Raw genomic sequence first — 114797 nt, 5'->3', positions numbered from 1 at the left:
CCGCTACCTGAGTCAGCCCAGCACCGCTGCCACGCTGAATCTGGCCGCCACCGCCGCCCAGTGTGCCCGGGTCTGGCAGCAAAGCGACGCCCCCTATGCCCAGCGCTGCCTGCAGGCCGCCGAAAAGGCATGGCAAGCCGCGAAGAAGCATCCGGATGTCTACGCCTATGACAACTTTGTCGGCTCAGGCCCCTATGACGACACCCAGCTGGACGACGAATTCTACTGGGCGGCGGCCGAGTTGTTCGCCACCACCGGCAAGGCCGAGTACCTCAAGGCCCTCAAGGCTTCCCGCTACTACCTGACCTCCCCCAAGGGTGACAAGGACGCCACCGGCGATCTTTACTGGCAAGGGGTTGCCAGCGCCGGCACCATCACACTGGCCCTGGTGCCGAACAAGCTGCCGGCAGCCGATGTCCAGCAGGCCCGTGCGGCCATCGTCGCTACCGCCGATGCCTATCAGCAGCGTGTCGATCAGGAAGGCTACCGGATCCCCTACACGGCGGAACAATACCCGTGGGGCTCCAACTCCAACCTGATGAACCGCAGCATCTTCCTGGGCCTGGCCCACGATTTCACCGGCGAGCGCAAGTATGTGCAGGCCATGTCCGATGCCATGGATTATCTGCTCGGTCGTAACCCGATGGATCAATCCTATGTCTCCGGCTATGGCAGCCGTCCGTTGAAGAACCCGCACCACAGATTCTGGGCGCACCAGGTCGATCCGGCGTCCCCCATGGTGCCACCAGGCGTACTCTCCGGCGGCCCGAACTCCATCAACTTCAGCGATCCGGTGGCCGCCACCCTCAAGGGTAACTGCGTGGGTCAGACCTGCTGGAAGGATGAAATTGGCGCCTGGACCCTCAACGAGGTGACGGTCAACTGGAATGCCCCCTTCTTCTGGACCGCCAGCTATCTGGACGAAGGCGATCTGAACAAATAACCCTGAGAACCAATAAATGCGGCACACCTCGGTGTGCCGCATCGTTTTATCGGAGCAATCATGACCAAACACTCCCTGTTGAGCTTGCTGATGCTGTGTTTTGCGACAGCAGGATGCAATCAGAAGAGCCCGTCGGCCGTACCAGACAATTCCCAAGTCAGCGAAGGACTGGCTGCCGTCAGCCCGGTGACGGTCGGCGTGGCCGTCGGCATCGGACGGTTTGAATCCCAAGCCAGTCTGCGCTACAGCCCGGAAGCCAAGGCGCTACAGCAGACGGTGGCCCGGGAATTCAACCAAGTGGTCGCAGAAAACGTGATGAAGCCGCAATATATCCACCCGAGCGAGAACAGCTATTTCTGGGATGACGCCGATTATCTGGTGGACTTTGCCAAGCAGCATGATATGGCCGTGCATGGCCATACTCTTGTGTGGCATCAAGCCTTGCCAGACTGGATGAATACGTATTCTGGCAATTGGGATGACATGCTCAAGGAGCATATTACAACCATAGTGAGCCACTATGCTGCCGATATCGATAGTTGGGATGTGGTCAATGAAGCCTTTCTCGATGATGGCTCACCGCGACAAAGCATCTGGCAAACCAATCTTCCCGATTACATTGCCAAGGCATTTAATTATGCCAATCAGGCCGACCCAGACGCTGAGCTCTATTACAACGATTACAATATTGCAGGCATGTCCAAAAAACTGGATGCCGTATTGGCTATGGCCAAGTCGTTACGCCAGCGCAACATAGAAATCACAGGCATCGGGTTTCAAATGCACATAGACAGATACTGGCCAAGCCTGGATAACATTCGCGAGGCCTTTCAGAAAACAGTGGCAGCTGGACTCAAGGTCAGAATCTCGGAATTGGATATTCGCATGAATGTCAATGGCACCGAAACCGAGTTAAGTCCTGAGCTGGCCCACCTTCAACAGCAACGCTATCAGGACATCATACTGCTCTATCTGAACACAGTGCCGGAAGAATATCGTGGCGGCATTACCTTTTGGGGGGTAAGCGATAAGAACAGCTGGGTAAATTATTACTATCAGCATGCCGACTGGCCCCTGTTGTTTGACGACAAGCTGCAACGCAAGGCAGCGTGGCAGGGGGTATTTAATGCGTTCACCTCGCATTAAATAATGGGGGGCGGCCACATTCGCCTTTCAACTCCACCCTCTGCAGCGAGAAAGATGAACAAAAAAGCCGGATAACAATCCGGCTTTTTTCAATCAATGCAATGAGTTATCCGCCGGTTAACCCGTGTATTCCTGGGTGGATTGACGAACAATGATCGATAGTTCAGGCAATTCGTCATGCATGTCTTGCTCCTCACTCTCAGCCCCTTCAATCATGGAAAGCAAGGTCTTGGCCAATTTCACACCCGTTTCAAATATCGGCTGTTTGACCGTCGTGAGTGGCGGATTTGAGAAGGTTGAAAAGGGTAAATCATCGAAGCCGACAAGAGAGACATCGTCAGGAACACTCAGGCCATGCTCGCGCAAACCGAGCAAGGCGCCATATGCCGTCTGATCGTTAGCACAGAAGATGGCACTGAATTTGCGGCCACCATCAACCAGCGTCTTTATGGCGGCACGCCCCCCTACCTCACAGAAGTCACCCTGTACCACCAACTCAGGATTAAACTCAATGCCAGCACTGATCAGCGCTTGACGATAGCCATGGAGCCGCTCAACCGCATCCTTCTGATCGGCCAGACCCACTATATGGGCAATATTTTTGTGCCCCAAGTCCAACAGATAACGGGTTGCCATATAACCACCCAGGCGGCTATTGGTATTATAAGAGCGGACACGTTCTGTATTGATATTATGGCCAGCGGCGACGATCGGCACCTGTTGAGATAATTCAACAAGATTTTGCTGACTGACATGTCCAGTCAAAATTAGGATGCCATCAACACGCCGCGAAATAAGCAGGCGCAACCGTTCCATTTCCTGTTGAGGATTCCAATGACCGCTAACAACAATGGGGACATAACCCGTGCCTTCCAGCGTGGTTTCTACACCGCGCAACATCTCATTGGAAAAGGGGCTGTCCAGATACTGAGTCAATACCCCTAAGGTCATCGATTGACCTGTCTTTAGCGACTGCGCCATCAGATTAGGCCGGTAATCAAGCTCCTTAACTGCATTCTCAACCGCAATTCGCTTTTCTTCAGCGACCTTTGCAGAACCTCGCAAAATTCGCGATACAGTACTGGCAGAGACACCGGCGAGACGAGCAATATCGTAGACCGTAGCTTTCTTCATCTGGACTGGCGCAAGCCTCTCCTTATCATCCCAGGAACACGGCAAAGTTTTCATCTTGAGCAACCGTGGACAATACTACAGCCGCCCAGGCCAGCACAAGCGCCAACCACTCACTCATGGGGTGTGGGTCGCCTTTATTTCAGAGAAAAAAACATCCCTTGCGCCTTTATAACCAGCACACTCGGCCAGCTGAATAAATTTGACCGCTTCCTCCAGTTTGTTTTCGCGGACGGCGCGACGAATTTTCTGATTATACGCCTGCTCATTCATAAGAGATGAGGCGGTCTGTGATGGGCAAGACGAATTTTCAATTGATGCTGTCTTGGCGATAGGGGCCACCACAGGGTCGGTTTTTTCGAAAATGACCTGTATGCGCCCAAGAGGAGAGTGTGGTACCTGCAAATTGGAAAACTTGCTAACATCACTAATGCGGTCATAACGCATGCTGTTTAGCAACAACTCCTCATTCAACCGGGTGCTGCCAACATAGTCTTGCGGCGTAGAGAAAAACACCAGATTGATGCGATTGTAACCCTCAGGCAAAATAAACTCGCCGTTATAACTTTGTTCAGGAGAGACACTCCCATCATAGGTAAAGTGTTCGCTATCAACCAAGCCGAGAACGTTATATTCATCATCCAGCACCATCACGGACGGAATGAAGACGGTGAAATCCAGTGGCGACTTGATGGTGACATGACGGCCAAGTCTTTTTGTATCAACAGAATAGGCCCCCACGTAACTCTTTCCAGAGTTGAACTTAAAAACTTGATGATCAGCCCCAATCTGCAGCCAGCTCTGCTCCTGTTCAATCGGTTGAAACTGGAGGTCTTCAATTTTGTCAACAGCCTGTTTGGCGTTTAATTCCAGACGCTGTGCACTCACCTGCTCCTGGAATGAACGGGCCCCGACAGCCGACTCGCCGGCAACAGGCTGATTTGGCTGAGTACTACATCCCAATGACAATAAACTAATCACCCATAAGGCAGCATTAGATATTTTTCGCATTCAGAGCTCCCATTGTCCCATCGCCGAACCAGCAAATAACTGGTACATCTTTACACCGTTTGCCAATTCAAATAGCCCCAAAACAAAAGCGGACCAGATGGTCCGCTTTTAGTATTACCACCACATGTCAGCCTGGATACCGACCAGGAAATCTTCGCGGCTCTCGAGCCAGCTAGCCTGATAATTCCGATCGATATAGGTAGCTAACAACCGGATTTCCGGTGAGGGACCGACGCCCGTATTCACAGTAAAGGTCGGCACCACGCTGATTTTGCTGGAGTGGCTACCCAAATTAACATTATCCACAATCAGGTTATTTTTGACATAGCCCAGCTCTGTCTGCACCGAGAAGAACTCGTTAATCGGGAACACAGGGCGCAGGGAGGCGGCATACCAGGAATCATGCCCACCCAGCTCGTAGTCGTTGTACTGGTAAGAGAAGGTCGGCAGGAATTGGAACTTGCCGCCATACCAGCCGCCCCAGGCAAACATGCGATATGACTGGTCGCCATCACGCACCTTCGTCTGATAAGGCTTATAACCGTCTTGCGTATCTTGCAGCGTCTTCTGGTACAGGGAGCCCTTGCGGTACATGGCGGTATTGGTCAAGTTGGCCCCCAGCAAATCCCCCGACCCCAGGCCACGCCCGGCCTGGGCAATGAACTTGGAAAAACCGCCCGGCAAGGTGAAGAAGTCTTCCCGTGAATAAATCACGGTTCCCTCAACCCCCTTGGTGGCGTATTCATTGCTGTCACCTTCGAAGCTGTTGTCCGGCATCTGCTTGGCGGCGATCTCAACATCCCATGCCCCGTACCGTGCGCTGGTATGCAGGGTATGCATGGTGGCGGCTGATCCATCGGGGCGATCGGTATGATCGGTATCATTGCTGTTGATATAGGCAAAATCCCACTTGCCCCCAGCCAGTTCCAGATCCTTGACGCCAGCCCCGGTACCGGAATAGTCGGTATAGAAGAAGTCGGTGGTCCAAATATAGTTTTCACGATCATAGTATCTCATCCCGCCCCACATCTTACCGGTCGGGGTAATACCGCCGAGTTCGACATAGCTTTCAGAGATACCCGTCTCCCGTGGTGCGGTACGAGTTTGCAGACCATCGCCGTCTGATTCGATATTCAGCCGAATATCCACTGACTTACCACCGCCCAGATCCCACAGTTTATTCAGCCGACCTTCCCAGCTATTATCTACCTCGGCGCCCAGACGCCCCATAGACTTATCAATTTCATCGGCGTAACCGGCCTTGCTAAAATCATCCTTGGCATCAAACAAAGATCCCGCACGAATATAGCCGTGAAAACCAATTGACTCAGAGGCAACCACAGCGTTCGAGGACAAGACGCCACCGGCCAGCGCAATGGCAAGCGCCAGATAAGATAGTTTCATGATAATCCCTTAATTTATAAAAGACGGTATGATTAGAGTTTCTTGCAGCCGACATCTGCCGCAGCCGTTGCCTCAGTCAGCAAGGCGACATTGGCCAAGGCGAAATTCATCCCACTCATTGAGTCCCAGGCACCAGACACATAAATGACCTTCTGTACCGAGTTCATATTGCTCACGGGAATCATGGCGTTATAGGGATAATGGCAGCGATACCAGGTACCATCGGCAGGCACGGCGTCGGCATTAAGGGTGACAAAGGTTCCATAATCCGGGCCAGCGGTGCCATCTGAACGAATTTGTAATTCAGGCGAATCACCGTAGCTGTTGACCTGAATATCAAAGGTCATGCTGCCATCCTGATAGGAGGACAAATCACCGGCTGAATTATCGGCGCCAAAAAACAACCCGCCATTCCCCGGATAATTTGCGGTCAGCACACCGTTCTCATCAGTGGTCTCCACCCCAAAGCTGTTGAGGGGGTAATCCGCATTGAGGGAGGTCGCGCTGGTGACATCGCCGGAGTAATAAATGGCCGCATCGCCACTGACCAAGGCCGGTGCGGAATTCACCCCTGAGCCGGTATCCGGCGCCGGCTCACTGCCGTCTTCACAGGTGACAGGATCCACAACCGGGCTATCGGTGGTGGTCAACTCGTAGCGAACATTGGTGATTTCGTAATCGAACTTCTCCGTGGTGGCCAGATGGAACGGCGTGTGCACGGACGACAGATTGACCGCGGTAGCCCCAGGGAAGGGCTTCATGCAAGCCACCGGCACCACCAGTTTCTGCCAGTTGCCATCACTCGCCAGGTACTTGGCGATCGGCAGGCTGCTGCGATTCGGGTATTCGTTATCGATGGATACCGACATGCTCTGCGGCACGGCACTCTTGGCACGCAGCTCGAAGGTAACGAAGCCACCGGCATACTGGCTCAGATTGATGGCCGAGTCGCTCTTGAGCATGAAGGTGCCGTCGCCGTCGCCACTCACCTGCACATCGGCGGCATCGTTCTCGCCTTCATGGTTGATCAAGACGGCACTGATACTCTGCAGGGCCACAGGCGTGGCACTGACCGCCTGGACGGACCAGCCATCCCTCTCGGACTGCACCATGGGTGCGGCAGAGCTGGCAGCATCCTTGCCAAAAAACAGGCTGGAGGTGCCATCATCCGTCGGCGGGGTGGACCCACCGCCAGAGTTGCTACCAATATTTTCCGCCCCGCCGCAGCCGGCAAGCAGCGCGGCCGCTATCAAGGACAGGTGAATTCCTTTTTTTACAGTCTTCATGATGGCCCTCCATCCAAGCCATGGAATCATTCTGAGTTTGGTTACCCTCCGCGCCATGCAATCGATATCAAGCCGTGTCGGAGTTAGCTTGATTCTTATGAAATCGATTTCCAATGCAATAAGAATCCGTGTTACTTTTCGTGTTTCGTGCAGCAAGTCACAGATGGTGGCCGGGCCAACCCCTGTCAGTAGGCGGTGTAGCCGGAGGCGCTGGCGGCATGAGCCAATTTTTAGCGGTCAGCCAGGGGCCATTGCCTGTAGCTCACCCTGGCAATCCCGCGAGACGGTCATAGGGGTGAAAATCGCTCACCAGGCATCGATTTCAAACAAGTCTGGCTTGACTGACCGTGCCGGAGGGCGCCTTAGCGGCCCAGCGACGCTTAGCGCCGGCCAGGAACAGACCCGACTCGCCTGCCGGTGCAGACAAGCGGTAAGCGGTAAGCGGGACGGCCTAGGCGCAACGGCACCGGCCATGGCTCGCCAACCCCGTGTCCTTCCGGCGGCCAAACAGACCGTTTGTCCGGGCAGTTGATCCGGTTAATCACTCGCGGCGATAATGGCCGTCGCTTCGGGAATCACGCCTTGGGCTATGGAATCGGCCATGATCCCATTCTATTCCCTTCGGCCAACACGGTTATTCGCTGAGCGGCCGATGAATAACCTTGGCGGCACGTTTTGGCATGGAGAAAATAAGCCTCAATTGGTGCACAAATACCATCCTGTTGGTTAAACAGGCCAGAGCATCGGCATAATGAGACTTATATGAACCCCGGCGTTCTTTTCTAGAACGAGGGAATGTGCATGTATTAGACTGATTGGCACCTTGCTTGTGAGCGGGCGTCGTCAATGCTGTTACAATGTCTGTGGTTATAGGGATCCTTTGCATGCATAACATTATTTCCAGAATCTCGTTACTGTTATTACTGGGGTTATCACTGGGGCAAACCTTCGCGACCACACTGACGATCGCGTCATATCCCAACTTCGACACATCAGTGCGTGAGATAATACAAGAATACGAAAAAGCAAACCCTGATATTAAAATTCGCCTTGTCAGTCTGTCTTATTTTGACCACCACAACAGCCTCTACACGGCATTAAAAACCAACACCCCCATTGCCGACGTGGTTGGAATTGAACAGGATTACATCTCTAAATTTGTTTATTCCGGCAAGCTGGCCCCCATCTCCCATGCGCCCTACGATGCCGAAAAATATATCGACCAGCTCACCCCCTTCATGGTGGTCAATGCACGTGGTGAGGATGGGCAACTGTATGCCATTCCTGCCGATATAGGTCCGGGAACCCTGTTTTATCGCCCCGACCTGCTGGCACGCGCCGATGTGGACATTGAGGCCATGACGACCTCCTGGGATGCGTTCATTGAGGCTGGCAAGCAATTGAAAAAACAGGGTGTTTACCTGTTGGCCAATGCCAGTGATATCAAGGATGTGTTTATTCGCACCGGGATCCAGTCCGGTGAAGGCATCTATTTCGATCAACACGGCAAAGTACTGGTCAACAGCCCGCGTTTTGTGCGGGCGTTCGAGCTGGCCAAACAGGTCCGCACCGCCGGACTCGATGGCCGCTTGCAAATCTGGAGTAATGATTGGGCGGAGAGTATCCGCCGAGGACACATAGCCACGGCGATGATGGGGGCCTGGTTCACCGGCCACCTCGCCTCATGGATAGCGCCCGAGGAAGCCGGAGCGTGGCGCGCCCACCAGCTGCCTGGCCATGTCTATGCCAACTGGGGCGGCTCTTACTATGCCATCCCGCAGAGTGCCGCGCACAAGCCCGAGGCCTGGGATTTCATCCGCTACATGACCCTCAACCCCCAGGTACAACGCCGCCTGTTCACTGAGCTCGACACCTTTCCGGCGTTGCAGAGCGCACAATCGGACGACTTGCTGTCCCGGCCCGTTCCCTACCTGGGCAACCAGCCGGCCGGTCGCTTGTGGCAAACCGCCGCCCGCGCCATGCCAGCCATAGTGGCAAACAAGCATGACGCCTTCGCCGCCGATATCGTCAGGAAGCAGCTGGATCTGGTGCTGGATAGTCACAAGGACATACCCCGGGCACTGGCCGATGCCGAGCGCCAGATAACGCGGAAACTACAGCGGCCGTGAGTCCTATCTGATGCGCTATCGGATCCTGGCAGATAAGCGTCTGATCCCCTATCTCTATCTGACGCCCTTTATCCTGCTGTTTCTCGGCTTCACGCTGTTCCCGCTGCTGTACTCCCTGTGGATGGCGCTGCACTTGCCCGGCGAGTCTGGATCCTGGCTGGATATGACCTTCAGCGGGCTGGCGAATTTTCGCTATGTCATCGAGGACGACTGGTTTGGCGTCGCCCTGCATAACACCCTGTGGATCGCCCTGCTTGCCGGCCTGCCGCAACACCTGATTGCGATTCCCCTGGCCAGCTTCCTCTATCGGCACAGCCGGCGGAAAAATCTGTTCTCGCTGTTCTTCTGCTTCCTGCCCTATCTGACCTCGTCGGTTGTGATAGCCCTGGTATTCAATGCGCTCTTCTCCCGCGACTATGGCCTGATCAACCAGTTGCTCGACACCCTGTGGCAATTGGTACACCCCGGTGCGCCGCTTCAGATCGACTGGTACGATGCCGAGCATATCCGTTGGCTGATTGCACTGGTCGTCTGCTGGAAGCATACCGGCTGGAATACCTTGCTCTATCTATCGGCGATGCGGAACCTGAACAAGGATCTTTTTGAGGCTGCCAGCCTCGAAGGGGCGGGGTTCTGGCGCCAACTGGTCATCGTCGTCATTCCTGGCATCAAACCCGTGCTGCTGCTGGCGCTGGGGCTAACCCTGGTGGGCAACCTGCAGCTGTTCGACGAGGCCTATCTGTTGACGGCCGGGACCGGGGGAAGTGGCCAATCGGGGCTGACACTCATGATGTATATCTTCAATCTGGCCTTCGTCGAGGGCGATTATGCGCTCGCCTCGGCGGCCGCCTGGCTAATCACAGTGCTGCTATTGCTTCTGCTGCCCATCGTTAAAAAGGTGATTCGCCATGAATAAGAATGGCCGCACGCACCTGGTGACCGAATTTTCTCTGCTGGGGATTTTAGCCCTCACACTGTTTTTTGCCTTGCCATTCTGGTTCATGTTTGTATTTGCAACCCACACGGATAGCGCTATCTTTTCCGTGCCCACCCCAATCTGGTTCGGCAATCAGCTGCAGGAGAATTATCAGTCACTACTGCGCCACTTGCCGGCATTCTGGCTGAATGTGAAAACCAGCCTCTATATCAGCTCCGCCACGGCGCTATTGAATATTCTGCTCTGCGCCTTGTCTGGCTGTGCTTTTGCCATCTATGACTTTCCCGGCAAGGGGTTGCTACTGAAAGCCGTGATACTCTCTCTCTTATTTCCGTCGGTCCTGACCATGATGCCGACCGCCATCATGGTCTCCTTCTTAGACTGGTTTAACCAGCCGAGGGCACTGATTATTCCCGCCGCATGTGGTTCATTTGGAGTCTTATTTATCAAGCAATATATCGAGCAGGCCATCACTCAGGACATGGTGGATGCCGCCCGGGTGAATGGCTGCAATGAATTACAGGTGTTCCGCCATGTGGTGTTGCCTGCCATCACGCCGGCACTGGCCTCGGTGGGATTGCTGACCTTCATTGGTGCCTGGAATAACCTGCTCACCCCCCTGATAGTGCTTAAGGACCCCAATCTGTTTACCGCCCCCCTGGCCTTGCGCTCCCTGCAAGGCGTTGGCGCCATGCCCTGGGGTGCCATCTGTCTGGGCGCCAGCCTGACCACGCTGCCGTTTGTGATACTGCTGGCGCTGACCGCCCGCTGGATTTACCGGGTCACCTATCACAACGCCGAGGTGTGAACGCCCGCGCCATGCCGTCCGCGCCCCCTCTCAGCCCGGGCCAGACAAAAAAGCCGGAACCCAGTCATGAGTTCCGGCTGTTTACCGCACAGGGGCGTTATTGCATCTGGCGACGATAGACCTCGACCAGCTCGGTGGCCAGTTCACGGCACAGGATGGAGGTCATCAGGTGATCCTGGGCATGGACCATGACCAGCGTCATCTTGGTCTTGCCCTCCCCCTCATCGGCCTCGATGAGCTTGGTCTGCACCGCATGGGCGGCCTTGCCCGCCTCGGTGGCCTCGGCCAGCAGGGCGGTCGCCCGTTCAAATTGGCCTTCCCGTGCCTGGCGCAACGCCTCAAAACACAGGCTGCGGGACTGACCGGCATTGACGATAATGCCCATGACTGCTTCTTCTAAATCCAACATCTTGACCTCTTAAAAACCATTATTGCGGGAAACGTCGGCAAACCATTCGCCACTCTTCTTTACCGTGCGGATCTGGGTGTTCAGATCCAGGCTGATGAAGCCATAGCGATTCTTATAGGCATTCATCCATGACCAGTTATCGATAAAGGTCCACAGGTGATAGCCACGGCAATGGGCCCCTTCCTGAATAGCCTGATGCATCCATTTGAGGTGCTCACGGATAAACTCGATCCGATAGTCATCCTTGACCTGACCATCATCGGCAATAAAGCGCTGCTCGTTTTCCACACCCATGCCGTTCTCGGAGATATAGCAATCGATGTTGCCGTAGTTATCTCTGAGGTTGATCAGAATGTCGTAAATGCCCTTCTCGTAAATTTCCCAGCCCCGATAGGGATTCATCTTGCGGCCCGGCATCTCGTAATTTTCGAAGAACCAATCCGGCATAAAGGGCGCATCCGGGCAAATGGCCGTCATGCGGGCCTTAACGCGGCGCGGCTGGTAATAGTTGATGCCGAGAATATCCACCTTGCCTTCGGCGATGGTCGCCAGATCATCGGCCTCATAGACGGGCAGCTGATCATGCTGCTTGAGCAGGTCCACCAGCTCTTCGGGATAGCAGCCCTTGACGGCCGGATCCAGGAAGGCCCGGTTGAAGAACAGATCGGCGATAAAGGATGCCTTCAGATCCGCCGGATGCTCTGAACGGGGATAGGAGGGCGTCAGGTTCAGCACGATACCGATACGGCCCGCCAGCTTGAGCCGGCGATAGCAGCGAACCGCCTTGCTGTGGGCCAGCATCATGTTGAAGGCCACTTGCGCCGCCATGCGGAAGCCGAACTTGTTCGGGTAATGGAAGTCGTACAGGTAACCGCCCTCGACCACCACCACAGGCTCGTTGAACGTCATCCAGCAGGCCACCCGATCGCCGAACAGCTTGAAACAGATCTCGGCGTATTTTTCGTAGGCCTCGACGGTCTCCCGACTCTCCCAGCCGCCCCGCGCCTGCCACAACAGCGGCATGTCAAAGTGAAACAGGCCGATGAAGGGGGTAATACCATTCTCGAGCATGGTATCGATGACATTGTTATAGAAGTCGACCGCTTCCTGATTGACACTCACCCCGTCCGGCATCAGCCGAGCCCAGGAAATGGAGGTCCGAAAACTGTTGTGACCAATCTGCTTCATCAGTTCAATATCTTGCCGATAATGCTGATAGAAGGTTGAGGTTTCCGCCGGTCCAACCTGACCATGGAATCGATTCGGTTCTATTTCAAACCAGTGATCCCAAATTGTTTTTGCTTTGCCACCTTGTACGGCAGCCCCTTCTGACTGGGCAGCAGACGAAGCGCTGCCCCACCAGAAACCCTCTGGAAATTGATATTTCATCGTATTCATCCCCACCGCGAAAATCGCAGGACAACTATTAAGACTAATCAGGCCTGAGTCGCTACCGGATCCAGATCGGCTTGCTCTTTCTCTTTGCGCGTTTCCTCATCCTGCGCATCCTGTTGCACCAAGGTGCGCTCATAGGCCTTAACGAACGGGTAATACATCAGTGCGGCCATCGCCATACAGATGAAGCACATGATGACGGGGGCAATGGCCCAGTTGGTGGCCCAGGAGGCGCCAATCGGTGCGGGTGTCGTCCAGGCTGTCAGCATGACCACCTTTTCCACCAGGCCGAAATCCACCACAAACCAGGCGAGCACGGCATTGATCACCGGGATAAAGATGAACGGCAGGAAGAAGATGGGATTCATGATGATGGGCGCACCAAAGAGGATGGGCTCATTGATGTTGAACATGCCCGGCACTATCCCCATACGACCAATGGTCCGCAGGTGCGCCGCCTTGCTCCGGATCAGCAGCATGGCCAGCGGCAAGGTTGAGCCCACCCCGCCAATAAACAGGAAGTGGTCCCAGAAACCCTGGACGAAGGTGTGCGGTATCGGCTGACCGGCGGCCAGTGCGGCCTGGTTGGCGGCCAGGTTGGCCATCCAGAACGGGTTCATGATGCCGGTGACAATCATGGTGCCGTGGATACCGGCAAACCACAGGATCTGACACAACAGCACCGCCAGGATCACCGCCGCCAGACTATCGGACGCCGCCACCAGCGGCTTGAGCATGGCCATGATGGCCTCCGGCATAATCATGCCAGTGGCGGATTGGATCAGCAGATTCAGCGGATGCAGCGTGGCCATGATGGCGATGACGGGGATCAGCACCTCAAAGGATCTGGCCACCCCACTGGGCACCTGCTCCGGGAGCTTGATGGTGACATTGTTCTTTTTCAGCCAGCGGTACACTTCGGTCGCATAGATGGAGCAGAGCAACGCGGTAAAAATGCCCTGACCAGACAGATACTGAGTGGAAATGGCACCATTTTTAAGATCGGCCGCCACCAGCATAAAAGACATCAGCGACAACAGGCCGGTCGTAATCGGATCCAGCGAGTAATGCTTACCCAGACTGGCACCGACCCCCATGGCGATGAATAGGGTCATCAACCCCATACTCATATTAAAGGGCAGCATCAGTTCATCGCGATATTCGCTTGAAAAATCCAGCCAGGCCCGGGCAAAACCCCATGTCGTATCGGCAGAGATGGGCGGGAATATAAATACCAGCATGAAGCTGCCGACAATCATGAAAGGGAGCGCGGCAATAAATCCATCGCGGATCGCCAGCACATAGCGCTGCTGCGCGATGACGCCGGCCATGGGCGCTAACCGTTGCTCGATCACTTTGACGAGCGCGTTGTAGAGTGAACTCATTTTCTCTTCATCCTCACCAGGGCCATCAGTCGATCATGCTCAGTGCGAAATCCAGTACCTTGTCACCGCGCTGCATGCCGTAGTCCATCATGTCAATCGCTTGAACCTTGATGCCGTAGGGCGCGGCCTTGGCGGCCAACTCCTGTTGCATGTACTTGATTTGCGGGCCTAAGAGTACGACCTGATATTTCGGCATCTGCTCGTCGAACTCGACGGCGCCAAAGGCCTTGATATCCACCGCCAAACCACGGTTACCGGCCTCCACCAGCATCTTCTTCACCAACATGCTGGTCGACATCCCAGCAGAGCAGCACAACATGATCTTTTTCATGGGAATCCCTCCGTATAGAAATCTAGCTGCAATATAGATCCAGACTCCCGACACAGGAAATCGATTTCACGATGATTTTCTATAAGTGTGAACAGGATCACCAAGCCGCTCATGGCAGCGCCTAGCGAAAATAGCTCGTATAATATTGATATATATGGCTTTTATTTACGTTGATTTTCATGCTTCACCAGGAACATACAATCCGAAGAATGACAGGGGCATCGATTTCACGTGAAACTGCCAGGCGCCCGCCACCGCTGCCGCCCCTGGGCTGGGGGATGGAAGCCGTGCTGACCGTGGCGACAGGATCAGAACGCCTTGAGGCTCATTACTGTGCCCATGCCCTGCTGTCAGGTTGCAACGCCCCCAGGCCGGCCAGGCAGATAGCGAGGGAATGCCACTCAGCGCCCGGGCGCCTCGCCGGGCGCCATCTGCTGAGGGCACCGGCGTTGCCTGACCAACAGAAAGGGCGCCGTATCGGCGCCCTTTCCTCGGTGTTATGGCGGACTATTCCCAGGGGCTAAAGCCGACGTAGTCGTACTTGCCATAGGCCGGCATGTCGTTGTAGCTGCTGGGGGGGAAGCTTGGGTTCGCGCTGATCCAGTTGTTCATAAACAGCTGCATATAGCTGGTCACCGGTCTGTCGACCCGGCGCACCGTCACCCATTCGTTGGTGTCCCGGCTGAAAACCTGCCAGGTCACGCCGTAGGCATCTATCGAAAAGGCGTAGCGCTCCATCTTCCAGATGGACAGGCCGTACTGGCCGACATCGATGTCCATCGGGTGCTGCACGCCGCCGATCCAGACGTTGGTATGCAGCAGATTGGTTCCCCCCATCAGCTCAATGTCCACCTCATAATGGCTGGACGTCCCGGCCGTGCCGGTATAGGTGAAGAAGGAGGTAATGGTGCCGGGCACACCGGCGGCGGACATCTGCACCTCGTAACGGCCCCGGCGCATATAGCGGGTACTCCGCAGCTCCCCACAGGTTTTATATCCGCCATCATTCTTGGCCAATAACACCAGCCGCCCGTTTTCTGTCCAGATGTTGTTGGCTTTCCAGGTGCAATCAAACTCAGCACCGCCATTTTTCCAACCGTCTGACTTGCTCCATTCCAACCCGCTCCAGCCCCAGGCATTGGCACCTTGTGCCGAGAGCCCACTGAGGAGCAGAATGGAAACCATTACTGGCAATTTACTCATTTTCATTTTTTGTTACCCTCCTTATGTTGTTTTATGAACATAACCAGGCAGCAAACTGAAATAATGGAATGACATCGCATCATTTATTTTTCATCGGTGATGAAACAAATTTAAATTTTTGAGCAATGCAAAATGCGAATCAAACAACACGGAAATAAGAAGCCCGCAACAAGCCGCCACAATATATGAGTCAGGCCATTTTTCATCCTGAAATTAATATTGTGATCCTGAAACCAGCCGCAGGGCCTGAGGGTTAGGGATACCCAAAAGAAACGGCGCCCGCAGGCGCCGTCGCTGCCACGATCTGGCCTCAGATCTGGCTGATCACCTGTTGCTTGGGCAGGCGGGACTTGGGCAGGCCGGCGTTGAAATCCTCGTCGCTGCGATAGCCCAGGCTCACCGCCACCAAAGACCGCAGCCCCTTGTCCGCCAGCCCCAGCTCGGCGTCGATGGCGGCAAAGTCCAGCCCTTCCATGGCGGTGGCATCGATCCCCAAGGTGGCGGCCCCCAGCAACAGACTGCCCAGGGCGATGTACACCTGCTTCTCCATCCAGTAGGGCAGATCCTGCAGTGTCTCCTTGTGCAGGGCCACGTAACCGGCCCGCACCTTGCCGCCCATCTGCTTGGCGGTCTCGTCGGCGAAGCGACCGTCCGCAGCCTCCTGCGCCAGCACCGCCGCCAGGTGCTCCTCGCTCAAGTCCGTGCGCACGCACAGGATCACCAGATGGGAGGCGCGGATGATCTTGGGACCGTTGTAGGCGAACTGATCATGGGCCCCCACCTGGGCGATGCGGGCCTTGGCCTCGCTGCTGCCGGCGAAGATGAAGTGCCAGGGTTGGGAGTTCACCGACGAGGGCGCCAGTTGCAGCAGGGTCTGCAGCTGCCCCAGATCCGCGTCGCCGATGCGGCGGCTGTCGTCATAGGCCTTGGTGGTATAACGCTGTTTGGCCAATTGGCTCAGAGTCATGATGTGCTCCTGATGATGATGCGCGTCCTATCAAACGCCAGCGGCCAGCGGTTGTCAAACCAGGCGGGCCAACCCGACCGGGATCCCAGCCCAGGGCCTTTTCCCTGCCAAGAGTGAGGATTTTGCGGCATACTCGGCGCCCTCGCCGTCAATCCCGCAAGGAGAGCCTTTGTTTTCTCGATCCCCCCGCCCCCTCCTCGTCTGCCTGCTGCTGACCGCCCTGCCGCTCCAGGCCGAGGTCTGCCGCCAGGATAATTTTGACAAGGCCACCGCCGTCTCCGAGCGGCTGATGCAAAAGGAAGAAGCACTCAGCGACCGCCTGCTGGACTATCTCAAGGATGCCCGGGCCGAGTTTTTTGCCCATGAGCAAAGCAGCCAGCATCTCACCCGCCAGGGGCTGATCGGCTGGGAGAAACAAGCTGGACGCAGCCTGGCCGCGCAAACCGAACACATGGTCAGCCGGCTGGAGAGGGTCGAAGCCCTGGAAGGTCGGCTGATGTTTGTGGAAGACAACCTGCCCGGCGCCCAGAACCTCTGGCGTCTGCTGATCAAGCACTGCCGCCAGGAAGACTATCCGGAGCGGGCGGAGATGGCCCGCCACAACGGCCGAATCCTGGCCGGGCTGACCGACGATCTGAAGACGGATCGCCGTACCCAGGCCGTCTTGCTCGACACCTACGGCAAGGAGGTGGATCTGCTCAAGGCGGCGAATCAGGCCCGCGACCGCATGGCCAAGCAAGAAGCCCAACGGCAGGCCAACCGGGCCAAGCCCGGCGAGGCGCCCTGGCCGGGCATCTTCGACAAGAACCGCAAGTTCAACCCGGAGAAGATCGTCTGGAAGGATGGCATCTGGTCCTGCGCCCACTACCGGGCGGACGGCGTGTGCAGCCAGGTGGTCCGGGTGAAGGATATCCCGCCAGACTAGGGGATGGCCGGCGGCGGACCATGGCCTACTGCCAGGCCGCCATGATGGCCTGCCAGCGGCCCGTCTCCTGCAGGCGCAGCATGGCCGCCCGGATCTGCGCGGCCAAAGCCGGCGGGAACTCAGGCCCGGCGGCCAGATAAACGGGCGTCAGGGGCCCCACCGCCATCCCCTCCAGCAGGCTCTCCCTGGGCTGCCCCAACGCCTTCCAGCTGTAGCGGCTGATGAGATCCGAGTCCGCTATGGTGTCATAGCGCCCCCCCAGCAGCTTGCGGGCATTCATGTCGGCATTGGCTGCCCCGCTATCCAGCCCCTCCACCCCCAACTGCTGCAGCACCTTGATCAGCGCATGGCCGCGTACCACCCCCACCACCCGCCGCCGGGCCTCATCCAGATCGAGCACCGGGCGAACGTCACGGCCATAGGAATAGAAACGGGATTGGGTGGTGAACAGCTCCGCCAACCAGCTGTACTGCGCCAGGCGCTGCGGGGTCTGGGAGAAGGGGATGATGGCCACCGGCTCGGTACCCGCCTGCAGCACCCGGGCCTGGGCCCGCAACCAGGGGACATCGAAGCGGAACTCGAATCGGGGCGCCCCCAGCCGGGTCGCCTCGTCCAGCAGCTCCACCGCCAGGCCCACCGGGCGCCCGTCCACCTCACCGCAATAAGGCATGGCCTCCAGGGCGTACACCACCACCGTCGGCGCTGTGGGCGCATCCTGCTCCACCGGCACCCCGACACTGGGCCACCACAGCAGCAGTGCCGTCAGCCAGCCGGCCCACGCCCGTTTCGCCTGTTGCGCCATGGTCGCTCCTTGTTGCGGTCTGCCGGCGGCCCAGGGCCACCTCGTCAGACAAGTGTGGTGGCTGACACGCAACCTGGCCAGGCCGCATGCCAGCCCAGCCCCGACCTGTCATCCCCCATCTGGGTGATTCAGCGCCCCTGTGTCGCGGCTATGCTCGGCGGGCCATGACACAGGAGGAACCTATGCACTATGGACTGACAGGGATGTTGCTCGGCCTATTGGCCGGCACGGCCCACGCCGCCGATCCCACGGCGTTTGAACACCAGGTCTACCAGGCCATGGTGGAGCACAACTTTCACGGCAACTGGCACAGCGACTGCAGCCGGCTGACCCATGGCGGCGCACTGCGCCAATGGTGGCGCCTGGGCCAGGGCCAGCTGGACATCGTCGAGACCCGCTACAGCGATGACGACTGCCTGAGCCCCAGCGGCTTTGCCACCCACCACTATGACTACCAGGCCGCCGCCCCCGGTCTGGATGCGCAGGGGCAACACCACTACCCCCTGCACCTCACCACCGAGGCGGACGCGGCCCAGATCTATTACCTGCAGCCACAAGACGGCTCCCTGCTGGTCACCGGCCTGGCCCAGGACGCCCGCTTGCTGCTGAGCCAGACAGGAGGTCAGCATGACTAAGTCCCTCACCCCCCTGCTGGGCCTCACCCTGCTGCTGTTGAGCGGCTGCTATGGTGTCGATGACGACTGGTCCTCCGACGACGGCAGCAGTGACAGCGGTGGCGGCGCAGACAGCAGCTATAGCTACAGCTATACCTGCCCGGATACCAACACCAGCCACACCATTGAGATCCCCTCCCGCACCTGCGGCAGCGAATACGAGTTTTTTGCCTACAGCTTCGGCTGCAACCTGGTGGACAACATGGACAGCGCCGCCTGCGGACTGCAAGACTGCACAGGCGAAAATTTCGCCTGTGGGGCTTACGCCCAACCCTGACTGGGGCCAAGGGGGCTGTACCGCCCCCTTGGCGCCTGCCGGCATCCAGGCTGACGGTTGACCCGGCACCCATTCGTCGGCGGGCCACCAGGGAGAACGCCGTGGAGGCGTGATGCGGCATGGCGACCATGACGCTTGACTCGTCACGAACAGACTAGACGACCGGTCTAATTCGCTCTATAGTGCCCGCCATGAACACAGAACGCATCGATACCCGCCAACATATTCTCGACTGCGGCCACCGTCTGGTGGCGCGCAAGGGCTTTGTCGGCGTCGGCCTGGCGGAGTTGCTGGCCACCGCTGGCGTGCCCAAGGGCTCGTTTTATCACTATTTTGCCTCCAAAGAAGGCTTTGGCATCGCCCTGCTGGAGGCCTACTTCAGCCACTATCTGCAACGGCTGGACGGCCTGTTCGGCCGCCCGGATCTCAGCGGTGGCGACTGCCTGCAGACCTACTTGCAGCGCTGGATCGACACCCAGCAGGGGGAGGAAGCCGCCGATTACTGCCTGATCGTCAAGCTGGCGGCCGAAGTGGCGGATCTCTCCGAGCCGATGCGGGCCATCATGCTCGATGGTACCGAGCAGATCCTCGGCCGCCTGGCCGATGTGGTGGCGCGCGGGCAAGACGATGGCTCCATTGCCAACCGGGCGCCGGCCGGCGAGTTGGCGCAATGGCTCTATGAGGCCTGGTTGGGCGCCTCCCTGCTGGCCAAGCTGCGTCGTGATGACAGCGCCTACCGCGCCGCGTTGCAGCGCAGCCGCGAGTGGTTGCAACTGGGCTGACAAGACCTGGCGGCCCGCGAAGGTGGCCGCCCTTTTTTTACACCGCAACTAGACGACCGGTCTAATATCCGGTCAGGAGTAGACAGATGAATGGGATCAATCGTCGTTGGGTCTTGGCCTCGCGTCCGGTGGGTGAACCTGTGCTGGAGAACTTCCGCCTCGACCAGCAGCCGATACCGGAGCCGCAGGCCGGGCAACTGCTGCTGCAAACCCTCTACCTCTCCATCGACCCCTACATGCGCGGCCGGATGAGCGAGGCCAAGTCCTATGCGCCACCGGTGGCGCTGGGCGAGGTCATGGTCGGCGGCACCGTCAGCCGGGTCATCGCCTCGCAGCACCCCGACTATGCCGTCGGCGAGCTGGTGATGGCCTACACCGGCTGGCAGGAGTATGCGCTCAGTGATGGCAACGGCCTGTTCCACTTGGGCGAGCTGGCGCAACCCTCCCTGGCCCTGGGGGTCTTGGGCATGCCCGGCTTCACCGCCTACATGGGGCTGCTGGATATCGGCCAGCCGCAGGCCGGTGAGACAGTGGTGGTGGCGGCCGCCAGTGGCGCTGTGGGTGCCGTGGTCGGCCAGCTCGCCAAGCTGCAGGGCTGTCGGGTCGTCGGCATTGCCGGCGGCGCCGAGAAGTGTCGCTACGTGGTCGAGGAGCTGGGCTTTGATGCCTGCCTGGATCACAAGGCGCCGGAACTGCCCGCCCGCCTGGCGGCGGCCTGCCCGCAGGGCATCGATGTCTATTTCGAGAATGTCGGCGGCAAGGTGTTCGATGCCGTGCTGCCGCTGCTCAATGCCAAGGCGCGGGTGCCGGTGTGCGGCCTGATTGCCCACTACAACGCCACGGCCCTGCCGGCGGGGCCGGATCGTCTGCCGCTGCTGGCGGCGACCCTGCTCAAGCAGCGCATCCGTATGCAGGGGTTTATCATTTTTGATGACTATGGCCACCGCTATGGGGAGTTCCTGCAACAGATGGGCCCCTGGGTAGCCGAGGGCAAGATCCGCTTCCGCGAAGACAGGGTCCGCGGGCTGGAAGCGGCCCCCCAGGCGCTGATCGGCGTGCTGCGGGGCGAGAACTTTGGCAAGTGCATGGTGCACCTGGCCGATTAATCCGGGGCGGCACCCGCATCGGGTGCCGCTCATCAACGCAATGCGCTTACTGCAATCACGAGGAATCCCCTATGTCCCGTATCCTGATGGTACTCACCTCCCACGACCAGTTGGGCAACACTGGCCTCAAGACCGGTTTCTGGCTCGAAGAGTTCGCCGCCCCCTACTATGTGTTCCGCGATGCCGGTTGTGACCTCACCCTGGCCTCCCCCGCCGGTGGCCAGCCGCCGCTGGATCCCAAGAGCGATGAGCCGGACTTCCAGACCGCGGCCACCCACCGCTTCCGTGCCGATGCCGAGGCCATGGCCCAGCTGGCAGCGACCCAGCCACTGGCCGACATCCGGCTGGAGGAGTTTGACGCAGTCTTCTATCCCGGTGGTCATGGCCCCCTGTGGGATCTGGCCGAGGACGCTCACTCCATCGCCCTGATTGAACAGGCCATCGCCGCCGGCAAGCCGGTGGCGACCGTCTGCCATGCCCCCGGCGTGTTGCGCCACACCCGCGGGGTCGATGGCGCCCCCCTGGTCCAGGGCCGGCAGGTGACCGGCTTCTCCAACAGTGAAGAGGCGGCGGTACAACTGACCGAGGTGGTGCCCTTCCTGGTGGAAGAGATGCTGCAAGCCAATGGCGGCCATTACCAGAAGGGGCCGGACTGGCAACCCTTTGTGTTGCGCGACGGCCTGCTGATCACCGGGCAAAACCCCGCCTCCTCCGAGCAGACCGCGCAAACTCTGCTGGCCGCCCTCAGCGAGTGATGCGGCCGTTGCCGTGCCCCCAGGCCGCCCATGGGCGGCCTGTTTTTATTGGCGGGGCGGGTTGTCTATGTGACGGTTTGCCCGTTGGCCCCAGATACCAAGTCTTGGTTGACCGTTGCGCCCTTATCAGCATCGAGCATTTCAAACCTCCCGCTTGGCGGGGGCGCGCAAAGGGGGATTGTGCCATCCCCCTTCTCAACGTCATCCCTGACTAACAGCCCGCTCCGGGCTCCTGCCCTTCGCGCCAAACCGGGGCCGGGATAGCCAATCCCGTCCCTTATCCGGTTTGGCCCCTGGCACTCCCCGCTGTCTGGGCCTACGGCTCCCCTCGCCGCCCCCGCCGGGCTTGGGGCTCGTTATCGACATGCTCCCGGCATGACGATAACTGGCTCGGCGTCCTGCCTCGCCGCCCCGCCCACCGTGGCCGCCTCGGCCAGACAGAGGGGAGCCGGATCCAGTTAGCCAGCCAGTTTGGATTTTCGGGTTGGGTGAGTTGTTTGGCATGCGTGCCATTACGCTGGTCTAATCGCACCGACACGAGCTCAAATTTTCTAATGAACAATGTCCCTCGTTAGCAACCTTGCTCCGTTGGCTGTACATCAATCGATGCATTTTCAAAGGTAAATTGATAATACTCAGAGTTAATAGCCATGACTATTAGCTGAAGATTCTGATCTGTATATTCCGTATGAAGCAGTAAGTCAGCAGAAAAGTTATCTGCATCGAAACATGTCCATTTAGCACCTACAGGCTTAACATCGAGACTTTCCCAATCGAATATGCGAACAAGATAAATACAATATTTACTTGCATTTGAAAATGCATCATCCATCACAAAAGTTAAGTTTTTATTCGTCAGGCTAAAATCAGTCTGAATTACCGGTATATCGTCAAAAAAATAATCGCCAAATTTAACCATATTTCCTCAGACTTCTAACGTCTGAATTTACCGGCCTGCGCGGCTTTCCGCGCAAGTCCGGTGGAATGATGGGTTAGGCGCCGGACGGCCCATGATGAGCGCTCTTATAGAGGTTGTTTTGGCCAACACCATGCGGACTCAACCAGCCTTCGGCGGCATAGGACTTGAGGTATTCATCAAACTCCTCTTCGTTCTCGAATGAATATCCGCGTTCTTCAACGTTGTCCAGCAACTCAGTCCAGACTTCGATAGCCCCAGATTCTAGGTAGGTAACCTGCGTCACCTTCCACGCGAAATAGTCACCAACCTCCGCGTTGTCAAACTTCATGAACTCACCAACGCGTGGGACCACCGCCATTGGAATGGTCTTGGTGAGATGAGCCCATCGGGTTTTCGTTGCGAGCCAGATGCTGAACTGTATGTCCATGAGTAGGCGCCTAACGCTTTGCTAAGGGGCGGCCACGCAGTGGGCGTCCCGCGGAGGGCTGAAGGCCCGGAGTAAACTTAAGCAACTTGTTATGCCTCTGCCCCTGATATGATTTTTATCACTATGTAAACAAAGGCCGCGAGAGGTACATACGTTACCAAATGATAGATTGCAACATCTTTAAGGTAGTGTTTTTTTTGAATGTTAAATACGCCAATCCAATTAAGCTTGTGGTCCTCATAGTTTGGATAGTTAGATTTAAACAACTCAAAATCCATTAGCTCATGATTTTCATAGTTCTTTAGAACTTGATCATACTCATCATCAATAGCCTCTACTTGCTTATAAAAGGCATCATCTTTTTCATGACCTTCATAGCGAGATTTAAGCCGTCTCAACATCTTGTACAAGCGACTGATTTCTAGACCGCACTCATGAAATTTAACGGCACGAACACCGTATGAGGCAGAGCTTTCCAATTGGCTGAAAATCAATATTAGAAGTGAGAATGTCACATTAAGGAATAATATGTAGCTCCCATTGTAACCTTTGAGGTGACTCAGAAATAGGTAGTCTGAGAGGGTGAATATGATCATGTAAGCTGAAAGAAAAGCTATCGCTTTTGAAGACCTTGCATCTTTCGAACGTAAGCGACGGGCAGCAATATATCGTGTTCTCGATGTGGACCAAAGATTGTAGTTTAGCTGTTTATCAAAGCTTCCTTGAGCATAAAGAGGTACACCTTTCTTTGAATCTATATTGGGAGGGGTCTCATCCGTTTTGTTTTTGATCATAATTCCTCCAATAGGCATAAGAATTATTATGCGGCAAAATGCCACCTATCCATGGGGCTTGTGCCGCCTAGTTCCGCAACGCAAGGCGGGTGTGCCTTGCAACCACTTGTCTTGTCGATAAAACCAGCGCCATGGTTTTGCGCTTTGCGGATAGATGGCCAATCTGCCGTCTATCCCGCAGTGGGACCTGATCGTGTTCCATCAGCTCCGCTATATCGCCTGCTTAGGTGCAATTCGCGATAGCGTAATTGCACGTATAAATAGGCCGTTTGCCATATTCCATCTGCGTCCTATCCTATCGGCCTTTGTGCCGTCTGACACCTCGGTTGTTCACATTTTCCCTTCAAAATCAGGCAGGATAAACCGAGCCACCGGCAGACGGCAACGGAGCGGCTAACGGGATCTCCCTCCCCTGTGACTGGCCGAGGAGGTGACGGTGGGCCGGCGGCGAGGCAGGACGCCGAGCCAGTTATCGCCGCGCCGGGAGCGCGTCGATAACGTGCCGTCAGGCCACCGGCGCCGACGAGGGAAGCCGCAGGGCCAGTCAGCGGGGAGTGCCGGGGATTGCAAAGGGGGATGCACAATCCCCCTTTGCGCGCCTCCGCCCAGCGGCGGGCTGGAAAGGCTCGGCGCCGATAAAGGCGCAACGGACAAACCAGATCCACTGCCCCAGAGGGCGGAACAGTTCCAGTCAGAAACGGATACTCCAGCCCGCGTAGGTACGATTCGCGCCAGCGTAATCGTACGCATGGGAATGCAACACCAAGGCCCAATCCAACCACCGGGTGCCCTTGGCCGGGCCGAGTGGCGGGCGGTGTGCAGGGGATGGCCCGCAGGGAGGCGGGCTTAGCCAGCGCCGGACAGGGGCCAAACCGATTAAAGGACGGGATTGATTATCCCGGCCCGGTTTGGCGCGAGGGCAGGAAGTCCGAGCGGAATGCGGAGCCAGGGAGGGCATAGCGGGCCGTCGCTGGCGGCCCCGGAACAACGACCAGAACGAGGGGCTTTCCCGGCCATCGGGCAAACAGGCACGGGGTCCAGGGGCCCTTGCCGGAGGGCCCCTGGCCGCCCCGCCCAGCGGCGGTCGGCAAAACGCCAGCGCCCCAGAGGGCGGAACCACCAACGCAGGATCAGAAGAAACAACACCAAGGCCACCCCTCCCTCCCCTTGCCAGGGAAGGAATCCTGGCAGCCCGTGTAATACCCATGGCAATTCAACCCCAACCGCCGAGGGCGCCACCGCTTCGCCTCAGGCGCCGGTGGCGACCGCCGCCGGCGTGGCCCGGTCCAGCTTCTCGATATACAGCAGCACCTCACCCACCCGGATCCCCCACTTGCGGATCTCGGCCCGGTTGATGAGGCGCTGCTCATCCAGCAGGTACATCCAGTCGTCAAAGTCCACCTTGACCCGGTCACCGTCCGGCAGTTTGAGGTTCATGCGGTAGCGCCAGTTGAGGGCAAAGCCCTGGCTCTGGCCCTGGGCCTCGCCCACCACATCGTCGGCCCGGCCGCGCCAGCGGCCATCCGGGGTTTGTTCCAGCCACCAGGTGCGGGTCTCCCGGCGCCCGTCATCAAACAGGAACTCCTCGTGCAGCCGCCCCTTGCCGTCGTGCCACTCCCCCTGCAGGCTGGCGGTGAAACGGCTACCCACCTTGCCGGCACGATCCAGCACCAACCCATGGGCCACCAGGGGCCCGTTGAAGAAGGCGGCCAGATCCCAGGCAGGAGTGGTCCCTTGGTATTCTTCAATGCGGTTGCCGCAGCCCCCCAGCAGAAGCAGCAGGCCACAGACAGACACCATACGCGCTAACGGTTTCATCATGGTATTACCTCGCCACGCAGTTGACGGGTCAGGGCCGGATCACGGCTACGCTCATCCAGCCAGATGGCCAAAAAGGCCGGGGCAAACTCCGGCTGTGCCACCTCCCCCAGGACTCGCGACCCCAGCCAGAACTGGCTGGCGCCGCTGGGGTCGACATAGAGGGTGAGGCGATCACCGGCACGAATGTCCGGCCAGATGGCCGCCAGCTGCGCCAGCCAGGCCGCCTGATGGCGGGCCGGCACCTGCCCCAGCCGCTGCCACTCCTCACGGGTGGCGGCCAGCAGATCATCCCGGTCGATGTCGCGGGCATAGTGCAGGCTCAGGGCCAAGGGCCGGGCCGCCGGGCGATAACGGCCATCGGCACTGTAGAGGGTGGCGTCATACAGCTTGAACCAGAGCCAGTGCAGCTGTGCCTGGCCGACCGGGCGCAGGCCCGCCAGGGGCGGCGCCGCCATGGCCGGCAGGGCGAGCAACACCAGCAGCAACCAGGCCTTCATCGGGTCACCTCCTTGGGGTCAAACAAGCTCAGCCATCGCCGGATGAGCACCATGAGCAGCGGCAGCAACAGCGCCCAGATGAGCGCCAGCAAGGCCCCCGAGGTCCACAACCCCAGGGGCAGCCAGACGCCGCCCAGGCGCGCCCCCACCAGGTAGGCGAAGGGGCCGCCCACGGCGCCCAGCAGCGCCACCCGCGCCGGATGCCAATGGGCCAGCCAGCCCAGGCCGTGGGGCAGGGTCCAGACAAAGCCGACCCAGAGTCCCAGCAGCCAGAGCGGCCAGGCCGTAAACGCCAGCACCCCCCACTGCCACAGCAGCAGATCCAGGCCAAAGCCGGCGGCCGCCAATGGCAACAGGGCCAGATCCCCGCGCCGGCTGGGGGTGAACCACAGGTGCAGCGCCAGCAGCAACAGCAAGGGCCAGGGCTCGCGCACCACCACCGCCAGACTCCAGTAGAGGTCGAAGCCGATAAACTGGCCCCAGCGCCACCCGCTGTCCCGGTTTATGGACAGTGCCATACGCCGGCACCGGGCTTGGCCGCCTCAAAGTGCACCAGGTTGATGGTGCGCTCGCAAAAGCCCCCCTCGCAGTAGGCAAAGTAGAAGTGCCACAGCCGGATGAAGTCCTCGCTGTAGCCCTGCTGGCGCAGCTCGGGAGCCAGGGCCAGGAAGCGCTGACGCCAGTCGCGCAGGGTGCGGGCGTAGTGGCTGCCGTGGTCGTGCAGGCGCACCAGCGTCATGTCGGTGTGACGGGCCAGCAGCTGGGTCATGTGGGATACGCTGGGCAGGCACCCTCCCGGGAAGATGTAGCGCTGGATGAAGTCCACCCCCTTGAGGTATTGCTCGAAGCGCTGATCGGCGATGGTGATGGCCTGCAGCAACAGGCGGCCGCCGGGCTTGAGCAGACCGGACAGGCGACGGAAATAGTCCGGCAGGAAGGCGTGACCAACCGCCTCTATCATCTCGATGGAGACCAGCTTGTCGTACTGGCCCTGCAGATGCCGGTAATCCTCCAAGAGCAGGGTGATGCGATCCCCCAGTCCCTCCCGCGCGATCCAGTCCTTGGCATAGTCGTGCTGCGCCCGGGAAAGGGTGGTGGTGGTGACCCGACAGCCGTAGTGACGGGCCGCGTGGATGGCCAGGCCGCCCCAACCGGTGCCTATCTCCAGCAGATGATCCTCCGGCCCCAGATCCAGCCGCTGACAGATGAGATCCAGCTTGTGGTGCTGGGCCTCGTCCAGGGTCGCCTCGTCCGTGGGATAGACGGCGGAGGAGTACTGCATGTTGCGGTCCAGGAAGCCCTGGTACATGGCGTTGCCCAGATCGTAGTGGGCGGCAATGTTGGCCCGCGAGCCGGTGAGCGTGTTGCGGTTGGCCAGATGGCGCAGCCGGTTCAGGGGGAAGGTGAGCCAGCCCAGACGTCGCTCCAGGGTATCGACCAGGGGAAGGTTGCGCGCCAGCAGCCGTACCAGCGCCACCGGATCCGGACTGTGCCAGAGCCCCTCGACCCAGGTCTCGCCCGCGGCTATGCTGCCGCCCAGCAGCAGGCGGCGCCAGAAGCGGCCATCGCACACCCGCAATGAGGCCTGCAGTTCACCGGGGTGACCCAGTCGATGGCTTCGGCCCTCGCCGTCACTCTCGTCCACCAGATCCAGTTGCCCGTGCTGCAGCCGAGTCAGCAGCTGCAGCACCAGGTTGCGAGCCAGCCGGTCGAGCCGGCTCAAGGGGCGGGTTGTGGCCACAAGTTCCATGTCAGTGGGTCTCCGGATGGGAATAAAAGGGGGTACGTTTCAACCATAGCCGCAGGGCGTGCCAGTAGATGCCCAGCAGCACCGTCAGTGTCATGCTGGGCCAGCGCCACAACAGGCGGCGCAGCCCAGGCCGGGTCAAGGGTTCGGCACGCAGGGCCAGGGTGGCATCAAACAGCTTGCCGCCGCCCGCCTGGGGGTGGCTTGCAAGATGCACCAGCAGATCGCCCTGCCCCCCCTCGGGGGCCCGCACCCGCCAGTGATAGTTCATCGCCAGGGACATGAAGGGGGAGACGTGGAACGCCTTGCCCTGGGGACTGGGTGCCGCCAGATCGATGAGGTAGTGATGGCGCTCGTTCCAGGGGGTGTTGGAGACCTCGGCCAGCAGCCAGCGCGCCCGGGCACCCTCGTAGCAGAAGTAGAAGTTCACCGGGCTGAAGTAGAGCCCGAGGCAGCGGCCATGGCCGACAAACAGCACCCGCCCCTCCCCCTGGCCCCCCAGCTCATGCACCCGCTGCCAGACCGCCGCCTTGAGCGGCACGGCCGGATCCCCCAGGTAGTCCCGGCGATGAAACGCCAGCAGGGCCGGGCGGTTGATGCCCCACATCAGGCCGCCCTCGTCGAGCTCATCCAGCTCGTCCAGATCCAGGGCCAGCATGTAGAGGTCATAGCTGAAATGGTGGGCCCTAGGGGCGAAGCGGCGATGGCGCACCTGGCCCACCAGCAGGGAACTGTTCACAGCTGGCCTCCAAAGCGCTGGGCCACATCCAGCGCACTGCGCACCCCGTCCTCATGGAACCCGTTGTACCAGTAGGCGCCGCAAAAATGGGTGTGGCGCACGCCGCAGATCTCGTTACGCCGTCCCTGGGCAGCCAGGGAGGCCAGGTTGAACACGGGGTGATGATAGACAAAGCGCCGCAGCACCTTGGCCGGATCCACCGCCGCCCCCGGGTTGAGGGTGACGCAGAAGGTGTGGGGAGCGGTGATCCCCTGCAGGATATTCATGTTGTAGGTCACCAGGGGGCGCTGGGTCTCATCACCGTCCAGCCGATAGTTCCAGCTGGCCCAGGCCTTGGGCCGCCGGGGCAGCAACCGGGTGTCGGTGTGCAACCAGACGTCGTTGGCCTGATAGGGCATGGCCCCCAGCACGGCACGTTCGGCGGCGCTGGGGTCTTCCAGCAGGGCCAGGGCCTGATCGCTGTGGCAGGCAAAGACCACCTCGTCAAAGCGCGCCACGCCGTCGGCGGTACGCACACTCACCCCCGGCTCATCCCGCCGCACCCCCAGCACCGGAGTCGCCACGCGAATGCGCTCCGCCCAGCCCGCAATCAGCGGGGGTATGTACTCCCGCGAACCGCCGGGGATCACGTACCACTGGGGCCGGTTATCCACCTCCAGCAGGCCATGGTGGTCGAAGAAGCGCAGGAAGAAGCCCAGGGGGAAGTCGCGCATGTCCGCCAGGGTGGATGACCAGATGGCCGCCCCCATGGGCAGGATATAGTGGCGGGCGAAGTAGTCGGAGAAGCCCTGCTCGCTCAAGAAGGCCCCCAGGGTCTGCTCTAACGCCGGCCCCCGGGCCAGAGCCGCCTTGCTCTCACGGTTAAACCGCAAGATCTCCCGCAACAAGCCCCAAAACCGGGGTCGCAACAGGTTGCTGCGCTGGGCAAACAGGCTGTCCAGATTGTGGCCGTTGTACTCAAACCCAGTGGGGGTGCTCACCGAGAAACTCATCTGGGTGGGCCTGGCGCCCAGGCCGATGCGGGCCAGCAGGCGCTCAAAGCGCGGGTAGGTGCGGTCGTTGAAGACGATAAAGCCGGTATCGACGGCATAGCTGTGCCCCGCCAGGGTGACGTCCACGGTGGCGGTGTGACCGCCGAGCACGGGGGCAGCCTCAAACAGGGTGACCGCATGATGCGGGTGCAGCAGGTGGCCCAGGGTCAGGCCCGATATGCCGGAGCCGATGATCGCTATCTGTTTCATGGTGTCGAGTCCTTGATGGGTACCAAAAAACGGCACAGCCGCAGCCACAGGCCGCTGGGCAGGGCCCCCAGCAGGCGCAGCGGCCAGATCAGGCGGCGCGGAAACTGCACTTCCAGCTGACCGCGAGCCAGGCCGTGACGGATGCGGCGAGCGGCCTGCTCCACCGTCAGCAGCCCCGGCATGGGAAAATCGTTGCGGGCGGTCAGCGGGGTGGCCACAAAGCCGGGCCGCACCAGGGTCACCGCTATGCCCTCCCGGGCCAGATCGAGCCGCAGGCTGGCCGCCAGATAATCCAGCGCCGCCTTGGAGGCGCCATAGGCTTCGGCCCGCGGCAGCGGCAACCAGGTGACCGACGAGCTCACCAGGGCCAAGCGGCCACCGCGCACCAGGCGCGGCAAGAAGGCCGCCAACACCTGGCCGGTGGCGATCAGATTGGTCTCGATGACCCGGGCGAACAGGGCGCCGTCAAAGGCCCGGGCATGATCGAGGTACTCGCAGGTACCGGCATTGAGGATCGCCAGATCCAGCGCCGGTACCCCCTCGGCCGCCTGATGACAGGCCGCGGCATCCCGGCCGTCAAAGCACAGCAGGGTGGCGCCCTGCGCCTGCAAGGGGGCCAGGCGCGCCGCGTCCCGTCCGCAGGCCCAGACCTGATGCCCCTGAGCCAGATAGTCGCGCGCCAGTTGCAGGCCAATGCCGGAGCTGGCCCCCGTGATGAGTATCCGCATCATGCGCCGAACCTCCCCTTGATCACCCGCACCAGGGGGCCCAGCAGCGGCAGCCGCTCATACAATAGGGCCCCCAGATCGAAGTAGTCCCTGTGGTGGCTGACCCGGCCGGCCCCATCGAAGGTGAGCCGGGTCGCGCCGCTCACGGCCACGGGGGCACCGGCCGCCAGGCGCGGATGGCGCAGGGTCATGGTCCAGCTGAGCCAGCCATGCTCGCCGGCCATCTCCGCCGAGGCGATGGCAAACTCGATGTCGGTCACCGCCTGGTAGAGCCGGGCGAAGTAGGCGGTGAGGGCTGGCCGGCCCTCGATACGATGCGCCGGATCTTCGAACAGCACCGTCTCGGCATAGACATCCGCCAGCAGGTGCAGGTGCGCGCTATCCAGTCGTTGGTAAAGGTCGATGACGCGCGCCAGGCGCGGATCCTGATCCATGGTTCACTCCAATTGTTGGAACATGGCGATGGCTTGCTGGCGCGCCAGGGCGTGATCCACCATGGGCGCCGGATAGTCCCTCAGCCCCTTGATCCGCAGCCAGTCGTGGGGGGTATGGAGGTAAGCGTCGGGCACCGCGGCCAGCTCCGGGAGCCAGCGGCGGATGAAATCACCCTTGGGATCGAAACGTTGCCCCTGGGTGGTGGGATTGAAGACCCGAAAGTAGGGCGCGGCATCGGCCCCGGTGCCGGCCGCCCACTGCCAGCCGCCGTTGTTGGCGGCCAGATCCCCGTCGACGAGCCGGCTCATGAAGTAGTCCTCTCCCTGCCGCCAGGAGAGGTGCAGATCCTTGGTCAGAAAGCTGGCCACTATCATGCGCAGCCGGTTGTGCATCCAGCCGGTCTGGTTCAGGCAGCGCATGGCCGCATCGACGATGGGGTAACCGGTGCGCCCCTGGCACCAGGCGGCGAAGGCGGCCTCATCCTGCCGCCAGGCCAGTGCCCGGGTGTGCAACTGGAAGGGCTGATCCATCGACAGCCTGGGCTCCAGCACCAGCAGGTGCCGGTAAAATTCCCGCCAGATGAGCTCATTGAGCCAGGCAAAGCCCGGCTCGCCCCGGGAAAACGGCAGCCGGCCAAGCCGCTGTTGCAGGGCCGCCAGACACTGCCGGGGACTCAGGATGCCGGCTGCCAGATAGGCCGACAGCCGCGCGGTACCCTCCCGGGCCGGCAGATCCCGCTGTGACTCGTAGTCGAGCACGGCGCGCTCCAGAAACTGCGTCAGGCGCGCTTCGGCCGCCCCCTCCACCACCGGCCAGTCCGCCAGCACCCGGGCCTCCAGGGCCGTGGGCCGCGGCAGTGACATCGGCTGCCAGCCCAGGGGCGCAGCCACCGGCCCAGGCGGCGGTAACACTGTGCTGCCCTGGGCGGCCAGCGCCTTGAGCCAGGCCCGGCTGAAGGGGGTGAACACCTTGAAGGCTTCCCCCTTGCCGGTGAGCACGCTGCCCGGCGGTAGCACGCAGCAACCGGGCACAAAGTGGCAGGGCACCGACAGTTGCCGGCTCACCGCCGCATCGCGCCGGCGCTCATCGACCTCAATGGCCGAAATGGCATGCAAGGCCCTGGCTCCCCGGGCCTGCACCAGGGCCGCCAGCGCCGCCGGCACCTCATCAAACCAATCCACCTCCAGCCGATGCAGCCGAATGCCCAGCTCGGCCAGGACCGCCCCCAGCTCATTCAGCCGCGCCAGCAAGAAACGCTCGCGCACCTGGGCCATCTGGTGTCGCCGCCACTGGGCACGGCTGATGATGAACACCGCCTCGACCGTCTGGTTTTGCTGCCGGGCCTGCCGCACGGCGGCACTCAGGGCCGGATGGTCCACGAGGCGCAGATCCTGACGAAACCACACCAGTTGCATCTTAGGCCTCCTCGCCGTCCACCTGGGCCAGCCAGGCGGTGAGGCTCTGGCAGACCGGCGCCCCCAGGCTCGCGCCATCGTAGAGCTGGGCCAGCTCGCCCAGCAGTACTGTGCCGTCGGGCCAGGGTTCCCCCAGCTCACCAGACAGGCCGGCCCCCAGCAGCACCAACAGCGGGCCATTGAGGCGCGGCGCCAGCAGACGCGCCTCCCGCACCGACAGCTGACGCAGCAGGGTCACGGCAAAGCCGGCCTCACGGGCCTCCAGCGCCGTCAGCACCAGGGCCAGCGGCGGCAGTCGTCCCGCCCCGGCCAGGGTGAGGGGACGCCCCTTGTCCTGAGCCACCAGCCGACGGCCGAAGTAGAGCTCGAGAAACTGGAGCGCGAAGGCCTGCAGGGCCGCTCCATCCGGGCGTTCCGGCAACTGGGCCAGCCGCTCAAGCCAGGGAGTCAGCACCTGACGGCGCCACAGCGGCAACGGATAACTGGCGCTGAGCTCGCTCAATAAGGACTCAAGCCGCCGCTGGTTGAGGGCCAGCAAGGCCTCGTCCAGCGCATCGATGCGATCCCGCCAGTGATCCCCAGGCTCGGCCGGGCTCGAAGCCGGCTGCGCCAGCAACGCAGGCACCTGACCTATGCTGACCCCCAGCTCCAGCCAGGCCAGTATGCGGCGGATCAGCTCGATATCCTGCTGGCTGTAGAGACGGTGGCCCTTGTCGGTGCGGGCCGGCTCCACCAGGCCATAACGGCGTTGCCAGGCCCGCAGGGTGACCGGGTTGACCCCGGTCAGGCGAGCCACCTCGCGGATGGGATAAAGGAGGGGTTCGGTCACAGGCTATACCTCAGTTTGAGACTCTCCGGATGCGGATTCAGGTAGACCTGCTGCTCCAGATAGGGATTGGGATGTTCCCGCAAGTAGTGGCGGATCAGGGTCAGGGGCACCAGCAGCGGCAACAGGCCGAGACGGTACTTATCTATGGTGTCGGCCAGCTCCTGGCGTTGCCCCGGAGAGAGGAACCGCTTGAAGTAGCCTTGCAGGTGCTGCAACACATTGGTGTGACCCCGGCGGCTGGCGCAGCGGGTCAGGGCCGGCATCAGCCGCGCTATGTACTCATCAGCCACCTGCTCCAACGGACGGCCCTTGAGACGGCCCAGCAGGCGCCCCAGGGAGCGGTAGGCCTCCGGCGCATGGCAGAGCACCAGATATTTGTAGCGGGAGTGAAATTCCAGCAGGCGTGCCGCCGTCAGGCCGCCATGACACAGCTGCTGCCAGTCGTGATAGGCAAACACCCGCAGCACAAAGTTCTCCCGCAGCAGGGGATCGTTGAGGCGGCCCTCCTCCTCCACCGGCAGCAGCGGATGAGCATCCATCAGGGCGCGGGCATACAACCCCACCCCTTCCTTGACCGCGCCCTGGGTACCGCCGTAGACCTTGACCCGTTCCATGCCGCAGCTGGGGGACTTGGCACACAGTATGTAGCCGGAGAGAAAGCCCAGCTCACGCACCTGCTGCTGGCTGAAGGCGATGAGCCGCTCGGTGACATCGAAGCTGCCGTTGCTCGCCTCGGCACGCACTTCTCCCGCGCGCTTCACCAGCCGGATGGCCGGCCGCGGCGCCCCCAGGCCGATGGCCATTTCGGGACACACGGGATGAAAGTCGAAATGCTCGCCCAACTGCTGCTCGCAAAAGGAGGAGCGCTTGTGACCGCCATCGAACCGCACAGGTGCGCCCAATAGACAGGCGCTGATCCCCACCTTTATCTTGTACATGGTATATCTCCTTGTATAAGTATCTTGGTTATAGCACTTATACAAAGAAAGGCAAGTTGTACAACTAACTCAAGTTGCGAGTCCCCGCCAAACGACCTGGCCGCCCCAGCCTGGCTCCGCGATCCTGCTGACCTTTTCGCCGCAGGACGCCACCTTTGTCTTGGATAAGATGCGCGAAATGGAGAATGAGGGTTGTCACAGGACGGCGCGGCGGAATATGTTAGACTTCGGTATAATTTGGGTTCGAGTCTGTGTTTTTCGAACATAAATCAATCGTTCACCCGGCCCGCCTCGGACTCGCCCAGCAATCAGGATTTAGGGAACCAGCATGCGCGCAGAATTTGTGAATCCGTTTCTCATCTCATTGATGAACGTCTTGAACACCATGGCTCAGCTGGAACTAAAGCCGGGTGCCCCGCGCAAGAAGAGTGATGAGCTGGCCCGGGGTGATGTCTCCGGTCTCATCGGCATGGTAGGCCCCCAGACCCGTGGTTCCTTCTCCATCAGCTTCGACAAGGGCCTGGCCCTGGAGATCATGCGCCGCATGCTGGGGGAGGCCCCCAGCACCATCAATGAAGAAGTCACCGACATGGTGGGGGAAATCACCAACATGGTGACGGGTGGCGCCAAACGAATACTTGGCGAGAAGGGTTACGACTTCGACATGGCCACCCCCGTGGTGGTGGCCGGCCCCAATCACTCCATCGCCCACAAGGCCGACAGCACCAAGATCATGATGCCTTTCGAGTGCGAATACGGTAAGGCCACCATCGAAATCTGCTTTGAATAAAGGCGCTTAGCCCGTATTCTGCGGGAGTCTTTTTTGAGCAACGGAGCTCCGTCTGTCCATGGGTAAGCTAATCAAGTGGTCACTTCTCGCCCTGGTGGTGGCCCTCATCGTCTCCAACATCAACATCAAGACGTCCCTGTACAAGGCCAAGGACAACAGCGTGGAGATCAGCTTCCCCCAGTGGAAGACCCAGACCCCCTGGCTCTATCTGTATTGGACCCCCGGGGTATGGCGCTGGCAGTTCTACAAGGGTGAGCGTCATCAATACCCCGAGCAGCTGCCGGCGGACGACGAGACCCAACGCCACTAAGTCGAGAACAACCGCCGCCTTGTCCAACCCGGAACAGGCGGCGTCTGGCTAGCGCAACTCCCCCTGGACAGTCACCTGCAGGCGCCGAGCGCCCCCCGCAAGCCTGTGCTCCCCCAACCAGATGCCCTGCCAGGTGCCCAACGCCAGTCGGCCCTCACTGATGGGCAACATCACAGAGACCCCCAGCAAGGACGCGAGAATGTGCGCCGGCATGTCATCGGCGCCTTCCAGCACATGGCGATAGTAGGAGGCGCTCTCAGGCACCAATCGGGTCAGAAAGCCTGCCAGGTCGTGGCGAACATCCGGGTCACAGTTTTCATTGAGGGTCAGGGATGCCGAGGTGTGCAACAGGTGCAGCTGCACCAGCCCCACCCGCAGGCTTGTTAACTCAGGCAACTGCTGCACTATCTCGTCGGTGACCAGGTGAAAGCCCCGGGCCCGGGGCCGCAGGCTCAGTTGCCGGGAGAGCCACATGCTAGCAGTACTCCACCTGCACCCGGGGGGTGAGCTTGGTGACCAGCTCGTAGGGAATGGTGCCGATATAGCGCGCCACCTCTTCCACCGGCAGCTGGGCGCCCCACAGGATCACCTCATCACCCACCTTGTCCTGGGCCTCGGGGCCCAGTTCCACCGTCATCATGTCCATGGAAACCCGCCCCACCACCGGTACCCGCCGGCCGTTGAGCCACACCGGTGTGCCGTTGGGCGCATTACGCGGATAACCATCACCGTAGCCCACCGCCACCACCCCCAGACGGGTATCCCGCGGGCTGGTCCAGTGACCGCCATAACCCACCGACTCACCGGCCTTGAGCTCACGCACCGCGATGAGGCCACTCTTTAGGGTCATCACCGGCTGCAAGCCGTGCTCGGCCCCCGTCTTGTCGGCAAAGGGCGACACGCCATAGAGCATGATGCCGGGCCGTACCCAGTCGGCATGGGCAGCGGGCCAGGCCAGAATGCCGGCCGAGCTGGCCAGGGTGCACTGGCCGCCGAGCCCCTGGGTCAAGCGCTTGAACAGGGCAATCTGTTGCGGCGTCACCGGGCTGTCCAGCTCGTCGGCGCAGGCGAAGTGGGTCATCAGGTTGAAGGGCTGGCGCACGTTGGCACAGCGGGCCAGCCGGGCACAGAAGGCCTCGGCCTCTTCGGGGCGCACCCCCAGCCGATGCATGCCGGTATCCAGCTTGACCCAGATGGTCAGGGGATGGGGCAGTTCGGCCTGCTCCAGGGCCTCAAGCTGCTCCCAGGAATGCACCGCCGTCTGCAGGTTGTTGGCCGCCAGCACCGGCAAGTCCTCCGGGCTGAAGAAGCCTTCGAGCAGCAGCACCGGCTTGACGATGCCACCGCTGCGCAGCATCAGCGCCTCTTCGATGCGCGCCACGGCATAACCGTCCGCCGCCTTGAGGGTCTGTGCCACCTTGAGCAGGCCATGGCCATAGCCGTTGGCCTTGACCACCGCCATCAGCTTGGCGTGCGGACAGCATTGCTGAACCACCTGCAGGTTGTGCTGCAGGGCCTGAGTGTGGACCTGGGCGGTGGCCACCTTCATGTTACGTCCTTAGTAGTCGTCGTCGTAAGCCGGGCCGGCGTAGTTGTCGAAACGGGAGAACTGGCCCTGGAAGGTCAGGCGCACCCGACCGATGGGGCCGTTACGCTGCTTACCTATGATGATTTCGGCAATCCCCTTGTCGGGACTGTCATCGTGATAGACCTCATCGCGGTAGATGAACATGATGAGGTCAGCGTCCTGCTCGATGGAGCCGGATTCGCGAAGATCCGAGTTGACCGGGCGCTTGTCCGCCCGTTGCTCCAGACTCCGGTTGAGCTGGGACAGGGCGATGACGGGCACCTGCAGCTCCTTGGCCAACGCCTTGAGGGAGCGGGAAATTTCGGCAATTTCCAGGGTCCGGTTATCGGAGAGGGAGGGCACCCGCATCAGTTGCAGGTAGTCGATCATGATCATGCTTAAGCCCCCATGCTCCCGCGCCACCCGGCGGGCCCGGGAGCGCAGCTCGGTGGGAGTCAGGCCGGAGGAGTCATCGATGTACATCTTGCCCCGCTCCAGCAGCATGCCCATGGTGGAGGAGAGCCGTCCCCAGTCGTCGTCGTCCAGCTGACCGGTCCGCACCCGGTTCTGCTCGATCCGGCCCAAGGAGGCCAGCATACGCATGATGATCTGCTCGGAGGGCATTTCCAGGGAGAAGATCAGCACCGGCTTGTCGGAGGTCAGGGCGGCGTGCTCGCACAGGTTCATGGCGAAGGTGGTCTTCCCCATGGAGGGACGGGCGGCCACTATGATGAGATCCGAGGATTGGAAGCCGGCGGTCATCTTGTCCAGATCCGTATAGCCGGAGGAGACCCCGGTGACGCCGTTGTGGGGCTGACGGAACAGCTCCTCAATCTTGTCGACGGTTTTCTCCAGTACCACCCGCAAGGACTGAGGGCCTTCCGATTCGCTGGCCCGCTGCTCGGCGATCTTGAACACCTTGCTCTCGGCCAGATCCAGCAGGTCGGCGGCATTGCGCCCCTGGGGATCGAAACCGGCCTCGGCGATCTCGTGGGCCACCGAGATCATCTCCCGCACCACGGCCCGCTCCCGTACTATGTCGGCATAGGCGGCGATGTTGGCGGCGCTGGGGGTGTTCTTGGCGATCTCAACAAGATAGGCAAAGCCCCCCACCTCGGCCAGCTGCTCGTGATTTTCCAGCGCCTCCTGCAGGGTGATGAGATCCAGCGGATGGCCCCGCTCCGCCAATCGTGTCATGGCGGCGAAGATCAGCCGATGGGGCCGGCTGTAGAAATCCTGCTCCACCACCCGCTCGGCCACCCGATCCCAGGCCTGGTTGTCCAGCAACAGGCCACCCAGCACGGACTGTTCCGCCTCGAAGGAGTGCGGCGGCAGCTTGAGCTGTTCGACACGGGCGTCGGTCCGGGTTTTGGAGGGTTCAGCCATGACAGGTACCAAAGAAAAATCGGGTGCTCATTATCGGCATTTTTGCGCCGCTGAGCAAAAGATGATGTGCCCATTTCCCCGCCAAGTAATCCGGGTATTCCGACGGTTTATCTACTATTGCTCGGTTTTATCGATTGTTGTATGCCAGACAAACGGAATTGACTTGCTGCCGAGGGCCTCTAGGATGGAGTCTCACCTTACACTTGGGATCATGAAGATGAAAAAATGGTTTTCCCTTGTCGCCGTCCTGCTGGTCACCCTCTCCCTGGGCCTGGCCACCACGGCGGAGGCCGCCAAGTTCGGCGGCAGCAAGTCATTCGGCAAGAGTTACCGCACCGCGCCGAGTCAGCCCAAAGCTCAAACGGTCAACAGCAGCAAGCCCACTGTCGCGCCGCAGCGCAACAAGTCTGGTCTGATGGGCGGTCTGTTGGGCGGCCTGCTGGCCGGCGGCCTGTTCGCCTGGCTGCTGGGCAGCGGCGCCTTCGAAGGTCTGCAAATCATGGACATGCTGTTGATGGCGGGTATCGCCTTCGTGCTGTTCAAGCTGTTCCGCAGCATGACCCAGAAGCGGCAGCAGGCCATGAGCCCGGCCTATGGCGCTCCAGCCGGCTCCTTTGGCCAACCCCAGTCTTTTGAACCGGCACATTCACAGTCTTTCGAGTCCAATCAGACCGCGGCCGGCGGCACCACCACACAGGATGGCGTGCCCTTCGAGCTGCCGCCTGGCTTTGATGCCCAAGCCTTCGTCAACGAGGCGCGGGATCACTATCGCCAGCTGCAACAAGCCTGGAACAAAAATGATCTGGCCAAGATCGCCGAGTACGTCAGCCCCGAGCTGCTGGCCGCCCTGCAGGCCGAGCGAGCCCAGCACCCGGGTGAACAGTTCACCGAGGTGCAGTTTGTCGATGCCGAGCTGGTGCGTGCGCAATACGACAGTCAGCAAGCCGAGCTGAGTGTCCGCTTCAGCGGCCGCTATCGGGATGGTCAAAGCCAGCAGGAGTTCCCCATCCAGGAAATCTGGCACCTGGAGCGCCGTCTGGACGAGCCCGGTCGCCCCTGGATCATCGTCGGGCTGGAGGAGGCATAAGCCCGTAGTAACCACGAGCCCCAACATAGAAACGGCGCCTTTGGGCGCCGTTTTGTTATCGAGGGGAATGGCTCACTTGAGCAGCGCCAGCAACACCCCGGCGGCCACCGCCGAGCCCAGCACCCCCGCCACATTGGGTCCCATGGCATGCATCAACAGGAAGTTCTGGTGATTGACTTCTTGCCCCACCTTGTTGGCTACCCGGGCGGCCATGGGAACTGCCGAGACCCCGGCAGCCCCGATCAGCGGGTTGATGGGCTCCTTGCTGAAGCGATTGAGCAGCTTGGCCATCAAGACACCGCCTGCCGTCCCTATGCCAAAGGCGATGGCCCCCAGCACCAGGATCCCCAGGGTTTCCAGGTGCAGGAACTTGTCGGCAGAGAGTTTGGAACCGACGCCCAACCCCAGGAAGATGGTGACTATGTTGATGAGCTCGTTCTGCGCCGTCTTGGACAGACGCTCCACCACGCCACACTCCCGCATCAGGTTACCCAGGCAGAACATGCCCACCAGGGGGGTGGAGGCCGGCAGGAACAAGACGGTCAACAGCAGCACCATCAGGGGAAACAGCACCTTCTCCTTCTTGCTCACCGGGCGCAGCTGGGCCATGACGATCTTGCGCTCCTCCACCGTGGTCAGCGCCCGCATGATGGGCGGCTGAATGATGGGTACCAGGGCCATATAGGAGTAGGCCGCCACCGCGATGGCCCCCAGCAGATCTGGCGCCAGACGGGATGACAGGAAGATGGCCGTCGGGCCGTCCGCCCCACCAATGATGGCGATGGAAGCCGCCTCCTTGAGGGTAAACTCGAAGCCCGGCACCAGATTCAACAGCACGGCCCCCATCAGGGTGGCGAAGATGCCAAACTGAGCCGCCGCCCCCAGCAGTAATGTCTTGGGATTGGCGATCAAGGCCCCAAAGTCCGTCAGGGCGCCGACCCCCATGAAGATCAGCAAGGGGAAGACCCCGGACTCGATCCCCACGTGGTAGACGTAATAGAGCAGGCCACCGGGCTCGGTAAAGCCGGCATTGGGGATATTGGACAGCACGGCACCAAAGCCAATGGGCACCAGCAGCAAGGGTTCAAACCCCCGCACTATGGCCAGATAGAGCAGCAGCCCCCCCACAGCCATCATGCAGATCTGCCCCAAGGTAAAATTGGCCAGACCCGTGTCCAGCCAGAGGGTCATCAAACCATCCATGTCGCTACTCCCTTACCCCAGCAACAGCAGGCTATCACCTGCACCGACGGCATCGCCGTTCTTCACCACCACGCCAGAGACCACGCCATCCCGGGCAGCCCGGATCTCGGTCTCCATCTTCATGGCCTCCATCACCAACATGACCTGGCCTTCTTTTACCGCCTGACCGGCACTCACCAGCACCTTGAAGATGGTGCCCGACAAGGGGGCTTTCACCGGCTCAGCCTGGCTGCTGGTCACGGGCGTGACTGGCGCCGGTGAGGGTGCCGCCGTCGCCGGTACTATCTGGCTGATCTGGCCGGACTCGGCCACCTCCACCTGATACAGCTGGCCATTGACCCGGACATCATAGGCCTGCGGGCCGGTACGCACGGGGCTGGCCATCGGCGGGACAACCACATCAATGTCCTCCGGTTCGCTACCGGGTGCCGGCTCAAAGGCGTCCGCGTTGCCACGGTTAGCCAGGAATTTGAGCCCCACCTGTGGGAAGAGGGCATAGGTGAGCAGATCGTCCACCGTCAGCGCAGCCACATCCAGGCCCGCATCTCCGGCCTTCTGTCGCAATTCAGCCGCCAGTGCCTCTTGCTCCGGCGGCAGCAGATCCGCCGGTCGACAGCTGATGGGGGCCGCGCCCTCCAGCACCCTGGCCTGCAAGGCCCCATCCACAGGTGCCGGGGTGGCGCCATACTCGCCCTTGAGGATGCCTGCGGTCTCCTTGGCAATGCTCTTGTAGCGCTCGCCCAGCAACACATTCATCACCGCCTGAGTACCCACTATCTGGGAGGTGGGGGTAACCAGGGGGATGTAGCCCAGATCTGCCCGAACCCGCGGTATCTCTTGCAACACCTCATCCATCCGGTCGCCGGCACCTTGTTGCTTGAGCTGGCTCTCCAGGTTGGTAAGCATGCCGCCTGGCACCTGGGCCAGCAGAATGCGCGAATCGATACCCTTCATGCTGCCTTCGAACTTGGCGTACTTCTTGCGCACATCCCGGAAGTAGATGGCGATCTCTTCCAGCAGCTTGAGATCCAGTCCGGTGGCATGCTCACTCTCCTCCACCATGGCCACCACGGTTTCGGTGGGCGAATGGCCATAGGTCATGCTCATGGTGGAGATGGCGGTATCCAGAATATCGATGCCTGCGTCGATGGCCTTCATATGGGTCGCCAGACTCAAGCCCGTAGTGGCATGACAATGCAGCGCCAACGGCAGATCCACTTCCGCCTTGAGCGCCTTGATCAGGTTCTCGGCTTCGTAGGGACGCAACAGACCGGACATATCCTTGATACACAGGGAATGACATCCCATGTCCTGCAACCGTTTGGCCATGTCGACCCACATGGACAATTCGTGCACTGGACTGGTGGTGTAGCAGATGGTGCCTTGGGCGTGGGCGCCGACTGAGACTGCCGACTCCACCGCCGTTTGCAGGTTCCGCACGTCATTCATCGCATCGAAGATGCGAAACACATCCATGCCATTGTCATGGGCCCGCTCCACGAACTTGCGCACCAGGTCGTCGGCGTAGTGGCGATAGCCCAACAGGTTCTGCCCCCGCAGCAGCATCTGATGCGGCGTATTGGGCATGGCCTTCTTCAGCAGGCGCAGACGCTCCCAGGGATCCTCCCCCAAGAAGCGGATACAGGCATCAAAGGTGGCCCCACCCCAGCTCTCGATAGACCAGTAACCCACCTGATCGAGTTTCTCTGCGATGGGCAACATGTCCTCGACCCGCAACCGGGTGGCCAGCAAGGATTGGTGGGCATCGCGCAGAACCACTTCTGTGATGGCCAAAGGCTTAGTCATGATTGTTCTCCTGTAGCTTTATCCAACGCATAGGGATTCAGAGTTACTGGCGGCGGTGTTGATGCACGGCAGTGCTGATGGCGGCCACCAACTGCGGGTCCAGATCGGCGGTATGTGGGACATGACCAACGGCATTGGGTTGAGACTGTGCTGAGGTAGGTTCGGCGGCAAAACGGGCCAATAGATTGACCGCACCCACCATGATCCCCAGCAACAGATACACGAAACCCATGCCAATGATGAGCAGCTTGAATGCCTCGAGCAGCATGGCTGAGATATCCATGTCGTAGACTCCCTGTCTTGGATAATCGATGAAAGACTCATGCAAAACAGGTCTACTGTAACCGGATCCCGTGACCAAAAAGTGGTCATGGCTCACAGGGGGCCAGGTGAAGATAGCAAGGCGGGATCTGACGCACAGAAGCGCCCGATGGTCAGGCACAGGGAATCGCAGGAACAGGAAGAAAGACAGAAGGAAATGGCGCGCCCGAGAGGATTCGAACCTCTGACCACCTGGTTCGTAGCCAGGTACTCTATCCAGCTGAGCTACGGGCGCGGGATATTTTGATAACACTAAAAGACAAGATGGCGCGCCCGAGAGGATTCGAACCTCTGACCACCTGGTTCGTAGCCAGGTACTCTATCCAGCTGAGCTACGGGCGCAGGATATTTTGGTAACACTGAAAGATAAGATGGCGCGCCCGAGAGGATTCGAACCTCTGACCACCTGGTTCGTAGCCAGGTACTCTATCCAGCTGAGCTACGGGCGCAGTATCGATAAGTGTAACAGCTTGTAGATGGCGCGCCCGAGAGGATTCGAACCTCTGACCACCTGGTTCGTAGCCAGGTACTCTATCCAGCTGAGCTACGGGCGCGTAATGGCGGTGAGGGAGGGATTCGAACCCTCGATGCGGCTATAAACCGCATGCGCCCTTAGCAGGGGCGTGCCTTCAGCCTCTCGGCCACCTCACCGTTGCGGGGGCAGATATTACTTTGCAGGAAAAATAAGTCAAACACTTTTTCCCCCACCCCAACCGTTCGCGCAGCAAATAGTCAGATAGCTGTTTGCTTAAACAAATCAGGGTGTTCAAGCCGATTGGGTGCGCTAAAAAACAAAAAGGCGACATAACGTCGCCCTTTCTCAATACTGTTCGCCTTGCGGCAACTCGTCGCCTTTTTCGGCTTGGATGCGCATATAGATCTCTTCCCGGTGTACCGATACTTCCTTGGGAGCATTCACACCGATCCGCACCTGATTGCCCTTCACACCCAGGACAGTCACCGTCACTTCGTCACCGATCATCAGGGTTTCACCCACCCGGCGAGTCAAAATAAGCATTCGCTCACTCCTTTGTTCTGACCATTCAGACAAATTGAACCGTCATTATCGACTAAATGCAGGAAAAATATAAGAACCTGCTTGTTAATTATTGTTCATCCCAGAGACATCGGCGCCTTGCGCCAGCCCAAAGGCATCATGCAGGGCGCGCACCGCCAGCTCCAGGTACTTCTCATCGATGGCCACGGAAATCTTAATCTCCGAGGTGGCAATCAGCTGCATGTTGATCCCCTCCCGGCCCAGACACTCGAACATGGTCCGCGCCACTCCGGGATGATTCCACATCCCCAGGCCCACGATGGACACCTTGGCCATGGTCTCGTTGGTTTGCACACAATCGGCCCCCAGCTCATCGGCCACCTGCTCCAGCAGGGTACGGGCACGGCGAAACTCTTCCCGGTTAACGGTGAAGGTAAAGTCCGCCGTCCCATCGCCCAGGGTGTTCTGCACTATCATGTCGACATCGATATTGGCATCGCTGATGGGGCCCAGGATCTGCGCCGCCACGCTAGGTTTGTCCGGCACACCCAATATGGTGAGGCTGGCCTCCTGGCGGCTGAAGGCGATACCAGAGACGAGGGGTGATTCCATGCTTGGTTCTCCATAGGTGATCAGGGTGCCCTCACCCTCATCGAAGCTCGACAACACCCGCAAGGGCACCCGATATTTACCGGCAAATTCCACCGAGCGGATCTGCAATACCTTGGCTCCCAGGCTGGCCAGCTCCAGCATCTCCTCGAAGGTGATACGAGGCAGGCGGCGCGCCTTGGGCTCGATGCGGGGATCCGTGGTGTAGACGCCATCCACATCGGTGAAGATCTGGCACTCGTCGGCCTTAAGGGCGGCCGCCAGTGCCACCGCCGTGGTATCCGAGCCCCCACGGCCCAGGGTGGTGATGCGGCCATCCGGGCCGCGCCCCTGAAATCCGGCCACCACAGCCACCTGGCCGGTCGCCAGGCACTGTTGCAGCGGCTGCTCATCAATGGTCAGGATCCGTGCCTTGGCGTGACTGGCATCTGTGTGGATCCCGGCCTGCTCACCGGTGAAGGAGCGCGCAGCGCAGCCCAGCTTACGCAGGGCGATGGCCAGCAGACCAATGGTAACCTGCTCACCGGTGGCCAGCAGGACATCCATCTCTTCGGGCGAGGCATCCAGATCCAGCCCTCGCGCCAGCCCCAGCAAGCGGTTGGTCTCGCCCGACATGGCCGAGACCACTACCACCAACCGATGCCCCATCTGCTGCAAGGTACACACCCGTCGCGCCACCGCCTCGATTCGCTCGAGACTGCCTACCGAGGTGCCACCAAATTTCAGTACCAGCAGGGCCATGGACTCTCCTTCCGCCGTGTTTACAGACGTTCTTCCAGCCAGGGTTGTACGCTGGCCAGGGCCGCCGGCAGCGCCTCGGGTTGGGTACCCCCCGCCTGGGCCATGTCAGGGCGGCCACCGCCCTTGCCACCCACTTGGGAAGCCACCAGGTTCACCAGCTCACCCGCCTTGACCTTGCCGGTCAAATCGGCCGTCACACCAGCAATCAGGCTGACCTTGCCGTCACTGACGGTCGCCAGCAGCAGGACGCCGGATTGCAGGCGGTTTTTAAGATCGTCCAGGGTCGTGCGCAAAGACTTAGCGTCGATGCCGTCCAGCTCCGCCACCAGCACCTTCTGGCCGTTGATGGACATGACCTGTCCCAGCAGACCGGCACCCGCCTGGGCAGCCAGCTTGCTCTTGGCCGCCTCCAGCTCACGCTCCAGCAGACGGGTCCGCTCCATAAACTGACGCACCCGGGTGGCGATAGAGAACTGATCGCCCTTCACCAACTCGGCAGCGGCATCGATCTGCTCGCCCAGCTGATGCATATATTCAATGGCCGCCTGACCGGCCACGGCCTCAATCCGACGGATGCCCGCCGCCACCCCGCTTTCAGAGATGATCTTGAAGAAGCCGATGTCACCGGTACGCTGGGCATGGGTCCCACCACACAGCTCGGTGGAGAACTCGCCCATGTTAACCACCCGAACTTCGTCCTCGTACTTCTCACCAAACAGCGCCATGGCCCCCACCTGCTTGGCATCGTCCAGCGCCATGAGTTGGGTTTGTACCGGCGCGTTGGCACGGATCTGGGCGTTCACCAGCTCTTCCACGCGTCGGATGGTGCCATTGGTCATGGGTTCGAAGTGGGAGAAGTCAAAGCGCAGCCGATCAGGCCCCACTTGTGACCCCTTCTGAGTCACGTGTTCGCCCAGCGTCTGCCGCAAGGCGGCATGCAGTAGGTGAGTGACGGAGTGATGGGCCGCCGTCGCCAGGCGGCGCTCACCGTCCACGCTGGCCAGCACTGACTGACCCACGGCAAACTGACCCACTTCCACATAGCCCTTGTGCACCACGGCACCGCCGAGCTTTTGGGTATCGCAAACGGCAAACAGACTATCGCCATGCTGCAACAGACCCGCATCGCCCACCTGGCCGCCGGACTCGGCATAGAAGGGGGTGGTCGCCAGCACTATCATGGCTTCATCACCGGCCTTGAGTTCGGAAACGGCCTGATCCCCCACATAGATGGCGGTGATCTGGCTCTCGCCCTGCAGCTGGTCGTAACCGACAAACTCACTGCTGTGGTCGATCTTCAGCTGCTTGTTGTAATCCACGGTGAAGGCGGATGCGCCCTTGGCGCGTTCCCGCTGCTTCTCCATCTCTCGCTCGAAACCCGCCTCGTCGATGTCATAACCGCGATCCCGTACCACATCCGCGGTCAGATCCGCGGGGAAGCCATAGGTATCGTACAGTTTGAACACCAACTCGCCAGGGATCTGCTTGCTATCACCAAGACTTTGCAGGGCCTCTTCCAGCAACGCCAGGCCACGGTCCAGGGTGCGGCTGAACTGTTCCTCTTCCTGCTTGAGCACCCGCTCCACCACCGGCTGCTGGCTCTTGAGTTCCGGATAGGCATCCCCCATCAGCTCGGCCAGGGTACCCACCAATCGGAAGAAGAAGGACTCCTTTGCCCCCAGCAGCCGACCATGACGGGCGGCGCGGCGGATGATGCGGCGCAGCACGTAGCCACGGCCTTCGTTGGACGGCATGACACCGTCGGCGATCAGGAAGGAGCAGGAACGGATGTGGTCGGCGATGACCCGCAGGGACTTGTTCTCCAGATCCTGGGTACCCGTGATCTCGGCCACCACCTTGATCAGGCGCTGGAAGATATCGATCTCGTAGTTGGAGTGCACGCCTTGCATGATGGCGGCAATCCGCTCAATCCCCATGCCGGTATCTACCGACGGCTTGGGCAAGGGCTCCAGGGTGCCATCCGCCTGACGGTTGAACTGCATGAACACCACGTTCCAGATCTCGATGAAGCGATCGCCATCTTCTTCAGCAGAGCCAGGAGGGCCACCCCAGATCTGATCACCGTGGTCGTAGAAAATTTCGGTGCAGGGACCACAAGGACCCGTATCCCCCATCTGCCAGAAGTTGTCGGAGGCATAGGGAGCCCCCTTGTTATCGCCGATGCGGATGATGCGCTCGGCCGGGATGCCCATCTCCTTGGCCCAGATGTCGTAGGCCTCATCATCGGTTTGATAGACAGTGACCAGCAGCTTGTCTTTCGGCAGCTGCAGCACCTCGGTCAGAAAGCCCCAAGCAAAGCGGATGGCATCCTGCTTGAAGTAATCGCCAAAGCTGAAGTTCCCCAGCATTTCGAAGAAGGTATGGTGGCGGGCCGTGTAGCCCACATTATCCAGGTCATTGTGCTTACCGCCGGCCCGCACGCAGCGCTGGGCCGTGGTGGCGCGGCTGTAGTTACGGGTATCACTGCCCAGGAACACATCCTTGAACTGGTTCATACCGGCATTGGTGAACAGCAGCGTGGGATCGTTATGGGGAACCAGGGAGCTGGAGGACACCACCTGGTGGCCTTGAGAGCGGAAATACTCGAGAAACGCCGTGCGTATCTCTGATGTGGACATGTACATGAATAACCTGCTTGGTTCGAAATGGGGTTGGATGCTTAACCGGCATAATTTAAAAGTTATCCCGGTCAAAGTAAAACCGACCGCTCATGCGGAGACAGAAAAAGCCAAGGCTCCCACTAAGGGGAGCCTGGTTTAGATAAGGTGGAGAGGGCGTAGTGGATCTGATCCTGATTGAAGCCGCGACGCTGCAAGAAGCCCATCAGGCGCCGGCGAGCCGCCAGATCCAGCGGCGCGGCCCCCTGGCGCCGCTGCGCCAGCTGAGCGGCCAGCTCAAACCAGTCATAGCCCTCAGCGCTAAGCTGTTCACGCACCTGGTCACCGACCAAGCCGCGCTGAGCCAGTTCAAAGGCAATCTTACGTGGCCCTTGCCCCCGAGCCGCCCGGCTGTGCACCGCCTGCTCAAGCAACCGGCGCTCATCCAGCCAGCCATGTTCGCGACAGTGCTGCAGGACCCCCTCCACCACAGACGCGGGCAGGTCGCTCAGCAGCTGGCGCAGCTCCTGCTCTGAATGATCCCGCCGGGCCAACCGCCCCATCACCCGGCGCAACGCCAGTTTGAAAGGGCTCTCTTGCACGTCCACCATCCGGCTCCGTCAGGTGTTAGAACTCGTTGTCGGCGAAGCTGGCTTCATCATCCAGCTCGGCGTCAGCCTGTTCGCCTGCCGTCACCGCATTACCGGATTCCTGATTGGTCAACAGCAGCTCCCGCAGCTGGCGCTCGATGGCCTCGGCCACCGGTAGATTTTCCTGCAGGTATTTCATGACGTTGGCCTTGCCCTGACCAATCTTATCGCCCTGATAGCTGTACCAGGCCCCCGCCTTGTCGATGAGCTTGCACTTGACCCCCAGATCCACCAGTTCGCTTTCCTTGGAGATGCCGGCACCGTAGAGGATCTGAAATTCGGCCTGCTTGAAGGGCGGCGCCACCTTGTTCTTGACTACCTTGACCCGGGTTTCGTTACCGACGATCTCATCCCCTTCCTTGATGGCACCGGTACGGCGGATATCCAGACGCACAGAGGCGTAGAACTTGAGGGCGTTACCGCCTGTGGTGGTTTCCGGGTTGCCGAACATGACACCGATCTTCATGCGGATCTGGTTGATGAACACCACCAGACAGTTGGCCCCCTTGATGTTACCGGTGAGCTTACGCAGCGCCTGGGACATCAGCCGCGCCTGCAGGCCCACGTGGGAGTCGCCCATCTCGCCCTCGATTTCCGCCTTGGGGGTCAGCGCCGCCACCGAGTCGACTATGATGACGTCCACGGCATTGGAGCGTACCAGCATGTCGCAGATCTCCAGGGCCTGTTCCCCGGTATCCGGCTGGGAGACCAGCAGATCATCCACCTTGACCCCCAGCTTGGCGGCATAGATGGGATCCAGGGCATGTTCGGCATCGATGAAGGCACAGGTCTTGCCTGCTTTTTGCGCCTGGGCGATGACCTCCAGGGTCAAGGTGGTTTTACCGGAGGATTCGGGTCCGAAGATTTCCACGATCCGACCAAACGGCAGGCCGCCGATGCCTAGCGCGATATCCAGCGACAAGGATCCGGTGGAGACGGTCTCAACATCCAGCGCCTGGGTATCGCCTAACCGCATGATGGAGCCCTTGCCGAATTGCTTTTCGATCTGACCCAAGGCGGCGGCCAAGGCTTTCTGTTTGTTTTGATCCATAGGGGACTCCAGTACGCAGGAATTCAGTCATTAGGTGTGCTGTTGAGTATACTGTTCATTCGTACAGTATCAAGTAGAAATAGTGTCTAGCGCCTCACACAGGTGCAACAGCGCCGCTGCTATGGCCTGTTGCCGCACCGCTTGGCGATCACCGGCAAAGTGGTGGCAGTGAGTTTGCACCTGGCCCGCGGTAAGGCCCCAGCCAATCCAGACGGTCCCCACCGGCTTATCCGGCGTGCCGCCGTCAGGACCGGCGATGCCGCTGATGGCCACCGCCACCTGAGCGAGGGAATGGGCCAAGGCACCCGCCACCATCTCGGCCACCACAGCGCCACTCACGGCACCGTGCTGGGCCAGGGTGGTGGCGCTCACCCCCAGCATCTGCTGTTTGGCCTCATTGCTGTAGGTGATGAAGCTGCGATCAAACCAGGCGGAACTTCCTGATACTTCTGTGATGGCGTATGCTACACCTCCGCCCGTGCAGGACTCCGCCGTGCTCGCCATCCAGCCGCGCCCCTTGAGGGCCTGCCCCAGACGCACTGCCAACTCCTCGATAGGCTGTTTCATTTCTTTGTCCGCCCGTTCAACCAAAAAGCCAAGCCATTATGCAATCTGCCAACTTTGACCCGCAAGCCAAGGCTCAGCATACCCCCATGATGCATTGGTGACTAACAATTGATTTATCTATTTATTTTTTAACTTAAAACCAGAAAACCACGTTTTAACCTACGTTTTTGTCACTACTACCGCTGACAGACCCTCCCAATCTGAACAGATCTCTTCCCTCTAAGTTTCCTACAAACACACCCAAAAAATACGAATACAAATCAGCCGTCTTCCAATAAATCTCAGACCTATATCCCTCATGTGAACTCACGGAGATCGCTCTCCATCATGTTGTTTGCTCAGGAGGCTATATGGCTCATTTGGTCGAATCCATGGCGTATGTGGGCGAGACGCCCTGGCATGGTTTGGGTAATCCCCTCTCCCCTCATCAACCTATCGAAACCTGGTTGGTGGAAGCGGGCATGGACTGGCATATCGCGCAAAGCGATGTGCTGTTTAACGTGGCGCCGGACGGTCTGCATATCCGCCCGCACAGCGATGCCAAGGTGCTTTACCGCTCGGATACTCTGGCGCCTCTGTCGGTGGTGTCCAACCGTTACAAGGTGGTGCAGCCCGCCGAGGTGCTGCACTTCTATCAGGACTTGGTGAGTGCCGGTGGCTTTGAGCTGGAGACGGCCGGGGTGCTCAAGGGCGGCCGCAAGCTGTGGGCCCTGGCCCGTACAGGCCAAGAATCGGCCTTGCGCGGTGGCGACAAGGTGAAGGCTTATCTGTTGCTGGCCACCAGCTGTGACGGTTCCCTGTGTACCACGGCCCAGTTCACTTCCGTCAGGGTGGTCTGTAACAACACCCTACAGATGGCCACCGACCACAGCCAGGGCGCCATCAAGGTGCCCCACTCCACCCAGTTTGACCCGGCAGCGGTCAAGCAGGCGCTGGGCCTAGGTCTGTCCGGCTGGGAGCAATTTATGCGCTCCTTGAAGGACTTGAGCCAGCGGCCTGTCTCGCGCCAAGAGGCGCAGGACTATTTCAGCCTGGTGCTGGACGAGGCACTGCCGGAGAACCCGGATATCAGCCCGTCGAAGACCATGCAGCAGGTGATGGCCCTTTATCAGGGCGATGGCATGGGCGCCACCCTCTCCTCCAGCAAGGGCACCGCCTGGGGTCTGCTCAACGCCATGACCGAGTACGTGGACCATCACCGTCGCGCTCGCAACCAGGACTACCGTCTGGATGCCGCCTGGTTTGGTCAAGGCGCCCAGCTCAAGCACAAGGCCCTCAACCAGGCCCTGACCCTGCTGCACTAATCCCCGCAGTTTCCAACGCAGACATACGCCCTCCCCGGACTGGCTCACACCAATCCGGGCGGGCGGCTATGCCGTGTTACAAGGAGTCCACGATGAAAACCCGTTACGCCAATGCCATCCGTCTGGCATCGACCCGCGACATGCATCGCGAGCAGTGGTTAGCGCTACGGCAGTTGGGCATTGGTTCGTCCGATGCCGCCGTGGCCGTTGGCCTGTCCCCCTACAAATGTCCCCTGTCGTTGTGGCTGGAGAAAACCGGGCGCAAGCCCCCGGAAGATCTGTCCGACAAGCCCGCCGTGTTGTGGGGCATCGAGCTGGAGCCCGTGCTGGCCCAGGTGTATGCCAAGCGCACCGGCTACAAGGTCCGCCGGGTGAATGCCATTTTGCAGCACCCCGCGTATCCCTTCATGTTGGCCAATCTCGACCGGGAGATCGTCGGTCACCCGGACGGCCCCGGCATCCTGGAGATCAAGACCGCCAGCTATCACAGTGCGCCACAGTGGGAGGACGGTATCCCCATCGCCTATCAGTGCCAAGTGTTGCATCAGCTGGCTGTCACCGGCCACGCCTGGGCGGAGGTCGCGGTGCTGATTGGTGGCCAGGACTTCCGGCTGTACCGGATTGAGCGGGACAACGACAAGATTGCCGATCTGATTGCACGTGAAGCGGCCTTTTGGCAGGCGGTCACCGAGGATAGACAACCCGCACCGGATGGCTCTGCCGACGCCGCCCAGGCCCTGGGCTGGCTGTTCCCCAAAGACGATGGCCTGACCCTGGATCTATCTGACTCGGTCGAAGGCAACGCCCTGTTTAGCCAACTGCTGCAGCTGCGCGCCGAGAAAGAGTCCGTTGAACAGCAGGAGTCCCTGCTCAAGCAACGGCTGCAACTCACCCTGGGCGAGGCCTCAGCCGCCCAGTTTGCCGCCGGCAAGATCACCTGGAAGCGCAGCAAAGACCGGCAGATGGCCGATGTGGACAAGCTGGAGCAGGAGCACCCGGAACTGCTGGCGCAATACCGCAAGACCATTCCCGGCGTGCGCCGGTTCAACATTCAATCCACCAGAAGGAGTGCACCATGATCAAGGGACTCGCCATCACGCCGCCCATCATAGGGCGCATCGCCATCGGCCGGCTGGTGCAAAAACAGGACAAGTGGGTACCTGAGAAGGACGACAGCTTTACGCTCACCACCCAGATCCAGCAAAAATCCGGCTGGCTGCTGCATCCGCTGCATCAGCATTACTGCCAGGGACAGGAGCACGCCAAGCTGCGGGCCATCCCGGTACGGGTACTGTTCAATGACACTGAGCTGAACCTGCGGGCCGACTACAGTGCCTTCGACCGCCAGACCGGGCGTCCCCTGTGTGTCGGCAATGGTGAGTCCGCCCGGCGGATGACGGCACAAGGCGTGGAGGACGTCGCCTGTCCGGGGCCGGAGCGCTGCCCCTTTGGCTCCCAGCAGGGTTGCAAGCTGTATGGTCGTCTGAACCTGTATGTCGAAGGACAAGAGGATGAGCTGGGTAGCTTCATGTTTCGCACCACTGGCTACAACTCGGTGCGTACCCTGGCGGCACGGCTTAAGTACTTCGAGGCGGCCAGTGGCGGCCTGACCCGCTATCTGCCGCTGACTCTGCGCCTGCGGGCCAAGAGCACCACCCAGTCCTACCGGACCCCGGTGTTCTACGTGGATCTGACGCTGCGGGATAACCAGTCCCTGGCTGAAGCCATCAGCACGGCACGTCAACTGGCCCTGCAGGATGAGCAGGCAGGTGTGGATGTCATGGCCATGGAGCAGGCCGCCAGGCAATGCCTGCTTAACGGTCAGTTTGAGGATATGGATGAAGAAGTGCCGATGCTGCTGGAGGAGTTCTCACCGCCGGCAGAGGAGGAAACTAGCCAGACACCGGTCATCCCGCCGAACCGTCGGCTCCAGCCACGGGCGACGCCCCTGACCGGCAAGCTGGGCAAGGGCGCGACAGCCTCCCCCGCTTAAGTGATCTATTTACTGGCCAGGCGCTCTACCAGGTGGGACAGGGTGTCCAGCAGCAGGGTACGGTCTTGGCTGGTGAGCCGCTCCAGTTGTTGAGCCAGCACGATGCCCTGTTCCGAGGGCCGAGTACTGGACTCCCGCAACAAATCGGCGAGTTCACACTCAAAGATCTGGGCAAGCTCCGCCAGCCGCACCACGGTCGGCACCACCAGGCCGCGCTCCATTCGGGAGACCGCCTCCATCCCGATGCCCAACCGCTCGGCTACCTCCTCCTGTGTCAGTCCTTTTCGCTGGCGCTGTTTGGCTATCGCCAAGCCCACCGCCTTGCCCAACTCGTTCACGTTGATCCCGCTCATAGTTCCTCCCATTCGACCTGAATGGTTGGCTATGGGCGTATTGACAGGAAGGACTCAGCGAGTTGACTATCATCGCAATTGGTTGACTATCGACGCTCAAGGAGGAGTGTTTACCCCATCTGTGTGTTTAAGCCCGCTGCAGCGCGCCTGCAGCCACCAGGTTTGTCGCTCTGTCAGACGAACCTATTCATTGATATGACTCATTAAGGAAATCAGATATGCGCCGTTATCCCCTCATTGCGACTGTCGTCATGTTCATTATCGTTATGCTATCCGCCATGAGCGGTGATTACCCTAACCTGGGCTTCTGGGGGTACTTCTGGTACTTCATATTCGGCTCGCTGTTTATGGCGCTGGGCGCCATGGGCGGGGAACTCGTCCGCCGTTTTATACACCCGGATGTCCTGGTGGCAGAGGGCGCCGGCGACATGCTAAAGAAGCGTCTGTTCTGGAAATTTGGCCCGCAGTGCATCGGTGCCGTCATCGGCAGTGTTATCTGCGGCAGCTTTATGAATAACGTGCTGGGTTACTACGTTGGATAAGGACATCAAGATGAACAAATATCTCTTTGCAACCCTGCTGCTGGGGCTTGGCAGCCAGGCCTGGGCCTATGGAGAGGCCGGACACTGGAGCAGCGGCTGGGGCCAGGGCACCAGCGAGTACACCGCCGTGGTGGATGCCAAGAACAATCTCTATATCGCCTGCAACGACATCAAGAAAGTCGCCATGACCGCCACCGTAAATGGTAAGGAATATGGCTCCTACAGCGAGCAAGGCTTTGCCATCGAGGTGGACGGTACCCACTACGACACGCCCTACGAAACCGAGTCCCGGGTCGGCGAGAACAACTTCTTTGATATGTGGGACAAGATGCGCAAGGCCCAGACCATCACCGTCATCACTGCCGATGGCCAGAAGCTCAACGTGCCCACCAAGGACGCCGCCAGCGTATTGCCGGCGACAAAATCCCAGGAGTTCGATTGCTTAATGTGGAATGAGTAAACACTGCAATCCGCTGCTTGAACCCGATACGAGGAGGCCATGTGCCTCCTCTTTTTATTTGTCCGCGAGACAGGAGATCCCCATGCCTTCCTATCTACCCCCGCCCCTGCAAGACTTCGACGACGCCGGCTTCTGGCGAACCCTCTGGCGGCTGGCCCGCCGGGTCGGTCGCCACTTCGTCGAGATCTGCCTGCTGCTCTACTACACGGCGCAAAAGCCCAACCTGCCCCTGTGGGAAAAGCTGCTGATCTACAGCGCCCTGCTCTACTTCATCACCCCGCTGGATGTCGTCCCCGACTTCCTGCCCCTGGGACTGACTGATGATCTAGCCGTGCTCAGTGCCGCCCTGGCCAGTATCAGCGCCTTTATCGACGACGCCATTCGTGCGCAGGTCCGGCAACGCCTGCAGGAACTCTTCGGCCGCCGCTAGCCCAACCAATCAAGGAGACCATGATGCTCATTCCCTTTGACCGGGACGGGATCACCCTGCCCGTCTGTGACGAACTATTGTGCCTGGTGGATGACGTGGCGCAGCAAGCACCCCAGGCCCTGGCGAATAGTACCGCCATCACCTTCAACTTCCGCGATCCAGATTACGACCCGCAGCGTGGCGGCTTTCATCCGGTGGAAATTCGCCTGGTGCAAGGCCTCAACGGCTGGCTGTTCGACTACGTGACGGACTTCAGTTACCAGGGCCTGGGGCAGGATGCCGAGCTGTGTAAGGAGCTGGATTTCAACTTCCTGGATAGGGAGTACTTCATGCTGGGCTGGGGCGCATTACGCCATCAGCACGCCTGTGAGATCTTCTCGCTGTGGCAGCGTAACTTCCTGCACTACCAGAAGATGGGCTGCTTTGCTGTTACCGCCCAGAGCGAGTAGGAGGGAACATGGAACACACGCTGCCCATCTCCCTGACGGCATCGGTCATGGTGCAACAGTGGGCCCGCCTGGCGGGCCTGCAACCACAGCACACCGGCGAACGTTGGTTGCTGCACCTCACCCCCATGCTGCCCGTGGCCCTCAGCGGGCTAACGCAAACCACTACCCTGCAGCTCATCTGGTCGGGGCTGATCTGGCAGTTGGTCAGCATCAGCAATACCTCGGACTACTACGACCAGCATCAGGTCATCCAGGAGATCTGCTTTGATGCCCAGCGCCAGCACTACTGGCAGTTGCAATCCTGTCCATTGGCACAGGTGTCGGTGCCGCTGCTGGAACACTGTCTGGAGCAGTTGCAGCTGCAAATCCGTTTGGGCCAAGCGGTGATCCGCACTGACCCGCTGCCCAGGCCTTCCGCCACCGCACACCAACAACCGGCACGCCGGCCATCACCCCACCCCTGAATGGGACAAACGCGCACATAGCCCCCGCACGCCACCAGGCATGCGGGGGTTCTTTTTTTGGAGGTCTCACGATGCATCACAAATTCAAAGCCGGTGAAACCCGCGGCACCTATGTACTGGCCGAGCCCGTCACCGCCGAAGAAATCCTGACCATGGCCAATAAGCTGGCCCGCAGCAAACTGAGCAAGGGCAAGGCGCTGACCTCGCCCAGCCTCACCTACAGCTGTCTGCAAACCCTGCTGCAGGAATACGAGCACGAGGTATTTGGCATCCTGTTTCTGGACAGCCAGCACCGGGTAATCAAGTTTGAGGAACTGTTCAGGGGCACCCTGGATGGCGCCTCTGTCTACCCGCGCGAAGTGGTCAAGGCAGCGCTGGTCTGCAATGCGGCGGCAGTGATCTTGGTTCACAACCATCCATCCGGCTTGCCGGAACCTAGTCGCGCCGACCGCACCCTTACTGAAACACTCCGAGCTGCACTGGCCACCGTCGAGATCCGCGTGCTGGATCATCTGGTGATAGGCACCGAAGGCAGGGTGTCAATGGCAGAGCGAGGGTGGCTATAACGATCAAGGAGGGTAAAAGAGGAGTCAGAGTCACGGGCTGAACTAAACCGCGGAATAGCCCCAGGATCAGGTTATCAATCAACCAACGGGATTGGCTAACCGGTCCGATAGTTTCTCAATCAACTCCAACAACATGCTCCGATCTGCTGAGTTCAACCGAGCCAAGTGTTGCGCGAGGACAACACCTTGGTCCGTCGGGCGATTACTGCTCTCTCGCAGTAATTCAGCAATATCGCAATCAAACAGCTGAGCCAATTCCGCTAACCGAACAATGGTCGGCACAACCAATCCTCGCTCCATGCGAGAAACCGCCTCCAGCCCAATACTGAGGTGCTCAGCAACCTTTATACCTGCATAGCACGACATCGGACCATCGACACATATCTCGATAATTGATATCCGTGCAATGTTTCTTCAACTTCGAAGCTGATATTTTTTATGGCTATATTTATGCGCAGATCACTTGGAACAATCCAGCATGACAACCTACCCAATCCCGCCGAATGAAAATGAGCGGTTAAATGTGCTTCATGCTCTCGATCTTCTCGATACACCGCCTGAGGAGGTTTTTGATCGCATAACCCGATTAGTCGCACGCGTTCTCGATGTCCCGATTGCGCTAGTTTCATTAGTTGATACTGATCGGCAATGGTTCAAGTCTCGTGTTGGTCTGGATGCGATAGAAACTCCACGTGAACTGGCCTTCTGTGCCCACGCCATCGTGCAGTCATCACCGCTGATTGTCCCAGACGCAACGCTAGACGAACGCTTCATGGACAACGCTCTTGTTACCAGTAATCCGAATATACGCTTCTACGCTGGTGTGCCATTGCGCAGTGTCAGTGGACTATCGATAGGCACCCTTTGCGCAATCGATTCCAAACCACGAAAGTTAAACGCGGACGAAATTAACATCCTGATCGACCTAGCTGCAGTGATCAGCAAAGAAGTACAAATGCGTGAAGCAATGTTCCTGAGTCAGGCAAACTCAGAGCTAGCGAGAAGAGCTGTTGAGACCATTGAAGCACGGTTTAGAACCGTATTTGAACGTGCTGGCGTGGGAATTGCGCTGCTTGCTCCTGACGGTGGTTGGTTACGTGTCAACGATGCCTTGTGTCAAATTGTCGGTTACAGCCAAGATGAACTCATCAAGCTTACTTTTCAGGACATTACTCATCCAGACGATTTGGACTCGGATTTGTACATGCTACAACAGTTAATCGATGACGAGATAGACCGTTACCAATTGGAAAAACGGTATATCACTAAATCAGGTAATACCATTTGGATACAGCTAATCGTCACCAAGCAAATGAGTCCTCAAGGTGAGTTGGAATATTTCGTATCAATTATTAAAGATATACAAGAGCGCAAAGAGGCAGAGGCATCACTGACTGAACTTCGCAAGGATCTGGAAAATCGTGTAGAAACAAGAACCAGAGATCTACGGTTAGCCAATGAAATGCTCTCATCCTCCATGGCTCAACAACTTCAATCTGAGCAGGAGCTACGCAAACGCGAAGCTGAGTTGCAGATGGTGCTCCAAAACGCAAACGATGCTTATGTTTGTATTGACCATAACGGTGTGATCCGGGACTGGAATCAACAGGCAGAACAAACCTTTGGTTGGAGTAGCCAAGAGGCTATTGGCCGCCGATTGGATGAAATGATCATCCCAGTCACCATGCGCGAAGGTCATCGTGCAGGATTACGGCACTATCTAGCGACCGGTGAGCACAACGTGTTAAACAGGCGCATTGAACTGACAGCTGTACGCCGTGATGGCACACCATTACCTGTTGAAGTGCGGGTTAGTCCATTATCCATTGATGGGAAAACTATCTTTAGTGCGTTCTTACATGACATCACTGAACGTAAACAGTTAGAGGCAATCCGCGAACACGAGGCAACACATGACCCATTGACGGGGCTGCTTAACCGCCGAGGCATGTTCGATTTATTGTCTCAAGCTATTGCTCGCGTCAAACGAACTCGGGTGTCTCTGGCACTACTTTTCATCGATCTGGATGGATTCAAACAAATTAACGATACACATGGCCATGAAGCCGGTGATGCCGTCTTGCGTGAGGCAGCAGCTCGTTTACAAGCTAGTATTCGGCAGACAGATACTGCCGCTCGCCTTGGCGGGGATGAATTCACTGTAATATTGGAAAACATTAAGCACGGTATTCCCGATGCCAATATGTTGGCACAAAAAATACTGGAGACCCTTCAGCACCCGATACAACTCGATTCAGTAACCGTCACCATCAGCGCGAGTATCGGCATTTCGATGCATCACCCTGATGATGAAAGATCTGCCGACCAACTGGTAAATGCCGCTGATTCGGCGATGTATACGGCCAAGCATGCGGGTAAAGATCAGGTTTGTGTCCATAAGTAACACTTTTTATGCGATACATACACGATTTCTACCCTCGTTTTTTGCATGATATAAAGCACTATCCGCTTCTAGTAGTAATGTTTCTTCAGTCTTTATATGTGAGGTATTATCTGAATAGGCAATACCAAAGCTCATGGTGACAGAAAAGTTGCCTTCATTCCTTTCAAACTTTAGCTCAGAAATTGCTTGACGGATACGCTCTGTAATTAACATAGCATCTGTGGCATTGGTTTCACCCAGTATAATTAAAAACTCCTCACCACCATAACGCCCAACACAATCATGACTCCTTAAGTGGTTAGTTAAACTTTTACTGACCTCTTTCAACGCTGTATCACCAGCAACATGACCATATGTGTCGTTGACATGTTTGAAATGATCTATATCAGCAAGTATTACAGTAGTAGGCTGTTTTTTTCTTGTGTCTTTTTCGATGGTGTTTTTTAGGAACTCCATTATAGCGCCCCGATGAAAAACACCAGTAAGTGCATCCCGAGAAGACTGCTCTTTGAGTTGCGCCAATGCATTTACCAACTGATTGTTTATGTCATAGATGCGTTGATAAAGACGGCTTTTTTCGACTAAAAATGATATTTGCCTTGCAAGGTTAATAAATGTTTTTTGGTGGGCATCAATGTATGTGTTCTTTTCTTTGCTAGAGAAGAAAATGAAACCGATAGGCTTACCATCTGCAATGAGCGGGCAGGTTAAACTTGATTGAATGCCTTCAGCAACTATTAATTTAGTTGACAATGAATTAGGGTGTTCAACTAAATATAGTTGCAGATCATTAAGAATGCGGGGTTGTTGTGTGGTTAGTATCCCCTCTAAACTACTACCACTTAAAAAAGCAGTATATCCATTTTTGATCATTATTTTTTCTGGGTAATTGCTTTTTGTCCAATGAGCGAAAACCCGTTCATAATCATCAGATATTAATGCGCAGCCGATCCTATCGTAAGGTATTATTTCATGAAATGTATCATATATGCGATTTAAAACCTCATCAAGAACACTGCCTTTACTGATTTCAGTGGATATTTCTTGAATTTTATTAAACCCATCAAATCGGGCATCAAGCCAAGCAGCCAACTGAACAAGCTCAGATTCAAAATCGAGAATGGATTCTATGTTGGTATCCTTCGGGAAAGATAAGGAATATTTTCCTTTTTTAATTTTTTTTATGGCTTCTCTGTATGAAGCTAACCGTTGAACTGATAGTGTTACATCGTTCATATCTTGTCCTTATCGGTACTGCGTTGACTTTTTATAGCATAACGTCTGTTTAATGGATGATGCGAATAAGTCCTTGAGATCGTGATTTCCATCTAGATCTCTATCACAGCGTGACATAATGGGTCATCAAATCACCTTCGCCGACAGTAAATTCAGCAGCAAGCGCCATCAGACCCGTAAAGCGATTTTTGCCCCTTCATGATCCCAGAAAAAGATCATGAATATAATCAATTAGCTATTCACCTCATGCTCACTCACCAGGCCGTCAATACTGCGGCTTAGGTCAATATCGTCGTGAGGGATAAGCACGTAGCGCCACGGTTTACCCGAATGCTCGATAGCGTGTTCGTTGGCGTATTTACACCAGCGTACAGCGGCTCTTGCCTTGGCTTGAACTTCGACTGAAGCGACGTCCATTGCTTTTTTGGGTTCAATCAGCAGGAAGGCGTCTTGGGTCTCCACCACGAAGTCCGGTTCATAGTTCTGGCCATTGGCATACTCGATCCGGAACTGGCTCGGTGCAGGCTTCATCCACTTGAGCACGCTGGCATCCCCTTCGAGGATCTGCGCCAGACGCCACTCACCATCCACTGAATCGAACTTCTGGTACGGATAGCAGCATTTACTAAAACCCGTAAACAGCATCTGCCGCACCCGGCTCTTCTCTCCTGCCGGAACAGGCGCCCGGAAATCTCGTGGTTGTTCATCGTGGGCGTAGTTGAAGGTGGCCGGACGCAAGACATCAAACCCTTTGGTGATATGGCCGATGTAATCGGTTGGTGTCGTCCACATATGCTGTTTCATCTGCGCCCAGATGAAATCAGCCAGCTGGCGGCCTTGGGTTTTGAGCAAAACTTCGGCTTCTTCATCGGTTAGATAGGTTTTCAGATGAGCAACCATCTGCCCAGCAAGACGGTATAGGGTTGCCGCATGCTCGTCATAATCAATTTCGTCATGATCGAAGAGATGATGAACCAGGTAGTCCTCCAACCGCGCCTCGGTCATGCCACCACGCGCCCAACTGATGGTGCTGGTGCTGTTGTCTTTCAAGTTGCGCAGCAACATTTCCTGGCTACCTGGCCGCATGGCAATACTGCTCAGCCCACCGAGGTCAAACTCGCTAAATCCGTAGTTCACCTCGCGCGTCGGCAGAATCACAATCTGCGGAATATCGATGGTGTATTCCGCCAGTTTTTCCGTGATCTGTCCGACCAGCACACCGATACTCTTTTCGTCTATCTCCACCGGAGCAACCGGCTCAGGGGAGTTCATACCGGTAAGCTCAGGCTGTACCTCAGAGGTGGAGACGGGGGGGAATATCTCCTTCATCACTTGCTGCACCTTGCGCGTGACGCTTTGCAGCACTTCGGGTGTGTTCAGCTGTTTGCTGCTTCCCAGTCGCTTAGCCTCTTCACTAACAATCTTGACAGTGATCTCCGCCACGCGCCGTTGGGCTTCAGTAGCCAGAACCGGTTTTACCGATGTGTTACCCGCCGGATTTGTCGCTACATACGGTGCGGCGAACGGCTCCTTAATTTGGTTCCCTTCACCATCGGTCGGCAAGCGCCCTAACAAGGTTTCAGCCAGTGAAGGCACTATCACTTGATTAGGCTTGTGCTCCGGGATCCCGTTTTCATCATCATCCGCACCGATAAACAGGGTCTGCTTGATGATGGAGTCTTCCTCATTGGCGCGATCGATGATCTCCTGAAAGCGGTCGTGGGCAATGATCGTCAAACGATCAACCGCTTCCACACCGGTGCGTTTGCCATAGGGCAGACGCAAGCCGCGGCCAATGGTCTGTTCGGTCAAAATCTCGGACGCGGATGCCCGCAAAGGCACTATGGTGTAGAGGTTGGTGACATCCCAGCCCTCTTTGAGCTTGTTAACGTGAATGACAATCTCGGTGTTCTTGTCGTGTTCTACCGCTAACAGCCGCTGCGTATTTTCGTCCGACTCCTGCCCGGTCTGGTTGGAGTGAACGGTAATGACCTTGCCCTTATAGGCACCATTGAAGAATTCGTTATCTTCGATCCTGGCCTTGATGGTTTCAGCATGGGTTGTGTCCTGTGCCACCACCAGCATAAAGGGCTTAACCAGTGGCCGACCAGTGTTGTTGGCATAGCTGGCCAGTTCGGTCTTCACGTATTCATGATGGTGGATACCATCTTCCAGCTTGATGGTTTCAAGCTGCTGCTCACTGTAGCTACTGGCTTTGAAGTCTTTACGGGTGGCAACTGCCGGGGTCTTGATATAGCCGTCATTCAGCGCACGGGCCAACGGGTAGTGATAGACGATGTTCTTGAAATCGCGTGGCTTGGCCCCGGTAGTCTTCGGCGTGGCGGTCAGCTCGATGCCCAGTACGGGTTTAAGATCATTGATGGCTGTTGCGCCAGAATCTGCATAGTAGCGGTGTGCCTCATCCATCAGCACCACCAGATCGGGCAAGTCCGCCAGATAGTTGAAGTAGGAGTCACCGATATACTCCTGAATGCGACGGATCTTCGCCTGCTTGGATTTGGCCGCCCCTTGCTTGTTCTCCAGCGCATTGATCTTGGAGACATTGAAAATGTTGATATGCGGCGCCGTCTCCGCCGCGAACATATCGCCCGTCATGCTCATGGTGACGGTTTGATCCAGGCGCACACCACGCCCTTCCTGATAGTCATCACCAGTGATCAACACGGGCGGCGTCTGGGCCAGTTCCGGGATGCCCTGAAACACATATTTGGGCGAGCCCGGCAGGAAATCCTGTTTCAGCTTTTCATAGATGGTCAGGTTTGGCGCCAACACAAAGAAATGGCTGCTACGACCAGTCAGATAGAGCCATGCAATCATGGCCCCCATCAGACGGGTTTTGCCAACACCGGTTGCCAGGGCAAAACAGAGTGAAGGAAAGTCACGCTCAAAGCGCTTGAAGGGCAGCTTCTCGGTTTTGAGGAGCTCAATCCAGCGCTGCAGATCTGGCTCTTTATCCAGCTTTAACTGCTCCAGCAAACGACAAAGGATCGCGAGCGATTCACTCTGTGGCTTGCGCAGGGAAAGACGTGCGCCGATCTGGTTGGCAATAGTGGTCCCGTTGCTCATGACTGTTCCTTATTCTTCGCTGTCGTCATCCGCCCACTCGTCGTCCTGCTCTTCCGGCAGCACGTTCAGAGTGAAGCTGTAATCGTCATGATCCCACTCGCACTTGTTCAGAATGACCTTGGGGATCTTTTTCAGCGTCAAATTCGGAAAATCGGCACCCTCGGCCATAAACGCCTTGCAGCAAATCAACAGACTGCGCTCAGCACCCACCTCTTCGCTGATGCGCTTAAGCTGGTCATAGGCCAGCGAGCCTGTGGTCACGTAGATATGGTCAGTTTCGGTGCTGTAGCCATGGTTCCAGAACTGGGTCTGGCTTGGGGCGTAGGTAAAGCCCATATGCTTGCACATGGCTTCGGCAAGCATCTCGGCGTTATATTCCTTGTTGATGACCCAGTTACCCCAGTCATCTTTTTTCAACAAGGAGGGCGCCAGACGCAGATAACGGAAACCACCACCGCCTTGCCAATTCACGGCCTTGGTAATGCCGCCTTGATCTTCACCATCAATCACTTTCTTCAGGCGCGGAACAATATGGGTATGGCAGTGCTCACCCAACTCCACCATGATCCAGCGGCGACCCATTTTGTGGGCTACGGCACCGGTAGTCCCAGAACCGGCAAACGAATCAACAACAATATCCCCAGGAGATGTTGATATTTGAAGGATTTTTTGAATTAATTTCTCCGGTTTTGGAGTATCAAATGTTCCTGAAGGAAAGAATGCTCTTGCTTCTCGTTTTGCATCTTGATTGTCCCCCGCGCCATCTCTTAGCCACAATGTGTCTGGAACAATACCACTCCCAACTTTATCTAAAAATGATTTTAGTCTCGGTTTATCTTTTTCATTATTTTCCCCCCACCAAACCAATCCATCAGCTACATGTTGCTCATGCCTTTTCTTATCATAAGCCCATACGCGAGATTCACTTGGGTAGATGTCTTCGCCTGTTTTTGGATGTGTGATCGCATAATAAAGATTCGGTCTTTCAGACCTTGTCTTCGCGCAAGTATAAACAACAGATTGCCATAAGCCTCTTGGGTCATTATCAAGGTTTTTATAACCTTTCAGCTCGTCTGATGTTCTGTTGAGTTTGTTTGGTGAAAATAGATCCTTAATTTTGGCATAAACAAAAACATGGTCATGACTAGTGCTAAACCATTTAGAATCATTTTGTTTTGAATATTTTTTTTGCCATACAACATTGGCAACAAAATTATTTCTACCAAACACTTCGTCACAAAGCACTTTAAGATAGTGAGCTTCATTGTCATCAACAGTTATCCAGATTGAACCATCTTCACTCATGAGAGTACGCAATAACTCTAGGCGATCCCGCATCATCGAAAGCCACATCGAGTGCTCAAGACCATCATCATAATGGGTGAATGCACTACCGGTGTTATATGGCGGATCGATAAAAATACACTTCACCTTGCCAGCGTATTGATGTTCAAGAGCCTTAAGCGCCAGCAAGTTATCGCCATGGATTAACAGGTTATCGTTGAAGGCGGTATTTGCTTCACCTTCCTCGTTAGTCATTACCTTTGCAGACTGATAAGAGAGGCTTTTATCTTCAAGGAAAATACGCGGCTCAAGACGCGGGCGTTTATCCTTGCCAATCCAGGTGAGTTCCAATTTTTGCTTCGGTGTTGTCATGTTTATTCCAGCCATCATCAGCGAGGCAGCGCCAGCAGGCGCTCAATCCAGTTATTAAAATGGGGGCACTTGGCGCGAATGGCGTCCAGCCCAATATCTTCAGCAATTAAAGGACCATCCACGGTCTTTTTATAGTGTGGCACTAACGCCAAGATTCGTTTTGACGGCGCAGTTTGCGGGCTGTTATTGATATGCTCCGGCGTTGCAAACGCGCCGCGGATCGCCGCCATCGGTGCAAGCAGTGCCTGATCATCCAGCCATTCGGCAAACTTTTCCGGCGCACTGAACAGTAGCGCCTCGAACTCGTGCAGCATCAGGTTAGGAATAAAATTGGGCGCGCCGATATCCTGCTGCAATGCCAGCTCCAGTCGCATCACCTGCTCATGGGCATCCGCTACTCGGCCATCTAGCCCCGGAAAATCATTGGGCAGGCCATAGTAGTCCATCATGGTGGTGACATACGCCCCTTGGTCCTGCCGACACAAGCGCGTCAATTGGTGCTTCACCTTGCCATAGCTGACTATCCCACCCTTATGCCCCGGACTGGTCTGCGCCAGAATGGGCGTCAGATAAATGCCCAGACGCGAAAAATAGGGAACCAGCAGATCACGCACGAAAGTCTCTTCGGTTTGCCCTTCAACAAAGACCAGCACTCGACTCATGATTGTGGTCTCCCGCCCAGCAGGTTCTTCTTCCACAAATCACCCAAGCTGTAATCCTGTAGCCATTCGCTCAGTTGATCCTCTTCCAGACGTTTGAAGGTGGAAGCACCGTTCTGCTTATCCACGACGATCAGATCCTCGACATCAAACTGATTCACCAGTTCGACCGACTGGGTCGAAATGATCAGTTGGTGTTCGATACTGGCGCTTTTAATCAGCTCGGCCAGCACATTGATGGCATAGGGGTGCAAGCCCAGCTCTGGCTCATCGACGATGATGGCACTGGGCATAAATTCTTCCGGCTGCAGCAGCACGGTCGCCAGCAGGATAAAGCGCAGGGTGCCATCCGATAGCTCACTGGCCTTGAAGGGAATATCGTGATCCTTCTCAGTCCATTCAAGCTGAATGCTGTCTAGGTTGTCTGGTGTGGCGCGTAGGTAAAATTCACCGAAATAGGGTGCCACCATGCGAATGGTGCGCACGATCCGCTTGTAGTTGCTGGGATGATTTTTTTGTAACCGGAACAAGAAAGCCGCCAGATTGGCGCCGTCTTCCCGCAGGTAGTCGTTATCGTTGATACGGTGGATCTGCTTGACCTTTGCACTCTCGCTGGTGTCATGGAAATGGTAGGCCCGCCAGCGACGCATGATCGGGAGCGTAAACGCTTTAATGCGGGAGTTATGCTTTTCGGCCAGTGACTCGAAATGACCGGAGCCGACCGAATTATCGCCGTTCATATTCCACCACAACGCTTCTCGCTGAAACATCATGCGGTTGTCGTTAGTGGCCTCTAACGCAAACTTGTAGCCATTGTTGCCAAAGTAGAGCTCACCCTTTAGGGCCTCACTCTGCTTGCGACCAAAGTGTAACAAGGCATCTGGGCCTCCAGCCTTGCCTACCAAGAATTGCAAACGGTGATCCAGCAGGGTGGCAATTAATCTAAAAAAGCTGATGAAGTTCGACTTACCCGCACCATTGGCACCGATTAACACATTTAAAGAGCCCATCAGCAGATCACACTTGGCAATCGACTTATAGCCATCAATCACGATATGACTCAACTGATCACTATTGGTAACATCCTTCATGCTGCCGCCTCACGTTCATTCGCCACGACCTGCCATGTTACCGCAAACAGCTCGGTCACACGGGTTTCTGTGGCCAGACGAGCTTCAACTTCTTCCAACAGGCGATCCTCTTCCTGTTCAATCTGTTTCTTCTCTTCGTAGTAGTGCAGCATGGCGTTATCGCGTTCTCTCTCTAGCTGTTTGAGCGCTTTCTTGGCTTCCATCTTCTCCTGCAAGGAGGTTAGCTGCCGTGATGCTTTACGTGCTTCCTTGATTTCCAGATCCAGCTGTTTGATGCGCAGATCCAGTGCAATGCGTTTGTCTTCAGACCAACGCTCCAGCTTCTCAACCTCTTCGCCATAGTAAGTTTCGTTATCGCGCTCAACCTCACGCTGAAAATCTCCCAGCAGTGTTTGCTGCCGCTCTGACAGTGGATAGAAGTCAGGCTCAGGAATGATGACCGGCACCTGGGCTAACGGCAGCTGCAATAGTCGCTCGACGGTTTCGCTATGCAGTGGCTCGCCATGCTGGTTGCTCGCCAGCAATAGCAGCTGCTCACGACGCTGCGCCGTTGATTCGATACTCACCTTGATGACCTTTAGCAAACCGCGATTGCCTATCAAGCCTTTCACATCAACCCATTGCCCCTGATCAGACGAGCGCTCGTAAACAAACTGGAGTGCAGCAGGCGGCAAGTGAGCAGCCTTGGCCTGTGCAATCAACTCGGCACCAAGACCATCATGAGGCCGGAAAAACTCACCATCCTCGATCTCTGCCGTCTGCCAGTTCAGGCTGTACTTGCCATCGCGCCAGACAAAAGCCCCCGCAACTTCACTAAACCCGCCCTGCTCCTGTAAGGCCATACGGGCCAGTAGCAACATCTTCTGCTGGTAAGCCGTCAATTCAATATTGGTCTTGTCCCGTCGGGTATTCAGTCGGCTGACGACATCGGCATCAAAATGCTCAAACAACGACCGGCGGGTATCACTGTTTTTGGCCTCCAGCTGCTCTTTGAGCTCTTCTTGCAATGAATTGAACTCAGATTCGATTTGCTCATCGCTACGGCAGCGCTGGTAGATATCGTGGATCCGGCGTTCAATATCGACCCCTGACTCGATGGAGCCAAGGACTTCATCTGAAGCACCAAACACACCTTCAAACAGTTGAAATTTCTGACTCAGCAACTCAAACACGCGCTCATCGGCACGGTTGCCCTTGTTGATAAAATTGACCACGACGACATCGTTCTTCTGACCATAACGATGGACCCGGCCAATCCGCTGCTCGACCCGCTGCGGGTTCCAGGGCAGATCGTAATTGATCAGCAAAGAGCAGAACTGCAAGTTGATACCTTCGGCTCCCGCCTCAGTACAGATCATCAAGGTGGCATCATCGCGGAACCGCTCAACCAGAGCCGCTTTCATATCTGCAGTTTTAGAACCAGAAATACGACTAGAGCCCCGATGACGCTCTAACCACTCCTGATAAATCTGTTTCGATACTGAATCACTGTTACTGCCGTTTAGCATCACGATCTGACCGTCATACCCTTGGGCCGCCAGCATTTCTGCCAGCCAGGTCTGGGTTCGGACTGACTCGGTGAAAATTACTGCTTTGCGGCTGCCACCTAGCTCGGCTGTTTTCTCAAAGGCACGTTCGAGCACGCGAACCAAGGCATCCGCTTTAGCATTGTTGGCGATACTGCAAGCCAGGCGTTGAAAATCCTTTAATAAATCAATCTCAGCCTGCAGAGCTTGAGGATCAATCAACTCCTCGTCGCTCACCCCCTCCTCATCCTGAAGGTCTGACAAATTCTCATAATCTGCCAAGGCATCCAGCAGCGGTTGCTTCTGCTCTAGGCGAGTAATCATGGTCTGCAAGGTGCCTTGAATGGCAAACGACGATGAAGCCAAAATTTTGCGAATAACCAAGGTCACCAGATGTCTGGCACCACTTTTGATGGCTAGCAGATCTTCACGCTGCAGATACTCGGAGACCTGCCGGTACAGTTGCTCTTCTTGCGTTGACGGGCGGAAATCCTCGGTCATGGAATAACGACGAGTGAAACTAATACCACCCTCTTCCTGTACCTGGCGTCTGAGTGTGCGATTACAGACTTTACCCAGGCGATCTCGAAGCAACGCCAGTTCAACCTGATCCAGTTGTTGACGGCCATAACGGGCCTTAAACGATGGCAAATCGCCAAAAAAGTGCGGATCAATGATGGACACCAGCCCGTACAGCTCCAGCATGCTGTTCTGCAATGGCGTGGCCGAAAGTAAAACTTTCTTAACCCCCATTAAGGCGTTATCAAGCACCTTGGCTGTTTTGGCTCCATCACTCTTATAGACATTGCGCAACTTGTGCGCTTCGTCCATGACGACCAGATCCCACGGGATACGCTGAAGTTCTGACTCCTTGCGGGCTGCAAATTCATAGGAGCAGATGCAAATTGCAGGCTTTCCGGAAGCACGTTCCAGATCAAACGGATTGGCCACCCCCGCCTTTTTAGATTCATTGAAGGACTTTGCCTCCATGATCATTGAAGGCAGCGAGAATTTTTCCTCAAGCTCCTGACTCCACTGTTTGCGTAAGGTAGCAGGGGCTATCAACAGTAACTTACGACGGCGTTCGGCCCATTTCTGCGCCAAGACTAGGCTGGCTTCGATGGTTTTCCCCAGACCGACTTCATCAGCCAGAATTACTCCGTTCGACAGTGGGGATGCCAGCGCGAACATGGCCGCCTCGATCTGATGCGGGTTCATATCAACCTTGGCTCCAGCCATCGTCTTGGTCAACGACTCTTCCGCCTTACCCTCCAGTGTCAGGCTATGAGCCAGCCACGCTTGCTGATGTGCTGAATAATGACTCACGCTTTATCTCCCGTGGCAGATGCCGGTTGCAATGAACTCGCTCCATAGCCTGGAGCCAACACCAGATTCTCTACGCCATACAGGGCAGGCCGATTGTTCAACGCCAGCGGATGACGCTCAGCGGACAAGCTGTGCTCAGGTGAACAATCCACATTCCAGTAGTTGAGCAAATAGCCCGCCAACGCAGCGCGGATCTGCACACGGCGCGAACCATCGACCATGCCGTAGTCCATGGCTATAGCCTCTGGATGCGCAATGGCTGGGTGCGGGATCAGCTCCAAATCGACAATTCGGTTCCACTGATGATCGAACTCGCGGGTTTCTTTTTCCGGCGGAACATCGTTTAACAGCGAGACAGTATCAAAGCGCGAACAGGAGAAATCACGGAACGCCTGCCTAAGCCGATCAAAGGCCCGGACATGCCAGCGATGACCATCATTGGCCAGACTGTGAGGTACCAGCTCACGTTGCATCCGCCCGGATGAGAGCGATACATAGCTGCAGCTGATGGCTTTTTGCAGGTGAATGGCCCGCATTAGGGCTGACAATATTTCAGTCTTAGGCTGGATCAGTTGCTGTGGTGCCAAACAGCGAGGATTTGGCAAAAACGGCTGGGAGATACCATTGCCGAAACCATAGGCCAGGCAGGAAAGAGCCGCCTCCGGCTGATGGTCAAACAACGGTTTAAATGAAGGCGTCCGTTCGTACACCTTGTCCTGTGCTCGCAGTGCAAGGTTGCCAGCACAGAACTCTTTGTAAGCAGTAAGGTCACGGGTGGCCGCCGCCAAGCCGGTACCAAATCGCTCCATCAGTGCGGCGCGGGTAATAGAGCCAAAATAGTTGAGGCAAAAATCGATGTACGCCAAACGCTCTCGCTGGGCGTAGGGAAGCTCATCTAAAACGTGCATGCGATGGCAGTCGGATATGTTCAGAAGAAACTCAAAGTATCATAACGAATAAGTCACACAATCAAAATGATGACTTATTGTGAGCTTGGTGATAAAACCGACTCATGCGACTCACTTCTGTTTGTTTAATCACCACCGTTAGCGGCGCCATAGGAGGGCAGAGTGGGATTGTTCAACAAAATTCCTTTTGCCGTCCGGATGGCAGATAACCGGATCGTCAGTATTGAAGAAGTACCTAGAGGCTTAGCTTGTGAATGCCGTTGCCCCAGCTGTGATGCTCGGTTAGTCGCTCGAAAAGGTGACGTCAACGAACATCACTTTGCGCATCACGACAGCAGTGTCGAGCTATGTGAGTTTGCCTTTGAAACCAGTATCCGCCTGATGCTGCTGGAGATCCTGGGGCAGATCCGGTCTATCTCCACACCGGACTATCTTTGGTGCCAAAAGCGGATCATTGAAGGACGAACTAAGGTCGATCTGATTTTCGATCTCGACCTTTCTCAGGCCAACCAGAGCCCCCATTTCGTTTACAAAATCCCGCAAAGCGAGGACTACCGGATCGGACTCTACCTGCCGGCAGCAGGACAGAATGCTCCCCCGGTTTGGCTTGATGAGTTCATAGCCAAAGATCCCCGAATGGGCATCTTGCAGCTCAACTACGGTGCTATTGGCGAACAGTTATTCCGTGATCACAACAACGAATATATCGCCAAACTAATCAGCATCGTCCAAACGTCCTCTCTAGCCTTGAGGTGGCTCTACCATCCTCGCTATCAAGCTCAAGTAGCTCGGTACCAACAACAAGAGGAGGAAAAACGCCAGCAAGAGCTCAAGGAACAGCAAGCTCGCCTGCAGCAATATCGAATCCTTAAAGCCCAGCAGGAAGAGCAAGCCTTGCAAGCTCAGAGCCGCTTACAACAGGCCTACCAAATCCTTGAGCGCCGGCCCTACGGTTCAGATCAGGACTGGACACCATTATCGAGCGCCGATGTTGGTGAGCACACTGCAGACATGAGTCACACTCGCTACTGTCGAATTTGCGGTGAACCATTAGATCACCCATCCCCTACCGGCTACTGCAATAACGCCAGATGCATCGCGGCCAGGCGCAAAAGTGGTATTCGGTTTTGACCAGATGACGCCACCGCTGAGATCACCATGGACGGCAACCTGCGGCGCTGCTCTCTCAACGTGTTGGTGTCTTTCTATACTTGAAGCAAATTCACAAGCCATGAACAAGGCCATAGGGCTTGGTATGTATGCCCATTCGACAGGAGATCAACTAAGCCCGCAGGGGGGGATAGGGGGGTGACCATCCAGCTATGGATTTTATCAACAAGGCCCATTGCTGGCGTATTAGATGGCAATCCAACTCGGTGATATAGATATCCCTTTCCTTTATCAGATGAGTGTTAAAGACCGAACACAAAGACAAATCAGCCACGACTTGAACCAATACAACGGTGCCCTTCCCCCCAAACTTTAGTATCCACCTTAGCCAAGTAAACCACTCTCTTGATGAATGCAGCATAGTCTGGAGATCGAAGCTGGGCATCATCTCTCGTTATCCAGTAGCAACCATTCTTCGAAAAGTGAACCAGACCACTCGATGCCCAACATGGAAGTCTGATAGCGCTAAGCCAAGCTTTGTTAATTTTGTTAGCCAATGAGTTTTCATGATTAACATCACCAAGGCGACAATACGCATCCTTGTTAAAAAACAGAACAAAATGATAGTGCTGGTTCACCGAATCATTTTGCTCCCGCACCCACACATATCTCACCTTATTCGGATAAACCCGTCCCCCTTGATTTCTTCGCCTATTTTCAAGTGCGCACAGTTGGCTATTCAATGACTCGATGAATCGCTTCACAACAAGCCCATCGCTGTCTTGAAAGCAAGGTGGCATATCAACACAATCATTTTTGACAAATCTTAAATCTACACGAATAGCCATGACCCTAGGAAACTGGCTTAATGCATTACCAAGCACATGATCTATCTTGAGCAGATAGTTAGATTCAATTGCACCATAATCACAAGGGGCGTTATGGATAACACCTTGAACTTCCTTCTCGGTCAAACCAGGATAAACATACATATCAACCACCCTCCAACGGTTATGAAGAAACATTTTTCAAGAGACAAAACACTAAGGCACAGTCATTTGTTTTAATGGTGTTTTAATGCGCTCACCTAAACAACACTAACAACCACCCCCCTATTAATCATTTATTTTATTGTTTCATTGTTTTATTGTTTTATTGTTTTATTGTTTTATTGTTAGTCATAACTCCCGATATATTACCTATCCAACATTGACGAGCAACAAGACAGACTCAACAGCCCTTGAATATCCACCAACAATTAACAGCCAAAGCCAATTTTAAATAACAAAATTAAGCCTAAGCCTTAGTCAAGTAACTCCGAAATTAAGTTATAATTGGTTTTAGGCTGGAATAAAAACAACTTGACCGACAAGACCAATAACGCTGGCGTGAAACAAAAAAGCAAGGAAGAAGAACTAAATAATATCAAGCAAAGATACAATGTAGCACCGGGTGTTGATTTATCTCCGCGATGAAAGATCACTTATCCAGTCGAGAATCTCGCCCTTGATCCAAGCAGATGCACGTTTGGACAGATGAACCTGTTTTGGAAAAGAACCCTGCTTGATAAGTCTGTAAATGGATGCCTTAGAAAGACACGTTAGGGCTATGACGTCATTTATCTTAATCAGTTCCATGATGCACCTCGTTAATTTGTCATAGCTAGGGCGAGGATGTAATTTTTGACAACCAGCTGACACATAGCAAACTTGAGAAAGCTAGACACACTTATTAAGACCGCCGCACGCAATTTATGGAAAAGAACGACCTCATGATGAATGATGGAAAACATGCCACTTCATTATTCATAGGAAAGCAGGGTGAATTGCAGTCGATAACATATACCATCGCATACAAATATACCCATTCAATTCTAGAACATAAAATATCCATCTAGACACGGCTAAGTACTATTCACAATGCATGCTGCGTTAAATGGGTATTTGGGGGCATTCAAAATCTGAGACACCGCAAGTAGACCAGCGAAACTAACATCAAGAGGTGACCATCAAATCAAGCATCTTACTGCCCATGGCATTGCATCATCACCTATCCCTCACAATCCTTGCCTGCAGCCACCAGATGGCTACACATCTACGGCATATAGCACCAAATTTTGCTACGCATGCAACTACACATTCACGACATAAACCACTACAATTCCACTACGACATTACTACCATGTAGATGGGCTTATTAGAATGAAAAATGGTGACAATCCGGAGTTTACCCATACCGCATTTAAAGATGAAAGGTTCTTAGACTATTTGTCTTTTCTCTTAAATAATCTGTCTGGGAAAAATATTATTAGCTCTTGCGGCATCAGAGAAATGCTAAACATGTTGATCCCATGGCGTATGAATAATGGCATTAGGAGTTTTTTACTTTCGCAGGAAAGCAGATTAAACATCAGCAACCAAAAAGACGTAATTAATCTGCTCTACAACGGCTTCACCAGGAGAAGAATTGATGATGAACTCTTTGATTGGATAGATGAGAAAAATCCAAGGACTTGTTTATTTGTATGGAGAAGAATTCACTATATCAACTTTATAGAACACAATGTCACTAGACAAGACTGTCAACCTGTATTCTCTGAATGGATATTTTCAAAAATCCCTTACACTGTAAGCAAGACAATGAACGAGCTTAAAATCCATAATGAGATATCAAACTTATCTAGCATTAGAACATCTGTAATAAGGTATTTCGATCGTTTGAACATAGATAAGTCAGCAAAAGAGCATCTATTGCTTTACATAAAGTCAAGCTACTCGAATCCATCCAACAATAAAAGACTACACCAATGGTTCGACACACAAAACAGAGAGCAAGTCGAATGGACGGTTAGTTATATGCGAGAAACACTATATTACTACCCCTTAGTTTCTTGTGCTCCATCATCAAATACAAGACTAATGCTAGATGATATCCAATCATTTTGGGATATTCTTTTTTCTGAGAACATCGACAAATATAAGTATGCATTGTCGTCCATGAAAAAGGCATGGTCACAGAAGAAATTCAGAGATAAGAATGTCAGCAAAAAGCAATTCAGCATTAACATGAGCGTAGACATTATGCCCATCCTTAACGAACTGGTTTCTATGTATGAAATTCGAACAAATAAAAATGAGCTAATTGAATCATTGATACGGAAGGAATATGAATCAATGAAGGCAAAGCATAGAATTTAAACACCCATTCGCATAGATAATGGCGTGCCGTGTAAGTATTACTTAACTTCACGCCATTAATGGTTGCTTGGATTTAATCAAGACAGTTATCAAAGAGACTGTCCAGATAGTCAGCCCACTTCTGCAGCCAAACTTTGCATTCGTCATTGTAGCGATGCAGGTTATACGTTCCCTGTATCCCCTTCTGACTATGACCCAATATCGCCTCCGCAATATCGGTAGGGCAACTTAATCTAGCTAAACCGGTTCTTACAGTCCGACGCAGATCGTGTGGTGTCCAAGTTGGCAGATCTATCATCTGTCCTCTTTGTCTTAGGATCCATCCGCTGGTCGTCAATGCTTTTTGTTGAATTGGCTCGTTCGTGGTTCTAGATGGAAATAAACAATCCTCTGTTTCCAATCTCAATAATTTTAAAAATGAAATTGCTTGACTAGACAGTTGGACATATCGATCGACATCGGTCTTTGTTTCTTTTAAATGAATAGTCCCTTTATCCAGATCAACTTGATTCCAATATAAACCACAAATTTCTCCCGTACGGCAACCGGTCCAAAGCGTCAGTCTGAGAACATGCTGTTGGCCTAATGGATATGCCGAATCGGGTAGCCACTGCAAAAATCGTCGTAACTCTTCATCATCGAAAACTCGGGATGCCTTCTGGCTGGTCAGGCGAAGCCTCGTCATTTTGAGCTTCTTCTTGGCATTGATCGTCGGGTTGACGAAATCATCAGGCAACCGGCCCGAGCCAATCGCGTAGTCATAAGCAGAACCCAGCTCACGTAGTACGTTACCCGCCTGAACATTGGCCCCACGTCCAACGATTTTCAACACTAGATTGCTGACATCTTGTGCCGAAATCTGAATCGCCTCTATATCCCCCAAATCTCGATATACATCGGTGCAAAGAGTACGTCGAGCTTCAGCCTGGCCTTTCGGTTTCCTCGCCCCAGGGATTAACTCCCCAGTCGAGGACCAGTGATCCTCGATGTACTCACCAAGATACAGCTCTATGACATCGCGTACTGTGAATGGTTTTGCTTCGGTGGTCTCAACGGCTTGAGTCTTCTGGAGCTGCAGCTCGTTCGCCAACTCCGTTGCAGGACACAGACCTTGGTGGCGCATCAGCTTGAGCTCTTTAAGCCGGATCCGAGCCTGTTCAAGCGTAAGGATGGGGAAAACACCCAGCGTTATCTGCTTTTGCTTGCGAGGATTTGCTGGATCGTTATAGCGATAGTAGAAGCTTTTTTTGCCAGTTCGACCACAGCTGACACGCAAGCCTCGATACTCACCGATATCGGCTTTATCCTTGTCTCCCGGCTTCATGGCTTCAATTGCTTTGTAAGAAAGCGGTTTGCTATTCTGACGCCCCGACATGCCGTACTCCTCAGTAAACAGACTCACTCTTACATGAAGCGTAGGTTATCGTGTTTACGTCCCAGAAACCATCAACAACCTACGCTTTAACCTACGCTTACTGTTAGGATGCAGCGAGATGGCTTGAGACAACCAGATACATAGTGAGTCGTCATCAAGAACGCAATCAATTGATTTATAAAACATTTAAAAGGTTAAGGGCTTGATGAGTAACAGAAATATCGAGCAACACACCCCAATGATGCAGCAATACCTGAGCATCAAGGCCGAACACCCCGATGTGCTGCTGTTTTATCGCATGGGGGATTTCTATGAGCTGTTCTATGACGATGCCCGCAAGGCCGCCCAGCTGCTGGATATCTCCCTCACCAAACGCGGTCAGTCGGCTGGCAGCCCCATCCCCATGGCCGGCGTACCCTATCATGCGGTGGAGGGGTATCTGGCCAAGCTGGTACAGCTGGGCGAGTCGGTGGCCATCTGTGAACAGGTAGGCGATCCGGCCCTGAGCAAGGGGCCGGTGGAACGCAAGGTGCTGCGCATCGTCACCCCCGGCACCATCTCGGACGAGGCCCTGCTCAACGAACGGCAGGACAACCTGATCGCCGCCCTCTATCACGATGGCCAGCAATTCGGCCTGGCGGTGCTGGACATCACCTCGGGCCGCTTCACTCTCAATCAGTTTCCGGCGGAGGAGACCCTGCAGGCGGAACTGCAGCGGCTGGATCCGGCGGAGCTGCTCTACCCCGATGGCTTCGCCTTTTTGCACAATTTGGGGCAGCGGCGGGGCCTGCGCCGACGCCCGGAGTGGGAATTTGAGCTGGGGACCGCCCGCAAGCTGTTGTGCCAGCAGTTCGGTACCCGGGATCTCATCGGCTTCGGGGTAGAGCAAGCCAACTGTGGCCTGGCCGCCGCCGGCTGCCTGATGCAGTACGTCAAGGATACCCAGCGCACCCAGCTGCCCCATATCCGCAGCATTGGCCAGGAGCAGACCGACCAGATGGTGATCCTGGATGCCGCCACCCGGCGCAACCTGGAGCTAACCGTGAATCTGGCCGGCGGCCAGGACAACACGCTCGCCGCCGTGCTGGATGGCACCGCCACCGCCATGGGCAGCCGGCTGCTCAAACGCTGGATCCATCAGCCCATCCGCCAACCAGAGGCGCTGCGGCTACGACAACAGGCCATCGGCGAGCTGCTGGAAAGCCAGGGCTTTGACAGTCTGCCGCCCCTGCTCAAGCAGGTGGGGGACATGGAGCGGATACTGGCTCGTCTGGCCCTGCGTAGTGCCCGTCCCCGGGATCTGCTGCGTCTGCGGCTGGCCTTCGAAGCCCTCCCCCTGCTGCAAACCGAACTGGCCCAGGCCAACGGCGAGGCCCTGCAGCGCCTGCGCCAAGCCATCGGCGAGTTCCCGGCCTTGTGCGACCTGCTGCAGCGCGCCATCATCGACAATCCGCCAGTGGTGCTGCGGGATGGGGGCGTCATCGCCAATGGCTACGATGCCCAGCTGGATGAACTGCGGGATTTGGCCAACGGCGCCACCGCCTATCTGGAACAGCTGGAGGTCAGAGAGCGGCAACGCACCGGCATCAACACCCTCAAGGTGGACTACAACAAGGTGCATGGCTTCTATATCGACGTCACCCGCGCCAACGCTCACCTGGTGCCGGCCCACTATGTGCGCCGCCAGACCCTGAAAAACAACGAGCGCTACATCATCCCCGAACTCAAGGAGTACGAGGATAAGGTACTCACCGCCCAAAGCCGGGCGCTGGCCCTGGAGAAGCAGCTCTACGAGCAGCTACTGGATCAGCTGCTGCCCCATCTGGCCGAGCTGCAGCGCTGCGCCGGTGCGGTGGCCGAACTGGATGTCTTGAGCAACCTGGCGGAGCGGGCGGCCAGCTTCAACTACTGCCGTCCCGAACTGGTGAGCGATAACCAGATCCAGATCGACAATGGCCGCCACCCCGTGGTGGAGCAGGTGATGAGCGATCCCTTCATCGCCAACCCGGTGCAGCTGTCGAGTGAGCGACGCATGCTGATCGTTACCGGCCCCAACATGGGGGGCAAATCGACCTATATGCGCCAAACAGCCCTCATTGTGCTGATGGCCTACATGGGCAGTTATGTGCCGGCAGACAGCGCCCGCATCGGCCCCATAGATCGCATCTTCACCCGCATCGGCGCCTCGGATGATCTGGCCTCTGGCCGCTCCACCTTCATGGTGGAGATGACGGAAACCGCCAACATACTGCACAACGCCACTCGCCACAGTCTGGTGCTGATGGACGAGATAGGTCGCGGCACCAGTACCTACGACGGCCTCTCCCTGGCCTGGGCCTGCGCCGAAGCCCTGGCGGATAAGATCCGCGCCTTTACCCTGTTTGCCACCCACTATTTTGAGCTGACGCAGCTGCCCAGCCGTCTGCCCGGGCTGGCCAACGTGCACCTGGATGCAGTGGAACATGAAGACGGCATCGCCTTCATGCATGCGGTACAGGAGGGTGCGGCCAGCCGCTCCTACGGCCTGCAGGTCGCCGCCCTGGCGGGTGTACCGCGGGACGTCATTGCCCGTGCCCGACAAAAGCTGCTTGAGCTGGAAAATCAGCCCCAGGCGCGCGGTGCGGTCCAGCCCGCCGCCCCAGCGCCGGCGACTAGCACACCGCCGGAGCATCCGCTGCTGGCCCAGCTTCGCCACCTGCAACCCGACGAGCTGAGTCCGCGTCAGGCCTTGAGCCTGCTGTATGAGCTCAAACAGCAGTTGTCATAACAAAACAGGCCGGGCATTGCCCGGCCTGTTGCATTTGCATAGACACCGCATTAGTGCGGGTTAAACAAGGCGTCGATAGACAAGCCCTGCTGGGTCAACATGTCCCGCAGACGGCGCAATGCTTCCACCTGGATCTGGCGCACCCGCTCCCGAGTCAGGCCGATTTCCCGACCCACGTCCTCCAGCGTGGCCGCCTCGTAACCCAGCAGACCGAAGCGACGGGCCAGCACCTCACGCTGCTTGGCATTCAGTTGCTCCAGCCAATGCACCACCGACATGCGCATGTCGTCGTCCTGCGTTTCCAGCTCAGGGCCCATACCCCGCTCATCGGTCAGGATATCCAGCAGCGCCTTGTCACCGTCCCCGCCAATCGGCGAGTCCACGGAGCAGATCTTTTCATTGAGCTTGAGCATGCGGGCCACGTCTTCCACCGGCCGGTTCACCGCCTGGGCGATCTCCTCGGCGGTAGGCTCATGATCCAGACGGTGCGCCAATTCACGGGCAGTTCTCAGATAGACGTTGAGCTCCTTCACCACATGGATCGGCAGACGGATGGTGCGGGTCTGATTCATGATGGCCCGTTCTATGGTCTGGCGGATCCACCAGGTGGCATAGGTAGAGAAGCGGAAACCGCGCTCCGGATCGAACTTCTCCACCGCCCGGATCAGCCCCAGGTTGCCCTCTTCCACCAGATCCAGCAGAGCCAGCCCACGGTTGTTGTAGCGGCGGGCGATTTTAACCACCAGGCGCAGGTTGGACTCGATCATCCGCTTACGCGCCGCCGCATCACCACGCAGGGCCTTGCGGGCAAAATAGACCTCTTCTTCAGCCGTCAACAGCGGAGAGAAGCCAATCTCTCCCAGATAAAGCTGGGTGGCATCCATCACCTTATTGATGTCAGCACTGAAGGCCTCGTCTGCCTGGCTGCTCTCTTCAGTCTCCAATGGTTCAGCAGCATCGGCCATGACCATCAGTTCAGCCTCATCCTCAACATTGAAATCGTTTTCAGTGATATCCAGATCTTGATTGTTCATGGCATCTATCCCCTGACCGAACCGAGACATCCTGCTCGGAATCTAGCGTTTAGGCAGATAACCCAAAGGGTTCACCGATTGGCCTCGATAACGGATCTCAAAGTGCAACCGTACATCTGAGGTATCGCTACTTCCCATATCGGCTATTTGCTGCCCGGCCTTAACTTCCTGTTGCTCTGTTACTCTCAGCACCTCGTTGTGGGCATAAGCAGACAGATAGTCGTCGTCATGCTTGATGATCACCAGATTGCCGTAGCCGCGTAACGCACTGCCGGCATAGACCACGCGCCCGGCGGCGGCGGCATAGATTGGCTGACCACGCTTGCCCGCAATATCGATACCCTTGTTCCCCTGTTCCTTAAGCGAGAAACCTTGCACGATACGACCGGATGATGGCCAACGCCATGTTAGCGACTTGTTACTGGCTTGTGCTGATTTGGTTTGAGCGTATTCCTTTCCATTTTGGCCAGCAAACGATTTGTTGCCAGATTGTTGAGATCTCTGATCCACCGCACGAACTGAATGACTACTCAAATTCGCATCTTTCCCACCACTTCCGGTAGCCTTATGGGCCGTTCCCAGGACGATCAGCTGACCTGGGTGGATCACATAGGGTTTCTTCAGGTTATTAAAACGAACCAGGTTATTTAAGCTGGTACCGTGCCGACGGGCTATGCTGCTGAGGCTATCCCCGCGCTTGACCACATAGCGCCCTGCGTCAGGATTATCCAGATCCAGGTTGATGATTTGACCAACATAGATGGCGTAAGGCGGGGTAATTTTGTTAAAGCTGGCCAAGGCCCGAAAGTCGATGCCAAACCCCCAAGCGATGGAATAGAGGGTATCGCCAGCCTTGACCCGGTACTGCTTGTTGGTCAGTGTCGGCGATCTCGTCGGTTTGCTCGCCCCCCCCGAACTGGCATAGGCGGCCTTGTGGCCGGCATCCCGTACCGGTGCCGGTGACGAATTACTGCAGGCCGCCAGCAGCCAGAGCAAAGATAACGCAAACGCCAGACGCAAAACGCACCTCAATGCCGGAAGATCAAATAGGCAATGACCGCCAATGCGACCGTCAGCCAGCCGATGAGATCAATGTACTGACGCAGCTTTTGCTCCATACGAGCACCACCCCACTTCATCAGCGCCGCCACCAAAAAGAAACGGGCACTGCGGGAGATGACAGAGGCGAGCATAAAGGGCAGCAAGGCCATATGCAGCATCCCTGCCGTCACGGTAAACAGCTTATAGGGAATGGGTGAAAAGCCGGCTAGGAAAACGATCCAGAAATCCCAGCGGGCAAACCACTGCTGGATTAGCTCGAAGTTATCCTGATAACCGAAAGCCTGGATCATGGGCTGCACAGCCAGATCAAACAACCAATAGCCCAGCAGATAACCAGCCAAGCCACCCACGGTGGAGGCCACAGACGCGATCAGCGCGAAATGCCATGCCTTCTCCGGCCTGGCCAGCGCCATGGGCGCCAACATCACATCGGGCGGAATAGGCCAGAACACCGACTCGGCAAAACTGTTGGCCATCAGGTAATAGGGGGCATGTCGGTGTGCCGACCAGCCCATCACTTTGTCATAGAGTGCGGAAAAAAGTTTCACTGTAACTCTCCCTGTACCAAGGGTACGAAACGGACTGCCTCAAACGTTGCTACCTGAATCCTGCCATCCTGCTTATCCAGCACCTGCAGGTGCTGGCTAGCGCTGCCGACCGGCAGCACCATGCGCCCTCCCTCTTTGAGCTGTTGCAACAAAGCCTCGGGGATCTGCTCCGGGGCGGCGGTGACGATGATAGCATCAAACGGGGCCTTACTTGACCAACCTTGCCAGCCATCCCCATGCCGGGTGGAGACATTATGCAGATCCAACCGCTGCAAGCGCCGCCGGGCCTGATACTGCAGTGACTTGATGCGCTCCACCGTGAACACATGCTCCACCAACTGCGCCAGAATCGCCGTCTGGTAACCGGAGCCTGTGCCTATTTCCAGCACCCGTTGCGGCGCCCGGGCCAACAGCAACTCCGTCATGCGCGCCACTATATAAGGTTGCGAGATGGTCTGCCCCTGACCGATGGGCAGGGCCGTGTTCTCCCAAGCCTGATGGGCGAAGGCCTCATCGACAAACTGCTCCCGCGGGGTTGCCGACAGCGCACTGAGCACCCGGCTGTCCCGGATCCCTTGGCCGATCAGCTGATTAAGCAAAGGCTGTGCAATGACATTCCGCATGACCTACCCCAGTTGCTCAACCCACTGGCCGAGTTGCTGCAGATTGGCGTACGCCGTCATATCCACATGCAAGGGCGTGATGGAGACATAACCCGCCTCAATGGCAGCAAAATCGGTGCCCTCACCGGCATCCTGCATGGGACCGGGCGGACCAATCCAATAGATGGGCTTGCCCCGGGGATCCCGCTGGCTGATGACGGCCTCGGCTCTGTGGCGATTGCCCAGTCGGGTGACACGAATGCCCTTGATCTCCGCCAGCGGCAGATCCGGCACATTCACATTGAGGATCTGATCCGAGGGCAAGGGCATGGCTTGCAAGCGCGCCAGCAGCAAGGCCGCAAAATGGGCAGCCGTGGCAAAGTGAGTTTCCCCCACCAGGGAGACCGCCATGGCTGGCAACCCCAGATGACGGCCTTCGGTGGCGGCCGCCACCGTGCCCGAGTAGATGACGTCATCCCCCAGGTTGGCACCGTGGTTGATCCCTGCCACCACGATATCCGCATCCGGCACCAGCTCGTTGACCGCCAGGTGCACACAATCGGTCGGCGTGCCACGCACCGAATAGAAGCCGTTAGGCAACTGCTCCAGCCGCAGGGGTGTCTCCAGGGTCAAGGAGTGGCTGGCGCCACTGCGATTGCGATCCGGTGCCACCAGAATCACCTCTCCCAGGGCCGACAGCGCCTCGTGTAAACAGCGGATCCCCAGGGCATTCACCCCGTCATCATTACTCAGCAGTATCTTCATCTTGCTCTGCCTGTACCTGTACCAGTTCGCGCACCAGGCTGGTGGCATAGGTGCCCGCCGGCAGCCAGAAGTTCAACTGCAAGCCCTCGGGGGCCCACTGCCACTGCAACCCCTTGGGTTGCAGCAAGAGGGGCCGTCGCTCCTGCTTGAGGCCCGCCGCTTCCAGCCCCGCCTGCCAGCTCTCCTGTCCCGCCAGGGCTTGGGTTTCAAACGCCAGGGCCTCTGCCAGGGCCGGACTGCGACCACGGCCCCACAGGGGTGCGCTCAGCTGTAGATCGCCTTGTGCCAGACGCTCGGCCAAGGCGTCACTGGCTTCTTCTTCGGCGAAGAAGGAATGAGTACCGGCCAGCATCAGGCAATCGCCAGCCAGCAAACGCTGAGCCAGACCCGCTTCCAGCCGGGCACTGACCACCAGGTTAAACAGGTAGCTGCGAGCGGCGGACAAGAAGATCGAGCGCTTGTCCCTGTCCTTGATCCGACGGCCGTCGAACATGGACTGAGCCCCCTCCAGGTTGTTGCCATTGCGGCCAAAACGCTGCGAACCAAAGTAGTTGGGCACGCCCTGGGCCGCGATGGCCTGCAGTCGCGACTCCAGGGCATCGCTGACGCTCAGATCCCGCAGCAGCAGCTGGAAATGATTGCCCTTGAGCGCCCCTACCCGCATCTTGCGGGAGTGGCGAGCCATGCTGAGGATCTGGATCTGCTCATTTTCAATCACCGACAGATCCGGATCCGGCTTGCCCGGCAGATGAATGCCAAACCACTGCTCAGTCACCGCATGGCGATCCTTAAGCCCCGCCCAGGTGATGGACGCACGAGGCACATCCGCCGCCTGGGCCAGCAGCTTGGCGACCCAGGCGGTGTTTTCGCCGGTCTTGCGGATGCGCACCATCAGGTGCTCGCCGGTACCATCGGGCTCAAACCCCAGATCTTCGAATACCTGGAAATCCGCCGGTTCGGCCTTGAGGCGAGCGGACTGCGTCGGTTGACCATGCAGATAGTGCCACTTTGGAATCATCATGCTTTCACCACCAGCACTACGGCTTCCACGGCGATGCCTTCCTTGCGCCCGGTGAAGCCCAGTCGCTCAGAGGTGGTCGCCTTGACGTTAATCTGTGACAAATCGGCATGCAGATCCTCGGCCATCACGGCGCGCATGGCATCAATGTGCGGCGCCATCTTGGGGGCCTGGGCAATGATGGTCACATCCAGATTGCCCAGCACATAGCCGGCGGCCCGCACCTTGGCATAGACATCCCGCAACAGGATGCGGCTATCGATGCCGGCAAAGGCCGCATCGGTATCGGGAAAATGACGACCGATATCGCCGGCGGCAATGGCACCCAGCAGGGCATCGCTCAGGGCATGCAGCACCACATCCCCATCGGAGTGGGCCAGCAGCCCCTGCTCATAGGGCACCTTGACGCCCCCCAGGGTGCAGGGCCCCTCGCCACCAAATTTATGGACATCAAAACCATGGCCGATGCGGATCATGCCAGCTGCTCCTGTTGAGATAAGAAAAGTGCCGCCAGGGCGATGTCTTCGGGGCGGGTCACCTTGATGTTATCCGCCCGCCCTTCCACCATCTTGGGCGACTTACCCGCCAACTCCATGGCCGAGGCCTCGTCCGTGATAGAGGCACCGGCATGCAAGCCCGCCAGCAGAGCCTGGCGCAGTTCGGCGGTGCGGAACATCTGCGGCGTCAAGGCATGCCACAGATGGTCTCGCTCCACTGTCGCCACTATGTGACCTGCAGCATCGGCGCGTTTCATGGTATCCCGCACCCGGCTGCCGAGGATGGCTCCGTCCCCAGCCAGCGCCGCCTGAATGAGCTTGTCCATGTCGCCATGGGTCAGACAGGGTCGTGCGGCGTCATGCACCAACACCCATTCGGTTTCCACCCTGGCCAGGCCATTCATCACGGAACCGGCGCGTTCGTCGGCACCCAGCGTGGTACGCAGGCGCGGGTGGGACGCCACCGGCAGGGTGGCGAAGAAGTCGTCGGCGGGGTTGAGCGCCACCACCACCCGCTCGATGCGCGGGTGATTGAGCAGACGCTCGAGGGTATGTTCGATGAGGAACTTGCCCGCCAGGGGCAGGTATTGTTTGGGACAGTCTGCCCCCATGCGCCGGCCCACGCCAGCGGCGGGAACCACCACGGTAAAGGTCATGCTGTCAGTTCCCCTTGGCTGCCTGGGCCGGCCCACGGGCGTCCCGGGGCAACACCCGATAGAAGGTTTCGTCCGGCTTGATGAAGCCCAGATCGTTGCGCGCCAACTCCTCGATCACCTCAAGACCACTCTTGAGGTCATCGATCTCCTTGTACAGGAGTTGATTGCGCTCCTTGAGCTGCTGGTTGTCGGCCTGTTGCCGTGCCACGGCTTCCGAGCGCTGGCGATACTCCACCAGACCGTTCTTGCCGAACCAGAGCTGGTGCTGCAACCAGGCCAGAATGATGATCAAGATGAGGGTAAATAACCGCATGGTGGCGCCTCCTGCGCGGCATAGTTTCCCATATTACCAGCCAAAAGAAAGCCCCGCCTGATTGGCGGGGCTTGCATTGGCGAATTAAGCAACAAGCGGATTAGGCTTGGTTCTTAACTTCCTTCAGACCGCGGAAAGGAGCCTTTTCACCCAGGGCTTCTTCGATGCGGATCAGTTGGTTGTACTTGGCAACACGGTCAGAACGGCTCATGGAACCGGTCTTGATCTGGCCAGCCGCGGTACCCACAGCCAGGTCGGCGATGGTAGCGTCTTCGGTTTCACCGGAACGGTGAGAGATGACGGCGGTGTAACCGGCGTCCTTGGCCATCTTGATGGCGTTCAGCGTTTCGGTCAGAGAACCGATTTGGTTGAACTTGATCAGGATGGAGTTGGCGATGCCGTTGTCGATACCACGCTTCAGGATCTTGGTGTTGGTTACGAACAGGTCGTCACCCACGATTTGGATCTTGCTGCCCAACTTCTTGGTTTGGTAGGCGAAGCCTTCCCAGTCAGATTCGTCCAGACCGTCTTCGATGGAGACGATCGGGAACTTCTCGGTCAGTTCTTCCAGGAAGTCGGAGAAACCGTTGGAGGTGAAGACACGGCCTTCGCCCTTCAGGTTGTATTCCTTCTTCTCGGCGTCATAGAACTCGGAAGCGGCGCAGTCCATGGCCAGGGTCACGTCGGTACCCAGCTTGTAACCGGCGGCGGCAACGGCTTCGGCGATCACTTCCAGGGCTTCGGCGTTGGACTTCAGGTTAGGAGCGAAACCACCTTCGTCACCCACGGCAGTGTTGTAGCCCTTGGACTTCAGCACCTTGGCCAGGTTGTGGAATACTTCGGCACCCATTCGGATGGCTTCTTTCAGGGTCTTGGCGCCAACCGGCTGGATCATGAATTCTTGGATGTCGACGTTGTTGTCGGCGTGCTCACCACCGTTGATGATGTTCATCATGGGCAGCGGCATGGAGTAAACACCCGGGGTGCCGTTCAGTTCGGCAATCCAGGCGTACAGCGGCAGGCCTTGGGCAGCTGCTTCAGCCTTGGCGTTAGCCAGGGACACCGCCAGGATGGCGTTGGCGCCGAAGTTGGACTTGTTCTCGGTACCGTCCAGATCGATCATGATTTGGTCGATGGCAGCTTGATCCTTGGCATCCTTACCAACCAGCGCAGCAGCGATCGGGCCGTTAACGGCGCCAACGGCCTTCAGCACGCCCTTGCCCAGGAAGCGGGACTTGTCACCGTCACGCAGTTCCAGGGCTTCGCGGGAACCGGTAGAAGCACCAGACGGCGCAGCAGCCATACCAACAAAACCACCTTCCAGGTGAACTTCGGCTTCTACAGTCGGGTTACCGCGGGAGTCAATGATTTCACGAGCCAGCACTTTAACGATCTTAGCCATTGTATCGATCCTCGATATTTGAAATAAAACAACACTAAAGTTGCATAAAAAAACGGTTGCAAAACTATGCCCACAACCGTGGATTTTGTCGAATTAATTTAACTGACGCTTCTGGAACTCACCGGCCGCCCGGACGAAGCCTTCGAACAAGGGATGGCCGTCCCGCGGGGTGGAGGTGAATTCCGGGTGGAACTGTACAGCTACAAACCAGGGATGATCCGGGATCTCGATGATCTCCACCAGTTTCTTGTCGGCGGACAGGCCGGTGACCTTCAGGCCGGCTGCCTCGATCTTCGGCAGCAGGGTGTTGTTCACCTCGTAGCGGTGACGGTGGCGCTCCTGGATGGTCTCGCTGCCGTACATCTCCCGCACCTTGGATCCATCAATCAGGTGGCACAGCTGGGAGCCCAGACGCATGGTACCGCCCAGGTCGGAGCGATCGCTGCGCTGCTCCACGCTGCCGTCTTCGGTGATCCACTCGGTGATGAGCCCCACCACCGGATACGGAGTTTCCTTGCTGAATTCGGAGGAGTGAGCGCCTTCGAGACCGGCCACATGGCGGGAGAACTCGATGAGGGCCACCTGCATCCCCAGGCAGATGCCCAGGTAGGGAATCTTGTGCTCACGGGCGTACTGGGCGGCCAGTATCTTGCCTTCCACCCCCCGCTCGCCGAAGCCGCCGGGTACCAGGATGGCGTCCAGCCCTTCCAGCACTTCCAGGCCCTTGGTTTCCACGTCCTGGGAGTCGATGTACTTGATGTTGACGGTCAGCCGGTTCTTCAGACCGCCGTGCTTCAGGGCCTCGTTGACGGACTTGTAGGCATCCGGCAGGGAGACATACTTGCCCACCATGCCGATGGTCACCTCGCCGGTGGGATTGGCTTCCTGGTAGATGACCTTTTCCCACTCGGCCAGATCGGCTTCCGGGGCACTCAGGCCAAACCGGTCGACGATCAGCTGATCCAGACCCTGGGATTTGAGCAATGCCGGGATCTTGTAAATGGAGTCCACATCCTTGAGGGAGACCACGGCCCGCTCCGGCACGTTACAGAACAGGGCAATCTTGCCGCGCTCGTTGGCGGGGATGGCGCGGTCGGAACGGCAGATCAGGATGTCCGGCTGGATACCGATGGAGAGCAGCTCCTTCACGGAGTGCTGGGTCGGCTTGGTCTTCACCTCGCCGGAGGCGGCCAGGTAAGGCACCAGGGTCAGGTGCATGAACAGGGCGTTGTTGCGGCCTATGTCCACCGCCAGCTGACGAATGGCCTCCAGGAACGGCAGGGACTCGATGTCCCCCACGGTGCCGCCGACCTCGACGATGGCCACTTCATGGCCTTCGGCACCGGCGATCACCCGCTCCTTGATGGCGTTGGTGATGTGGGGGATGACCTGGATGGTGGCCCCCAGATAGTCACCACGACGCTCCTTGCGCAGCACGTCGGCATAGATGCGGCCGGTGGTGAAGTTATTGCGGCGACTCATCTTGGTGCGGATGAAGCGCTCATAGTGGCCCAGGTCCAGATCCGTCTCGGCCCCATCGTCGGTGACGAACACTTCACCGTGTTGAATGGGGCTCATGGTACCGGGGTCGACGTTGATGTAGGGATCCAGCTTCATCATGGTGACCTTGAGGCCCCGAGCCTCCAGGATGGCTGCCAGAGAGGCCGCCGCAATACCCTTGCCCAAGGATGAAACCACGCCGCCGGTTACGAAAATGTATTTAGTCGTCATGCTGAACCTAGAAGATGTTTAGGGATCACACGAGAGTGTGTGGGAGTATCAAGACGGGGTGGCAGTATAGCAAAACCCCCTCCCCCTAACAACGCGCAAAAATTTAGCAACCCACCAGCATGCAAGATATGCGTTGGGTCAACTTTTGTTGGCTTCCTTGACCTGTTGCCATGCTTCTTCCATCTCGGCGAGGCTGTGATCGGCCACAGAACGACCCTGGCTGCTCAAGCGTTGTTCAACCTGGCGAAAGCGCGCCTCAAACTTGTCGTTGGCCTGCCGCAGCACCTGCTCGGGATCGTTTTTCAGGTGGCGCACCAGATTGACGGTGGCAAACAGCAGATCCCCCAGTTCCTCGGCCACCGCCGCCGGATTGACCTCGGCCGCCTGCACCTCCGCCAGCACCTCGTCGATCTCCTCACGGACCTTGTCCACCACAGGCGGCAGTGTGCCCCAGTCAAAGCCCACGGTGGCGCAGCGCTTCTGGATCTTGTAGGCCCGGGAGAGGGCCGGCATGGCGCGGGGAATGTCATCCAGTACGCTGGTGGCGGCGGCGTCCTTTTGCTGGCGTTCCCGGGCCTTCTCGGCCTCCCAGTTGGCATTGACTGCCGCCGTGTCGGCAAACTCGGCGTCACCGAACACATGGGGGTGACGACGAATGAGCTTCTCCGAGACGGTGGCCACCACATCGTTGAAGTCAAACAAGCCCTGCTCGCCCGCCAGCTGGCAGTAGAACACCACCTGGAACAGCAGATCCCCCAGCTCACCCTGGAGGGCCGCCAAGTCCTGCCGCTCTATGCTGTCGGCCACCTCGTAGGCCTCCTCCAGGGTATAGGGCACCAGGCTCTGCAGGGTCTGCTTGCGATCCCAGGGACAGCCGGTCTGCGGATCCCGCAGCCTGGCCATGATGGCCAGCAGATCGTTCATGGCAGCAGTATGGACGTTGGACATGACAACTCCTTGGCAAACAAAACGGGGGCCAGGCCCCCGTGGTGATGTGAGTGAAGATTACAGCCGTTTGGCACTGATGACATCGTTCATCTGGCTGAGCTTGGCGAGCATGCGGTTGAGCGCCTCTATGTTGTAGATCTCCATGTCGATGTCGATGTCGGCACTCTGCTGCTTGAGGTTGGAGCGCGAGCGCATCCCCAGCACGTTGATCTTCTCGTTGGCGATGATGGTGGTGATGTCCCGCAACAGGCCCGAACGGTCGTTGGCGGTGATGCGCACCGTCAATGTGTAGCCGCCGGAGTAGTTCTCCCCCCATACCGCCTCGATCAGCCGCTCCGGGTTGCGCCGGGACAGCTCCTTGAGCTGTTCGCAGTCCTCTCTGTGGATGGAGATGCCGCGGCCCTGGGTGATGAAACCGACGATGCTGTCACCGGGGATCGGCTGGCAGCAGCGGGCGATGTGGGTCATCAGGTTGCCCACCCCCTGCACCACTATGTGCCCCTTGGGCTGCTGACTCTGCACCCGCTGCTGGCTCTTCTGCTCCAGCTGTTCCAGCAGCTTCTTCTCTTCTTCCTCGACGCTCGGCTTGTTCAGCTTGCCCTCGAGGAAGTTCATGATCTGGTTGATGCGGATGTCGCCGGCACCGATGCCGGCCAGCAGATCCTCGTGCTCCTGCACGTTGTAGCGGGCGTACAGCTCCTTGAACAGGTGCGTCTGCTGCTCGCGGGAGAGCTGGAAGCCGTGGCGTTCCATCTCCTTTTCCAGCTGCTCCTTGCCCGCCAGCATGTTCTTGTCCCGATCCAGGCGGCGGAACCAGGAGATGACCTTGGCCCGGGCCCGGCTGGTGCGCAGGAAGCCCATGTTGGGGTTCATCCAGTCACGGCTGGGGTTGGGCTCCTTCTGGGTGATGATCTCCACCTGATCGCCGGTCTGCAGCTGGTAGGTGAAGGGCACGATGCGGCCATCCACCTTGGCGCCGATGCAGCGGTGGCCCACCATGCTGTGGACCTGATAGGCAAAGTCCAGCGGCGTGGCGCCGGCGGGCAGGTCCACCACATCCCCCTTGGGGGTGAAGACATAGACCCTGTCCTCGAACACCTGGGTGCGCAGCTCGTCCACCAGGGAGCCGGACTCCACCATGTCTTCCTGCCAGGCCAGCAGCTTGCGCAGCCAGGCGATGCGATCCTCGTAGGCCGAATCCTTGCCCGAGATGGTGCCTTCCTTGTATTTCCAGTGGGCGGCGATGCCGAGCTCAGCATCCTGATGCATCTGATCGGTGCGGATCTGGATCTCCACCGTCTTGCCGTCCGGGCCCAGCACCACGGTATGAATGGACTGGTAGCCGTTGGGCTTGGGGTTGGCCACGTAGTCGTCGAATTCGCGGGGAATGTGATGCCAGTGGGTGTGGACTATCCCCAGGGCGGCGTAGCAGTCCTGCAGGCGGTGGGTGACGATGCGCACCGCCCGCACGTCGAACAGATCCGAGAAGCTCAGGGTCTTCTTCTGCATCTTGCGCCAGATGCTGTAGATGTGTTTGGGCCGGCCATACACCTCGGCCTGGATGCCGGCATCCAGCAGAGCCTGGCGCAGGTCGGCGACGAAGCGCTGTATGTAGTGCTCCCGGTCGATGCGCTTCTCGTCCAGCAGCTTGGCGATCTGCTTGTAGGTGTCCGGATGCAGGTAGCGGAAGGAGAGATCTTCGAGCTCCCACTTCAGCTGGCCTATGCCCAAGCGATTAGCCAGGGGCGCGTAGATGTTGCTGATCTCCTTGGCCACCAGCACCCGGGTCTCCTCGTCGGCATGCTTGACCTCCCGCAGGCAGGCAATCCGCTCCGCCAGCTTGATCACCACGGCCCGCACGTCTTCCACCATGGCCAGCAGCATGCGCCGCACGTTGTCGATCTGGGTGTCGGAGACGTCCCCGGTGTTGAGACTCTGCAGGAAGCGGATGGCCTCCATGTCCACCACCCCGCGCAGCAGCTTGGCGATGGTGGCGCCGTAGGCGGCCTCCACCTGCTCCAGGGTCAGGTGCTTGCTCTCCAGCAGGGGATAGAGCACGGCGGCCTTGAAGGTATCCAGATCCATGTGCAGCATCTGCAGTATGCCCACCATCTCCGCCGCCCGGTTTACCAGCCGTTCGGCCTCCGCCGGGTTGGCCGACAGTTCCTGCTGACAGAACTCGAACACCCCTATCAGGGTCTGTCGATCCTCCGCCGAGAGCGGCAGGGTCGCCGTCCACGCCTGGAGATTGAAACCTGTCTTGAGGTGGGTATCCCGTACCGCAACCATGTGCCTATCCTTTTTGTTGTTCTGACCGCTCAAACAGCAGTATGGACTCCACATGTCCCGTGTGAGGGAACATGTCCAGCATGCGCCAGCGTACCGCACGATAGCCTGCGGCCTGCAAGGGCGCGCAATCCCGGGCTGCCGTCACCGGATTGCAAGAAACATACACAATTCGCCGGGGCGCCAACCGGCACAGGTGCCCTATGGTCTGCCATGCCCCCGGGCGAGCAGGATCCAGCAGCACCAGATCGAAGCCCTCACGCGCCCAGCTCTGGCCGGTGAAATCCTCCGCCAGATCGGCGCAATAGAAGCGGGCGTTGTCGATGCCGTTGGCCCGGGCATTCTGCCGGGCCCGCTCCACCATGGCCGGCACCCCTTCGACCCCCACCACCTCGGCACAATGACGGGCCAGCGGCAGGGTGAAGTTGCCCAGGCCGCAGAACAGATCCAGCACCTTGTCATCCGGGGTCGGCGCCAGCCACTCCAGCACGGTGGCCACCAGGGCCTGGTTGACCCTGTCGTTCACCTGCAGGAAGTCGCCGGGCAGGTAGTTAAGCCGCACATCCGCCACCCCATAGGCCGGTGCTTGGGCGGCCTGCAAGGGCTCGGCTTCCCCGTCGGTCTGCAGGTAACAGTCCAGCTCATGCTGCTGAGCAAATTGCACCAGCAGCTGCCGGTCGCCCTCGCTGGGCTGCCCATTATGGCGCACCAGGAGCAGGGGTCTGGCATCCGTGTCATATAGTTCGATGTGGCCCAGATCGCGAAAGCCCTTGAGGCGATTGATGAGGACGCGCAGGGGTTCGATCAAGGCCGACAGCCGCGGTGCCAGCACGGGGCACTGACTCACCTCGACCAGCTCGTTGCTCTGCCGACGACGAAAACCCAGCCGGGCCAGGCGCGCCTTCTTGTCATATTTGACGGCCAGCCGGCAGACCCGGCGATAGCCCATGGCCTCGCCCTGGATCACCGTCTCCGGCTCAGGTAACTCCATCTGGGCCTGGCGGGCAAACAGCTCCCGGATACCGGCCATCTTGGTCTGCTGCTGCTGGGGCACCGGCATGTGCTGCAGGGTGCAGCCGCCACACTGGCTGTAGTGCGGGCAGAAGGGCGCCAAGCGCTGATCCGCCGGACGCAGCACCTTCTCCAGCCGCGCCAGGGCGAACTGCTTCTTCTCGTCTTGCAGGCTGACCTGCACCTCTTCGCCAGGCAGGGCTCCCTCGACGAAGATGGCCTTGCCCTGATGGCGGGCTATGCCCACGCCGTGCAAGTCCAATTGGCTCACAGTGAGGGTCAGGCGCCCCTGGGGACGGGCTTTGGGCTGGGGCTTGAAAAACTGGGCCATAGTACTTGGTGCCTCAGGGTGGCTATGTCATGATGAGCGGGTTTTACGGCCCTGCATTGTCCCACAAGAAGCCTGCTATGACCAAATACGGCCTGCGTGCCCGGGTGCTGGCCTTCACCCTGCTCCCCACCCTGCTCATCGGCGGCCTGCTGGCCGGCTACTTCAGCTTCCACCGTTACCAACAGGTGGAAAACCAGCTCATCGAACAAGGCATCAACATCATAGAGCCCCTGGCGATCGCCAGTGAGTACGGCATGCAGCAGAGCTCGCGGGAGGGCCTCAAACGCCTCATCGGCCTCAGCCACCGCAAGAACAGCCCGCTTATCACCTCCATCGCCGTGTTCAACCCGCAGAACGAGCTGTTCGTCACCTCCAACTATCACAGGGCCTTCGTGCGCATGCGCCTGCCGGCGGGCAGCCCCATCCCGGAGCTGACCAGCGTGGAGCGCCACGCGGACTACATCATCATCCGCACTCCCATCATCGCCGAGGCGAGCCTGGAGTCAGAGCTCACGAGCGAGAGCGGACCGCCCAAGCCCCTGGGCTATATCGCCCTGCAGCTGAACACCGACCGCGCCCTGGTGGTGCGTTACCGGGACGGCGCCCTGGCCCTGCTGGTCTGGCTGCTGGGGGTGGGGCTGAGCATCTACTTCGGCGTCAACCTGGTGAACGTGGTGATCAACCCCATCAACCGCATGGTGCGGGCCGTCTACCAGATCCGCGAGGGCCGGCTGGATACCCGGGTGCGGGGCCAGATGAACGGCGAGCTGGACATGCTCAAGAACGGCATCAACGCCATGGCCAAGGCCATGGCGGAGTACCATAACGAGATGCAGATGAACATAGACCAGGCCACCTCGGATCTGCGGGAGACCCTGGAGCAGATCGAGATCCAGAACGTGGAACTGGACATGGCCAAGAAGCGGGCCCAGGAGGCGGCGCGGGTCAAGTCCGAGTTTTTGGCCAACATGTCCCACGAGCTGCGCACCCCGCTCAATGGCGTCATCGGCTTTGCCAAGCAGTTGATGAAGACGCCCCTGACCCCCAATCAGAGTGATTACCTGGGTACCATAGAGAAGTCGGCCAAGAGCCTGCTGAACATCATCAACGACATCCTCGACTTCTCCAAGTTGGAGGCCGGCAAGCTGCAGCTCGAGGAGATCCCCTTCAGCCTGCGGGATCACCTGAACGAGACCATGACCCTGCTGGCCCCCAGCGCCCACGACAAGGGGCTGACCCTGTCGGTACGGGTGGACAGCCAGGTGCCGGATCTGCTGCTGGGGGATCCCCTGCGGTTGCAACAGATACTCACCAACCTCACCGGCAATGCCATCAAGTTCACCGAGCGAGGCAACGTGGATGTGCACATAGGCCGGCTGGGCAACCCGAACGAACAGAAGCTGCGGTTGTGTACCCGCATCCGGGATACCGGCATCGGCATGTCGCCCCAGCAGCAGAGCCAGCTGTTCCAGCCCTTCAACCAGGGTGACAGCTCCATCACCCGCCGCTACGGCGGCACCGGACTGGGGCTGGTCATCACCCAGAAGCTGATCCAGCAGATGGGCGGTCAGATCGAGGTGCGCTCCCAGGCTGGCCAGGGCTCCGAGTTCATCTACACCCTGGATCTCAAGGTGGCCAGCCAACCCGCCCTGGAGAACAAGGGGGTGGCCGCCCTGGCGGAGCAGGCGGTGATCCTGGTGGAGCCGGATGACTGGAGCCGACAGGCCACCGGCGAGCTGCTGGCCGAATGGCAGATGCAGGTGCAGGCGGTCCGCCACTGGGAAGAGGCCCAAATGCCTGGGGATACCGAGCCCTGGCTGCTGCTGGGTCTGGGCAGCCAGCCGGATCTGGCGCAGACCCAGCGCCTGCTGGAGGCCCTGCCCATAGCGCCGCAGAAGCGCATCCTGCTGGTGAACTCCCACGACCCCGGCCTGCTGGCCCAGCTGTTGGCCCTGGGTGCCGCCCACTGCCTGAGCAAACCCGTGCCGCACGGCAAGCTGATCGCCGCCTTCAATCCGGGAGGCGATCCCCAGGTTCCCCTCGCACTGCCCGAGCGCCGGACCAGGCTGCCGTTGAGCGTCTTGGCGGTGGATGACAACCCGGCCAACCTCAAGCTGATCGGCGCCCTGCTGGATGAAAGGGTCGAAGAAGTTCACAGCTGCCAGAACGGACGTCAGGCGGTGGAGCTGGCCCAACGGGTGGAGTTCGATCTCATCTTCATGGATATCCAGATGCCCATCATGGACGGCATCGCCGCCACCCAGGCCGTGCGCCAGGAGGGCTGTAACCAGCACACCCCCATCATCGCCGTGACGGCCCATGCCATCCCGGGGGAACGGGAACGGTTGATCGCCCAGGGGATGGACGATTACCTGGCCAAACCCATCGACGAGAGCCAGCTTGAAGAGGTCCTGCAACGCTATCTGCCCACGCCCCGCCAGCCGCCTCTGCTGGACTGGCCCCTGGCCCTGCGTCAGTCTGCCGGTAAGCCAGATCTGGCCCGCCAGATGCTGGAGCTGCTCTGGCAGACCTATCAGGAGCTGCAGTCGGTCTGGCCGTCGGCGGAGCCGGAGGCCTGCCTGGCGGCCGTCCACAAGCTGCACGGCGGCTGCGCCTACTGCGGGGTGCCGCGGTTGCAACAGCACTGTCAGACCCTGGAGAGCGCCTTGCACGCCGGCGACACCCCGACACAGCTGGAGCCGGAATGGCTGGAGCTCACGGACCTGATGACCCAGTTGCAGCAAGAGATACAGGCCCTGGGTTCAGCCGCACCACTGGAGTCCTAGTCGTCGTCCCTGCCGGTAATCCTTCGCGCTTCGCATAACTTTCTGTCGTGTGAAGGGGGACGCGGCCTGGCGTAAAATGGCCGGCCGATAACCTATTTACCTTTCTCCAACAAGGGACTCCCGATGAAACGTCTACTTGCGCCGGCCCTGCTGTTGCCGGTTCTGCTTACCGCCTGCTCCAGCGATCCCGGCCTGTCCGAACAGTACCGTTACACCCCGCCCACTGTAGTGGCCACCAACAACACCAGCGAGATGGACAAGCCCTACGATCTGGCCTGGGCCCGGGCCGAGCGCTGGTTTGCCGACAAGCAGCTGCCACTGCAATCCAACGCCCGCAGCTCAGGCCTGCTGGCCGCCGAACAGACCAACTTTGCAGACGGCCTGGATTACCTGGACTGCGGTAGTGGTGGCAGCAAGGTCGCCATCGAGGCGCCGACCCTGCGGGTGAACCTCATCATCACCGAAAACCTGGGCAAGACGGTGGCCACCGTCAACGTCAAGGGCAGCACCAGCGTCTCCTTCATCGACAGCGATGGCAGCCATGTGCCGGCCCCCTCCATCACCCCGGTCTGTGTCTCCAACGGCAAGTTGGAAGAGGAGCTGATGGCCGCCCTGGCGGACTGAGCTGGCGACACCTTTCGCAATACAAAGAACCCGGCCAAGGCCGGGTTCTTTGTTTGTAAGAAAAGCAGGGGCGTCAGACTTATCGACGCCATCCTGCCGATAGTGGTAGTGGAAACAGACAGTCACACTGACATCGTCAGCATCAATCACCAAAATAGAGCAAAGACACCATTTTAGCTCCCTGTCGCGACTCAGCTTACAGACCAGGATCCTGCACGAAACGCAACATCAGGCGGGTGCTGTCGGCAATCTGGGATTGAATGCGGCCTGGGAAAACCTCCTCCATCCGATCCAGGCGATCATATTGGGTATGCCAGATCTTGCCCCACTGGGTTTCACTGTCCCGATCACAAGCACTCTTGCTGTCGGCGTCATAACAGTCCCAGAGGGCCGCATTGGTGGTCTGGGAATAGCCGTCATACCCGTCCTCACCATTGATGCCGAAGTTGGTCGCCTCCAGATAGGCCACCGGAATGCCCTGACAGGCAAAGGCCGCATGATCGGACCAGGAGCCGGTCTCACCCTCGGGGTATCCCGGAAAACTGGGATGCAGCACGAATGGCGTCATGTCGCCTTGCTGGGACAAGCTGATCAGCCGATCCCGTACCTTGGGGTCGAAACTGTAGCGGCTGGCATCGTCACAGCCGTACTCGCCCTCGTCCGAATGGGCGGAATGGACATACAGTATGTCGCCCCCCACCGGGGTATCCAGATTCACCATGGCGAGGATCTGCGTCAGTTGCTCGCTGCTCAAACTGGCGACATACGCCTCCGAGCCCTTGGTTCCCACCTCTTCGGCGCCAAAGAACACCATGCGGACCGTATAGGGCAGCGTCTTGCCAGCGACCGCCTCTGCCACCGCCAGCAGGCTGGTCACCCCGGCCCCGTTGTCGGTCGCCCCCTCGGAGCCGACGGATACCCCAGTGCTGTCATAATGAGCGCCCAGCACCACCACCTGGTCACTCTGTCCGGGCAGGGTCACCACCACATTTTGTGAACTCATCTCGGTGCCGCGGCGGGTGTAGCTGAAGGCTTGCAGCTCCGGACTATAGCCCCAGCCGGTCAGCTTATCCTGGATCCACTCCGCCGTCCGGGTCTCGGCCTCGGTGCCGGTGGCCCGCGCGCCTATCCCCACACTGCCATCACTCAGCTCCACCAGATAATCAAACGCCTTGGAGCCCGCCTCGACAGCCGGATCCGTCGTCTGTGTGGCATCCTCCTGACACCCCAGCAGGCCAACCAACGTGAGTGAGAGCAGCAGTAACGTCTTGTTCATGAATACTTCCTTTTGATGATGGCGATGACCTCCGGCCGATCGCCCAGCTGATGCGAGAAAACAACGCCTGCCAGCGGACTCAACCGAGCAGGTTGATGCGTTAAAGCAAGAAGAAGACCAAGTTGGTAAGTTTCTGCAAAGAGAATGTAGGCTCCCCATAACCCCGCCGGCTGAGCAAAAAAAAGCGGCCCGAAGGCCGCCTGTGTTGCTGTCTGACTTAGAGCCCCTGGCGGGCCTCCAGCATCAAGCGCTTCATTTCGGCCACCGCCTCGGTGAGACCGGTGAACACGGCCCGGCCTATGATGGCATGGCCGATGTTGAGCTCCACCATCTCGGGGATGGCGGCGATGGGCTTGACGTTCTGATAGTGCAGGCCATGGCCGGCATTGACCTTGAGCCCCTTGCCATGGGCGTAGGCCGCCGCTTCGCGGATGCGCGCCAGCTCGGCGGCCTGCTCGGCCTCGCTGGTGGCATCGGCATAGCGACCGGTGTGAATTTCGATATAGGGGGCGCCACAGGCCACCGCCGCATCGATCTGGGCATGATCGGCATCAATAAACAGGGAGACCTGGGTACCGACTGCCGCCAGGCGCGCCACGGCATCCTGCATGACGGCCAGCTGACCGGCCACATCCAGACCACCTTCGGTAGTGACCTCCTGGCGCTTCTCCGGCACCAGGCAGACAAAGTGCGGCTGAATGCCGCAGGCGATGGTCAGCATCTCCTCGGTCACCGCCATCTCCAGGTTCATGCGGGTTTGCAGCGTTTCTTTCAGCACCCGCACGTCCCTGTCCTTGATGTGGCGGCGATCTTCGCGCAGGTGGATGGTGATGCCATCGGCGCCGGCCTGTTCGGCCAGGGCGGCAGCAAACACGGGATCCGGATAATGGGTCCCCCGGGCATTGCGCAGGGTGGCCACGTGGTCGATGTTCACGCCAAGCAGGATGTTGCTCACTCCATTGTCCTCTTCATGCTAGTGGAAAACAGCTCCCGGCTCCGCAGGGGTCGGTCGCCCAGATAAGGTTTCAGCGCCAGACGGCACAGCCGCTTGGCGGTGGTCAGGCACTCGCTTGTCTCCAGCCGATCCGCGGCCATGGCCAGCAGGTGCGCCCCCGGCAAGCGCTCGGCCGCCGGTGTCGCCACGGTAGCCAAGGTCAGCCCCAGCTCGTGGCGATAGCAGTAATCGGTCTCGGCCAAAACAGGCTCGCCATCGGCGGTCTGCTCCAGCGCCACGCCGTAGCCCAGGGCCTGCAGCAGAGCCAGCTCGAAGCGCCGCAACACTGGCTGGGGATCGCTGGCCACCGCCAGCCCTGCCAGACTCTGCACATAGCGGCTAAACAGACCAGGATAGGGGGTGTGTCGCTCCAGCAGGTAATAGAGCAGCTCGTTGAGGTAGAGGCCGCTGAACAGGGCGGTGCCTTGCAGCGGCACCGGCAGGGCCAGCGGCTCCAGCCGCTCCAGGGTCTTGAGATCCCCGGCGCCGCGCCAGCGGATCTGCAGCGGCACGAAGGGCTGTAACAGGGCCTTGTGGCCGGATTTCTGCCGGCGGGAACCGTTCGCCACCAGGCCGAGTCGGCCATGCTCCTGGCTGAACAGTTCCACCAGCTGGCTGCTTTCCCGGTAGGGGCGCACATGCAGCACCAGCGCGGTCTGAAAACCGGTGTCAGTCTTCGCCATAGCCCAGGCTGCGCAGCGCCCGTTCGTCGTCGGCCCAGCCGGACTTGACCTTGACCCACAGCTCCAGGAACACCCGGGTGTCGAACAAGCGCTCCATGTCGAGGCGGGCCTCGGTGCCGATCTGCTTGAGCTTCTCGCCCTTGTTGCCGATCACCATCTTCTTCTGCCCTTCCCGCTCCACCAGGATCAGACCATGGATGTGGAACAGGCCGTCATCCTCCACCTTGAAGCGCTCGATCTCCACGGTGACGGAATAGGGCAGCTCCTCGCCCATGAAGCGCATCAGCTTCTCGCGAATGATCTCCGCCGCCATGAAGCGGGAAGAGCGGTCGGTGATGTAATCCTCGGGGAAGTAGTGCTCCCCCTCCGGCAGCTGCTTGCGGGCCAGCTCGCGGATGGTCTCCACATTGGTGCCGGATTTGGCGGAGATGGGCAGTATCTCGGCAAACGCCATCTGCTGGCCCAACCACTGCAGGTGCGGCAGCAGGGTCGCCTTGTCTTCGATCTTGTCCACCTTGTTGACCGCCAGCACCACGGGGCAGCGCAGTGCCTTGAGCTTGTTCAACACCATCTCATCATCGGCGGTCCAGCGGGTCCCCTCCACCACGAACACCACCATCTCCACGTCCCCCAGGGAGCTGGTGGCAGCGCGGTTCATCAGACGGTTGATGGCCCGCTTCTCTTCGATGTGCAGGCCGGGGGTATCGACGAAGATGGTCTGCCAGGCCCCCTGGGTGTCGATGCCCAGGATGCGGTGGCGGGTGGTCTGGGGCTTCTTGGAGGTGATGCTCACCTTCTGGCCCAGCAGCTTGTTCAGCAGGGTGGACTTGCCCACATTGGGGCGCCCCACGATGGCCACGAAGCCGCAGTAGGTGGTCTCTTGTTCACTCATAGCAATTGCTCCAGGGCCCGTTCGGCCGCGGATTGTTCCGCCTTGCGTCGGCTGGAGCCGATGCCGATGATCTCGATCGGCAGCCCCTCCACCTCGCACTGGACGGTGAATTCCTGATTGTGGGCCTCGCCCTTCACCTTGAGCACCACATAGGTGGGCAAGGGCTTGCGTTGGCCCTGCAGCAGCTCCTGCAGCCGGGTCTTGGGATCCTTCTGATCCACGCCGGGACGGATCTGCTCCAGTCGTTCGGCATACCAGGAGAGCAGCAAGTCACGGGTGCGCTCCATCTGGCAATCCATGTAGATGGCACCGATGATGGCCTCTACCGCATCCGCCAGTATGGACTCGCGACGGAAGCCGCCGCTCTTGAGTTCACCGGGACCGAGGATGAGGTAATCCCCCAGCTCGAACTCCCGGGCCAGCTCGGCCAGGGTCTTCTCCCGCACCAGGGTGGCGCGCATCCGGCTCATGTCCCCTTCGCTGACCTCCGGGAAGCGGAAGAACAGCGCCTCGGCAATCACCATGCTGAGGATGGAGTCACCCAGGAATTCCAGGCGCTCGTTATGCTTGGCCCCCGCACTGCGGTGGGTGATGGCCCGCACCAGCAGCTCCTCTTTCTGGAAGCGATGGCCCAACTTGCTTTGCAAACGGTCTAACTTGTTGTCGATCACTGGATACTGCCTATGCGGTCAAAACGTACGCCAGTCGGCACCCAGCCCGGCAGCCAGGAGTCCGGCGTGCGATCAAATTCAAAACTCATCCAGATGGCGACCGCGCGGCCCATCAGGTTGCGTTCGGGGACAAATCCCCAGAAACGGCTGTCGGCACTGTTGTCACGGTTATCCCCCATGACGAAGTAGTGTCCTGCCGGCACCACCCACTGGCCCACCGGCAGGCCATCGAGCCGATGATAGGCCGGCTGCTTAGCCTCTTCGGTGATGGCCGGGGTCTGCAGTATCTGGTGATCCACAGTGCCCAGATGCTCGCTGAAGCGAGCCATGGGCAGGGTCACCTGGCCCAGGTTGCCGCCATTGACCGTCTGACTGAAACTGCCCTGCTCCAGGAAGCTGTGCGCCACCGGTGCCAGGGGCGCGCAGTCCTGGCCGGATGGGCAAGCCGGCTCAATCAGCAGCTGTTTGTCGGCGGTATACACCACCTTGTCGCCCGGCAGCCCCACCACCCGCTTGATGTAATCCACCCGGGGGTCTTCGGGGTACTTGAACACCACTATGTCACCCCGCTTGGGGTGACCGGTGGGGATCAGGGTATGGTTCTCGATGGGCTCCTTGATGCCGTAGGCAAACTTCTCCACCAGGATGAAGTCGCCGATGAGCAGGGTGGGCATCATGGAGCCGGAGGGGATCTGAAACGGCTCGTAGACGAAGGAGCGCAGCACCAGCACGGCGGCAATCACCGGGAAGATGCCCTTGCTCTGCTCGATCCAGACCGGCTCGGCGGTGAGCTTGTCGATGGTGGCGGCATCCAGGGCATTGCCGGCGGCCCGTTCGGCGCGGGCCACCTTGGCCAGTCGCGCCTTTTGCAGCCACAGGCTGTCCAGCAACCAGACCAAGCCGGTGAGGGCGGTCACCGCCACCAGGATCAGCGAGAATGTGTTGGCCATGTTACTCCTTACCTACGTGCAGGATTGCCAGGAAGGCCTCCTGAGGCACGTCCACCCGCCCCAGGGACTTCATGCGCTTCTTACCTTCTTTTTGCTTGTTCAGCAGCTTCTTCTTCCGGCTCACGTCACCACCGTAACACTTGGCCAGTACGTCCTTGCGCATGGCCTTGACGGTACTGCGGGCGATGACGTGGTTGCCGATGGCCGCCTGAATGGCGATGTCGAACATCTGCCGCGGGATCAGCTCGCGCATCTTCTCCACCAGCAGACGCCCGCGGGACTGGGCGTTGTCCTTGTGGGTGATGATGGCCAGGGCGTCCACCCGCTCGCCGTTGATCATGATATCCAGCCGCACCATGTCCGCCGGTTCGAAGCGCTTGAAACCGTAGTCCAGCGAGGCATAACCCCGGCTGGTGGACTTGAGGCGGTCGAAGAAGTCCAGCACCACCTCGGCCATGGGGATCTCATAGGTCAACGCCACCTGGTTGCCGTGGTAGACCATGTTGGTCTGCACGCCGCGCTTCTCGATACACAGGGTGATGACGTTGCCCAGATACTCGGTCGGCACCAGGATGTGGCACTCGGCGATGGGTTCACGGATTTCGGTGATGTTGTTGACCGCCGGCAGGGCCGCCGGGCTGTCGATGTGCACCACTGAGTCGTCGGTCTGTGCCACCTCGTACACCACAGTCGGCGCCGTGGTGATGAGGTCCAGATCGTACTCCCGCTCCAGCCGCTCCTGGATGATCTCCATGTGCAGCATGCCCAGGAAGCCACAGCGGAAGCCGAAGCCCAGGGCGGTAGAGTTTTCCGGCTCATAGAACAAGGAAGCGTCGTTCAGGGAGAGCTTCTCCAGGGCGTCGCGGAAGGCCTCGTAATCGTCGGAGGAGATGGGGAACAGGCCGGCATAGACCTGGGGCTTGACCTTCTTGAAGCCTGGCAGCGGCTTGTCGGCACCGTGCTTGGCCAGGGTCAGGGTATCCCCCACCGGGGCACCGTGGATGTCCTTGATGCCGCACACCACCCAACCCACCTCTCCACAGGAGAGGCCGTCGGTATCCTTCTGTTTGGGAGTGAAGATCCCCAGGCGATCCACGCCCCACACCTGGCCGGTGCTCATCACCTTGATCTTGTCGTTCTTCTTCAGGGAACCTTGCTTGATCCGCACCAGGGAGACCACCCCCAGGTAGTCATCGAACCAGGAGTCGATGATCAGGGCCTGCAGCGGTGCCGCCGGATCCCCCTCCGGGGCCGGGATCTTGGCGACGATCGTCTCCAGCACCTCGTCCACCCCCAGGCCGGTCTTGGCGGAACAGCGGACGGCGTCGATGGCATCGATACCGACTATGTCCTCGATCTCTTCGGCCACCCGTTCCGGCTCGGCCTGGGGCAGATCGATCTTGTTAAGCACCGGCACCACCTCGAGATTCATCTCCATGGCGGTGTAGCAGTTTGCCAGAGTCTGTGCCTCAACCCCCTGACCGGCGTCCACCACCAGCAGCGCCCCTTCACAGGCCGCCAGGGAACGGGATACCTCGTAGGAGAAGTCCACGTGGCCGGGCGTGTCGATGAAGTTGAGCTGGTAGGTTTGCCCATCCTTGGCCTGGTAGTTCAGGGTCACACTCTGTGCCTTGATGGTGATGCCACGCTCCCGTTCGAGATCCATGGAGTCCAGCACCTGTTGCTGCATCTCACGGTCGGAGAGCCCGCCGCAGATCTGGATAAGACGGTCCGACAGGGTCGACTTACCGTGGTCAATGTGGGCAATGATGGAGAAGTTACGAATCTGTTTCATCGGATAAATTTCGGTTAATAGGGAAGGTCGCCTGACAATAGACGCGAGAGTTTACTGGATCACAAAAGGAACGGCTATGGCTTAGTCAATCTGCTGCGCGGGAATGTCTACCCCCAGCAGCACCGGGCGGTAGAGCCCTTCGCTAAACTGGCGGGCCCCCAGCTTGGCCAGCAGGAAGCCCAGACCGCCGCCCAGCAGGGCACCGAGGATCTCCGGCAGCTCTTCGGCTATGTGCCAGACATCGGATAGCCACTTGCCCGCCAGAGCCCCCAGCAGCAGGCAGAACAGCGGCAGCATGTAGACCAGCAGGGCACTCTTGAGCAGGCTCTTCTCCGGGATGCCGATGCGCACCTGCTGGCCGACGCTCACCTCCGCCACCCGGGCCAGCTCCAGCAGTTGAGGGTGACCCGGCATGGCCTTGGCAACCGTGCCCACGCCGCAACTGGCCTGTTGATGACAGTGACCACAGGCGCTCTTGCGCCGGCACTCCACCTGCACCCAGGTATCCCCTACCGCCACCACGGTAGCTACCGATTCAATCATGCGCCGCTCCTTGTGCTGCCACCGCGGCAGGATGCAACGACTCGGCGATGCGCCGAGCCGTCAGGGCCGGGATCTCGCCCACCACGGTGACCTCCACATTATGCGGATTTGTAAAGGTGAGCAAGCTGGTTGCACCCTGCATCAGCACCTGATTAGGCGTCACATCCCCCGGTTTGGCCGGTGCCAGGTAGACGGAGACGTCCACCAGGCCATCGCTGAGCAACACATAGTCCACCGACTGCTCCAGCCCGGCCAGCTTGTGCCGATCCGACGACACAACCTTGAAGCCCGTTGGCAGCCAGCCAAACTCCCAACCGCTGTCGTTGGGTTTGGCGCTGTAAGCCTCGGACAAGGCGACGGCGGGCGGCAGCTTGGCCTTGGCCAGCTCCTGCAACCAGGGACTGGGCTGTTCGGAGATGCGCAGATCCACCCCCATGAACTGCTCCACCAGATCCCCCTGATCGTCGATCATGTCCATGCGCAGCAACAGGCCGCTTTGCTGCTCCAGCCAGAGCACGAAGCCGTACTTGTTGCTGTCCTTGGGCACCAGGCGGACCACCTGGGTCGCCAGACCGGCGATGCGGTTGCGCCCGGCTACCACGGGTTCATAACTCTGCAGTACCCGTTCCAGATCCATCTCCAAGAGGGCGGACCAGAGACCGGGCAGCCGCGCGGCTTTAAGGGTATAGGGCTCACTGCCACTTTCGAAGAAGCTGTACTCATCGCCGCGGCGCAGGTACTCGCTAGGGCGTCCGTTGAGCAGGATCAGGTGGGAAATGTCCTGATCACCCACCTGACCATGGGAGAAACGCATGGGCTCCAGCAAGCCCTGACGCAGCTTGACCATGGAGAGTTCAAAGTTGTAGTGGTGATAAGCCCGCTGCATCTGTTGCAACAAGGCCCCAGCCGAAGGTGCATCGGCTGAGGCCTTGAAACTGATCAGCAGGGCAGCCAGAAAAAGCCAAGCAAGCTGCCGCACGTTATTGTCTCTCTACGCCAGGGTTAATCGTTGGTCTGATGCAGACGTTGTTGCAGCTGGTGATCCCGCAGGTAGGCGGACACCCGTTGCTGGTACTGTTGCACCTGCTCCTCGGTCAAGGAGGGCTGACTCTGGTGACTGCGCATCGCCTCGGCCTGCGGGCCGTAGCTGACGCTCACCGGTGCCGCCAGACCGGCCAAGGGAATGGTGTTGAGCACCGGCGAGGGGGCCGCCGGGTTTTGCCCGTGTTGATACTGTTGCACGCCGACGATCACCGCCGCCGCCACCGAGGCGGCGATGGCGTATTGCCCCAACTGCCGACCGAATGCCACCACCTTGGGTTGCAATTGGTGCCAAGCCAGCCGGCTGGGACGGGGCGCCAACACGGTTGGCTCCTCGGCCAGAGCCGCCATCACCTTATCGGTGAAATCCAGCGGCATCCGGGCTGGCAACTCGTCACGTAGGGCATCACCGATCAGGTGATAACGGGACCAGGTCTGGGCCTGGGCAGGCTCCTTGAGCAAATCCGCCAGCCACTTGTCATCGGACAGCTGGTGATCCATCAATGCCGAAATCCGTTCATTACTGGACATAATGGCCTGATTACTCCCTTTCTAGCGTTGCAACAAAGGTTGAATCCACTTGTCGATGACCTCCCGCGCCCGGAAGATCCGTGAGCGAATCGTGCCCACCGGACAATCCATGATGACGGCGATCTCCTCGTAACTCAGCCCCTCAATCTCCCGCAGGGTTATCGCCTGGCGCAGATCATCGGGCAAGCTGTCGAGGGCCGCGCGCACCTGGCGCTTAAGCTCATCAGACAACATCAGGTTTTCCGGGGTGGCCTGCTCGTGCAGGGCATCCGCCCCTTCATAAAACTCGGCTTCGCTGGCTTCCACATCCGCATCAGGCGGGCGGCGCCCCTGGGCCGTCAGGTAATTCTTGGCCGTATTGACGGCGATTCGGTACAGCCAGGTATAGAAAGCACTCTCACCGCGAAAGGTGGGCAAGGAGCGGTAAGCCTTGATAAAGGCCTCCTGCGCCACATCGGCGGCATCCCCGGGATTATTCACATACCGGGTCACCAGACCGATCACCTTGTGCTGGTATTTGCTGACCAGCAGATTAAACGCCTGCTTGTCACCACGCTGCACACGCTCTACCAGGGCCTGGTCAATATTTGCCTCTATCTCCTCGCTCATCGGCGCAGGATACCTCCACTCGCTTATCCCAAGTCATTGGCCGATGAGACACAAACTTTCAGACAGAGCGATTTTATAAAAGTTCATTATTATTCAAAAAAGCGTGATCCCGGCTGCACCTACCCGGCTCTTGGGCTAACATAGTGCCTTCCTCACTCCACGCCAATGATACTTATGAAACAGCACGTTGAACACAGTTGTGACGTCCTCATCATTGGCAGTGGTGCCGCCGGTTTGTCCCTGGCGCTGCGTTTGGCAGATCACGCCCGGGTCATGGTATTAAGCAAGGGACCCTTGAGCGAAGGGGCCACCTACTATGCCCAAGGAGGCATCGCTGCCGTTTTCGACGAAACGGACAGTATCGAATCTCACGTCAACGACACCCTCAATGCCGGGGCCGGCCTGTGTGACCGCCCCATGGTGGAATTCACCACCCGCAATGCCAAGGATTGCATCCAGTGGCTGATCAACCAGGGTGTGCCGTTTGACCAAGAAGAGACGAGCGACGGCGATGGTCAGCCCTCCTACCACCTGACCCGTGAAGGCGGCCACAGCCACAGGCGCATCTTTCATACCGCCGATGCGTCGGGCAAGGCGGTGGAGATCACGCTGGTGGACAAGGTGCGCGCCCACCCCAACATCCAGCTGATGGAACGCTTCAATGCGGTGGATCTCATCACCACTCGCAAGCTGGGCATCCCCGGCAACCGCATTCTGGGGGCCTATGTCTGGAACCGCAATGCCGAGCAGGTGGAAACCATATCGGCCCGCTTCGTGGCCCTGGCCACCGGTGGTGCCTCCAAGGTCTACCAGTACACCTCCAACCCGGATGTCAGCTCCGGCGATGGCATCGCCATGGCCTGGCGCGCCGGCTGCCGGGTGGCCAACATGGAATTCAACCAGTTCCACCCCACCACCTTGTTTCACCCGGATGACCGCAACTTCCTGCTCACCGAAGCCCTGCGGGGCGAGGGGGCCTACCTGCGCCGCCCGGATGGCAGCCGCTTCATGCCGGACTTCGACCCCAGAGCCGAACTGGCACCGCGGGATGTAGTAGCCCGCGCCATCGACTACGAGATGAAGCGCCTGGGGGTAGACTGCATGTACCTGGACATCAGCCACAGACCGGCTGACTTCATCCAGAAGCATTTCCCCACCATCTACGAGCGCTGCCTCAAGGTAGGCATCGACATCACCCGTCAGCCCATGCCGGTGGTGCCGGCCGCCCACTTCACCTGTGGGGGCGTCATGATAGATCAAGCCGGCCAGACCGATATCCCGGGTCTATACGCCATTGGCGAGGTCTCCTACACGGGTCTGCACGGCGCCAACCGCCTGGCCTCTAACTCCCTACTGGAGTGCGTGGTGTTCGCCCATTCGGCCGCCCAAGACATACTGGCCCGCTTAACCATGAGTTCGCCGCCGCCGGCATTGCCCCGCTGGGACGAAAGCAAGGTAAACAACTCGGACGAAGAGGTGGTGATCCAGCACAACTGGCACGAGCTGCGGTTGTTCATGTGGGACTATGTGGGCATAGTGCGCACCAACAAGCGGCTGGAACGGGCCAAGCGGCGCATCGACCTGCTCAAGCAGGAGGTGCAGGAGTACTACTCCCACTTCCGCGTTTCCAACAACCTGCTGGAGCTGCGCAACCTGCTGCAGGTGGCGGAATTGATCGTGCGCTCTGCCATGCTGCGCAAGGAGTCCCGCGGCTTGCACTACAACCTGGACTACCCGGACACACTGCCCGATCCCAAGCCCAGCATACTGATCCCCGATAACTACTAAAAAAAAGGCTCCTTATGGAGCCTTTTTAATGCAGATTGACCCGTCTGGCCAGCAGCCGGAAGTCCGCCTCCGCCAGGCTATCGGCGAAGATCCATAAGCGGATCACCTGTTCTCCTTCCAGATCCAGCCACAGAAATCCCTGCCCCACCCGCGAGCCATGCCCGATGCGGTACCACTGCCCCTGGTAGTGCAACTCCTGACCGGAGAGCGCCAATAATAAGTGGCGATGATGGGCCTGGTAGAGGGATACCACCAGGCTGACACCCAGCGCCAGCACAAACCAGAGCCAATAGGCACCGTGCAGCAGGGACCACATGGGCCAACACAGCAGCAGATGCCCCACCAGCAGCAGGATCTGGTGCCAGCGAGAGGGGCCGATCCGGATCTTATGCTCTGCGATGGGCAAGGATGGCTCCAATGATGGACTGCAGTTCCGGATCCGCCGGTGTTTCCCGGCGCAATAACCAGCAGAACAACTCCAAGTCGCTGCATTGCAACAAGCGGGCAAAGGCGGATTGTGCCACCGGCGATAACGCCGTGTAGGCCTGCTCTAAAAAGGGCGTCAACAGGGTATCCAGCTCCAGCATACCGCGTCGGCAGGCCCAGCGCAGTCGGGCCAATTCAGTTGCATCACTCATCAAGGCTCTCCTTAAATCTGGCTCCATGGTAACGGCGGCAGACAGGGCTGACAAACGCCCCCTGGCCCTCTACCATAAGGCATTTGCGACGCCCTTGGCATCGCCCTTATCACAGTCTCATCGGGAGTCGTCATGTCCTCACTGCCTTGCCTGCCCGCCAGTCCGCATCAATACCCGCTAAGTCGCCTCAGTGCATTGTCCCTGAGCGGCCCGGATCATCTCAGCTACCTGCAGGGCCAGGTCACCTGTGACGTAACCGCCCTGCCGGTAGGCGCCCAGACGCTGGGCGGGCACTGCGATCCCAAGGGCAAGCTGTGGGCCAGTTTCCGTCTGCTCCGCCAACCGGATCGTCTGCTCCTGCTGCTGGAGCAGGATCTGCTGACGCGCCAGCTGCCGGAGCTGAAGAAATACGCCGTCTTCTCCAAGCTGACCATAGCACCGCTGACCGATCTGCCCCTGTGGGGCCTGGCCGGAGCGGGTAGCGATGCCTGGGTGGCCCAGCGTTGGGGGTTGGAAGACACTGGCCTGGTGGCGGACGGCATGGCCTGCCGCCTCGCCGCGGATCGCTGGCTGCTGGTAGGCATCCCGACACAGACCGATCTTCCCAGTGCGCCCGAGGCGGACTGGTGGGGTCTGGAGATATTGGCCGGTCTGCCGCACCTGAGTGCCGTTCACCAGGGCGAATACATCCCCCAGATGATCAACCTGCAGGCGCTGGGGGGCATCAGTTTCCACAAGGGGTGCTATACCGGTCAGGAAATCGTCGCCCGCGCCAAGTACCGCGGGGCCAACAACCGCGCCCTGTTTATCCTGCAAGGTCATAGCGACCAAGTGATCGCCCCTGGGGATGTACTGGAGTTGGCCCTGGAAGACGGTCATTGGAAGCGAACCGGGTTGGTACTGGATAGCTGGCAACGAGGCCACGATGTGCTGCTGTCCGCCGTGCTGCCCCAGGACCTGGCATCCGACGCCCGGCTGCGCCTCAAGCAGGATGAACAGAGTCAATTAACGCTGCGGCTCCTGCCCTACTCACTGGGATAAGGCGGTACCGACAGGATCAGCAGATCCCCTCGCCCATGGGCCAACAGGCCGTGCATGGGCGAGCCAACCAGAAAGCTCAGCAGGCGCGCGTCCCGCCCCAGGATCAGCAAGGCCAGATCTGGATCCTCTGCGAATCGCGTCAGTTCATGGGCCACGGAGCCCGTCACCACCTGCCACCCCAGCACGACATCGCCATAAGCCAGGTGCCAGGCAGCCAGTTGCCGTTCCGCCCGCTCCTGGTACTCGGCCAACCAACCCTCCGGGGCATACTCCAGCTCCAGTCCGCTGTGGGCCACGGCCACCGGCTCCACCACATGCAACAGCTGTAGCCTGGCGCCCATCTCCCGGGCCAGGGTGGCGGCGCCCTCCAACAGCATGGCCGCCGAGTCATCCAGGGGCAGCGCCAGCAACCAGAGGGGTTGCCGCGGCCAATAGGCACGCTCCGGATCCAGCACCAGCAGATCGCAGGCAATGCGGGCGGCGATCTTGCTGGCCAGATGAGGGTGCCAGAATTGGCCATCGCCACCATGTTGCCCCAGCACCAACAGGCTGGTATCCCCCTGATTACACCGGCGGATCAGCTCCTCCGCCACCTGGCCACAATAGAGATCACAACGGCCAGTACGGATGGAGAGACTGGCCATGTGGCGTTGCAATGCCTCGAACTCTGCCGCCTTGAGGGCCGCCAGATGGGCTTCCTGCTCCACCAGATCCAGGGTTTCATCCAATGGCAAAATGGCCACCACATCCACCACCGCTGACCAGCGATTGGCCAATTTAACCACCCGTTGCAGCAAGGGCTCGGGATCCCGTTCCAGACTCAAGGCCAGCAAGATGCGAGGATACGTCATAGTGTGCCTCATCAGAGGGCTACCCATATGATGAGGCTAGAAAGCCGCCCTCCGCTTTGCCAGTGCTCACCTCAAGAATGGCCAAATCCCGCCTATGCTTAGGCATGAGTCCCATTCAACCGCAGTGCAGGAGGCCTATGCCACGCTGCCCTCCCAGACCCCCAGGCGCTACCAGGGTGATGCCATGCTGCTGCCGATTCGGTCGTTGGCTGGCGGGGCTGCTTGTACTGCTGAGTCTGCCGGCCATGGCCCTGGAGTCCGTGGTGCTCCAGCTCAAGTGGACCCACCAGTTCCAGTTTGCCGGCTACTATGCCGCCCTGGAGCAGGGCTATTACCGCGCCGCCGGGCTGGATGTGCAACTCAAACCCAATGGCCAGGATGGGATCTCAGTATCCCCGGTGGAGGAGGTACTCAGCGGACGGGCTCACTATGGCATCAGCAACTCAGGGCTGGTCAAGATATTTATGGCAGGCAAGCCCGTGGTGGTGCTGGCGGCCATACTGCAACACTCGGCGGTCACCTGGCTGGTGCTGGAGCGGTCCGGCATTCAGACATTGCATGACCTGAGCAGCCGACGGCTGATGACGGCACTGCCGGTGAATGAAAGTTACGAGTTACTGGCGCCGTTTCATGCCGAGGGCGTCGCGGTGGAGCAGCTTAACCTGATCCCCACAACCCATGATCTGCGTGATCTGCTGGCCGGCAAGGTGGACGCATATGATGCCTATGTTACCAACGAGCCTTACCAACTGGAGCAGATGGGCATTCCCTACCGGCTGATCCAGCCGCGCAGTTACGGCATCGATTTCTATGGTGATGTGCTCTTCACCTCACGGCAGGAGATGCGAGACCATCCGGAACGGGTCAAGGCCTTTCGCGAGGCGACGCTGAAGGGCTGGCACTATGCCATCGAACATGTGGACGAGATGGTCGATCTCATTCGCCAACGCTATGCCCCTTATAAGAGCCGGGAGCACCTGCTGTTTGAGGCTCATGCCCTGATCAAGCTCATTCAGCCGGATTTTGTAGCCCTAGGCCATATGAATCCCGGACGCTGGGCTCGGATCGCCGAGATAGAAGAGGGTAATGGTCAGACGGTGCCCCTCTCGCGCCTGGAGGGCTTCTTCTACCAAGAAGAACCACCCAGCGATGGCAAATTCTGGCTGATGAGTGGCATCTTTGTGCTGGTGGCCTTGGGACTGCTGGCCATCATCGGCTGGATAGTGAAGATCAACGTTCGTTTACGCCTGGAAATTGCAGCTCGCAAAGCCGCCGAGCTGCAACTAAGACGACTCTCCCGCACCGATCACCTGACCGGACAACACAACCGACGTGCCTTTTTTCAGGTCTTCACCCGGGAGTTTGCCCGTTTTCGCCGGCATCCCCATGGCCTGACCTTGCTGATGCTGGACATCGACCATTTCAAGCTGGTTAACGACCAATACGGTCATCCCGTCGGTGATCTGGTACTGGTGGAATTTGGCCGCCGTCTCAAGGCCCAGCTCAGGCGTATCGACGAGCTGGGCCGCATTGGCGGCGAAGAGTTCGCCATCCTGCTCACCGATACCACACTGGAAGAGGCCGCCATCAAGGCCGAACAGCTGCGTAAGGCCATCGCTCACCCCCCGTTTGTGATGGGGCGGGAGTGCTTGAGTCTGCAGATCACCACCAGCATTGGTGTGGTGGCCGCCCACCCCAATGACAAGAATCCCAAGCAACTACTGGCCAGGGCCGATGAGGCCCTCTACCAAGCCAAGTCCCAGGGGCGCAATCGCTGCGTTACGGTACCCTGATCGACTGCTGCACAGTGCCTGCCGCCCCGCTGACCGACCGTTCCACCTGCTGCTCCACCGCGGTTTGCGCCCCATTGACCAGGGAATCGGCCTGCTGTTGCACCAGCCCGGTCGCCCCGCTGACCGCCGACCCCAAGGCCTGATCGGCGGCCTGCTTCAGCTGCGCCTGAGGATCCTTGGCCGCCGCCATCACGGGCTGTAACGCCGTGGGCCAGCTGGGCACCACGGGCAGATTGTCCTTCAACACCTGTTCGGCAAAGACCTTAGGCGCGCCACCGGAGATCAGGGTCACCGCCATCTGGTTGGTATCGCTGTTCCAGACAAAGCCGGCCTGCTCCGCCACTTCGGGAATGGGCGAATAGCGAGACAGCACAAAGAACAGCGGGCCCTCTTGCTGGAGCTCATCGGCCGTCTTGAGCAGGCGCAAGGCCGTATTGTAGTTTTCATCCCCCAGCAGGGCCGTCATCCGATCCTTGACCAGGGAGTTCTCAAACAGGTTTACCTCATTGGGATCAAAGCCCACCAAGGGTTTGAGCAAGGCCCACATCAGCTGGCTCTGCGCCCCCACCAGCAAGGGGGCCACGCAACCAGACACCGTCAGGCACAACAAGAGCGCCAGCAGGCGCCCAGACATAGAGCGATATAGGGTTTGCAACATCAAAGACTCCGAATGAGCCACAACTAAAGAGGGTAGGCAGGCCCTCATGGGGCAGCGGCAGCACGGTAACATAACCGGTTAAAAACACCAGAGGGGCCCATTAAGAGCCCCTCTGGATAGGACAAAAGCCACTAAGCGGTCAGATTGAGCAAGCTGCCGGCCGGCGCGCCGTCGGGGATCTTGTTGCCAAAGGACTGCAGAAACTGCGTCAGGCTCACACTGCTGTCCGAGGCACCCTGGCTATCCAGCAGCGCGGAGAACTGGCTCTGCAGCTTGCTGATGCTGCTGTCAGAGCTGGTATCATCACTGGTGAGCTTGCTCAGCAGGCTCTGCAGATCCGTCTTCATGGGATTGGTGCCGCTGCTGGCGCTGCTATCTGCCGCCCCCTGAGCCTGGAGGGTGCTCATCAGCGTATCCATAAAGGATTGCAGCTCGTCATCACTGTCTGAGTCCGAACTGCTCGTGATACCCAGCTCAGAGAGAGTGCTCTGCAGATCCTGCATCATACCGCCCTTATCCTTGGGGGGAGGCGGTGGCATCTTCATCTCGTCATCCGTCACAGCCGAACTCTGATCGGCGCCACTTTGAAACATTTGAGCCAGCGAGCTGTAGAGGCTGCTGGACACTGAACTGATGGACATGGGACATCTCCTTATGGGGGTTAGGCGCAGCGCCCCAAGCAATCCGACTCAATTCAGCCCAGGTGCGACAACACTGCCTCATTACCTGCAAAGCCTTGACCAAATCGACGTCATTTTTAGTCAAATTACGCAAAGTTTTTACGCACTGGTGTTAATTCGAGTAAACATGCGTCCGCCAGCCAACCGGTTACCCCCCTCTGCAGCCACCGTTATCAGGCCTCCGCCCGCCGGGCGGCAACAATTTGCCGCCCCTGCCGCTGCCAAATCTGACAGTAGCGCTCCGGCACCCGGCCCAGTGACCCAAAATCATGGCTTGGGAATGTCTATTTAGCCATGTCGTCAAGGAGCATCAGGATGCGCAACAATCAACCCGTCACCCAGCACGAGGTGGAGTTTGGCCCCGAGGTTCGTCTGGTTTCCATGACGGATCTGCAAGGCGACATCACCTTCGTCAATCAGGACTTTGTCCGTATCAGTGGCTACACAGAGCAGGAACTGCTGGGCAGTCACCACAACCTGGTGCGCCACCCGGACATGCCCACTGCCGCCTTCGGCGATCTGTGGCAAACCATCAAATCCGGTCAAACCTGGCGGGGTCGGGTGAAGAACCGCTGTAAAAATGGTGATCACTACTGGGTGGATGCCTATGTGATGCCCATAGTGCAGGACGGCCAAACCATTGGTTACCAATCGGTGCGCAGCAAGCCCAGCCGCCAGCAGGTGGCCGAGGCCGAGGCACTCTACCGGCAACTGCGTGCCCATCCGGAACAAGCCCTGCCCAAGCCCTCCGCCTGGCAGCGTCTTTCCCTCCGCACCCAGAGCCGCTGGTTGGGCGGCTTGGCGCTG

The 114797-nt window shown here is 58.5% G+C and carries 111 protein-coding genes, 5 tRNA genes and 1 pseudogene (2 of these 117 cut by a window edge); 33 read left to right on the top strand and 84 right to left on the bottom strand.

What is annotated here, in order from left to right:
• Positions 1–943: the final stretch of a glycoside hydrolase family 9 protein gene (locus tag ABD847_RS09430; protein WP_345012309.1), read on the top strand. Its footprint begins 1364 nt before the window's first position; 943 of the gene's 2307 nt are visible here — the last part of the coding sequence; its start codon lies off the left edge, out of view; the stop codon is at positions 941–943.
• Between the two features lie 60 nt (positions 944–1003).
• Entirely contained in the window at positions 1004–2089 is a 1086-nt protein-coding gene (locus tag ABD847_RS09425) for an endo-1,4-beta-xylanase (protein ID WP_345012307.1), read from the top strand.
• A 117-nt stretch (positions 2090–2206) separates the two neighbouring features.
• Here the strand turns inward: ABD847_RS09425 and ABD847_RS09420 are convergent, their stop codons facing one another.
• The 4 genes from ABD847_RS09420 to ABD847_RS09405 form a co-directional block, all read right to left on the bottom strand.
• Positions 2207–3223: a LacI family DNA-binding transcriptional regulator gene (locus ABD847_RS09420; RefSeq protein ID WP_345012305.1), complete on the bottom strand. Its 1017-nt coding sequence runs from the start codon at positions 3221–3223 to the stop codon at positions 2207–2209.
• 114 nt (positions 3224–3337) lie between these two features.
• A complete protein-coding gene (locus ABD847_RS09415) occupies positions 3338–4231 on the bottom strand; it encodes a MalM family protein (RefSeq protein WP_345012303.1) in 894 nt (297 codons plus the stop codon).
• Between the two features lie 114 nt (positions 4232–4345).
• Positions 4346–5635: a carbohydrate porin gene (locus ABD847_RS09410; protein ID WP_345012301.1), complete on the bottom strand. Its 1290-nt coding sequence runs from the start codon at positions 5633–5635 to the stop codon at positions 4346–4348.
• 32 nt (positions 5636–5667) lie between these two features.
• Positions 5668–6921 (bottom strand): putative glycoside hydrolase, encoded by a 1254-nt coding sequence (locus ABD847_RS09405; RefSeq protein ID WP_345012299.1) that lies wholly within the window; start codon positions 6919–6921, stop codon positions 5668–5670.
• A gap of 884 nt (positions 6922–7805) precedes the next feature.
• Here ABD847_RS09405 and ABD847_RS09400 point away from each other — a divergent pair.
• The 3 genes from ABD847_RS09400 to ABD847_RS09390 are packed head-to-tail and all read left to right on the top strand — an operon-like array spanning position 7806 to position 10795.
• Complete coding sequence (locus ABD847_RS09400) at positions 7806–9050, top strand: ABC transporter substrate-binding protein (RefSeq protein WP_345012298.1); 1245 nt, start codon at positions 7806–7808, stop codon at positions 9048–9050.
• Between the two features lie 10 nt (positions 9051–9060).
• Positions 9061–9966: a carbohydrate ABC transporter permease gene (locus ABD847_RS09395; RefSeq protein WP_345012296.1), complete on the top strand. Its 906-nt coding sequence runs from the start codon at positions 9061–9063 to the stop codon at positions 9964–9966.
• Complete coding sequence (locus ABD847_RS09390; protein ID WP_345012294.1) at positions 9959–10795, top strand: carbohydrate ABC transporter permease; 837 nt, start codon at positions 9959–9961, stop codon at positions 10793–10795. Before ABD847_RS09395 ends, ABD847_RS09390 begins: the two co-directional genes overlap by 8 nt.
• Positions 10796–10892: 97 nt before the next feature.
• Here ABD847_RS09390 and ABD847_RS09385 read toward each other — a convergent pair whose 3' ends face one another.
• The 6 genes from ABD847_RS09385 to nfsB form a co-directional block, all read right to left on the bottom strand.
• Positions 10893–11204 (bottom strand): PTS lactose/cellobiose transporter subunit IIA, encoded by a 312-nt coding sequence (locus tag ABD847_RS09385; protein WP_345012293.1) that lies wholly within the window; start codon positions 11202–11204, stop codon positions 10893–10895.
• A 9-nt stretch (positions 11205–11213) separates the two neighbouring features.
• The gene (locus tag ABD847_RS09380; protein WP_345012291.1) at positions 11214–12593 is read right to left on the bottom strand and encodes a glycoside hydrolase family 1 protein; all 1380 of its coding nucleotides are present in this window, start codon (positions 12591–12593) and stop codon (positions 11214–11216) included.
• Positions 12594–12640: 47 nt separating this feature from the next.
• Complete coding sequence (locus ABD847_RS09375; RefSeq protein ID WP_345012288.1) at positions 12641–13984, bottom strand: PTS sugar transporter subunit IIC; 1344 nt, start codon at positions 13982–13984, stop codon at positions 12641–12643.
• A 25-nt stretch (positions 13985–14009) separates the two neighbouring features.
• Positions 14010–14315, bottom strand: a complete 306-nt coding sequence (locus tag ABD847_RS09370; RefSeq protein ID WP_345012285.1) for a PTS sugar transporter subunit IIB — start codon at positions 14313–14315, stop codon at positions 14010–14012.
• 507 nt (positions 14316–14822) lie between these two features.
• Positions 14823–15524, bottom strand: a complete 702-nt coding sequence (locus ABD847_RS09365; RefSeq protein ID WP_345012283.1) for a family 16 glycosylhydrolase — start codon at positions 15522–15524, stop codon at positions 14823–14825.
• A gap of 304 nt (positions 15525–15828) precedes the next feature.
• On the bottom strand, positions 15829–16485 hold the full coding sequence (gene nfsB / locus ABD847_RS09360) for an oxygen-insensitive NAD(P)H nitroreductase (RefSeq protein WP_345012281.1): 657 nt from the start codon (positions 16483–16485) through the stop codon (positions 15829–15831).
• A gap of 169 nt (positions 16486–16654) precedes the next feature.
• On the opposite strand from nfsB, the gene ABD847_RS09355 reads away from it, so the two are divergent.
• The gene (locus ABD847_RS09355; protein WP_345012279.1) at positions 16655–17410 is read left to right on the top strand and encodes a hypothetical protein; all 756 of its coding nucleotides are present in this window, start codon (positions 16655–16657) and stop codon (positions 17408–17410) included.
• Positions 17411–17435: 25 nt separating this feature from the next.
• Here the strand turns inward: ABD847_RS09355 and ABD847_RS09350 are convergent, their stop codons facing one another.
• Positions 17436–18212 (bottom strand): transporter substrate-binding domain-containing protein, encoded by a 777-nt coding sequence (locus ABD847_RS09350; protein ID WP_345012277.1) that lies wholly within the window; start codon positions 18210–18212, stop codon positions 17436–17438.
• Between the two features lie 182 nt (positions 18213–18394).
• Here ABD847_RS09350 and ABD847_RS09345 point away from each other — a divergent pair, with 182 nt between their 5' ends.
• The 5 genes from ABD847_RS09345 to ABD847_RS09325 all read left to right on the top strand — a co-directional run bounded on the left by ABD847_RS09345 (position 18395) and on the right by ABD847_RS09325 (position 21806).
• Positions 18395–18847: a hypothetical protein gene (locus ABD847_RS09345; protein WP_345012275.1), complete on the top strand. Its 453-nt coding sequence runs from the start codon at positions 18395–18397 to the stop codon at positions 18845–18847.
• Positions 18840–19163 carry a hypothetical protein gene (locus ABD847_RS09340; protein ID WP_345012273.1) on the top strand — a complete coding sequence of 108 codons (324 nt, stop codon included), beginning with the start codon at positions 18840–18842 and terminating at the stop codon, positions 19161–19163. The genes ABD847_RS09345 and ABD847_RS09340 overlap by 8 nt, the downstream gene beginning before the upstream one ends.
• Before the next feature lie 191 nt (positions 19164–19354).
• Entirely contained in the window at positions 19355–19945 is a 591-nt protein-coding gene (locus tag ABD847_RS09335; RefSeq protein WP_345012271.1) for a TetR/AcrR family transcriptional regulator, read from the top strand.
• A gap of 86 nt (positions 19946–20031) precedes the next feature.
• Entirely contained in the window at positions 20032–21051 is a 1020-nt protein-coding gene (locus ABD847_RS09330; protein ID WP_345012269.1) for an NADP-dependent oxidoreductase, read from the top strand.
• Between the two features lie 71 nt (positions 21052–21122).
• A complete protein-coding gene (locus ABD847_RS09325) occupies positions 21123–21806 on the top strand; it encodes a type 1 glutamine amidotransferase domain-containing protein (protein ID WP_345012267.1) in 684 nt (227 codons plus the stop codon).
• A 571-nt stretch (positions 21807–22377) separates the two neighbouring features.
• On the opposite strand, the gene ABD847_RS09320 is transcribed toward ABD847_RS09325, so the two are convergent.
• The 14 genes from ABD847_RS09320 to ABD847_RS09255 all read right to left on the bottom strand — a co-directional run bounded on the left by ABD847_RS09320 (position 22378) and on the right by ABD847_RS09255 (position 34336).
• Positions 22378–22725 carry a hypothetical protein gene (locus ABD847_RS09320; protein ID WP_345012265.1) on the bottom strand — a complete coding sequence of 116 codons (348 nt, stop codon included), beginning with the start codon at positions 22723–22725 and terminating at the stop codon, positions 22378–22380.
• 73 nt (positions 22726–22798) lie between these two features.
• A complete protein-coding gene (locus ABD847_RS09315) occupies positions 22799–23152 on the bottom strand; it encodes a hypothetical protein (protein WP_345012263.1) in 354 nt (117 codons plus the stop codon).
• Positions 23153–23241: 89 nt separating this feature from the next.
• Complete coding sequence (locus ABD847_RS09310) at positions 23242–23946, bottom strand: SLATT domain-containing protein (protein WP_345012261.1); 705 nt, start codon at positions 23944–23946, stop codon at positions 23242–23244.
• A 1248-nt stretch (positions 23947–25194) separates the two neighbouring features.
• Positions 25195–25767 carry a DUF3833 domain-containing protein gene (locus tag ABD847_RS09305; protein ID WP_345012259.1) on the bottom strand — a complete coding sequence of 191 codons (573 nt, stop codon included), beginning with the start codon at positions 25765–25767 and terminating at the stop codon, positions 25195–25197.
• Positions 25764–26264, bottom strand: coding sequence for a chalcone isomerase family protein (locus ABD847_RS09300; protein WP_425568449.1), 501 nt, complete (start codon positions 26262–26264; stop codon positions 25764–25766). The genes ABD847_RS09305 and ABD847_RS09300 overlap by 4 nt, the downstream gene beginning before the upstream one ends.
• Positions 26261–26782 carry a DUF2878 domain-containing protein gene (locus ABD847_RS09295; RefSeq protein WP_345012257.1) on the bottom strand — a complete coding sequence of 174 codons (522 nt, stop codon included), beginning with the start codon at positions 26780–26782 and terminating at the stop codon, positions 26261–26263. Before ABD847_RS09295 ends, ABD847_RS09300 begins: the two co-directional genes overlap by 4 nt.
• A complete protein-coding gene (locus ABD847_RS09290) occupies positions 26767–28014 on the bottom strand; it encodes a class I SAM-dependent methyltransferase (protein WP_345012255.1) in 1248 nt (415 codons plus the stop codon). The genes ABD847_RS09295 and ABD847_RS09290 overlap by 16 nt, the downstream gene beginning before the upstream one ends.
• 1 nt (position 28015) lies before the next feature.
• A complete protein-coding gene (locus tag ABD847_RS09285) occupies positions 28016–28750 on the bottom strand; it encodes a DUF1365 domain-containing protein (protein WP_345012253.1) in 735 nt (244 codons plus the stop codon).
• A complete protein-coding gene (locus tag ABD847_RS09280) occupies positions 28747–29991 on the bottom strand; it encodes an NAD(P)/FAD-dependent oxidoreductase (RefSeq protein ID WP_345012251.1) in 1245 nt (414 codons plus the stop codon). The genes ABD847_RS09285 and ABD847_RS09280 overlap by 4 nt, the downstream gene beginning before the upstream one ends.
• Positions 29988–30722 carry an SDR family NAD(P)-dependent oxidoreductase gene (locus ABD847_RS09275; RefSeq protein ID WP_345012249.1) on the bottom strand — a complete coding sequence of 245 codons (735 nt, stop codon included), beginning with the start codon at positions 30720–30722 and terminating at the stop codon, positions 29988–29990. Before ABD847_RS09275 ends, ABD847_RS09280 begins: the two co-directional genes overlap by 4 nt.
• Positions 30719–31153, bottom strand: a complete 435-nt coding sequence (locus tag ABD847_RS09270) for a nuclear transport factor 2 family protein (RefSeq protein ID WP_345012247.1) — start codon at positions 31151–31153, stop codon at positions 30719–30721. The genes ABD847_RS09275 and ABD847_RS09270 overlap by 4 nt, the downstream gene beginning before the upstream one ends.
• 3 nt (positions 31154–31156) lie before the next feature.
• The gene (gene phrB, locus ABD847_RS09265) at positions 31157–32569 is read right to left on the bottom strand and encodes a deoxyribodipyrimidine photo-lyase (protein WP_345012245.1); all 1413 of its coding nucleotides are present in this window, start codon (positions 32567–32569) and stop codon (positions 31157–31159) included.
• A 1-nt stretch (position 32570) separates the two neighbouring features.
• A complete protein-coding gene (locus ABD847_RS09260; protein ID WP_345012242.1) occupies positions 32571–33398 on the bottom strand; it encodes a MerR family transcriptional regulator in 828 nt (275 codons plus the stop codon).
• Positions 33395–34336 carry a YbgA family protein gene (locus tag ABD847_RS09255; protein WP_345012240.1) on the bottom strand — a complete coding sequence of 314 codons (942 nt, stop codon included), beginning with the start codon at positions 34334–34336 and terminating at the stop codon, positions 33395–33397. The genes ABD847_RS09260 and ABD847_RS09255 overlap by 4 nt, the downstream gene beginning before the upstream one ends.
• A gap of 328 nt (positions 34337–34664) precedes the next feature.
• On the opposite strand from ABD847_RS09255, the gene ABD847_RS09250 reads away from it, so the two are divergent.
• Together ABD847_RS09250 and ABD847_RS09245 are read left to right on the top strand one after the other, a co-directional pair.
• Positions 34665–35126: a chemotaxis protein CheX gene (locus ABD847_RS09250; protein ID WP_345012239.1), complete on the top strand. Its 462-nt coding sequence runs from the start codon at positions 34665–34667 to the stop codon at positions 35124–35126.
• A gap of 58 nt (positions 35127–35184) precedes the next feature.
• Positions 35185–35436 carry a hypothetical protein gene (locus ABD847_RS09245; protein ID WP_345012238.1) on the top strand — a complete coding sequence of 84 codons (252 nt, stop codon included), beginning with the start codon at positions 35185–35187 and terminating at the stop codon, positions 35434–35436.
• A gap of 48 nt (positions 35437–35484) precedes the next feature.
• Here ABD847_RS09245 and ABD847_RS09240 read toward each other — a convergent pair whose 3' ends face one another.
• Genes ABD847_RS09240 through dnaB form a run of 3 tightly spaced genes read right to left on the bottom strand, consistent with a single transcriptional unit; the run spans position 35485 to position 38389 of the window.
• Positions 35485–35910 (bottom strand): secondary thiamine-phosphate synthase enzyme YjbQ, encoded by a 426-nt coding sequence (locus ABD847_RS09240; protein WP_345012237.1) that lies wholly within the window; start codon positions 35908–35910, stop codon positions 35485–35487.
• Position 35911: 1 nt separating this feature from the next.
• Positions 35912–36985, bottom strand: a complete 1074-nt coding sequence (alr, locus tag ABD847_RS09235) for an alanine racemase (RefSeq protein WP_345012235.1) — start codon at positions 36983–36985, stop codon at positions 35912–35914.
• Between the two features lie 9 nt (positions 36986–36994).
• The gene (gene dnaB, locus ABD847_RS09230; RefSeq protein ID WP_345012233.1) at positions 36995–38389 is read right to left on the bottom strand and encodes a replicative DNA helicase; all 1395 of its coding nucleotides are present in this window, start codon (positions 38387–38389) and stop codon (positions 36995–36997) included.
• Positions 38390–38606: 217 nt separating this feature from the next.
• On the opposite strand from dnaB, the gene ABD847_RS09225 reads away from it, so the two are divergent.
• Positions 38607–39476 (top strand): Tim44 domain-containing protein, encoded by an 870-nt coding sequence (locus ABD847_RS09225; protein ID WP_345012231.1) that lies wholly within the window; start codon positions 38607–38609, stop codon positions 39474–39476.
• 72 nt (positions 39477–39548) lie between these two features.
• Here the strand turns inward: ABD847_RS09225 and ABD847_RS09220 are convergent, their stop codons facing one another.
• From ABD847_RS09220 to ABD847_RS09155, 14 genes are all read right to left on the bottom strand, one after another.
• Positions 39549–40679: a sodium ion-translocating decarboxylase subunit beta gene (locus ABD847_RS09220; protein ID WP_425568448.1), complete on the bottom strand. Its 1131-nt coding sequence runs from the start codon at positions 40677–40679 to the stop codon at positions 39549–39551.
• A 12-nt stretch (positions 40680–40691) separates the two neighbouring features.
• Positions 40692–42485 carry a sodium-extruding oxaloacetate decarboxylase subunit alpha gene (gene oadA / locus ABD847_RS09215; RefSeq protein WP_345012229.1) on the bottom strand — a complete coding sequence of 598 codons (1794 nt, stop codon included), beginning with the start codon at positions 42483–42485 and terminating at the stop codon, positions 40692–40694.
• Positions 42486–42528: 43 nt separating this feature from the next.
• Positions 42529–42768 carry an OadG family protein gene (locus ABD847_RS09210; protein ID WP_345012227.1) on the bottom strand — a complete coding sequence of 80 codons (240 nt, stop codon included), beginning with the start codon at positions 42766–42768 and terminating at the stop codon, positions 42529–42531.
• Positions 42769–42964: 196 nt separating this feature from the next.
• A tRNA-Arg gene (locus ABD847_RS09205) sits at positions 42965–43041 on the bottom strand.
• 30 nt (positions 43042–43071) lie between these two features.
• Positions 43072–43148 (bottom strand) — tRNA-Arg (locus ABD847_RS09200).
• A gap of 30 nt (positions 43149–43178) precedes the next feature.
• A tRNA-Arg gene (locus ABD847_RS09195) sits at positions 43179–43255 on the bottom strand.
• 28 nt (positions 43256–43283) lie between these two features.
• Positions 43284–43360 (bottom strand) — tRNA-Arg (locus ABD847_RS09190).
• A 4-nt stretch (positions 43361–43364) separates the two neighbouring features.
• Positions 43365–43457 (bottom strand) — tRNA-Ser (locus ABD847_RS09185).
• A 169-nt stretch (positions 43458–43626) separates the two neighbouring features.
• On the bottom strand, positions 43627–43824 hold the full coding sequence (csrA, locus tag ABD847_RS09180) for a carbon storage regulator CsrA (protein ID WP_345012225.1): 198 nt from the start codon (positions 43822–43824) through the stop codon (positions 43627–43629).
• A gap of 84 nt (positions 43825–43908) precedes the next feature.
• On the bottom strand, positions 43909–45153 hold the full coding sequence (locus tag ABD847_RS09175; RefSeq protein WP_345012223.1) for an aspartate kinase: 1245 nt from the start codon (positions 45151–45153) through the stop codon (positions 43909–43911).
• 20 nt (positions 45154–45173) lie between these two features.
• Positions 45174–47798 carry an alanine--tRNA ligase gene (gene alaS / locus ABD847_RS09170; RefSeq protein ID WP_345012221.1) on the bottom strand — a complete coding sequence of 875 codons (2625 nt, stop codon included), beginning with the start codon at positions 47796–47798 and terminating at the stop codon, positions 45174–45176.
• A 116-nt stretch (positions 47799–47914) separates the two neighbouring features.
• Positions 47915–48373: a regulatory protein RecX gene (locus ABD847_RS09165; RefSeq protein ID WP_345012219.1), complete on the bottom strand. Its 459-nt coding sequence runs from the start codon at positions 48371–48373 to the stop codon at positions 47915–47917.
• A 25-nt stretch (positions 48374–48398) separates the two neighbouring features.
• On the bottom strand, positions 48399–49472 hold the full coding sequence (gene recA / locus ABD847_RS09160; protein ID WP_345012217.1) for a recombinase RecA: 1074 nt from the start codon (positions 49470–49472) through the stop codon (positions 48399–48401).
• 69 nt (positions 49473–49541) lie between these two features.
• Positions 49542–50039, bottom strand: a complete 498-nt coding sequence (locus ABD847_RS09155) for a CinA family protein (RefSeq protein ID WP_345012215.1) — start codon at positions 50037–50039, stop codon at positions 49542–49544.
• A gap of 350 nt (positions 50040–50389) precedes the next feature.
• On the opposite strand from ABD847_RS09155, the gene ABD847_RS09150 reads away from it, so the two are divergent.
• The 3 genes from ABD847_RS09150 to ABD847_RS09140 all read left to right on the top strand — a co-directional run bounded on the left by ABD847_RS09150 (position 50390) and on the right by ABD847_RS09140 (position 53336).
• A complete protein-coding gene (locus ABD847_RS09150) occupies positions 50390–51343 on the top strand; it encodes a DUF932 domain-containing protein (protein ID WP_345012213.1) in 954 nt (317 codons plus the stop codon).
• Between the two features lie 92 nt (positions 51344–51435).
• Positions 51436–52422: a YqaJ viral recombinase family nuclease gene (locus tag ABD847_RS09145; RefSeq protein WP_345012211.1), complete on the top strand. Its 987-nt coding sequence runs from the start codon at positions 51436–51438 to the stop codon at positions 52420–52422.
• Entirely contained in the window at positions 52419–53336 is a 918-nt protein-coding gene (locus ABD847_RS09140) for a recombination directionality factor (protein WP_345012209.1), read from the top strand. The genes ABD847_RS09145 and ABD847_RS09140 overlap by 4 nt, the downstream gene beginning before the upstream one ends.
• A gap of 5 nt (positions 53337–53341) precedes the next feature.
• Here the strand turns inward: ABD847_RS09140 and ABD847_RS09135 are convergent, their stop codons facing one another.
• Positions 53342–53689 carry a helix-turn-helix domain-containing protein gene (locus ABD847_RS09135; RefSeq protein ID WP_345012208.1) on the bottom strand — a complete coding sequence of 116 codons (348 nt, stop codon included), beginning with the start codon at positions 53687–53689 and terminating at the stop codon, positions 53342–53344.
• Between the two features lie 218 nt (positions 53690–53907).
• Here ABD847_RS09135 and ABD847_RS09130 point away from each other — a divergent pair, with 218 nt between their 5' ends.
• From ABD847_RS09130 to radC, 6 genes are all read left to right on the top strand, one after another.
• Entirely contained in the window at positions 53908–54231 is a 324-nt protein-coding gene (locus ABD847_RS09130) for a hypothetical protein (protein WP_345012207.1), read from the top strand.
• Positions 54232–54241: 10 nt separating this feature from the next.
• Positions 54242–54691, top strand: a complete 450-nt coding sequence (locus tag ABD847_RS09125; protein ID WP_345012205.1) for a hypothetical protein — start codon at positions 54242–54244, stop codon at positions 54689–54691.
• 82 nt (positions 54692–54773) lie between these two features.
• Positions 54774–55121: a YkvA family protein gene (locus ABD847_RS09120; protein WP_345012202.1), complete on the top strand. Its 348-nt coding sequence runs from the start codon at positions 54774–54776 to the stop codon at positions 55119–55121.
• Between the two features lie 23 nt (positions 55122–55144).
• A complete protein-coding gene (locus ABD847_RS09115; protein ID WP_345012696.1) occupies positions 55145–55570 on the top strand; it encodes a DUF2787 domain-containing protein in 426 nt (141 codons plus the stop codon).
• 8 nt (positions 55571–55578) lie between these two features.
• Positions 55579–56034, top strand: a complete 456-nt coding sequence (locus ABD847_RS09110; protein WP_345012200.1) for a hypothetical protein — start codon at positions 55579–55581, stop codon at positions 56032–56034.
• Between the two features lie 71 nt (positions 56035–56105).
• Complete coding sequence (gene radC / locus ABD847_RS09105) at positions 56106–56600, top strand: RadC family protein (RefSeq protein ID WP_345012198.1); 495 nt, start codon at positions 56106–56108, stop codon at positions 56598–56600.
• A 78-nt stretch (positions 56601–56678) separates the two neighbouring features.
• Here radC and ABD847_RS09100 read toward each other — a convergent pair.
• Positions 56679–56945: pseudogene (locus tag ABD847_RS09100) on the bottom strand (helix-turn-helix domain-containing protein); the annotation flags it as partial.
• A 133-nt stretch (positions 56946–57078) separates the two neighbouring features.
• Here ABD847_RS09100 and ABD847_RS09095 point away from each other — a divergent pair.
• Positions 57079–59004: a PAS domain S-box protein gene (locus ABD847_RS09095; RefSeq protein WP_345012195.1), complete on the top strand. Its 1926-nt coding sequence runs from the start codon at positions 57079–57081 to the stop codon at positions 59002–59004.
• 6 nt (positions 59005–59010) lie between these two features.
• Here the strand turns inward: ABD847_RS09095 and ABD847_RS09090 are convergent, their stop codons facing one another.
• The 7 genes from ABD847_RS09090 to ABD847_RS09060 form a co-directional block, all read right to left on the bottom strand.
• A complete protein-coding gene (locus ABD847_RS09090) occupies positions 59011–60240 on the bottom strand; it encodes a sensor domain-containing diguanylate cyclase (RefSeq protein WP_345012192.1) in 1230 nt (409 codons plus the stop codon).
• A 231-nt stretch (positions 60241–60471) separates the two neighbouring features.
• On the bottom strand, positions 60472–63327 hold the full coding sequence (locus tag ABD847_RS09085; protein WP_345012190.1) for a DEAD/DEAH box helicase: 2856 nt from the start codon (positions 63325–63327) through the stop codon (positions 60472–60474).
• Positions 63328–63336: 9 nt separating this feature from the next.
• Positions 63337–64983, bottom strand: coding sequence for a site-specific DNA-methyltransferase (locus tag ABD847_RS09080; RefSeq protein ID WP_345012187.1), 1647 nt, complete (start codon positions 64981–64983; stop codon positions 63337–63339).
• A 17-nt stretch (positions 64984–65000) separates the two neighbouring features.
• The gene (locus ABD847_RS09075) at positions 65001–65645 is read right to left on the bottom strand and encodes a DUF4276 family protein (RefSeq protein WP_345012185.1); all 645 of its coding nucleotides are present in this window, start codon (positions 65643–65645) and stop codon (positions 65001–65003) included.
• Positions 65642–66733 (bottom strand): AAA family ATPase, encoded by a 1092-nt coding sequence (locus ABD847_RS09070; protein ID WP_345012184.1) that lies wholly within the window; start codon positions 66731–66733, stop codon positions 65642–65644. Before ABD847_RS09070 ends, ABD847_RS09075 begins: the two co-directional genes overlap by 4 nt.
• The gene (locus ABD847_RS09065) at positions 66730–69585 is read right to left on the bottom strand and encodes an SNF2-related protein (RefSeq protein ID WP_345012183.1); all 2856 of its coding nucleotides are present in this window, start codon (positions 69583–69585) and stop codon (positions 66730–66732) included. The genes ABD847_RS09070 and ABD847_RS09065 overlap by 4 nt, the downstream gene beginning before the upstream one ends.
• Positions 69582–70451 (bottom strand): WYL domain-containing transcriptional regulator, encoded by an 870-nt coding sequence (locus tag ABD847_RS09060; protein ID WP_345012181.1) that lies wholly within the window; start codon positions 70449–70451, stop codon positions 69582–69584. The genes ABD847_RS09065 and ABD847_RS09060 overlap by 4 nt, the downstream gene beginning before the upstream one ends.
• A gap of 204 nt (positions 70452–70655) precedes the next feature.
• Between ABD847_RS09060 and ABD847_RS09055 the strand changes: the two genes are divergently transcribed.
• Positions 70656–71624: a competence protein CoiA family protein gene (locus ABD847_RS09055; RefSeq protein ID WP_345012179.1), complete on the top strand. Its 969-nt coding sequence runs from the start codon at positions 70656–70658 to the stop codon at positions 71622–71624.
• 305 nt (positions 71625–71929) lie between these two features.
• Here ABD847_RS09055 and ABD847_RS09050 read toward each other — a convergent pair whose 3' ends face one another.
• Both ABD847_RS09050 and ABD847_RS16855 read right to left on the bottom strand, forming a co-directional pair.
• Positions 71930–72595 carry an inovirus Gp2 family protein gene (locus ABD847_RS09050; protein ID WP_345012177.1) on the bottom strand — a complete coding sequence of 222 codons (666 nt, stop codon included), beginning with the start codon at positions 72593–72595 and terminating at the stop codon, positions 71930–71932.
• 468 nt (positions 72596–73063) lie between these two features.
• A complete protein-coding gene (locus ABD847_RS16855; RefSeq protein WP_425568446.1) occupies positions 73064–73240 on the bottom strand; it encodes a helix-turn-helix transcriptional regulator in 177 nt (58 codons plus the stop codon).
• 564 nt (positions 73241–73804) lie between these two features.
• On the opposite strand from ABD847_RS16855, the gene ABD847_RS09045 reads away from it, so the two are divergent.
• Positions 73805–74800: a hypothetical protein gene (locus ABD847_RS09045; RefSeq protein ID WP_345012175.1), complete on the top strand. Its 996-nt coding sequence runs from the start codon at positions 73805–73807 to the stop codon at positions 74798–74800.
• Positions 74801–74873: 73 nt separating this feature from the next.
• On the opposite strand, the gene ABD847_RS09040 is transcribed toward ABD847_RS09045, so the two are convergent.
• Entirely contained in the window at positions 74874–76175 is a 1302-nt protein-coding gene (locus ABD847_RS09040) for a tyrosine-type recombinase/integrase (RefSeq protein WP_345012173.1), read from the bottom strand.
• A 202-nt stretch (positions 76176–76377) separates the two neighbouring features.
• Between ABD847_RS09040 and mutS the strand changes: the two genes are divergently transcribed.
• Entirely contained in the window at positions 76378–78942 is a 2565-nt protein-coding gene (gene mutS / locus ABD847_RS09035; RefSeq protein ID WP_345012171.1) for a DNA mismatch repair protein MutS, read from the top strand.
• 50 nt (positions 78943–78992) lie between these two features.
• Here the strand turns inward: mutS and rpoS are convergent, their stop codons facing one another.
• The 14 genes from rpoS to rlmD all read right to left on the bottom strand — a co-directional run bounded on the left by rpoS (position 78993) and on the right by rlmD (position 93146).
• Positions 78993–79976, bottom strand: coding sequence for an RNA polymerase sigma factor RpoS (rpoS, locus tag ABD847_RS09030; RefSeq protein WP_345012169.1), 984 nt, complete (start codon positions 79974–79976; stop codon positions 78993–78995).
• Between the two features lie 42 nt (positions 79977–80018).
• Entirely contained in the window at positions 80019–80996 is a 978-nt protein-coding gene (locus tag ABD847_RS09025; RefSeq protein WP_345012167.1) for a peptidoglycan DD-metalloendopeptidase family protein, read from the bottom strand.
• Between the two features lie 8 nt (positions 80997–81004).
• Entirely contained in the window at positions 81005–81586 is a 582-nt protein-coding gene (locus ABD847_RS09020) for a YqaA family protein (RefSeq protein WP_345012165.1), read from the bottom strand.
• On the bottom strand, positions 81583–82209 hold the full coding sequence (locus ABD847_RS09015; RefSeq protein WP_345012163.1) for a protein-L-isoaspartate(D-aspartate) O-methyltransferase: 627 nt from the start codon (positions 82207–82209) through the stop codon (positions 81583–81585). Before ABD847_RS09015 ends, ABD847_RS09020 begins: the two co-directional genes overlap by 4 nt.
• Positions 82210–82212: 3 nt before the next feature.
• The gene (gene surE, locus ABD847_RS09010) at positions 82213–82953 is read right to left on the bottom strand and encodes a 5'/3'-nucleotidase SurE (RefSeq protein ID WP_345012162.1); all 741 of its coding nucleotides are present in this window, start codon (positions 82951–82953) and stop codon (positions 82213–82215) included.
• Positions 82934–83971: a tRNA pseudouridine(13) synthase TruD gene (gene truD / locus ABD847_RS09005; protein ID WP_345012694.1), complete on the bottom strand. Its 1038-nt coding sequence runs from the start codon at positions 83969–83971 to the stop codon at positions 82934–82936. Before truD ends, surE begins: the two co-directional genes overlap by 20 nt.
• The gene (gene ispF / locus ABD847_RS09000; protein ID WP_345012160.1) at positions 83971–84447 is read right to left on the bottom strand and encodes a 2-C-methyl-D-erythritol 2,4-cyclodiphosphate synthase; all 477 of its coding nucleotides are present in this window, start codon (positions 84445–84447) and stop codon (positions 83971–83973) included. The genes truD and ispF overlap by 1 nt, the downstream gene beginning before the upstream one ends.
• Positions 84444–85124 (bottom strand): 2-C-methyl-D-erythritol 4-phosphate cytidylyltransferase, encoded by a 681-nt coding sequence (gene ispD, locus ABD847_RS08995; RefSeq protein ID WP_345012158.1) that lies wholly within the window; start codon positions 85122–85124, stop codon positions 84444–84446. The genes ispF and ispD overlap by 4 nt, the downstream gene beginning before the upstream one ends.
• A 4-nt stretch (positions 85125–85128) precedes the next feature.
• Positions 85129–85437 (bottom strand): cell division protein FtsB, encoded by a 309-nt coding sequence (gene ftsB / locus ABD847_RS08990; RefSeq protein ID WP_345012156.1) that lies wholly within the window; start codon positions 85435–85437, stop codon positions 85129–85131.
• A gap of 100 nt (positions 85438–85537) precedes the next feature.
• Positions 85538–86839: a phosphopyruvate hydratase gene (gene eno / locus ABD847_RS08985; RefSeq protein WP_345012154.1), complete on the bottom strand. Its 1302-nt coding sequence runs from the start codon at positions 86837–86839 to the stop codon at positions 85538–85540.
• Between the two features lie 93 nt (positions 86840–86932).
• The gene (pyrG, locus tag ABD847_RS08980) at positions 86933–88570 is read right to left on the bottom strand and encodes a CTP synthase (protein ID WP_345012153.1); all 1638 of its coding nucleotides are present in this window, start codon (positions 88568–88570) and stop codon (positions 86933–86935) included.
• Positions 88571–88708: 138 nt separating this feature from the next.
• Complete coding sequence (gene mazG / locus ABD847_RS08975) at positions 88709–89518, bottom strand: nucleoside triphosphate pyrophosphohydrolase (protein ID WP_345012151.1); 810 nt, start codon at positions 89516–89518, stop codon at positions 88709–88711.
• A 57-nt stretch (positions 89519–89575) separates the two neighbouring features.
• On the bottom strand, positions 89576–91807 hold the full coding sequence (relA, locus tag ABD847_RS08970) for a GTP diphosphokinase (protein ID WP_345012149.1): 2232 nt from the start codon (positions 91805–91807) through the stop codon (positions 89576–89578).
• Positions 91808–91811: 4 nt separating this feature from the next.
• Positions 91812–93146, bottom strand: coding sequence for a 23S rRNA (uracil(1939)-C(5))-methyltransferase RlmD (gene rlmD, locus ABD847_RS08965; protein WP_345012147.1), 1335 nt, complete (start codon positions 93144–93146; stop codon positions 91812–91814).
• Positions 93147–93223: 77 nt separating this feature from the next.
• On the opposite strand from rlmD, the gene barA reads away from it, so the two are divergent.
• Together barA and ABD847_RS08955 are read left to right on the top strand one after the other, a co-directional pair.
• The gene (gene barA, locus ABD847_RS08960; RefSeq protein WP_345012145.1) at positions 93224–95932 is read left to right on the top strand and encodes a two-component sensor histidine kinase BarA; all 2709 of its coding nucleotides are present in this window, start codon (positions 93224–93226) and stop codon (positions 95930–95932) included.
• 123 nt (positions 95933–96055) lie between these two features.
• Positions 96056–96556, top strand: coding sequence for a hypothetical protein (locus tag ABD847_RS08955; RefSeq protein ID WP_345012143.1), 501 nt, complete (start codon positions 96056–96058; stop codon positions 96554–96556).
• Between the two features lie 196 nt (positions 96557–96752).
• On the opposite strand, the gene ABD847_RS08950 is transcribed toward ABD847_RS08955, so the two are convergent.
• The 11 genes from ABD847_RS08950 to rpoE form a co-directional block, all read right to left on the bottom strand.
• On the bottom strand, positions 96753–97832 hold the full coding sequence (locus tag ABD847_RS08950; protein WP_345012141.1) for a M28 family metallopeptidase: 1080 nt from the start codon (positions 97830–97832) through the stop codon (positions 96753–96755).
• 217 nt (positions 97833–98049) lie between these two features.
• The gene (gene pdxJ, locus ABD847_RS08945; RefSeq protein WP_345012139.1) at positions 98050–98787 is read right to left on the bottom strand and encodes a pyridoxine 5'-phosphate synthase; all 738 of its coding nucleotides are present in this window, start codon (positions 98785–98787) and stop codon (positions 98050–98052) included.
• Positions 98784–99509 (bottom strand): DNA repair protein RecO, encoded by a 726-nt coding sequence (gene recO / locus ABD847_RS08940; RefSeq protein WP_345012137.1) that lies wholly within the window; start codon positions 99507–99509, stop codon positions 98784–98786. The genes pdxJ and recO overlap by 4 nt, the downstream gene beginning before the upstream one ends.
• The gene (gene era, locus ABD847_RS08935; RefSeq protein ID WP_345012135.1) at positions 99496–100401 is read right to left on the bottom strand and encodes a GTPase Era; all 906 of its coding nucleotides are present in this window, start codon (positions 100399–100401) and stop codon (positions 99496–99498) included. Before era ends, recO begins: the two co-directional genes overlap by 14 nt.
• On the bottom strand, positions 100398–101069 hold the full coding sequence (gene rnc / locus ABD847_RS08930; RefSeq protein ID WP_345012692.1) for a ribonuclease III: 672 nt from the start codon (positions 101067–101069) through the stop codon (positions 100398–100400). The genes era and rnc overlap by 4 nt, the downstream gene beginning before the upstream one ends.
• Entirely contained in the window at positions 101069–102022 is a 954-nt protein-coding gene (lepB, locus tag ABD847_RS08925) for a signal peptidase I (protein WP_345012133.1), read from the bottom strand. The genes rnc and lepB overlap by 1 nt, the downstream gene beginning before the upstream one ends.
• A 1-nt stretch (position 102023) precedes the next feature.
• On the bottom strand, positions 102024–103817 hold the full coding sequence (gene lepA / locus ABD847_RS08920) for a translation elongation factor 4 (RefSeq protein ID WP_345012131.1): 1794 nt from the start codon (positions 103815–103817) through the stop codon (positions 102024–102026).
• Between the two features lie 81 nt (positions 103818–103898).
• Entirely contained in the window at positions 103899–104360 is a 462-nt protein-coding gene (locus ABD847_RS08915) for a SoxR reducing system RseC family protein (protein WP_345012129.1), read from the bottom strand.
• Positions 104353–105339 (bottom strand): MucB/RseB C-terminal domain-containing protein, encoded by a 987-nt coding sequence (locus ABD847_RS08910; protein ID WP_345012127.1) that lies wholly within the window; start codon positions 105337–105339, stop codon positions 104353–104355. Before ABD847_RS08910 ends, ABD847_RS08915 begins: the two co-directional genes overlap by 8 nt.
• Positions 105340–105362: 23 nt before the next feature.
• On the bottom strand, positions 105363–105932 hold the full coding sequence (locus ABD847_RS08905) for a sigma-E factor negative regulatory protein (protein ID WP_345012125.1): 570 nt from the start codon (positions 105930–105932) through the stop codon (positions 105363–105365).
• Between the two features lie 21 nt (positions 105933–105953).
• Complete coding sequence (rpoE, locus tag ABD847_RS08900) at positions 105954–106541, bottom strand: RNA polymerase sigma factor RpoE (RefSeq protein WP_345012124.1); 588 nt, start codon at positions 106539–106541, stop codon at positions 105954–105956.
• Positions 106542–106715: 174 nt separating this feature from the next.
• Here rpoE and nadB point away from each other — a divergent pair, with 174 nt between their 5' ends.
• A complete protein-coding gene (gene nadB, locus ABD847_RS08895; RefSeq protein WP_345012123.1) occupies positions 106716–108329 on the top strand; it encodes an L-aspartate oxidase in 1614 nt (537 codons plus the stop codon).
• Positions 108330–108354: 25 nt separating this feature from the next.
• On the opposite strand, the gene ABD847_RS08890 is transcribed toward nadB, so the two are convergent.
• Entirely contained in the window at positions 108355–108735 is a 381-nt protein-coding gene (locus tag ABD847_RS08890; RefSeq protein WP_345012122.1) for a protein YgfX, read from the bottom strand.
• On the bottom strand, positions 108716–108967 hold the full coding sequence (locus ABD847_RS08885; RefSeq protein ID WP_345012121.1) for an FAD assembly factor SdhE: 252 nt from the start codon (positions 108965–108967) through the stop codon (positions 108716–108718). The genes ABD847_RS08890 and ABD847_RS08885 overlap by 20 nt, the downstream gene beginning before the upstream one ends.
• Before the next feature lie 132 nt (positions 108968–109099).
• Here ABD847_RS08885 and ygfZ point away from each other — a divergent pair, with 132 nt between their 5' ends.
• Complete coding sequence (gene ygfZ, locus ABD847_RS08880) at positions 109100–110008, top strand: tRNA-modifying protein YgfZ (protein ID WP_345012119.1); 909 nt, start codon at positions 109100–109102, stop codon at positions 110006–110008.
• On the opposite strand, the gene ABD847_RS08875 is transcribed toward ygfZ, so the two are convergent.
• Positions 109993–110859 (bottom strand): universal stress protein, encoded by an 867-nt coding sequence (locus ABD847_RS08875; RefSeq protein ID WP_345012117.1) that lies wholly within the window; start codon positions 110857–110859, stop codon positions 109993–109995. The two genes, ygfZ and ABD847_RS08875, sit on opposite strands and share 16 nt — an antisense overlap.
• 179 nt (positions 110860–111038) lie before the next feature.
• Here ABD847_RS08875 and ABD847_RS08870 point away from each other — a divergent pair, with 179 nt between their 5' ends.
• A complete protein-coding gene (locus ABD847_RS08870) occupies positions 111039–112652 on the top strand; it encodes a GGDEF domain-containing protein (protein WP_345012690.1) in 1614 nt (537 codons plus the stop codon).
• Here ABD847_RS08870 and ABD847_RS08865 read toward each other — a convergent pair.
• Positions 112639–113310 (bottom strand): hypothetical protein, encoded by a 672-nt coding sequence (locus tag ABD847_RS08865; protein WP_345012115.1) that lies wholly within the window; start codon positions 113308–113310, stop codon positions 112639–112641. The genes ABD847_RS08870 and ABD847_RS08865 overlap by 14 nt on opposite strands.
• Positions 113311–113441: 131 nt before the next feature.
• Positions 113442–113951: a hypothetical protein gene (locus tag ABD847_RS08860; RefSeq protein ID WP_345012114.1), complete on the bottom strand. Its 510-nt coding sequence runs from the start codon at positions 113949–113951 to the stop codon at positions 113442–113444.
• A 354-nt stretch (positions 113952–114305) separates the two neighbouring features.
• Here ABD847_RS08860 and ABD847_RS08855 point away from each other — a divergent pair, with 354 nt between their 5' ends.
• On the top strand, positions 114306–114797 hold the 5' portion of the coding sequence (locus ABD847_RS08855) for a methyl-accepting chemotaxis protein (protein ID WP_345012113.1). Its footprint extends 1083 nt past the window's final position; only the first 492 of its 1575 coding nucleotides appear in the window; it begins with the start codon at positions 114306–114308; the stop codon falls past the right edge of the window.

This window comes from Pseudaeromonas paramecii (assembly GCF_039540575.1).
GTDB classification, from domain to species: Bacteria; Pseudomonadota; Gammaproteobacteria; order Enterobacterales; family Aeromonadaceae; genus Pseudaeromonas; species Pseudaeromonas paramecii.
This window is presented reverse-complemented; position numbering and strand designations above follow the sequence as displayed.

Excerpts from the sequence above, each read along its gene's own strand:
- lepA (WP_345012131.1), bottom strand. The coding sequence starts at position 103,817 with ATGAAACAGATTCGTAACTTCTCCATCATTGCCCACATTGACCACGGT.
- ABD847_RS09080 (WP_345012187.1), bottom strand. The coding sequence starts at position 64,983 with ATGACAACACCGAAGCAAAAATTGGAACTCACCTGGATTGGCAAGGAT.
- ABD847_RS09115 (WP_345012696.1), top strand. The coding sequence starts at position 55,145 with ATGCTCATTCCCTTTGACCGGGACGGGATCACCCTGCCCGTCTGTGAC.
- ABD847_RS09330 (WP_345012269.1), top strand. The coding sequence starts at position 20,032 with ATGAATGGGATCAATCGTCGTTGGGTCTTGGCCTCGCGTCCGGTGGGT.
- ABD847_RS08875 (WP_345012117.1), bottom strand. The coding sequence starts at position 110,859 with ATGACGTATCCTCGCATCTTGCTGGCCTTGAGTCTGGAACGGGATCCC.
- ABD847_RS09140 (WP_345012209.1), top strand. The coding sequence starts at position 52,419 with ATGATCAAGGGACTCGCCATCACGCCGCCCATCATAGGGCGCATCGCC.
- ABD847_RS09280 (WP_345012251.1), bottom strand. The coding sequence starts at position 29,991 with ATGAAACAGATAGCGATCATCGGCTCCGGCATATCGGGCCTGACCCTG.
- ABD847_RS09045 (WP_345012175.1), top strand. The coding sequence starts at position 73,805 with ATGAAAAATGGTGACAATCCGGAGTTTACCCATACCGCATTTAAAGAT.
- ABD847_RS09125 (WP_345012205.1), top strand. The coding sequence starts at position 54,242 with ATGAACAAATATCTCTTTGCAACCCTGCTGCTGGGGCTTGGCAGCCAG.
- ABD847_RS09340 (WP_345012273.1), top strand. The coding sequence starts at position 18,840 with ATGACTAAGTCCCTCACCCCCCTGCTGGGCCTCACCCTGCTGCTGTTG.
- ABD847_RS09095 (WP_345012195.1), top strand. The coding sequence starts at position 57,079 with ATGACAACCTACCCAATCCCGCCGAATGAAAATGAGCGGTTAAATGTG.
- oadA (WP_345012229.1), bottom strand. The coding sequence starts at position 42,485 with ATGACTAAGCCTTTGGCCATCACAGAAGTGGTTCTGCGCGATGCCCAC.
- ABD847_RS09130 (WP_345012207.1), top strand. The coding sequence starts at position 53,908 with ATGCGCCGTTATCCCCTCATTGCGACTGTCGTCATGTTCATTATCGTT.
- ABD847_RS09325 (WP_345012267.1), top strand. The coding sequence starts at position 21,123 with ATGTCCCGTATCCTGATGGTACTCACCTCCCACGACCAGTTGGGCAAC.
- ABD847_RS09395 (WP_345012296.1), top strand. The coding sequence starts at position 9,061 with ATGCGCTATCGGATCCTGGCAGATAAGCGTCTGATCCCCTATCTCTAT.
- pyrG (WP_345012153.1), bottom strand. The coding sequence starts at position 88,570 with ATGACGACTAAATACATTTTCGTAACCGGCGGCGTGGTTTCATCCTTG.
- relA (WP_345012149.1), bottom strand. The coding sequence starts at position 91,807 with ATGGTTGCGGTACGGGATACCCACCTCAAGACAGGTTTCAATCTCCAG.
- ABD847_RS09350 (WP_345012277.1), bottom strand. The coding sequence starts at position 18,212 with ATGGCGCAACAGGCGAAACGGGCGTGGGCCGGCTGGCTGACGGCACTG.
- ABD847_RS09040 (WP_345012173.1), bottom strand. The coding sequence starts at position 76,175 with ATGTCGGGGCGTCAGAATAGCAAACCGCTTTCTTACAAAGCAATTGAA.
- alaS (WP_345012221.1), bottom strand. The coding sequence starts at position 47,798 with ATGTACATGTCCACATCAGAGATACGCACGGCGTTTCTCGAGTATTTC.
- ABD847_RS09370 (WP_345012285.1), bottom strand. The coding sequence starts at position 14,315 with ATGAAAAAGATCATGTTGTGCTGCTCTGCTGGGATGTCGACCAGCATG.
- ABD847_RS09295 (WP_345012257.1), bottom strand. The coding sequence starts at position 26,782 with ATGGCACTGTCCATAAACCGGGACAGCGGGTGGCGCTGGGGCCAGTTT.
- ABD847_RS09335 (WP_345012271.1), top strand. The coding sequence starts at position 19,355 with ATGAACACAGAACGCATCGATACCCGCCAACATATTCTCGACTGCGGC.
- ABD847_RS09050 (WP_345012177.1), bottom strand. The coding sequence starts at position 72,595 with ATGTATGTTTATCCTGGTTTGACCGAGAAGGAAGTTCAAGGTGTTATC.
- ABD847_RS09250 (WP_345012239.1), top strand. The coding sequence starts at position 34,665 with ATGCGCGCAGAATTTGTGAATCCGTTTCTCATCTCATTGATGAACGTC.
- radC (WP_345012198.1), top strand. The coding sequence starts at position 56,106 with ATGCATCACAAATTCAAAGCCGGTGAAACCCGCGGCACCTATGTACTG.
- ABD847_RS09290 (WP_345012255.1), bottom strand. The coding sequence starts at position 28,014 with ATGGAACTTGTGGCCACAACCCGCCCCTTGAGCCGGCTCGACCGGCTG.
- dnaB (WP_345012233.1), bottom strand. The coding sequence starts at position 38,389 with ATGGCTGAACCCTCCAAAACCCGGACCGACGCCCGTGTCGAACAGCTC.
- ABD847_RS09305 (WP_345012259.1), bottom strand. The coding sequence starts at position 25,767 with ATGATGAAACCGTTAGCGCGTATGGTGTCTGTCTGTGGCCTGCTGCTT.
- ABD847_RS09310 (WP_345012261.1), bottom strand. The coding sequence starts at position 23,946 with ATGATCAAAAACAAAACGGATGAGACCCCTCCCAATATAGATTCAAAG.
- ABD847_RS09270 (WP_345012247.1), bottom strand. The coding sequence starts at position 31,153 with ATGGATCAGGATCCGCGCCTGGCGCGCGTCATCGACCTTTACCAACGA.
- ABD847_RS09240 (WP_345012237.1), bottom strand. The coding sequence starts at position 35,910 with ATGTGGCTCTCCCGGCAACTGAGCCTGCGGCCCCGGGCCCGGGGCTTT.
- era (WP_345012135.1), bottom strand. The coding sequence starts at position 100,401 with ATGAGTGAACAAGAGACCACCTACTGCGGCTTCGTGGCCATCGTGGGG.
- ABD847_RS09375 (WP_345012288.1), bottom strand. The coding sequence starts at position 13,984 with ATGAGTTCACTCTACAACGCGCTCGTCAAAGTGATCGAGCAACGGTTA.
- ABD847_RS09120 (WP_345012202.1), top strand. The coding sequence starts at position 54,774 with ATGCCTTCCTATCTACCCCCGCCCCTGCAAGACTTCGACGACGCCGGC.
- ABD847_RS09210 (WP_345012227.1), bottom strand. The coding sequence starts at position 42,768 with ATGGATATCTCAGCCATGCTGCTCGAGGCATTCAAGCTGCTCATCATT.
- rlmD (WP_345012147.1), bottom strand. The coding sequence starts at position 93,146 with ATGGCCCAGTTTTTCAAGCCCCAGCCCAAAGCCCGTCCCCAGGGGCGC.
- ABD847_RS08865 (WP_345012115.1), bottom strand. The coding sequence starts at position 113,310 with ATGTTGCAAACCCTATATCGCTCTATGTCTGGGCGCCTGCTGGCGCTC.
- ygfZ (WP_345012119.1), top strand. The coding sequence starts at position 109,100 with ATGTCCTCACTGCCTTGCCTGCCCGCCAGTCCGCATCAATACCCGCTA.
- mazG (WP_345012151.1), bottom strand. The coding sequence starts at position 89,518 with ATGTCCAACGTCCATACTGCTGCCATGAACGATCTGCTGGCCATCATG.
- ABD847_RS08915 (WP_345012129.1), bottom strand. The coding sequence starts at position 104,360 with ATGATTGAATCGGTAGCTACCGTGGTGGCGGTAGGGGATACCTGGGTG.
- ABD847_RS09155 (WP_345012215.1), bottom strand. The coding sequence starts at position 50,039 with ATGAAACAGCCTATCGAGGAGTTGGCAGTGCGTCTGGGGCAGGCCCTC.
- ABD847_RS09275 (WP_345012249.1), bottom strand. The coding sequence starts at position 30,722 with ATGATGCGGATACTCATCACGGGGGCCAGCTCCGGCATTGGCCTGCAA.
- ABD847_RS09365 (WP_345012283.1), bottom strand. The coding sequence starts at position 15,524 with ATGAAAATGAGTAAATTGCCAGTAATGGTTTCCATTCTGCTCCTCAGT.
- ABD847_RS09320 (WP_345012265.1), bottom strand. The coding sequence starts at position 22,725 with ATGGTTAAATTTGGCGATTATTTTTTTGACGATATACCGGTAATTCAG.
- barA (WP_345012145.1), top strand. The coding sequence starts at position 93,224 with ATGACCAAATACGGCCTGCGTGCCCGGGTGCTGGCCTTCACCCTGCTC.
- ABD847_RS16855 (WP_425568446.1), bottom strand. The coding sequence starts at position 73,240 with ATGGAACTGATTAAGATAAATGACGTCATAGCCCTAACGTGTCTTTCT.
- ABD847_RS08950 (WP_345012141.1), bottom strand. The coding sequence starts at position 97,832 with ATGAACAAGACGTTACTGCTGCTCTCACTCACGTTGGTTGGCCTGCTG.
- ABD847_RS09090 (WP_345012192.1), bottom strand. The coding sequence starts at position 60,240 with ATGAACGATGTAACACTATCAGTTCAACGGTTAGCTTCATACAGAGAA.
- ABD847_RS09425 (WP_345012307.1), top strand. The coding sequence starts at position 1,004 with ATGACCAAACACTCCCTGTTGAGCTTGCTGATGCTGTGTTTTGCGACA.
- ABD847_RS09300 (WP_425568449.1), bottom strand. The coding sequence starts at position 26,264 with ATGAAGGCCTGGTTGCTGCTGGTGTTGCTCGCCCTGCCGGCCATGGCG.
- surE (WP_345012162.1), bottom strand. The coding sequence starts at position 82,953 with ATGAAGATACTGCTGAGTAATGATGACGGGGTGAATGCCCTGGGGATC.
- ABD847_RS09135 (WP_345012208.1), bottom strand. The coding sequence starts at position 53,689 with ATGAGCGGGATCAACGTGAACGAGTTGGGCAAGGCGGTGGGCTTGGCG.
- rpoS (WP_345012169.1), bottom strand. The coding sequence starts at position 79,976 with ATGAACAATCAAGATCTGGATATCACTGAAAACGATTTCAATGTTGAG.
- ABD847_RS09410 (WP_345012301.1), bottom strand. The coding sequence starts at position 5,635 with ATGAAACTATCTTATCTGGCGCTTGCCATTGCGCTGGCCGGTGGCGTC.
- ABD847_RS09420 (WP_345012305.1), bottom strand. The coding sequence starts at position 3,223 with ATGAAGAAAGCTACGGTCTACGATATTGCTCGTCTCGCCGGTGTCTCT.
- ftsB (WP_345012156.1), bottom strand. The coding sequence starts at position 85,437 with ATGCGGTTATTTACCCTCATCTTGATCATCATTCTGGCCTGGTTGCAG.
- ABD847_RS09345 (WP_345012275.1), top strand. The coding sequence starts at position 18,395 with ATGCACTATGGACTGACAGGGATGTTGCTCGGCCTATTGGCCGGCACG.
- ABD847_RS09405 (WP_345012299.1), bottom strand. The coding sequence starts at position 6,921 with ATGAAGACTGTAAAAAAAGGAATTCACCTGTCCTTGATAGCGGCCGCG.
- recA (WP_345012217.1), bottom strand. The coding sequence starts at position 49,472 with ATGGATCAAAACAAACAGAAAGCCTTGGCCGCCGCCTTGGGTCAGATC.
- lepB (WP_345012133.1), bottom strand. The coding sequence starts at position 102,022 with ATGGCCAACACATTCTCGCTGATCCTGGTGGCGGTGACCGCCCTCACC.
- ABD847_RS09390 (WP_345012294.1), top strand. The coding sequence starts at position 9,959 with ATGAATAAGAATGGCCGCACGCACCTGGTGACCGAATTTTCTCTGCTG.
- recO (WP_345012137.1), bottom strand. The coding sequence starts at position 99,509 with ATGGCGAAGACTGACACCGGTTTTCAGACCGCGCTGGTGCTGCATGTG.
- alr (WP_345012235.1), bottom strand. The coding sequence starts at position 36,985 with ATGAAGGTGGCCACCGCCCAGGTCCACACTCAGGCCCTGCAGCACAAC.
- ABD847_RS09075 (WP_345012185.1), bottom strand. The coding sequence starts at position 65,645 with ATGAGTCGAGTGCTGGTCTTTGTTGAAGGGCAAACCGAAGAGACTTTC.
- ispD (WP_345012158.1), bottom strand. The coding sequence starts at position 85,124 with ATGACCTTTACCGTGGTGGTTCCCGCCGCTGGCGTGGGCCGGCGCATG.
- phrB (WP_345012245.1), bottom strand. The coding sequence starts at position 32,569 with ATGCAACTGGTGTGGTTTCGTCAGGATCTGCGCCTCGTGGACCATCCG.
- nfsB (WP_345012281.1), bottom strand. The coding sequence starts at position 16,485 with ATGACTCTGAGCCAATTGGCCAAACAGCGTTATACCACCAAGGCCTAT.
- ABD847_RS09400 (WP_345012298.1), top strand. The coding sequence starts at position 7,806 with ATGCATAACATTATTTCCAGAATCTCGTTACTGTTATTACTGGGGTTA.
- ABD847_RS09415 (WP_345012303.1), bottom strand. The coding sequence starts at position 4,231 with ATGCGAAAAATATCTAATGCTGCCTTATGGGTGATTAGTTTATTGTCA.
- ABD847_RS08885 (WP_345012121.1), bottom strand. The coding sequence starts at position 108,967 with ATGAGTGATGCAACTGAATTGGCCCGACTGCGCTGGGCCTGCCGACGC.
- ABD847_RS09070 (WP_345012184.1), bottom strand. The coding sequence starts at position 66,733 with ATGAAGGATGTTACCAATAGTGATCAGTTGAGTCATATCGTGATTGAT.
- ABD847_RS09085 (WP_345012190.1), bottom strand. The coding sequence starts at position 63,327 with ATGAGCAACGGGACCACTATTGCCAACCAGATCGGCGCACGTCTTTCC.
- ABD847_RS09145 (WP_345012211.1), top strand. The coding sequence starts at position 51,436 with ATGAAAACCCGTTACGCCAATGCCATCCGTCTGGCATCGACCCGCGAC.
- rpoE (WP_345012124.1), bottom strand. The coding sequence starts at position 106,541 with ATGAGCGAGGAGATAGAGGCAAATATTGACCAGGCCCTGGTAGAGCGT.
- ispF (WP_345012160.1), bottom strand. The coding sequence starts at position 84,447 with ATGATCCGCATCGGCCATGGTTTTGATGTCCATAAATTTGGTGGCGAG.
- ABD847_RS09175 (WP_345012223.1), bottom strand. The coding sequence starts at position 45,153 with ATGGCCCTGCTGGTACTGAAATTTGGTGGCACCTCGGTAGGCAGTCTC.
- csrA (WP_345012225.1), bottom strand. The coding sequence starts at position 43,824 with ATGCTTATTTTGACTCGCCGGGTGGGTGAAACCCTGATGATCGGTGAC.
- ABD847_RS08955 (WP_345012143.1), top strand. The coding sequence starts at position 96,056 with ATGAAACGTCTACTTGCGCCGGCCCTGCTGTTGCCGGTTCTGCTTACC.
- ABD847_RS09225 (WP_345012231.1), top strand. The coding sequence starts at position 38,607 with ATGAAAAAATGGTTTTCCCTTGTCGCCGTCCTGCTGGTCACCCTCTCC.
- truD (WP_345012694.1), bottom strand. The coding sequence starts at position 83,971 with ATGATTCCAAAGTGGCACTATCTGCATGGTCAACCGACGCAGTCCGCT.
- nadB (WP_345012123.1), top strand. The coding sequence starts at position 106,716 with ATGAAACAGCACGTTGAACACAGTTGTGACGTCCTCATCATTGGCAGT.
- ABD847_RS09110 (WP_345012200.1), top strand. The coding sequence starts at position 55,579 with ATGGAACACACGCTGCCCATCTCCCTGACGGCATCGGTCATGGTGCAA.
- eno (WP_345012154.1), bottom strand. The coding sequence starts at position 86,839 with ATGGCTAAGATCGTTAAAGTGCTGGCTCGTGAAATCATTGACTCCCGC.
- ABD847_RS09380 (WP_345012291.1), bottom strand. The coding sequence starts at position 12,593 with ATGAAATATCAATTTCCAGAGGGTTTCTGGTGGGGCAGCGCTTCGTCT.
- ABD847_RS09255 (WP_345012240.1), bottom strand. The coding sequence starts at position 34,336 with ATGTACAAGATAAAGGTGGGGATCAGCGCCTGTCTATTGGGCGCACCT.
- ABD847_RS09385 (WP_345012293.1), bottom strand. The coding sequence starts at position 11,204 with ATGTTGGATTTAGAAGAAGCAGTCATGGGCATTATCGTCAATGCCGGT.
- ABD847_RS08905 (WP_345012125.1), bottom strand. The coding sequence starts at position 105,932 with ATGTCCAGTAATGAACGGATTTCGGCATTGATGGATCACCAGCTGTCC.
- ABD847_RS08860 (WP_345012114.1), bottom strand. The coding sequence starts at position 113,951 with ATGTCCATCAGTTCAGTGTCCAGCAGCCTCTACAGCTCGCTGGCTCAA.
- ABD847_RS09015 (WP_345012163.1), bottom strand. The coding sequence starts at position 82,209 with ATGCGGAATGTCATTGCACAGCCTTTGCTTAATCAGCTGATCGGCCAA.
- ABD847_RS09150 (WP_345012213.1), top strand. The coding sequence starts at position 50,390 with ATGGCTCATTTGGTCGAATCCATGGCGTATGTGGGCGAGACGCCCTGG.
- ABD847_RS09315 (WP_345012263.1), bottom strand. The coding sequence starts at position 23,152 with ATGGACATACAGTTCAGCATCTGGCTCGCAACGAAAACCCGATGGGCT.
- ABD847_RS08870 (WP_345012690.1), top strand. The coding sequence starts at position 111,039 with ATGCCATGCTGCTGCCGATTCGGTCGTTGGCTGGCGGGGCTGCTTGTA.
- ABD847_RS09245 (WP_345012238.1), top strand. The coding sequence starts at position 35,185 with ATGGGTAAGCTAATCAAGTGGTCACTTCTCGCCCTGGTGGTGGCCCTC.
- ABD847_RS09220 (WP_425568448.1), bottom strand. The coding sequence starts at position 40,679 with ATGGATGGTTTGATGACCCTCTGGCTGGACACGGGTCTGGCCAATTTT.